Genomic DNA, 93438 nt, shown 5'->3' on the forward strand with positions numbered 1-93438 from the left:
CCCCAACTCAGGTACCGGAAACTAGAGTCAAGCTTCATCAAGCCCCGACGACGCTGCATGACGCGCCCAACGTGCAATCGCCCTGTATGACCCACGACCCGCAACCGGTACCATCTTCCTGGCGATGGGTGGAGAGCGCGGCGGATCTCTGGGGCGCAGACGGAGCCTGCTGGCTTTCGTGCTGGCCTGCGTCGTCCTGCTGACTGCCTGCCTGCCGCCCTCCGGCCCGACGCCAACGGCCACCCCCCGCGCAACGCCGCCCAGCACGCCAACTGGCGCGCCGACCGCGCTTCCATCTCCACCGGCGTCGCTCTCTCCCTTGCCGGCAACGCCGACCGCTGTCGCGAGTCCTTCGGCCACCCCGCTGCCGACCGCCACCAGCCGTCCGCCAACCCAGCCCCCGGCCCCCGGTGAGACGCCCCCACCGACGCCATCCCCGGCCGCCGTCAACAAGCGCGGCGTCCATCTCCTGCTGGACGATGGCGACACCCGTTTTTCAGAAGCTGTCTGGGAGCAGCATATCGTCTGGACAGCCCGCCTGACCGGCCAGGGCGGGTACGCCGTCCAGCTCATCCGCTCGAACGATCTGCGCCCGGCCTCCTGGCAGCACATGATCGACCTGATGGACCGTGAGGGCGTCGTGCCGATCATCCGGCTGGCGACGTTCAAGAGCCCTGACGGCCAGTGGTGGACGACCCCCACACCCGATCCTGACGGTCGAGGCTACAAGAGCGCGGCCGACCGCTACCGCCGCTTCTTCGACGCCATCGACTGGCGCGCTGAGACCGTCCTGGTGACCGTCGCCAACGAGGTCAACCGCCCGGACGAGTGGGGCGGCGCGCCCGATCCTGCCGCCTACGCCCGCTTCCTGCGCGACGTGACGGACGCCCTGCGGCGGGTCACCAGTGTCAACGTCCTGGTGCTGAACGGCGCGCTTGACGCCTACGCTCCGAGCGCCAGCTTCGGCACCACCTACGCCATCGACTCCGAGCGGTTCATGGAAGGGATGGTGGCCGAGGTGCCGGACATCTTCGAGCGGCTGGACGGCTGGGCCTCGCACGCCTACCCGCTGGGACCGTTCGGGGAGCACCCCGGGCAGCAGGCGTTCAAGATCGACGACGTGCGCCCGAACGCCGGGCCGCGCCCACAGCCGCCAGCCGGCGTCGTGAATCGCGGCGTGAACGGGTACGTCTGGGAGCTGTGGAAGCTCCGGCAGCTTGGCCTGTCGCGCGAGCTGCCGGTCTACGTCACCGAGAGCGGCTGGCGGCACCGCGCCACGCAGGCTCCCTCCCGAGACAAAGACTTCGCCGTGGTCGAGGACGACCGCTTCGCCGAGCTGGTGCAACTGGCCTACGATGGCCCCCCGGACGGCTCGCCAGCCGGAGGCTGGACCCCCTGGAACCAGGATCCGCACGTCCGAGCCGTCGCCCTGTTCGCGCTGGCCGGGCGGCCGGACCATTGGGGCCACACCAACTTGCTGCTCACCGACACGACGGGGCTGATCCAGGGAGCGTACACGTTCGCCGAGGCGCTGGAGCGCGTCTCGCCGGGCAGCATCGCGCGGCAACCCCGTGCATCGACAGCGCCGCGCTAGTGACCTGTCAATCGTGAACGACCTGGTTGGGGCCCTGCCGACGCTCCCCTGTCATCCCGAGTGAAGCGACCCATTCGGCAGGCTCAGGGCAAGCCTGACGCCCCTCCCCCGTCATCCCGAGCGAAGCGACCCATTCGGCAGCCTCAGGGCAAGCCTGACGCCCCTCCCCCGTCATCCCGAGCGACGTGAGCGTGCGAACGCAGTCGAGGGATCTTCCTCACGCTACAGAAGGAGAAGATCCCTCCACTCCGCCCGTGCCTCGCCGCGGTCGGGATGACGAGAGGGGTGTGCTCGTTCCTCGCTTCAGTCGGGATGACGGCGGGCACTGAGCGACCCTGAGATTAACGCCAGACGAGCCACTAGCCAGCCAGGCGAGGGGTGCCCGCGCTACTCAGGGCGGATGTCCCGCCCTTCGCGGGCCAGCACGGCCGCCTGCGTCCGGTTTCGCACGTCCAGCTTCTGGAGGATGCTCGTGACGTAGTGCTTCACGGTCTTTTCCGCGAGGTGAAGCCCCTCGCCGATCTCCCGGTTGCTGTGCCCGTCGGCCAGCAGCTCCAGTACCTGCTGCTCCCGCTCGGACAGGCGCTCCACAGGTGACGGTTCGGGGACGACAGGACGGCTGGCCTTCGCAGCGCTTAGCAGGAAGCCGGCCGCGAGCGCCGGGGGCACGTACCGCTCACCCCGGGCAATAGCCCGCACGATGCCCCGCAGGTCATCGCCGCTCAACCCTTTGAGCGCGTACCCCTGTGCACCACGTTCAAGTGCCGTCAGCAGATCGTCGTCGTGCTCGGAGGCGGTCAGGATCAGGATGCGAACGCCGGGCGCCCGCCGCAGGATCGCCTCGATGGAGTCAAGCCCGTTGCCCGGCAGGGTGAGATCCAGCAGCAGCACGTCAGGCGCCAGCGTTTCCGTGAGGCGGAGCGCATCGGCAGCGCTGCCGCCCGCACCGACGACTTCGAGGTCAGGCTCTGCCTGCAGGGTCTGCACCACCCCATCTCGATAGAGCGGGTGATCGTCGACAATGACTATCCGGATTGGTCCCATGGCTGCGCTCCACGACCGGACGTTGCACCACGCGGGAGGTGCGCCTCGACCGTCACGCCGCCTTTTGGCCCCGCAAAGAGCCGGAAGGAGCCGCCGAGACTCTCGACACGCTCGCGCATCACGGCGAGACCCAGCTGATTGGCGTCGTCCGTCGTCGTTCCAAGGCCCGGCCCGTCGTCTGAGATACATACGTACACGGACCACGGATCAGATGTTACCCGGACGCGCTGACCGACACCCCCAGCGTGCCGGTAACCGTTCGCCAGCGCCTCCTGAATCACCCGATAGACCGTGATCTTGAGCGGCAGCGTCGCCGGCCCCGGCATCGGGTCGAGCGCCAGTTCGACGTGGACGCCGGTCCGGCGGGCGTGGACCGTGACGACGCGCTGAACGGTCTGCTCCAGGGTCAGCGGCTCCAGCTCAGGAAGACGCAGGCCCGCCGCGATGGTCCGCAGCTCGTCCAACGCCCGCCGCAGGCAGGCTTCGATGATGGCCATGTCGTGCGCGTCGGCGGCTCCCAGGCGCAGCAGCGCAACCGACACATCCTGAGCCGGGCCATCATGGAGATCGGCGCTGATGCGGCGGAGATACTGCTCGTTGAGGGCCGTTGAGCGGGTCGCTGCGCCGCGCACGCGCTCGTGGAGCACCTCGTTCTGCGCGAGCAAGCTGGTGAGGTGGGCGATGGTGTCGGCGAGCGTCTGCTGCTGGCAGCGGATGGTATCGCTGCCGCGCTTCACCAGCCCTGCCAGCAGCAGGTACGTCGCCAGGGTTGCCAGCGCCACCACGATCCAGGTCTGCTGCTGAATGCCCGAGATGTCCTCTTCCAGATCATCCACAGGCTCATAGAACTCGGCAATGGCGACGATGTCGCCAGCCGCGTTGCGGACGGGACTGTACGTTTCCAGGAGCCGTGACCAGCGGTCGCGCTCGGGCAGGTTCTCCTCGTCGCTCAGGCTGCTGATCTCCGAGACCACCTCGCCGCGCGCCGCCGCCGTCAGGCGCGCGTGCATGGGAAACGCCTGACCGATCAGCGCGGAGTCAGAGCTGAAGAGGACGCGTCCCTGCCGGTCCCAGATCTTGAAAGCCACGATGCCCTGCCCGAGCGGCGTCTCGGTCAGGAGCCGGCCAAGCGCAGCCTGCTGCGCCGCGTCGAGTCGGCCATCCCCCGCCACGGAGGGCAGCAGCGGCGCGACAAAGCTCTCAACGTAGAGCGCCGTCGTCTCGGCGGTGCGGTGCTCGACGCCCGCCGCGATCTCCCGGGCGATCCACCAGCCAACGCCGGCCATCACCACGGCCAGCACCAGGAGGCTCACCACCATGTACTGCGTGGCCAGGCTGAGCCGATCCCATCGAGCAAGTACCCTGTGCATCCTCCTGCCCCCGCGTGACGACCGCCCTGCGCCCGTCAGGATAGCGCGCCAAGAGGCGGCCCCGACGCGGACGTTGGTCCGACCCCGGATCAGACGAAGGTCCGAACCAACTCAGCCCGTTGCCGGAGCACACATTCAGACGGTCAGTCGTATCGGCAGGCCCACCCAGCAGGCGAGACTGATAGCGCGATGGGGTGCCCCAAGCGGGCAATCACCCCCACCACCACGACCGTCTGGGAGGATGGAAGATGACACAGCAGACACCAGCACGACGGGGCAGCAGCCCGGTACAGCGTGGGCGGCTCGCCCTGGCCTCGGCGCTCGCGGCGTTCACAATGTTCGGCGGCGCGGCGTTCGCCGACGAGCCGGCGCCTGCCCCCGAGCTGAGCATCGTTGACGCGATCGCCTTCGATCTGCCGACGGACGTGGCGGCCCCGACCGTGCTCAAGCGCGAGAAGGAGCAGCGCGGCAACGACGACGGTCCACGGCACGCTCGGCAGGAACGGCGCGGCGGGAACGACAGCGCGGTGCATGCCCGTCATCGGGCGGACGACCTGAGCATCGGCGACCAGCTGATGGCGCGGCGCGGAGCTGACGACCGCCCCGGCGACGACCGTGGCAAGGACAACCGTGGTTCGGATAACCAGCCAGGCGACGACCATGGCGGCCATGGGCACGGCCAGGACGACGCCCCGAACCACGGCTGATCGCTGGCGTGGGCCGTGAGTCGTAGGTCGTAGGTCGTAGGTCGTAGGTCGTAGGTCGTAGGTGATGGTGAAAGTGTGCAAGTCCCAGTTGTCGTCCTGAGCGCAGCGAAGGACCTCACCCGCCGACCGTCAACATTCGCGTCACCCGCCGACCGGCAGCTTGTGCATTACTCGCGGACCGTCAACATTCGCGTCGGCGGGTGAGGTCCTTCGCTGCGCTCAGGATGACATGATCTGTTGCGTTATTGCTACCGCGCTGTGGCGCGTGCCAGGCTGCATGCGCACGACGCCGGTGCCGGGCGTGTCGGCGCGCCCACGCCCCACGACCCACGACCCACGACCCACGGACCCGTCTACGGCGTGATGATGTCGTCCGGGGCGTCCGCGCCGAGCGCATCGCGTGGATTGCTGCGCGCCCGGGCGATGTCATCCAGGCTCTGCCCGAGATGCTTCCAGGTGCCGGCCAGCAGGTCGAAGTCCGAGCGGCCGAGCACGATCACGTCGACGGGATCGACGGCCCGCACGGTGGCCGTCCGCCGCCGATGCTGGAGCAGTCCCAGCTCGCCGAACGAGTCGCCATCGGTCAGACGGGCCAGGACCGTCTCCTCGCCGTCCTCCTCGCGGACGACCTCCACGCTCCCCTTGACGATGACGTAGAACGCATCGGCAAGGTCGCCCTGGCGGATGATCGGCTGGCCCGGCTCGTAGTGGGCGTGGGTGACCCGCTCGGAGCGCTGGACCCGGAGCTGCACCAGATCCCGCGAGAACAGCCGGTCCAGGTTCCAGTCGAGCCACACCCGGACGCGCCGCTCCATCGTCGGCAGGCGCATCAGGTAGAACGTCCGCCACATGATCCAGGCGAGCGGCCCGGCCAGCTTGACGCGCCCCAGCAGCTCCGCGACCGCCGCGCCGTTCCCGAGCGAGACCATCTCGCCCAGCCCCTTGAAGGCGAACCGCTTCGGGCGCTTCCCCTGGATCGTCGCCACGACGTTCTGGGCCAGCGTCTTGCCCTGCCGCAGCGCAAACTGGGCCGTCGGCGGCGAGGACTCGCCGGACTTCGTCGGGTGGGGGACCGCCGCGCAGTCCCCGAGCGCCCAGACCGGCAGCCCGTCTGCTGCCCGCATCGTCGTGTCCACCTTGAGGCGGCCCCGCTCCATCGGCAGCCGAAGCCCCTGCACGACCGGGTTCGGCGACGAGCCAATCGCCACGATCAGCGTGTGGGCATCGATCTTCTCACCACCTTCGAGGGTCACCTGCTCGGCGGTGGCCGAGGCCAGCCGCGCCCCCAGTTGGACCTCGACGCCGCGCTCGGTCAACTTCTTGTGCGCGAACTGGGCAAGGCTCTCCGAGATCTCGGGGAGGATGCGCTTGCCGGAGTGCAGCAGGATGACCCGCACGTCGTTGGCCTGGATGACCGGGTAGCTCTTGCGCTCGACCTCACGGAGGTAGTCGTTCAGCTCGGCGGCCATCTCGACGCCGGAGTAGCCGCCGCCGGCCACGACAAACGTCAGCATCCGGCGGCGCTCGTCAGGATCGTCCGTGTTCTCGGCGGCCTCCAGCATCTCCAACGCCCGATTGCGGATCTGGAGCGCATCGCCGATGGTCTTGATCGGCAGGCCATGCTGGGCCACGCCCGGCAGCCGCGCAAGGTCCACGACGTTCCCGAGCGCCACCACGAGATGATCCCAGGGGAGGATCTGCTCGCGGTGGCTGGTCGGGTGGGTCGTGGTGACCGTCTTCGCGGCCAGATCGACGGACTCGACCGTCTCGACGCGGATGCGGGTCTGCTTGAGCAGCTCGCGCAGGGGGCTGAGAATGTGGGTCAGCTCGACGCCCGCCGCCGCCGCCGACGGGAGCATCGGCACGAACAGCAGGTAGTTCGACTGGCTGATCAGGGTGACCTCGACGGGCCGGCTGAGGCCGGGCAGGAGCTTCTCAAGCTGCTGCGCGACGGTGACGCCGCCGAACCCTCCCCCGAGGATCACAATGCGAATCGGCGCGCTGGTCACTGGGCAGACTCCCTCTCCCGAAGGCCTCAGATCGCTCCATCGTACCCGGGCCGAGGGCATCCGGGGTACCCTGCCAGCACACTCCGCTCCTGGAGGTGCTCGGTGAGCCAGTCGTCAGCAGGCCAGCCCACGGGCGGACAGTCCACAGGCGGGCTGTCCCCGCACGCGCTCGAAGGTCAGTTCGAGGCCGAAGTCCGCGCCGCCGCACTCATCGTCAGCGCTGAGGACCGCGCCGCCCTGTTTGGGTTGTGGTCGGCCCTGGTTCCCATTCGCCAGCGGCTCCGCGAGGCCGATCTCCGCCTTGAAGAGGAGCCGTCGTACACACAGAAGCCAGCCCAGTGGGGCGGAGGGGTCTCATGAGCGCCCAACCGCTACCCGGTCTCCCCGCCACCGACGCCCTGACCGACCTCGACCTCAAAGGTGTCTCGGAGACGATCCGCGCGCGGCGGGTCTCGTCCGTCGAGGCGACGCAGGCGTACCTGGACCGCATCGCCCAGTTCGATGGCGTCCTCCAGGGCTACATCACCGTCACCGCCGAGCGGGCACTGGCCCAGGCCCGGCAGGCCGACGCCGAGCTTGCCCGGGGCGAGCGCCGGGGGCCGCTCCACGGCGTCCCGGTCGCCCTCAAAGACCTCATCGCCGTCAAGGGCGTGCGCCTGACCGGCGGCTCGCAGGTCTTCGCCCACCACATCGCCGAAGAAGACTCGCCCATCGTCACGAAGCTGGACGAGGCCGGGGCGGTGATGCTCGGCAAGCTCACCATGCACGAGTTCGCGTTTGGGCGGGCGGCCACCGACGGCTCGCTGACGGACGGCCCCTTCCCGACGGGCCGTAACCCCTGGAACGTCGAGCGGGTGACGGGCGGCTCGTCCTCCGGCTCGGGGGTGGCGGCGTCGGCCGGCCTCTGCGCGGGTGCGCTCGGCTCGGACACCGGCGGCTCGATCCGTGGGCCGGCCGCCTTGTGCGGCCTCGTCGGGCACAAGCCGTCGTACGGGCTGGTCACGCGGCGCAACGTGCTGCCCCAGTGCTGGGGACTGGATCACGTCGGACCGATGACCAGGAGCGTCTGGGACGCGGCGGTCCTCCTCCAGGCCATCGCCCGCTACGATCCTGGCGACGCCTCATCCTCCAACACGCGGCCTCCCAGCTACACCCGCGAGCTGGAGAACGGCGTTCGCGGCATGACGTTCGGCGTGCTGCGCCGCTTCTACCTGGACTGGCCGGGCATCGACCCCGACGTGAAAGCGGCCACCTACGCGGCCTACGCCGAGCTTGAGCGGCAGGGCGCCCGGCTGGTGGAGGTGGATGCGCCGACGCTCGACCAGGCGCAGGGCATCTGGGGCGCGCTGCTGGCCGAGATGTACGAGTACCACCGCGACCTGCTCCGCGAGCAGCCGGAGCACTACCGCCGGCCGACACGCCTGCTGATGCTGGCCAGCGCCCTCACACCAGCCGGGGACTTCGTGCGGGCGCAGCGGCTGCGGGCGCGGCTGGGGCGGGAGATCGCCGGGCTGCTGCGGGAGGTCGATGCGCTGCTCTTCCCGGGGCAGGCCGAGCCGGCCACTCCCTTCCCGGCCGATCCGACCCCGGTCGAGCTGGTGCGCGCGGCCTCGCGCTACACCAACATCTGGAACCTCGTCGGGCTGCCGGCCTGCGTGCTGCCGAGCGGGTTCAGCCGCGAGGGCCTGCCGATCTCCCTGCAGATCGTCGGGCGGCCGTTCGACGACGCGACGGTGCTGCGGATCGCGCGGGCCTACGAGCGGGTCACCCCCTGGCACACCCGCCGCCCAAACCCGGCCGGCTGGACCCCGCGGGCCTGAGCCGGCAACCTCACCCCCCGACCCCTGGGGGTACCTCACCCCCGGGGCCGGCGGCAAAGCCTTTCGCGCCACCTGCTTCACCCGGCCGTCGAGCGCCGCGCCGACCGCAGCGTCTCCGTCATCAGGTCGTTGACGATGATGCCCGTGTCGCTGACGCTGGCCGCCTGCTTGAACAGGTCGCTGTAGCCGGGCGCAATCTTCGCCTGGAAGTCCGTCGTCGCCACGAGGTACGTCGCAGCCGGGTCCAGCAGCACGATCCTGGTCGGGCTGGCCTGACTGCTGGCCGGGGTGGATACTTGCAGCAGCGCCGTGCCGACGATGAGTACCGCCACCAGCGCCAGCCTGACGATCCGCGCGAAACACCGAGGCCAGGGCTGCTTCTGCTTTGGCCGGTCTGGAGGGCGCAACATGACCAACGATCCGCTCGCGAGCGTCACGACCGCCATGTTCGACTTCTACGGCACCGTCGTCGATATGCAGCGCGGCCTGACCGAGGCGATCGCGCCGTACCTCCAGGCCAAAGGCTCGTCGCTCGACCCGGGCCGCGTCGTGACGTGGTGGCGGCGCACCCACTTCGAGGCCTCGATGATCGACGCCCTGCTCCACCGCGAGCACACGCCGTACCGGCAGATCGGGTTCCAGGCCGTGGACTACACCCTCGAACGGGCCGGCATCCCGCACACGCCCGACGAGGTCGCCGCGCTGGTGAGCGCCATCGAGCGGCTCAAGCCGTTCCCGGATGTCGTGGCGGCGCTCTCCCTGCTGAAGCAGCACGGCCTGAAGCTCGTCATCCTCTCCAACGGCGATCCCGACATGCTCGAACGGGGGGTGGCCTACTCGGGGACGGCCCACCTGTTCGACCATGTCATCTCGGTGGCCGAGGCGGGCAGCTTCAAGCCGCACGTCGCCACCTACCGCACGGCCTGCGAGCGGGTACACGTCCGCCCGGAGCAGGTCGCCTTCGTCGCCAATCACACCTTCGACTGCGTCGGCGCGAAGGCGTTCGGGATGCGCGCCGTGTTCGTGGATCGGCGCAAGCGGCCATTCGGCAATACCACGTACCCGCCCGACCTGATCGTGGCCGACTTCCAGGAGCTAGCCTCGCGCCTGACCGGCGCAGGCTGATCGAAGCCGTCTGACCATCTGCACCGCCGATCCGGCACCATCTTCAGCATCGACAACGCCTCGTGCGTCGGGGCGCGGAGCAGACTGATGAGCACAGCAACAGGCACGCCGAGCCAGCTCAATGCCGTCTGGGCCTACGTGGACGCCCACCAGGATGAGATGCTGGAGCAGTTGAAGACGCTGGTGCGTCAGCCGAGCATCAGCGCGCAGAACGTCGGCGTGCGGGAGTGCGCCGAGCTGCTGGCGGGGATGATGCGCGCCGACGGCATCGAGACCGAGATCGTACCGTCGGCCGGCCAGCCGGTCATCATCGGCAAGGGCGTGGCCGTCCCGGGCGCCCCGACCATCCTGGTCTACGGCCACTACGACGTGCAACCGGTCGATCCGCTCGACGCCTGGCTCAGCCCGCCCTTCGAGCCGACCATCCGCGACGGACGCCTCTGGGGGCGCGGCACTGGCGACAACAAGGGCCAGTTGCTCGCGCAGTTGCTGGCCTACCGCGCCTGGAAGGAGGTCGCGGGCGGCCCACCGCTCAACATCACCTTCATCTTCGAGGGCGAGGAGGAGAGCGGCAGCCCCCATCTGGCCCAGTTCTGCCGCGACAACAGGGATCGTCTGGCGGCGGACATGGTCTACCTCTCGGACGGCCCCGTCCACGAGAGCGGCAAGCAGACGATCTCGCTCGGCGTGCGCGGTGTCCTCTCCATCGAGCTGGAGGCCCACGGCACCCACCGCGACTACCACTCCGGCCACGGCGGCAACCTGATCCCCAATCCGGCCTGGGAGCTTGTCCACCTGCTGGCCTCGATGCGCGCCGCGGACGGCCGCATCCTGATCGAGGGCTTCGAGGACGACGTGCGGCCCGTCGGCAAGGCCGAGCGCGACGCCGTCAACGCCCTGCCGATGGACATCCCCGCCTACCTGGAGGAACACGGCATTCCGCAGCTCGCTCCGCACGGCGAGACGCCCTTCTTCGACCGGATCATGTTCCACCCCACGGTGAACATCAATGGCTTCAGCTCCGGCTACTCCGGCCAGGGCATGAAGACGATCATCCCGGCGAAGGCCGTGGTCAAGATGGACCTGCGGCTCGTCGTCGATCAGCGCGCCGACGACATCTACGAGAAGGTCGTCCGGCACGTCCAGAAGCACGCCCCGAACGTCACGGTGCGGCGTGGTGGCTCGATGGAGCCGTCCCGGACCCCGGTGGACGATCCGTACGTGCAGGTGGTGGCGCGGGCTGTCGAGCGGACCCTCGGCGAGCGCCCGCTGATCTTCCCGGCCAGTGGCGGCAGCCTGCCGGACTACGCCTTCACGCGTGATCTTGGGCTGCCGCTGGTGAAGGTGCCGTACGCCAACGCCGACGAGGCCAACCACGCCCCCAACGAGAATCTCGAATTGAGCCGCTTCTACGGCAGCATCAAGATCGCCGCCACCGTCTACGAGGAGCTTGCCAACGCCCACGCGCCTGCCCGGTAGCCGGTAATCCTGCGTCCCGCTCGCTCCACTGGTGCTTCAGGGGCGGCCAGATTCCACAGCGCAACAGGCCGCCGGGCCGGAGCACCGCACACAGGCACCGCTGTCAGAGCGCGTGGCCGCCGGGCCGGAGCGCTGCACACAGGCAACCACAGCAGCGCGTGGCCGCCGGGCCGGAGCGCTGCACACAGGCAACCATGTCATCCTGAGTGAAGCGAGCTTGCGAGCGCAACGAAGGATCTCACCCGCTGGCGCGACACTCGACGGTCAGCGGGTGAGGTCCTTCGCTTCGCTCAGGATGACATGGGATGTTGCATTCTTCGCATAGAATGATGGCGGCGACCCCTGCACGCTTTGCACGGGAAGACGGTCTCGCTCTGACTGAAACGACACGCCCCGAAACCCTTCAGTGGACGAGGCAGCGGGTGAGACGGGAGTCCTGCCCCGTCAGTCCGGTACCTGCACCAGCCGCACCGCGTCCGCCACGACGGCCCCATCCTCAGAGCCGGCCAGCTCCACGACGCACGGCGCCCCCGCCGCAAGCGCCGCTGTCAGCAGCGTCACCCAGCGGCCCCCGCGCTCCTGCTGGCTGACCGTCGCCTCGCCGAGTGGCTGGCCGCCCTGGCTCACGTGGTACACCGCCTCGGCCGAACGATCCTCGCCCTCGGTCCAGCTTGCTTGTACCTGATACGCACCCGCCTCGGGGACGGCCAGTTGCCAGCGGAACAGCGCCTCCTCCTGGCCGGCCTCGGCCACCTGATACCCCGAGCCGTAGTAACCCAGGACCGCCCGACTCCGCGTCCACACACCCTCATGGCGTGTCCGCAGAGCATCGGTGTCGTCCAGCACGGCGTGACGGTCCACGGCCACGTGCCAGTGCGCCACCGTCCGCCCGATCTCGCCGCCGGCGCTCCGCGCCCGCACGAACAGGGTGTAGACGCCTCGCGCATTGGGTGGCAGCGCCACGCTCAGATCGCGTTGGCCAGTCCACGGCTCCCAGGCCGGCCGCTCGTCGTCGGTGTAGCCGCTGGCGGGGACGATCTTGTCCGAGCCGGGCATCCTGATCCAGCCGGCCAGCCGCGTGCTGACCTCGGCTGTCTCGCTGTCAGCTTCCCAGCCAAAGACCAGATCGCCAGGCCAGGCGTTGCGGTCAGCCGGGCCACGGGTGATCCGGACGCCCGGCGTCCGCCCGCCGAGCGCCTCCTCCACCCGCTGCCGCACGCCAGCCAGCAGCGGATAGACGTTGTCGCCAGGGCACTCCGTCGGGAGGCAGTCGCGGTGCCCGGAGACCGCGTTCATGCTGTCGCGCCACATCACTGTGCCGTCGCTGCGAGCACGCGGATAGGCTGCCACCGTCGTCGGATCGATGCCGTAGCGGAACGCCAGGAACGTCAGCGTCTCCACCAGCGTGTCGATCGTGGCCGTGCTGGGCTGGCGCACCTGATAGTTGCCCAGCAGCGCCACGCCAGCCGAGCCGTAGTTGTAGTCGAGCGCGTGCCCCGCCACGACGCCCTCACCGACGATCTCCCGCTGGCCCCGACTGCCTGGATCACGCCCGCGCCGGCCCTCGTAGACGCGCCCGCTGCTGTCGATCAGCAGGTTGTAGCCAATGTCGCCCCAGCCCTGGGTGACGGCATGGTAGGCGTAGATCGCACGGACCTCGGCCTCGGGATCGGTGATGTCATGATCGCCAGCCGTGTGATGGACCACCAGCAGCGACGGCGTCACGAAGGCCGTCGGCCAGACCTCCTCGCCATCCTTGAACCGCAGCGACTCGTCAGCGCCCCAGGCCTCCCGCGTCACCACCCGATCCAGAAAGCCCGTCAACCCCGCCCGCAGCGCCAACGGCTCCCGCTGGGAGGGGACCGGAATGAGGGCGCTCGGACGCCCCTCCGCTGCCCGGCGGCTGTCCAGGCACGTCAGCGTGATCCCGCTCACCGATGCCTGCTCTGGCCCGGCCTCCCCGAACGTCAACCGCACCTGGAACGTCTGCGCCAGCCGCACCCCGTGTACCGCCCCAAACGTGCGCTGCCCTGGGACGTCCCCAGCCCGCTCGACGCCGTGACTCTCCGGCAGGACCGGCCGCCAGGATGTCCAGGCCTGCCCGTCACGGCTCGCGCGTAGCTCCACGCGCAAACCAGCCTGATCGCCGCCGTCTGTGCGCCAGTGAACCCCCACATGCGAGCAGGGAAACTCCGCCTGCCGCGGCGTGGTCACATAGACGCCGCCGGGCCGCTCGGCGGTCAGACTCCAGGCATCACCGCCCTGGCTCGGAAGCCGGACGCCGTCAGCCTGCCCGGCCCGCAACGCTCGCCCCTCCAGCACCAGGTCGGCCATCCGCACACGGACCGGCCCGTCAGCATCCGCCGCCGTCTCAGGTGCCGTCTCATGTCCTGTCTCGCGGGCCGCCTCTTGCACTGGCGTCCGTTCGGCGTCGGGCGCATCGCCCGGCCGGAGCCTTGCCGCCCTGGCGACGCCGGCCGTCCCCATCCCGGCGCCGAGCAGCCCGAGCGCCGCTCCGGCCGACGCACTGCGCGTCAGCCACCCCACAAAGGCGCGGCGTGTGATCCTTGACGGCATGGCACTCCCTCCGACATCGCCCACGGCGACCGGTCAACTCGGTCGGGCGGGAGGGTAGCGGGCCGCGCGATTTCCGTCAACTCGGCTGAGCGCCACGCCAGGACGATTGCACGTTCGGTGATGTTTCCGAAACGCCATGAAACGCGCAGTCGGGGGTTGAAACCCCCGTCTACAGTCATTCCGTCGCTGCGCGACGGACGCCGGGAGCAGCGGCAACAGGTGAGCCTGGAGCGTCGCGAAGCGACTGCAGGATGGTAGGCGGGGCTTTCAAGCCCCGACCCGACCGCCGCGCTGTCCTGACGACTGTTACTCGCCTGCGATCACTGCCACGCGATCCAGCACCTCGCGCACCCGGGCGGCCAGCGCGTACGGCGTGAACGGCTTCCGCAGCAGCGACACTTCCTGCGTCTGGACGCCGTGCTGCACCACCGCGTCGTCGGTGTAGCCGCTCATGAACAGGATGCGCGCCTCTGGATGACTCTCGCGGACATGCGTCGCCAGGTCGCTGCCGCTCATGCGTGGCATCACCACGTCGGTCAGCACGAGGTGGATCGGCCCCTCATACGCTTCGGCCAGCTTGAGCGCCTCTTCGCCGTTCGGCGCTTCCATGACGGTGTACCCGAACTGGGCCAGCACCCGGCGGCTGAGCCGCCGCAGCGCCGGCTCGTCTTCCACCAGCAGCACCGTCTCGGAGCCGCTCGCCGCTGCTGTCGGGCCGCCAGACTTGTCGCCCGAGACGCTGTCGTCGTCCGTCAGCGGCAGCACGATGGTGAACGTCGTCCCCTGCCCGAGCTGGCTTTCGACCCGGATGCGGCCCCCGCTCTGCGCCACGATGCCATCCACCGTCGCCAGCCCCAGCCCCGACCCCTTGCCGATCTCCTTCGTCGTGAAGAACGGCTCGAAGATCCGCGAGATGGTCTGCTCGTCCATCCCCTGCCCGGTGTCCGACACCGACAGCGTGACCACGGGGATGACCTCGCGATCCGAGCCGAACGCCTCCTCGGCGATGCTGGTGGCGATGGTGACGCAGCCGCCAACGGGCATCGCGTCGCGGGCGTTGATGACCAGGTTCAGCAGCGCCTGCTGGATCTGGACCTCGTCCGCCCGCACCAGGCTGGGCGCTGCCGCTGATTGTGTCACCAGCTCCAGGTTCTCGCCGATCAGCCGCCGCAGCATCGTCTCCATGCCGCCGATGACCTCGTTCAGGTCGATGACCTTCGGCTGGAGCAACTGCCGCCGACCGAATGCCAGCAGTTGCTGCGTCAGCGAGGCGGCCTGATTCGACGCCTTCGTGATCTCGTCCAGGTACATCTGGTGGGTCTCGTCCGGCGGGATCGACTGCTGCAGCAGCTCGGTGAACCCGCTGACGATGGTCAGCAGGTTGTTGAAGTCGTGCGCCACGCTGCCGGCCAGCCGCCCGATCACTTCGAGCTTCTGGGACTGCATCCGCTCTTCGGCGATGCGCATCTGCTCGGTGATGTCCCGGCAGACCAGCGTGTAGCCGCGCAGGTCGCCGTCGCCGGTGCGGACGGCCGTCAGCAGGATGCTGGCCAGCAGCGCCGAGCCGTCCGCCCGCGTACACCAGACCTCAGACTCGTAGGAGCCAACACGGCCGGCCGCGTCGAGGATCTGGGTTGGCAGGTTCTGGGTTCCCTCGAGCACCCGGAACAGCCGCGAGAAGTGACTGCCGCAGATGTGAGCGCTTTCATATCCGAAAATGCGCTCCGCGCCGCCGTTCCAGGACGAGATCGAGCCGGCCGCGTCCACGAGGCAGATCGCGTAGTCCTGGATGCTCTCGACCAGCAGCCGGTACCGCTCCTCGCTCTCGCGTAGGGCCTGCTCGGCCGCACGATGGCGCGCCCGTTCGGCGGACTCGCGAAGCTCGCGCTCGATGGACGGCACGAGCCGGTGCAGCCGCTCCTTGGTGACGAAGTCATGGGCGCCGGCCTTGAGGGCGCTGGCCGCCTCATCCTCGCCGACACGCCCCGAGACGATGATGAACGGGATATCCAGGCCGCGTCTCTGCACCTCGCGGAGCGCGTCCATGATATCCAGGCCGGGAATAACATAGTCACACAGGACAACGTCCCACTCGGCCTCGTCCAGGGCTGCCGCCAACGCCGGCGCGTTCTCGACGCGGCGCACGGCAGTGCCGTACCCGCTGCGCTTCAGCTCCCGCTGCAGCAACAGGACATCGTCAATGGAATCTTCGACAATCAGGACCCGGAGCGTCGCAGCGATGCTGATCATCCCCCTTCGAGCCAGTCAGGGACAGTAAACCAGAAAGTTGCGCCGCTGCCAACACTACCGTCAGCCCAAACGCGCCCACCATGCCGATGTACGATGCGCTGGACCGTCGCAAGGCCAACACCGGTGCCCTCGAAGTCGTGGGCGTCGTGCAGGCGCTGGAATGCGCGGAACAGCTTGTCGGCTTTCGTGGGATCGAAGCCGACACCGTTGTCACGAACATAGCATATCTTCTGGCCATCTTGAAGAACGGCGCCACATTCGACGCGGGGATGGGTTTTCCCCCGGGTAAACTTCCAGGCGTTGGCCAGCAGGTTTTGCAGCACGACCCGCAGCAGGCTGGGATCGCCGTGAACCGTCAGCAGTTCGGCGGCATCCTCCGCCAGGACCAGCTCGACCGGCTGCTCGGGATGGGCCTGCCGCAGCTCGGCGGCGATCTCCGTCGCGATGCTCCCCAGGTTGACCCGCTGGTAGGTCAGCTCGGTGCGGCTCACGCGCGAGAGCCGCAGCAGATCGTCGATGAGCTGGCTCATCTGCTCGCAGCCGACGGACACCCGTTCGAGCATCAGGCGGCCTTCCTCGTCCAGCCGGTCGCCGTAGTCCTCGATCAGCGCCACGCTGAACCGGTCGATGCGGCGGAGCGGCGCCCGGAGGTCGTGCGAGACGGAGAACGAGAACGACTCCAGCTCGCTGTTCAAGGCTGCCAGCTGAGCGGTGCGGTCCTTGACACGCTGCTCCAGGTGGACGTTCAGGGCGCGCAGCTCGTTCTGGGTAGCGCGCAGGCTGCTCACGAGATGCTCGATGGCCCCCGCCGTCTCGTTGAAGGCCGTCGCCAGCATGCCGATCTCGTCGTCGGTCTGCACGGCGCTGCGCCGCGACAACTGCCCGGCGCCCAGGGCCACAGCGTCCGCCGTCAACTGCCGGATCGGCGCGGTGATCCGCTCGGAGATCAGCCACGCCAGCATCAGCGCCAGCACCAGCATCACGATGCCGATGACCAGGTCACGGTAGAAGTCCGTGCGCGCGGCGATCAGCGCCACCTCGGCCGGCGCATCAACGTAGGTCACCCACGGCGCTCGGTCCGCCACTGCAAACCCGATGACGCGGTCCTCATCCGTCGAGGCGCGCTGATCCAGCTCGGCGCGGGCGTTCGTCGAACCCAGGACAGGAGTCGCGCCGACGTTTTGCGCCACCGCCGCGCCAGTAGCCGGCTCGGATGACCGGGCCAGCAGGTTGCCGCGCACATCGACAATCGAGACGGTGGTGCCGCGGGGCAGGCCGCGCACGTCGGTCAACAGCGGCATCCGGTCCGGCCGGATCGCCAGCAGCGTGACGATCTCGGCGCCGCTGCGGTCGGCCAGCAGCCGCGAGGCCAGCACAGCGTACGGCCGGTTCGGGATGCCCATCAGTGGCGGTCCGATGACGAGGCGGCGCGTCGTGGCGGCATCGATGATGGCATCGTCAATGCTTGCAGGCGGGATAAGCTGCCCCAGGTCGTCGCGCCATGCGCCGCCCAATGGCTGGCCGTCACGCATGTACGCGGCGATCCCCTCAACGTACGGCGGCACGTCCTGCAAGATCGTGCCGAGGATGGCAGTATTCGCAGCAACGCCGTCGGGCCTGGACGAGAGCACGGAGCGCAGAGCAGCAAGCTGGGTCTCGATAGAGAGCAGGTGCTGATCGACGTCGCCGGCCTTCATCATGGCCAGCCGGGCAGCATCGGCGTCGGCGCGTTGCCGAGCCGCAACGAGATGGAAATAGTCCTGAAACGCCAGCACGGCGACGAGCGGGCTGAGCGTGACGAGCGCCAGCAGGAACAGCCGCGCCCGGATACTTATGCGCCAGCCTGGCAATCGCATAGCTGGCTGCCCGAGTTGTTCCTGAACCTGCAGCAGCGCCATGAAGACAGTGTATCGTATTGGGCGGCTACCGCGCGATAATGCGACGGGCATGTAACGAACATCTGACGTGCGTTCCTCGTGAACCTGGGGGTCCCCTGTCCGATATTCGCGTAGAGGAGGCTGCCCGCGGGCTGCTCGCGTGTGTCCGGGATGCGGGACGGTGCGCATCGACACATTTTCCGTAGTATGCTCCGTTTCACATGATGTGGAAATGATGGAAATCTGGAAATGCCACCTGGTGCATGGCGGACGGGCACGCAGAAACTGCTCGACACACTACGGACGGCCCTGATCACACGGATACCGTCATCGTGGTCGGTTGAGGTGCTGCCCGCACCAAACCCATCCGCTGACTTTGGGGCGGACGCGATACTGACCATTCGTGCGCCAGATCGGCGCACAGCAACTGTGCCGGTTCAGGTACGGCAGCGCCTTGATCCGAAGGATGTAGCGCCGCTCGTCGCTCAAATCCGCCAGATGATGGGACCAGATGCGACGGAACAGCCGATTGTCGTCGCGCCATACCTCTCGCCACGTACGCGAGCGTTACTCGCTGACTTCGGTGTCGGACAGACGACGATGGCTGGAGGCATACAGATCTCGCTGAGAGATCCTGCGCTCTTTATTCGAGAACCTGGACCGGCGAATGATCCAACGTCGGCCCCGCGTGACGAGCCACTCCGAACACTCCGGGGCGCTGTTGCTGGACGTGTTGTCCGCGCACTCTGCGATTTTCGCCCGCCATACGGTGTTCAGGAACTTGCAGAGCGCTCACGTACGCCCATCGCGTCCGTTTCACGGGTGCTAGGCCTGCTCGACCGCGAGGCGCTCATCATCCGTGCTCCTGGTGGGGCCGTCACGGATGTGCAGTGGGCAGACTTGATCCAGCGATGGGTCCAGGACTACAGCTTCACGAAGGGCAACACCGTTACGACATACCTGGAACCGCGTGGCCTCAACGCTCTGCTGGCGAAGCTGCGCCAGGCTGATCAGCGGTACGCCGTCACCGGCTCCATGGCGGCATGCGTGATAGCACCGGTTGCTGCACCGCGTCTGTTGAGCATCTACGTGGAGCGACCTGATGTGGCGGCTGAGGTGCTCGCGTTGCGCCCTGCTGAGCGCGGCGCGAATATCGTCCTGGCGGAGCCATTCAATCCCGTTGTTTTTGATCGAATGCGAATCGTCGACGACATCCAGTATGCTGCACCCTCACAAGTCGCAGCCGATCTCTGGAATGGTCCCGGTCGCTCACGGGACGAGGCGGAAGCCCTGCTCGACTGGATGGCGCTACATGACGATGCCTGGCGCTCCTGACCCGCTCTATGCGATCGCCCGGCGGGTATTGCTCGAAGCACTCGCCGGCCCCGGCTCCCGAAGCGCGCATCTTGAACCGCATGGGAACAGAAGTGCCAGAAGGGCGAAAGGGCTGGAAGCAGCACTCGCCGACCATCAGGAGATGGTACTTGCTGCGCTTGATCCAGCCGACAAACGTCAACTCTCTGTCAACGTTGCTGGGCCAGCAGCCTTGCTTGTTGCGAAGTTGCACAAGCTCGCAGAACGTCTCGATGATGCTCGTCAACAGCGCCCGAAGGATGCGCTTGATATCTACCGTCTGCTTACAGCCGTTTCCACACATGATCTTGCCACAGCGCTCCGACGACTCCGCGAACCTGAGCTGAGCGCCTCCAGTACCGCTGAAGCAATGGCCTACCTCGAGTTGCTCTTCAGCACCGCCTCATCACGTGGGTCCAGCTTGGCCGCAAGCATCATTGGACCTGGCGACGATCCAGAAACCGTGGCCGCATCGTGTGCTGCGCTCACGCAGGATCTGCTCGCTGCCCTCAACGCTCAGGATTCGTAGACAACGGCGGTCAGGCGGAGGTCAGTGGCAACGCTGGCTGCGCGGACTCCTCCGCTGATGCGTCCGCAGCAGCCTCCTCAGACTCGGCGGCCTTCGCACCCTTCTTCGCGCGCGGCTTCCTGGCCGGCTTCTCCGGCTCCGGGGCTGGCTCCGGCTCCGGCAGCGCCTCGCCCGCCGCCAGCCGCTCGAAGAGATCCTCGTCCAGGATGCGCGTACCCAGTTTCTGGGCCTTCGCCAGCTTCGAGCCGGCGTCCTCCCCGACGACGAGGTAGTCGGTCTTCTTGGTGACGCTGTCCTGCACCACGCCGCCCAACGCCTTGATCTGCCCCTCGATCTGCGTGCGCGTCGCCCGCTGAAGCCGCCCCGTCACCACGAAGCTCTTCCCCGAGAGCGGCCCCTCCACGAGGCCTGCCGCCGACTTCGGCTCGTCCATGACGCGCACGCCGGCCGCCGTGAGCTTCTCGATGACCTCACGGTACTGCGGGTTGGCGAAGTACGCCACCACGCTCTGGGCGATGGTCGGGCCGATCCCCTCGATCTGGCTGACGTCTGCCTCGCTGGCCGCCATCAGCGCGTCGAGCGAGCCGAAGTGGTCCGCCAGAAGCTGCCCGGCCTTCTCCCCGACGTGGCGGACGTTCAGCCCCCAGATCAGGCGCGCCAGTGACCGCTGCTTGCTCGCCTCGATCGAGGTGAGGACGTTCTGGGCACTCTTGTCGGCCATCCGCTCCAGCCCGACAAGCTGCTCCTTCGTCAGCGTGTAGAGGTCGGCCGGATCGTTGACCAGCCCCTGCTGCATCAGCGTCAGCAGCAGCTTCTCGCCCACCCGGTCGATGTCCATGGCCCCCCGCGCAACGTACAACTGGAGCCACTGCCAGCGCTGCGCTGGGCACACCACGATCCCGCCGCCGCAGTAGGACATCGCCTCGCCCTCAGGGCGCACCACCGGCGAGCCGCACTCCGGGCAGACGGCCGGAATCGAGTACGGCTGCGCCTCGGCCGGCCGCTTCGAGAGGACCGGCCCGATGACCTGGGGGATCACCTCGCCGGCCCGGTGGACGACAACCGTATCGCCGATCCGGATATCTTTGCGACGGATATCATCCTCGTTGTGCAAGGTCGCGCGCTTGATGGTGACCCCGGCGATCTTGACGGGCGTCAGCACGGCGTACGGGTTGACGGCGCCCGTCCGCCCGATGTTGACCTCGATGCCTTCCAGGACGGTGGTCGCCTGCGTCGGCGGGAACTTGAAGGCGATGGCCCAGCGCGGCTCCCGCCCCACAGCCCCCAGCTCACGCTGCACGTCCAGCTCGTCGATCTTCACCACCACGCCGTCGATCTCATACGGCAGCGACTCGCGGCGGTGCTCCCAGGCCGCGATCTGCTCCACCAGCTCGTCGATGGTCTCGACGCGGGCGTTGTTCGGGTTGGTCCGGAAGCCCAGCTCGCGGAAGCGCTGGAGCGCTTCCCAATGGTGGCGCGGCTCGTTCTCGGAGATCTGGCCGAGGGCGTAGACGAACACGTCCAGCGGGCGCGTCGCCGTGATCCGCGAGTCCAACTGGCGCAACGAGCCGGCCGCGCAGTTGCGGGGGTTCATAAACAGCGGCTGGCCGGCCGCCGCCCGCTCGTCGTTGATCCGCTCGAAGGCGGCCCGGGTCAGATAGACCTCGCCCCGCACCTCGATCAGCTCCGGCGGGCTGTCGGCGAGGGTCAGCGGGACGCTGCGGATCGTGCGGATGTTCGGCGTGATGTCGTCGCCGCGCAGGCCGTCGCCGCGCGTCGCGCCGATGGTCAGCCGCCCGTCGCGGTAGATCAGCGCGACGGCCAGCCCGTCGATTTTCGGCTCCAGCACGAAGCCGGTCACCTCGCGCCCGAGCAGCCGGCTGGCTCGCTGATGCCAGGCCCGCAGGGACGCCTCGTCGAAGGCGTTGGCGAGGCTGAGCATCGGGACCGCGTGCTCCACGACGCCGAACTCACTGGAAGGCGCGCCGCCGACCCGCTGCGTCGGCGAGTCTGGCGACTGCAGCTCCGGGTGCTCCTCTTCGAGCGCCCGCAGCTCGCGCATCAGCAGGTCGTACTCGCCGTCGGAGATCTCCGGGTCGTCCAGGACGTGATAGCGATGGTTGTGGTAGTTGATCGTCTGCCGCAGCGTTTCGACGCGCTGCTGGACCGCCGCTTCGTCCTGGACCACCCGTCGGCTCCCTGTTGCTGGTCTGGCTGCCCGCGCTGACGGGCTACCTGCGCGGGTCTCTTCACCCGCTGGTCTCCCTACCCGTCTCCGATTCTACGCCGCACACCTGTTCTGGGCATGCACCAGCAACTTCCAGTCCCGTCACAGGGCGGACGCGGCGTCGGCCGTCAGCGCTCAGGCGTCAGCGACGCGCGCACCCGTTCAGCGGCTGCCGACTGACGCCACGCCATGGCCCTCGGTCGACGCCCCACGACCCTCGATTCACGACCCACCTGTCAGGGCAGGCAGGCGATGGTGTACGTCCACTGGTTGCTGCCCGGGCCAGTTGTCACCGTGACCTGGATGAACGTCGAGGTTCCCGCGAACGGCACGTTGGCGCTGCCGCTGTTGGAGACGAGGCCCGTATTCAGGATCTCGACGCCCTCGTAGAAGATCTGGTACTGGTCCGCGGCCGGGAACGAGTCCCAGTCGATGTGCAACGTGCCGCTGGAGCGCCCAAGGTTGTGAACCGTCGTCAAGTTCGTGCCGCCAGTGGCAACCGCCGTGTTGCAGGCCGGCCCAGGCGTCCCCGCTGGTGGGGTCGGCGTGGCTGGGGCCGACGTCGGCGTGGGAGTGCCCTGCGGCTTCTGCGCCTCGTCGTCGTCGCCCTGGTTCCGCCCGGACTTGATCCGGGTGGTGCTCGTGCCCTCAGACTGACCGAGCCCGCCGCCCTCCGCGAGAATGTCCCAGACCGACGATCCCGGCGCACCACGGAAGTCGATGCGGTCGCCCCGGCCCGTGATGACCCGCGCCACCGCGCCAGGCAGGAAGGCCGTCTCCGCCGGGAAGGCTACGCCGCTCGGCGAGCACTTGCTGCCGCCATCGACGCACGCCACCGTGATGTTGTTCGTGGTCGGATCGACGCCGTGGCCGGCCTCACCTCGGTAGACCACCGCCACCGTGTCGTCGGACAACACCCGCACCGGCTGACCGTTATTGATCCGGATGACGGACATGCCCGTCAGATGCTCGACGGTCACATTGGCCGAGTCGAGCAGGTCGCGGTCCAGCCGACGAATCACAATCGTCGTGTTCGACCCCAGCTCGACCTCGCTCCCCGAGAAGAACGTGACGATGGCCCGCGTCCGCTCCAGCGTACCGACGACGTCGCCAAGCGCCAGCGTCAGGCCCGTGCCGGCCGGGTAGATGGCCGTACCATCCGGCCGCGTCACCGACACCGATCCGCGCACCACCGTCAGGCTGGCGCCCGGCCCCACCTGCGAGAACACGTTGGTCGAGGGCAGCACGACGGAGAGGAGCGCCAGGGCCAGCAGCAACCGTACCCAGACACCCTGCTGCGACAGCCACGCACCGGGCGCCGCACCTCGGCTCAGTGTGTCATTCAGGATACGCCGCTCACGCATCGGCAGGCAGGTCATGCTGCGGGGAGATCGCCATCACCGGGCCACACTCCAGCCCACGTCTCGACGACAGAGGGCATCTCACCTCGATAGTACGCCCGCCACCCCCGTGACCGGCGCTACAGACCCATTCCACTTACGTTGCAGCCGCCAACTGCGCGGCGTTGCGCGGGCGCTGATACTTGCCCCGAACAGTACAGTGGCCAACAACTGTCGTGGCCGTGCATGGTCGGGACGGTCTCTACACCCGGGACGGTCTACGCCTTCTCGTCCTCAAGCTCCTTGAGGATCTGATCCTTGCGGTACTGCTGAATCGCCCCCTTGAGCGTGCCAATGCCCACCGAGGCGCAGCGGACACGGCTGATCACGACCTCGCGCCCCATCTCGTCGATCATATCATCCGTGCTCGACGCCTCGATCTCGTCGAGCGGCTGGCCTTCGTACTTCTCAGCCACCATCGAGGCCCCTGCCTGGCTGATGGTGCAGCCCTGCCCCTCAAAGCGCACCTGCGTCGCGATGCCATCCTTGACGGTGACATACATGGTGACCACGTCGCCGCAGCCGGGGTTGCCGCCACTCACCGAGACCGTGGCGTCATCAATGCGCCCCTTGTTGCGGGGATTCTGATAGTAGTCGAGCAGGTTCTCGATGTACGCCTGTCGGTCGAACACGGTCTTCTCTCTCGGTGCTGGCTGCTGCCTGAATTATGCGCTGCCGCTCCCCGTACGTGGGAGAGCCTGGGGCGTTCGCCTGGCCCAGCCACGGGCGAGAACGCACAACCGCCCCGGCGCATCACCAGAGATGCGTCGGGGCGGCGCTGTGCCCAGGGGCCGCGCTGGTCAGTGCGCGTTCAGATACACCCCCCGGTCGTCGCGGACCAACGCCACGGCGAAGCCGGAGCTTGCCAGCAAGTCGGCGCACCGGTAGAGGGTATCGCTCACGGGAAACCCGGTCATGCCGGCGCTCCCGCCAGCGCCGGCGTCGCGCACGACGGCCCCGCCGTCAGCCAGGTCTTCGATCGACAGCTCGCGATACTCGTCAAGCAAGACTTTGCGGACCAGTTCAGCGCTGGACATAGCGTCATACTCCTTGCGCGCCGGCCGGGCCTCGTCGCTTCGCGGACCGTCGCCTTTCTGGGACACTGGTGCTCCAGTACGCTAAGGCAAGCTACGTGCCAGCACCCTGCGAAGCCACGCTTCGAGCGTCACCAGCAGCCAGATTTTCGCGCCGATGCGTGGCCGAACCCCGCCGAGCTTCCCTGCCAGCAGCGCGTCGAGATACCGTTCCTCGAACAGCCGGTACGGGCGCAGCCCGTCCAGCAGCCGCGCGCGGGCGGCCGGCAGCAGCGGCCCCCGGAACCACGCCTCCACGGGCACCAGCATGCCGCTCTTCGGCCGCTCCACGATGCTCGGCGGCAAGAGGTCGCGGACGGCCTGCTTGAGGATCCACTTCTCGACGGCCCCGCGCAGCCGCAGTTGCGGCGGCAGGCTGGCCGCCAGCTCCACCACTGCGCGGTCGAACAGCGGCGCGCGCGGCACGATGCCGAACGGCGCACTGAGATGATCGACCTTCGGCAGGATGTGGTGCGCGCCTTTGAACGTGATGTTGATCGCCATCAGCCGGGCCACGAAGGTCGGCCAGCGGGCGTCGGTCAGGAGCGGCGTCAGCTCGCGTTCCAACGGCAACACGCGGAGATGCTGCGCGACATCCGGCGCGAGCATGGCGTCCAGGTCGTCGTAGCATTTGCCGTGCGCCCGCAGGTAGCTGCGCTCGCGGGCGAGCGGGTCGTCCGCGCCACCGGAGGCGCCGTCCCCGAACAGCTCGGCCAGCACCATCGGCAGGTTCTTCGGGCCGCCAAAGCACGGATCGCCGCCCTCGCCGTTGAGGATGACGCCCGCGTCCTCGGCCGCCCGCCGGAACAGCAGCGCGTTCGGCACCGTCAGCGGATCGCCAATCGGCTCGCTGAGCAGCCCGATGGTCTCGTCGAGGTGGCGCAGCACCGTGTCCGGCGACAGCTCCACGATCTGGTGCTCGGTCTGGCAGTGGGCCGCCACCAGCGAGCTGAACGGCAACTCGTTGGCGTACCCTTCCCCGAACGAGACGGAGTAGGTCCGCACGGGACGGTCGTGCTGGCGACTGGCGAGCGCCACCACGAGGCTGGAGTCGAGCCCACCCGAGAGGGACGCCCCGACCGGCTCGCCGGGCGGCGGCAACCGACGCCGGACAGCCGTTTCCAGCGCCGCCCGGAGCCGCTCGGCCATGGGCGCAGGATCGGCCAGGAGCCCGGCAGGCGGCAGGCCGGCCGGCAGCCCCCAGAACCGGCCGCGCCGCGGCGTGCCAGCCCGGTAGCGCAGGCACTCCCCGGGCAGCAGCTCGCACACGCCCAGCGCCAGCGTCTCCCGCCCGGGGACGTACGCATACGAGAGGTAGCGGGCCACCGCCACGGGGTTGACCGCCCCTGGAACCAGCCCGCTCGCCAGCACAGCCGCCAGCGTCGAGGCGAAGACCAGCCCGTCAGGCGTCGCGGCGTAGAACAGGGTCCGCTCGCCCACCGGGTCTCGCGCGAGGGTCAGGGTGCCATGCTCGTCCATCCAGGCCAGGACATACGCGCCCTCGACAGCGGCCAGCCGCTCCGGCGCAAGGTGTGGACGCCAGTCGTCGAGCGAGGTGAGCGGCTGACCGTCCTGCCAGCAGCTGTCCCAGTCCGCGACGAGCGCCGCCGTCAGCCCGTTGGCGTCGGCACGCCGCGCCTCCCCAAGGATGTGTGCGCCCGGCAGAAGCTGCGCGCCCGACCCGAGCGCCGCCCGCATCCGTCTCAGCACTGCCGGATCGTCGTGCCCCAGCCGCCCATCGGCGCGCACCACCCCGCCGATCCGCCCGACCGGCCGACGGCGGACCGGAAGGCCAACGTCACCCCCCAACCCGCTGCGCGGCGCAGCTATCGGCTTCGCCGACATCATCCGAACGAGTCCGCGCCGCCGTCGTCCGCGTCGGCATCCGAGCCGAACGACTCCTCGTCCTCGATCACGATGCCTTCCTGCATGTCGTCTTCGTCCAGGACGATGGAGCCGCCGCCCTCATCATCGTCATCCTCGTCAGGCTGCCGGTTCATCGCGCGGAACAGCCGCTTGAGCACCTGGTCCGGCCGGATGGCTGCCAGCTCCAGGCTGTACTGGCGCAGCCACTCGGCCTCGCGCTCGCTGATGCCCTCCTGAGTCAGCACCGCCGCCTGGGGCGTCGCCAGCCAGACCCCCCGGAACGGCCCGGCCTGCCCGGGCCGCAGCCCCACGTCCACCACCGGCGCCTGCCCGAGAAACCAGGATGGATCGTTGCTGAGCCGGTGCGCCAGTTGGCACCCATCGACCGTGGCGTCGTGCAGCGCGAAGACGCGCAGCTTCGGGTTCCGCTTGAGCATGGCACGGACGGTCTCGAAGGGCGCGGGCGGGTAGCCGTCCGCCGTCAGGATGGCGCAGTTGTTCTCGAAGTGGAAGTTGTTGGCGAGCAGCAGATCCACCGTCTCCGGGCGGTCGCAGATCACGGCGCGGTCGAACGAGTAGTCGCCGATGTCCGCTTCGAGCTGACGGCGGGGCCGCGATGGCGACGGCAGGGCCGGCCGCTCGATCAGGCCGGGCGGCGTGCCGTGCGCCTGCACCCAGGTGTGCAGCATCGGTGCGAACTGCTCGCGGGTGAGCGGCGGCGTCAGGCGACGGCGTCCACGCAGCCACCTGACGCCTGAGCCGAGCGCCCCCAGGCCCGCCACCACCAGGATGAACAGCCCGGCCCAGCGCGAGAAGGCGAACACGACCCCCAGGATGACGACCAGCACCCCGACGCCGATCCACTCGCCGGGGGTCGGCATGCGGAGCGCGCGGGGCCGGAGCCGCCGGCAGACCTCGTAGTAGAGGTGGTCGGCTGTCCAGCGGACCTTGCCCTGCCCGGACACCCGCTCGATGGCGTGCAAGAACGCCAGATCGGTCAGCTTCGCCCCATCCTGCGGCTCGAAGGCGAACCGGCCCTTGCAGGCCGGGCAGGCCTTGTTCGAGCGGTCCTTCTTCTTGCTGTCGTGCCCGCAGCGGACGCACCTCATCGGTCAGCCCGCCCCGGGGCTGCCGGCGGACGGCATACTGCCACCGGGCGGCACGCTTCCACCGGGCGGCCGGCCGCGCCCGTCCACGAACACCCGCAGCCACCCTTCCAGCATCACCAGCGTCCAGAGCCGCTCGCCGATCCGCCGCCGGCGCGTCTCGCCCGGCTCTGGCTCACCGCGCCGCAGCCGCCCCACGTACTCGTCGCGGAACAGCCCGCGCCGCGCCAGCGCCCCCGCGCCCACCAGCTCCGCGACCAGCCCGGCCAGCGGCCCCAGCACCCAGTCGGTGATCGGCACGCTCATGCCGTACTTGCGCCGCCAGACGATCTCCTTCGGCAGCTGATTCTGGAGGATCAGCTTCAGGATGTGCTTGTCGGACGCGCCACGCAGCTTCAAGGACGGCGGCAGCGAGAACGCCATCTCGGTGAGCGCCCGGTCGAACAGCGGCGCGCGCAGATCGAGCGCCCAGGCGTTCGTCAGCCGCTCGGCCCTGGGCAGGATGCTCTGCGAGCCTTTCAAGGCCAGGTCGGCCAGCCGGATGCGGTGCAAGAACGTCGAGGCGGCCCCGCCGCTCAGGTACGGCGCGAGCAGCGCCCGACGCTGGCCCGGCCCGCCAACGCTGGCCGCGAAGGCCGGGGTGTACAGGTCGTCCTCGCGACCGTAGAAGCGGTGGTACGACTCCAGGTACCGTTCCTCCCGCGAGTCTGCGCCGAACAGATCGGCGTACAGCTCGGCGGCGATCATCGGCTTGTTCGTCCAGCCGCCGAACAACTGGTCGCCGCCCTCGCCGTTGAACACCGCCGAGAGGCCCGCGCTCCGCGCCGCCTGCCCGAGCAGGTATTGCGGCCCGGTGACAGGGTCGCCGAACGGCAGATCGAGCTTCCAGACGAGATCCCAGAACGCCGCTTCGACATCTGCCCCCTGGACCGGCACGAAGGTCAGCGGGATGCCCAGGTGATCCGCGACCGTCTGCGCCTGCTCGCGCTCGACGCTCCGCTCGCCAAAGTCCAGGCTGAACGCCTGCACGCCGACGCCGGCCTGCTTGAGCCAGACGGCCACCCCTGACGAGTCCAGCCCGCCCGAGAGGTACAGCCCGACCTCGCGCTCGCCGTTGAGGCGGCGCGCAACGGCCTGCTGGAGCCGGTCCCGGACCCGCCGTACCGCCGCCGGCTGCTCCTCCAGAGACGGCTCGATCTGCTCGCGGAGGTGGACGTAGGGCCGGCTGATAAACTGCCCCCGCTCCCAGACACCGACGTGTCCGGGCAGCAGCCGGCGGATGCCCCGGATCGGCACGTCCTCGCCCGGCACGAACGAGAAGGTCAGGTACTTGTGGACGGCCGAAGGGTCCAGCTCAATCGGCAGGCCCGGGATCTGGAGCAGTTGCTTCAGCTCGGAGGCGAAGTAGAACGCACCCCGATGCTCGACGTAGTACAGCGAGCGCACACCGAACGGATCGCGCACCAGTGTCAGGCGCGCGCGGTCAGCGTCCCACCAGGCGCCTGCGAACGCCCCGTCCACGGACTGCCGCCGGGCCTCACCCTCGGGGCCATCCGCCAGGAGCGTGGGCAGCTCGGCGGCCGGAAACGGGACTGACGGCGCCAGCGTGCCCGCGCAGGCCGCCAGATGCGGCCCCTCGCGGAAGAGGCTCGGAGACTTGCCCGGCCGGCCTCCCCACCAGCGGTACCCGAGCGCGGCCTGCGGGCTGACCTCCCGGTCCGTGCGGTCGCCACGGTACGCGATGGCCCCGAGCATGGCGTCGAGCGCAGCCGAATCGGCCGCTCCGACCCACCCACAGAGACCGCTCATCCTGCCAGCACCCCACGCGCAGGCCAGGATACCACGCGATTATCTGCGCCTCAGGCCAGCGGACCAGCGGCAGCGCCAGGCCGTGGACCTGGGGCGAGGCGTATCCCTCCTCCCCCCAGCACCACGATCTGCGATCTGCGATCCTCGGTTACGCCAGCTCTCGGACCTGCGGCGCGGCCACGATGGTGTACGCCACCACCGCGACCGACACGATGCCGGCCACGATCATCACCAGCGGCACCCCGAACACGCTGCCAAGCCCGCCTTCGAGCATCACGCCCAGCGGCACCACGCCCATCATCGTCAGCCCATGCAGGCTGATGACGCGCCCGCGCATGCGCGGGTCGGCGTGCGCCTGCAGCATCGTGTTGGTGTTGATACCCGAGAACGCCGCCACCACCCCGACGAGTGCGGCGATGACCAGCGACAGGGTGAAACTGGTGGACATCCCGAAGACGATCAGCAGCGCGCCATAGAGGCCCGCGCTCACCAGCAGCGCGAAGCCGCGCCCGCGATACGAGCCGAGCGAAGCCGCCGCCAGCGCACCGATCAGCGCGCCTGCGCCGGTCGCCGAGTTGAGCGCCCCGAGGCCCGCCGCGCCGACGTCCAGGATGTCCCGCGCGAAGGCCGGCATCAACTGGCCGAACGGGCGCGCCAGCAGGCTCAGCAGCGCCATCGAGAGCACCAGCCAGCACAGCTCAGGCGTGCGGCGGATGTAGCGCAGGCCGTCCAGCACATTCCCGAGGATGCTGCCGTTCCCGCGTGACGGGCCACGGCCAGGGACGCGCATCGCGATGGCCGCCAGCACGACTGATGAGTAGGCGACGGCGTTCAGCAGGAAGACTGGCCCCTCGCTGATCCACTCGATCAGCAGCGCCGCGATGGCCGGCCCGATGACCTGGGCCGTGTTGAACGCGACGGCCATCATGCTGAGCGCGCCAACCACGTCCTTCGGATCGACAATCGAGGAGATCAGGGCCTGGCGGCTCGGCACTTCGAAGGCGAAGGCCACGCCCGTGATAAACGCGATGGCGATGATGTGCCAGACATGAATCGTGCCGGTGATGCAGAGCACGCCGAGGATGAACGTGCACAGCGTCACGACGGCGTTGGCCGTGGCGACGATCACCCGGCGATTGTAGCGGTCGGCGGCGGCCCCGCCCACCAGCGTAAAGACCAGTCCGGGGATCGCGCGGGCCAGCCCGACAAGGCCGAGATAAAAGGACGATCCGGTCAGATCGTAGACCAGCCACCCGAGGGTGACCATCTGCATCCAGCTTCCGATGGCTGAGATGGCCTGACCGAAGAAGGCGAGACGGTAGTCTCGGTACGAGAGCGCCCCGAACTTGCCGCCACGCTGAAACATGGCGAAGCGAGACGTCGTCGTCGGTGCAGGGGCCGCAACTGGTGCGGCGGTGAGTGAAGCGGCCAGCGGCGCGGTTGCCGATACGGATGCCACGTGTCCCCGGGTCGTCGAAGCAGCAAGTAACTCAGCCGTCCTTGGGCCCCCCTCCGTGCGCGAATACCGAGTGCGCAGTGCGATACGACGGTGCAGTGTCGAGGGCCGACACCACCAGCAACAAGACAGTATACCTACCGCTCAAACGGTTTACCCGTCTGGCATGGGGACGGCCGGTCTCAGACGCGCCCCAGATCGGGTCAGGCTCGGTCGAGCCGCGCGACGGCGTACGGCAGCAATTCGACCTCCAGCCGGCCGTTGCGCACGGCCCTGCGGACGCCCTCTTCGGCACGGAAGCGCTCTGGTTCGGCCAGGGCACGGCGGGCCGTGTGCTCGTCCAGGCGGCGAGCCAGCCACTCTCCTGAAAGGCCGCTGACGGGGATGCGCAGCCGCTCGGGGGTCAGGTTCGCCAGCAAGACGCGGGTCTGCGCGCCGCGCCGGATCGCCAGCCCCATCACGCGCAGGGCATCCGTCGTCTGGCAGCGCAGCGCCTCGCCGCCGGCCAGTTCCCCGACATCCGCCAGCACGTGATAGAGCGGGTAGACGCCGCCCGCCAGCGAGGGGAAACGGACCGGGTCCGGCGCGCCGGTCGCCCGCTCCAGCACGCCCCGCCAGCCCAGCGTCTCGTAGTAGGTGATCGTGCGGACGCCGCTCGGGGCCAGCGCCGCGAGGCTGCCGACCGTCCAGGCCGCCCCCATCAGCGACGCCTGTCGGGGATCGATGCGGGAGTTGCGCTCGCCGGGCAGCGGGTCCAGCTCCGGGGCCGTCGCCACGGCATTGAAGCGCTGGCGCAGCGTCACCGGTCCGGCGTGGAGCGGCTGCTCCCCGACGAAGCGGCGGGCGCTCTCGACGGTCCAGCCCTGCGCCACCAGCGTCTCGATCGCCGAGGTGTCGTCAAAGGCGTGGACCTGGGGCGTCATCGCGTAGGTGACGCCGTCCAGCAAGTCGAGCGGCGGCCGTCCGCGATTCAGCTCGGTGAAGTTGGCGTTCGTGCCCGAGACGATGGGCACGTCGGCGGCCAGCGCGCCGAGCACACGTCGCGCACGCTGGAGCAGCGCCCGGCCCTCGTCGCTGTCCGTCACCGCCGAGGCCGTCCGGTCGAACACGAGCCAGCGGCAGACGTTCGGACGGACCATCCGCAGCAGCCGTTCGAGCGTCGCGAACTCGCCGTCGGCATCCAGCTTCAGGTGCAGCGCGATCTCCAACGGCACACCCAGCACGTCGGCGTCGGCTGCCGCGCGCCGCAGGTGCGACGAGTGCTCGATGTCGCTCGGGTTCACGTCCACGCGCAGGTACGCGAGGTTCAGCGCCCGCAGCCGGTCCCGCTCGACCGGCGACATCGCGGCGGCATCGTCGGCAACGGTGGCGATCAGCCCGATGGCCGGCAACGGCCCGGCGACCTCGTCCGTCACCGTGAAGCCCAGGTCCGGCGGCCACACTCCCCGCGGCGGCATGAAGGCCGTCGTCGCCAGGGAGAGGGTCACGGCCTGCTGGACCCCATCGCCGGCCTGGAGCTGGACGGGGAACGGCAGGCGCAGCGGCGTCCCGTAGATCTTGTAGGAGGCGTCCGTCCAGTTGCGCTGATCCTCCATCTCGAAGGTGTCGCCCTCGAACTGGACGTTGGCCGTCAGCCCCGGCAGGATCTCGTGGCTGATCCGCCCGAGATCCTTGACGGGCTGGTGCGCCGAGATCTCCTTCGGGAACGCGCTCATCTCCGTGCGCCCATCGACCTTGCGAGCCTGGAACGGCCGGCCCGCGCACGACTCGATGGGGTGCAGCACGCAGATGCCGATCCGGTTCCGCTGGAAGGCCGCCTGTGCCTCGCCATCCAGCTCGAAGCGGACCGTCCCATCCTCCGAGCCGAGGATGCGGACCCGCGCCAGAAAGTCGATCTCCCGTTCGCGGAACTGCCCGACGTAGGCGACGGTGAACGCGCGCTCGGTCTGCTGCACCTGCAGATCCGAGACGGTCATCGGCGGCGTGCGCCAGTTGCGGTCGCGGACGGCGACGTAGACGCGGCGCAGCACCTCGACGTCGCCGTAGCGGACGTAGCGCAGGTCGCCACCCTCAAGGATCATGCTGAGCGGCCCGGCCCGCAACGGGATCCGGTCGGGTGGCGGCTCTGGCGCGCCGTGCAGCAGCGCCCAACGCGACGACAGACTCACAGCGGCTCCTCCGCGATCCTCAGGCGCGGCATGATAGCGCGCCGGGGCGCCCACGGCGATGCGCGTGGGACGTGCAGGCGCGGCTCGAAGCGCTCGCCGACCTTGACGAGCGGCTCAATGAGCTGTTCGTCTCCTGGGATGCCGCGCGGGCGTGGATGCGTGAGTCGACACGCCACCTGGGCGACATGGCGCCCATGGACGCCGTGCGCGCCGGGCGGATCGACCGCGTCGTAGCGCTCATCGAGGCTATCGACTCAGGGTTCGCCAGCCAGCGCTGCTGGTCAACGGCGAGCCGCCTTCAACCGCGGCGTTCGCCACACGGCTAGAGGAACGCACCGGAGTCGAGCGCTTCGAGCGTCTCCTCGACGCGCTCGACGCCCGTGGCATGTTCAGTGTCGCCTGCTCGCAAGACCTGTAGCGGGGTCAGCCCAGCCAGATAGCGACTCGGCGCTCGCAGCCAGAGGCGCGCGCCATCGTATGACGTGAACGTCTCGCCGGAGAGCCACTTCTCGATGCTGCGCTGCTCCACGTCGAAGATGATGCGCAGATCCCGATCTTCCATTCCGAGATCGTCGATCAGGCCGCGAAGTACCTGCCAGGGAGCGAGTTGGAGCGCAGATCCGTGGGCCATGATCGATTCCAGAAACGAGTGTGCAAGCGTCTACCGTCAGCACAGTCCTCGCCGGTTGTGCACGTCAAGCTGTGTGGCACATATAGACGCTGCACAACTTGCGTTGTGCAATCCACTTCCGAGCGTGGTCGTTGCACGATCGTGTCGCCAGAGTACTCGAGAGCTGCCCGGTACCGAGGGTCACGTGTGGCGAGGCGCGGCCCCGGCCGGCATCGTCGGCGTGGCCGATCCAACAGGCCGCGGCTGGGCCGGCTGGAGCCAGCCGGCCCGCTCGATGGCCGTCAGGCTCGCCGCGCAGAGCAGCCCCACCAGCACCATCAGCGCCCAGGGCAGGCCAGCCCAGCCAGACGTCGCGGCCACGCCGAGCGCCGCCCCGCCGGCCAGATTGCCGAGCGCCGCACCCACCCCCTGCACCAGCGCATACATCCCGAAGTACGTCGCCAGGAGCCGGTTGCCGGCCAGCGCGGGGATCACCCCCGAGACGAACGGCACCGCCAGCATCTGCCCGAGCGAGAGCAGCAGGCAGCAGAGCGCCAGCGGCAGCAGGCTGAGGCCGTAGGCCAGCCAGACGGCCAGGGCGCCCGGGCCAACTGGGCCAACTGGGCCAACTGGGCCGCCGTCGAGCGTGCCGGCCAGCCCGACTGAAGCCAGCCCGGCCTGCACGGTCTCCGCGCGGACTGGCGTGAGGTCTGCCGCCAGCAGCAGCGGCACGAACGCCACCGCCATCAGCACCACCCCCAGCCCGATAGCGCGCGGCGGCTTGAGTCGCCGTTCGGCCCACTGCACCACCGGCACCTGCCCGACGATCCCGATGATCGCCAGCATCGTGAACAGCAGCCCGACGCCGCCGTCTGACTGCGTCACCCGGCGGATCTCCAGTGGCAACCCCAGGTACACCTGGTTGTAGAGGAAGAACAGCCCGAGCAGACTCAGGCAGAACAGCACGAACGGCCGGTTCCGCAGTGGCACGCCCCAGCTCTGCAGGATCGGCTGGCGGGTGGGAGTGGGCATCGCCTCGCCGTCCGGCAGGTAGCGGAACTGCAGCAGCCCGACCGCCACGAAGATCGCCGCCGCGCCGAAGCTGATCAGGCGGAAATCCACCGCGATCAGCAACGACCCGATCAGCGGCCCCACCAGCGAGCCGACGTGCTGGGTCATCTCCAGCAGGGCGTTCGCCTGGACCCGGCGCGGCCCGGCCCCGTGCGCGAGGTAGCCCCGCACCGCCGGCATGAACAACGCCCCGCCGAGGCCGATCAACGCCGTCGCCACGATCAGCCCGGCCGCCGAATCGACCAGCCCCAACATCGCGAACGACACGACCCGCAACAGGCACCCGACGACAATCGCCGGCTTGTAGCCGACCCAGTCCGCCAGCGAGCCGCCCACCAGCGACAGCCCCTGCTGGCTGAGCGTTCGCACGCCCAGGATCAGCCCGACGAGCCACAGCTCCATCCCGAGGTCGCCGGCCAGGTAGCCGGCCATGAACGGGACGATCATGTAGAAGCCGACGTTCGTCAGCAGCAGGTTGAGCAGGCAGACCTGAATCGGGCGGCCGAACGAGCGGAACGAGGCGAGGGTCTGCATCAGGTGATCGTCTGCATCAGGCGAGGATCTGCATCAGGCCGGTGGCGGCGTCTGCTCCGGCTCGGTCAGGCCGACCATGTCGAGCAGCCGCAGGGCGTTCGTTGAGCGGGCGATGCCCTCACGCACCTGATAGTCGAAGGTCATCCGCGCGCCCTCCGGGCCGTCCACCACGATCTCGGTCAGGTGGATCGCCTGGGCGGCCGCTGCGAGGTCTGGCGCATCGGCCAGGGTCAGATCGTGGGTCGAGACGGCCCCGACCGCCTGACAGCGCAGCAGCAGCCGGATCACCCGCCGGGCCGCGATCTGCCGCTCGGCGGTGTTGGTTCCCTGGAGGATCTCGTCCAGCAGGTAGAGGATGCGCGGCGCAGCAAGCTGGCCATCGGCGCTGTAGACTGGCCCGGCCGCCCGCGCCGCCTCCACAACGTCCCGCAGCCGTTCCAGCTCGGCCATGAAGAACGAGACGCCCCGCTCCAGCGAGTCTGAGATCCGCATGGCCGTCCAGATCTCCAGCGGCGGCATCCGGAGGGCCGTCGCGCAGACCGGGCCGCCGGCCTGGGCCAGCACGGCGTTGACGCCGGCCGCTCGCAAGAGGGTGCTCTTGCCGGACATGTTGGAGCCGGTCACCAGCAGGAACGTCCCTGGCGGCCCGAGAGTGAGGTCGTTGGACACGCGGTGCTGGCCGGGCAACAGCGGATGCCCGAGCTGCGCCGCCTCATACGTGGTGGCGGACGGATCGAGCTTCGGCAGCGTCCAGGTCGGGTTGTCGTGCTGGAGGCGGGCCAGCGCCGCCAGGGCTTCGGCCTCCCCGAGCGCTTCGAGCCAGCCACGCACGCTCGGGCTGGCCTGCGCCTGCCACCGCTCCAGCATGCTGAGCACGTGCACGTTCCAGAGCGTCGTCAGCTCGATGACGGGGTAGACCATCGAGGTGGCCGGCTGGGCCAGCCGCACGATGCGGTGCAGCCGGCGGATCTCCTCGGCGGCCGGCTTGCCGTCCGCCCGCAGCGCCGCGTGCAGCTTCTGGAGGGCCGGCGCCCGGAACCGCGGCTCGTCCAGGTGGGCAAGCGCCTCGGCGTACGCGCCGAGCGCCCCGGCGAAGTACCGCACACCGTTGAGCCGACCGACCGCCGCCCCGACCAGCTGCCAGCCCAGCAGGAGGTTCACCAGGATCGGCGCGATCCAGAGCGGCCAGGGCGTCAGCTCGGCAAGCTGGGCCAGCAGCAGCAGCCAGAACACCGGCGGCGAGATCCTGGCCGCCCAGACGAGCGCCTGCTTGCCGTCCAGGAAGCGGTCGCCCTCGGCCCACGCCAGAAATGGCTCGGGATCGGGCGAGGGGGAGCCGGTCGCCCGGCCCCGCCAGACCAGCTCCTCGCGCCACTCGGCCAGCGGCGCAAGCTCGGCGACGGCCGCCTGCCGGGCCTCGACGGTCGGGATGTCGGCCGGCGCGAGCAGCCAGGAGCGCAGCGTCCCCTCGCCCAGGCGAGTGCCCGTCGATTCGAGCAGGTGCAGCAGCGAGCCGTGGCCGAGGATGTCCAGGTCGGGACCGTAGGGGTGGGTCGCTTCGGCGCGGCCCTCGTGCCGCGGGGGCAGGGTCTTCCAGTCCCGCGCGATCCGCAGCAGGGCCTCCTCCGCGAGGTCGGCAAGGCCGGCCAGGTGGCGGCGGCGGCGCTCGACGCGGCGGTAGCGGCGCACCTGCGCGACAAACGCGACGAGCAGGACGGCAGCCGCTCCCCACAGACCGTAGGCGAGCGGCGGGCCGGCGAACAGCGCCCAGCCAACGGCCACCGCCAGCCCGAGGAACAGCAGCAGGCGAATGTTCGCAAGGCGAGCGGCCTGGACCGCCAGCACGGCAGCTTCGGCGCGGAAGCGGGCGCGGCGGTCCTCGTACCAGCGAGTTGGGGCGTCGGCAGCCGAGCCGAGCGCCGAGAGTGTCGAATCAGGTGGTGAGGCGTCAGGCGTGTCGATCACGCTCGGATGGTACCGGACGCACGCCCTGTCAGGAACAGCGAATCAGTCGGCGGCCCAGAGACCGGACCGCCCGCCGCCTTACGCCGAGCGATCCAGCCGGCGGTTCTCCGTCGTCCCAAGCAGGAAGTCCAGCACTCGGGCAAACTGATTCACCGAGAGGGAGGCCAGCCAGTCATCCAGCGCTTCGTCGTTGTCCTGGCGGAGCGATGTGCGGCGGCCGTCGATGGCCTCGAACTGAATGCTCTGGTCGTACCAGTTGTTTGCCAGCATTGGGGTTACTCCTGGGGGATCGGTGACGCAGGGTCGTCGGCGACGGCCTGCGGTGCATCCTGCGTTGCCTGTCGCGTTACGCTGTACCCCAAGAATCGGCGGTTTCTCGCAAAAGTACAATGGACGAAGGTCCCGGACGCCCCGGGACATTCGGATGCACAAACCGTAGCCGAACGTGCATCCCGTCAGGACGGCGTCCGTGCGCCTGGGAGCGCGCAGGCACGAGCAGCCGAAATGCGCGTCCTACCCCGCAGGCCGAGGCGCGCATCCTACCGGCCGAGCCGCGCGTCGTACGGGCGCAGCCGCCCCGGGTTGAACGCGCGGATGTTGACCGTCCGCGCGGCCCCGTCCACGATCAACTCGGCCAGGGCCTCACCCGACGCCGGGCCGTTCAGCACCCCCCAGACGCTGTGCCCGGTCCCGACGTACGCCCCGGCCACGCCGGGCACCTGCCCGACCAGCGGCAGGCCATCCGCCGCGACGGGCCGGTAGCACGCCTGCCGCGTGACGACGGCGTCGCGGCTGAAGGCCGGCGACACCACCTCGCAGAGCGCTTCCAGCCGCTCGATGGACTGGTTGTCTACCGTCACGTCGGCGGGGTCTGGCGGCAGGGCATCCTGGGTGGCGCTGTAGGCGACGTAGGTGGTGCCATCGGCGCGCGGGAAGAACTCCGGGGTCAGCACCTCGCCGGTCGGCGTCTGGTACTCCAGGAACAACGCCTCGGCCGGCACGCTCTCGCCCGTGTCGTAGATCACGCTGTGCCCCTTGTAGGCGTGGATGCCCGGCAGCGGCAGCCAGTTGGAGGCGTGGATCGACCACGGCCCCATCGCGATGACCACGGCGTCCGCCTCGATGGCGCTGCCGTCCGCCAGTGTGACGCCCCGCGCCGCCGTGCCGCGCTCGTCGAGCAGCACGCCCGTCACCTGCCCGATGCGCAGCGAGCCCCCGGCCACCTGCGCCGCCCCGATCAGCGCCTCGGTGAGCAGCCGAGGATGCACCATCGCCGTGGTCTGGTCCGAGCCGAGCTGTCCGGTCAGAGCCACCCGGTTCGAGAGCCACTTTCGCCCCGGTCGGCCACCGGCCATGCCGCGCCGCCCAAAGGCGTAGCCGCTGTAGGCGGTGACCCGCTGATACCCCCAGTCAGCGCCGAGCGTCTCGGCCAGCTCGGCGTGCAGCGCGAAGCTGCGGCGGGTCAGGGCATCCAGCGGACTCCCCATGCACCAGTCGAGTGCCAGGAACGCGCCAGCCTTCCCAGAGGAGGCGTTGGCGACGCTCGTCCGCTCGACGACGGTGACACGCACGCCACGCCGGCTCAGGAAGTAGGCCGTGGCCGCGCCAATGATGCCAGCGCCACAGATGACGACGTGCTGCTGCTCGGCCATGAGGGCGGCTCCTCTCCAGTGTGGGTCTAAACCGGGGCCTTGCTGAAAGGTGCATGCCGCGGATCGGGAGGTGAGGTTGCTCGGAGTGGGTGGGATGGTGATTCCATCGTAGACCTGGTCGGGGTAGGAACGGTCTGCGCTTGTCCTGGCCCGAGCGCGGTCGTGGCGCCCGGACCGGATGCGATGCACCGGATGCGATGCTCAGGCGGGGGCGGCCTCCAGGCGGCGTGCCAGAAACTCGACGCTCTCCAGGCAGGCCCGCGCCACGGGCGTCAGTTGCGCGGCAGGGGCCGCGAGATCGGCCTGGGTGATGCCACGGTCGAAGACGTGCGGCGCGCCGGCCAGCGTGATGAGCCGCGCCGAGACGCCGGCCGCCGTCAACGCCGCTTCCATCAGCACGGACTGCTCGAACGGCACATCCGTATCCGCCGTGCCGTGCAGCAGGAGCGTTGGCGGCCAGTCGGCATCGACGTTCCGCAGCGGGAGCCACGGCCCGAACGCAGCGGGATCGGTCAGCGGGTGCGTGCCGGCCACGTGGGTCGGCCAGACGCCGCGCTGGCGGGTCCAGAGGTAGAAGCGCATCCGACGCTGCGACGCCGACGGCTCTGGCTCGGAGACGGGCGTCTGGCCGACACCGCTCCACGCCTCCTCATCGGAGATCCGCGGCATCCGGTTGTAGAAGGGGTCCGGGCGGGCGTACCAGTCGCCGGTGATATCCCCGTACCCGTAGTATGAGACGATGGCCTGCGGACGCGGGCGAACGGTCCAGGCGGACATCAGGCTCAGGTAGCCACCGGCCGACAGCCCGACGACGCCGACGCGGCCAGGGTCCAACGCATGCGCACCGCCGTGGGCCTGCACCCAGCCGAAGGCATCCTGCACGTCCGTCAGGATCTCGGGCAGGCGCGTCTCCGGCGCGAGCCGGTAGTCGATGGCAGCAACGGCCATCCTACGCCCGAGCAACGCCTCCAGAATGCCGCGCCGTTCGAGGATGGCCGTGCGGCTGAAGCCGATCAGCGCACCGCCGTGCAGCCAGACCACCACCGGGAACGGCCCAGACCCGGCCGGACGGTACAGGTCGAGCTTGATGGCGAGATCGCCAACCTGCTTGTAGACCAGGGTCGTCGGTTCGGCGACGGTCACGGGCATGCCTCCTCGTTGGGCCGGATCATAGCAAGGGTTGAGGGAGTCGGTGTGCCCCCGGCTGGCCTGCCGCAGCCCGATGGGCAGCCTGCCCCGGAGTGTTCCTTCGCTGACCATCCGTCTGTCATCACCCGGACGGTCCTGGCAACCCTGCCCGCGCTATCCTCAACGAGACCAAGACAGGTGGCGTGGAGAGCTGCGCCGGCTGCTTGACGATGGAGGTGCGGCATGGGCGCTCCTGGGAACCGGCACGAACCGCTCTTGAGCGCCGGGCGGGTCGCCATCATCACCGGGGCCTCGTCCGGGATCGGGGAGGCGTTCGCGAAGGCGCTCGGCGCACGCGGCCTGCGCCTGATCCTGACCGGCCGGGACGCCGCGCGCCTGGCGGCCGTCGCCGAGGAGATCGTCGCGACGCACAGCGTCGAGGTCGAGCAGGTGCTGGTGGATCTTGCCGCCCCCGACGGCCCGAGCCAGCTCAAGGCCGCCGTGGATGCCCTCGGCATCGAGCCGGACATCCTCGTCAACAACGCCGGCGCTGGCTACATCGGCACGTTCATCGAGCTGCCGCTCGACGGGCAGCTTGCCGCCATCCGCCTGAACGTCGAAGCGCTGGTGACGCTGACCGGCCTGTTCCTGCCGGGCATGCTGGAGCGGGGCCAGGGCGGCATCATCAACACCTCATCGGCGGCCGGCCTGCAGCCGCTGCCGCACTACGCCATCTACGGCGCGACGAAGGCGTTCGTGAACAGCTTCACCCAGGCGCTCTGGGCGGAGGTCCGTGGGCGCGGCGTGCAGGTGGTTGCCGTCTGCCCGGGGCCAGTCGCCGATACGCGCTTTGGAGAGCGGGCGGGCGGCTCATCGCTGGACAAGTTTCCAGGACTGGCGGAAAGCCGCAAGATACCGCGCGAGCGCGTGGTGGAGGAGGCGCTCGCCGGCCTGGAGCGCAACGCCCCGCTGGTGGTGCCAGGATTGGCGAACCGGCTGCTGGCTGGCATTGCGTCGTTTGTGCCGCGCCGGGTGCAGCTGGTCGCCACCGAGTGGGTCTTCCGCCCGAAACAGGCCGGCGCCCCATCGGACACCCCCGGCGCCCCATCACACACACAGGGACGGACCGCGTGACGCTGCACATCGGGAAGGGCACACGCGCCATCGTGACCGGCGCGTCCTGGGGGATCGGCGAGACGTTCGCGGAGACGCTGGCAGCACGCGGCGCAGACGTGCTGCTGGTGGCACGGACGGAGGATCGCCTGCGCCAGCTTGCCGAGCGCCTGCGCGAACAGTACCGCGTGCGGGTCGAGATCGTGGCCGTCGATCTGGCGGATCCGGACGGCCCCCGTCAGCTCTGCGAGCAGGCCGCCGCACGCGGCTTCGAGCCGAACCTGCTGGTGAACAACGCCGGGCTGGGGGTGCTCGGGCCATTCGCAGAGCTGCCCGTCGAGCAGGCGCGCGACATGGTCCGTCTGAACGTCCTGGCGCTGACGGACCTGACCTACCGTGTCCTGACCGGCATGCAGGCGCGCGGCGAGGGCGCCATCATCAACGTCGGCTCGGCGTCCGGGTTCCAGCCGCTGCCGAACTACGGCGTCTACGCCGCCACCAAGGCGTTCGTCATCAGCTTCACGGCGGCGCTCTGGGCCGAGAACCGCCAGCAGGGCATCCAGGTGGTGGCCGTCTGCCCGGGGCCGGTCGATGCCGGCGCGCCGGAGGATCGTGCCGCGAAGCGCCGCCTGCGGAAAAAGGTGACCCGCGAGCAGGTCGTCCTGCGCGCGCTCGACGCCCTCGACGCCGACGTACCGTTCGTGCTGGCAGGAGCGCCGCCCTGGGTGGCGCGGATGGCGCTTGGGCTGCTGCCACGCCGTGCCCGACTGCGCTTCACCGGCATGCTGATGCAGCGCTTCCCGGCGATGCTGACCGGGACACGCAGCCGCAGCGCGTAGCGGTCTGCCGCCCGGGGGTCTGCCGCCCGGGGTACCATCTCTCACGGCAGACGGCTGCGTGAGGACGCGCACGGCTGTGGGAGGACGCTCATGGATCTGGAGCTGCGGGGCAAGGTCGCCGTCGTCACCGGGGGGAGTCGCGGCATCGGCAAGGCCATCGCGCGGGAGCTGGCGCTCGAAGGCGCGGACATCGCCCTGGTGGCGCGCAACGCCGAGGCGCTCGAAGCGACGCGCCGAGAGCTGGAAGCCGAGAGCGGTCGAACCGTCATCGGCGTGATCGGCAACACCTCGGATGACGACAGCGTCCGCGCGATGGCCCGCACGGTGCTGGACCGGTTCGGGCACGTGGACATCCTCATCAACGCCGCCGCCAAGCCCGGCGGCCAGCAGCCCCCGCCCCGCCTCCACGAGATCGACACGGCGGCCTTCGACGACGAGCTGCACACCAAGGTGCTGGGTTACCTGCGCTGCGCCCGCGAGTTCGTGCCCTCGATGAAAGAACGCGGCTGGGGGCGCATCGTCAACATCAGCGGGCTGGCGGCGCGCAGCACCGGCACGATCCTGGGCAGCATCCGCAACGTCTCGGTGGTGGCGCTGACCAAGAACCTCGCGGACGAGCTGGGGCCGCACGGGATCAACGTCACGGTGGTGCACCCTGGCACGACACGCACCGAGAAGACGGTGGACGTGGTCGCGGCGCGCGCCGAGGCGACGGGCCAGACGCCTGAAGAGGTCGAGCGGCAGCTGGCGGCCGGCAACTCGATTCGCCACCTGGTGGATTCCCAGGAGGTGGCCTACGTGGTGACGTTCCTCTGCTCGCCAAAGTCCATCGCGATCAACGGCGACGTGATCGCGGCCGGCGGCGGCGCGCCCCGCGCCATCCACTACTGAGGCCATCCACGCCTGACCCCGGCCACCCGGGCGTGCTCGCCCGTCTGCCCCTACACCAGAACCACGGTGGAATCCGCCCGGTGAGCATCCGGGGTAACCTCACCCCCCGCTCGTTGCCGCCGTCTCAGATGAGCCGTACACTCAGGTCACAGGGCACGGCGTGGCGCGCACACCGCCGCCACGCCGTTCTGCCACGCCGTTCTGGAGAGTCCCACGGTGGCCGATCACGGCACGCTTGATGTCCTGCTGCGGGCAGCCCGCGCACAGGTCGGCATCTCGCAGGCCGAGCTGGCGCACCGTGCCGGCGTCACCCGGCAGGCCGTGAACGCTATCGAGGCCGGCAAGGCCGCCCCGACCATGCCCGTCGCCCTGCGGCTGGCACGCGTCCTCGGCCGACGCGTGGACGACCTCTTCCGCCTCGTGGACGAGCTGCCGAGCGTCAGCGCTGAGCTGCTGGCCTCGGACGACCTTGCCGCCGGCGAGGCGGTGCGGGTCCAGGTCGCCAACATCGGCGGACGGATCGTCGCCCGGCCGCTGACCGGCCCGGCCGGCGTCGCGCTGACGCTCCCGCGCGCCAACGGCATCGCGCGGCCAGTCTCAGGCCCGCACCCAGGGGAGCCGGCCGCCACGGCTGGCCGCCACCCCGTCCGCGTCGAGCTGTTCGCCGATCCAGACCATCTCGACAGCACGCTGGTCGCCGTGGGCTGCGATCCGGCCACCAGCCTGCTGGCCGAGCATCTGCGCCGCCGCCACCCCACCATGGAGCTGGCATGGCAGGGCGGCAACAGCCTTCAGGCCCTGGAAGCCGTCAGCAGGGGCGAGGCGCATCTCGCCGGCACGCACCTGCTCGATCCCGAGACCGGCGTCTACAACGTGCCGTTCGCTCGGCGGCTGCTGGGCGCTGACGTGCGGCTGGTCACCTTCGCGGTCTGGCAGCAGGGGCTGATGCTGGCCCCCGGCAACCCCCTCGGCATCCAGCACGTCGGCGAGCTGGCAGCACCCGGCCGGCGCATCGCCAACCGCGAGCCGGGCAGCGGCGCGCGCGCCCTCCTCGACGCCGAGATCGCCCGCGCCGGACTTCAGCCCGCCCAGCTTCCGGGCTACGCCACCGTCGTTCGCAGCCACCTTGCCGCCGCCGAAGCGGTCGCCGCCGGCCTCGCCGATGCTGCCGTTGGCGTGCGCGCCGCCGCCCAGGCGCTCAGGTTGGCGTTCCTGCCGCTGGCCGACGAGCGCTACGACCTCGCCATCCCCGCGCGCTTCTTCGAGCTGGCCCCCGTCCAGGCCTTGCTGGAGACGCTGACCAGCCCGCTGTTCCGCCTCGAAGTCGAAGCGCTCGGCGGCTACGACGTCACCCCGATGGGCACGCTGGTCGCCGCCTGACGCAGACGCCTGCTGGCGTTTGCCGCGGCGGGTACGTCCTCCGCATCGCAGCCCGCACGATCTCCTCCTCAACGGCATGGGGGGGCGAGGGCCTCGCTCTTGACCCATTCTGTCAACATGTCAATGCTGTCGGAGGGGTATCCCCCGCCCGCCGCCTCGGGCAGGGGCCATGTCGATCCTACGCCAGCGCCGGCCGCCGCCGTCGCCGCGCCCGCTGGAACGTTCGCAGCCGGTCGTCTACCCGTTCCTCCAGCGAGGCCGCCCCGCCAGCCACCGGCAGCGGCTGCTCGTGGCGGATCGGGTGCGGCTGCCGCCAGCCGCGCGGACGCCACCGCACCGCCCGACTCGTCACCTGCGCGAGGCTGTCGAAGTAGGTGTAGGCCACCGGCACGTACAGCAGTGAGAGCAGCGTGCTCGTCGCCATGCCGCCCACCAGCACCGCTGCCAGCGGCGCGCGCCCGGACGAGTTCTCGCTCAGGCCAGCCGCCACCGGCAGCATGCTGAAGATCAGCACCGCCGAGGTCATCAGGATCGGGCGCAGGCGATGCGGCCCGGCCTCCTCCAGGGCTTGCTCGCGGGTGTGCCCGTCCCGCCGCAGATCGTTGGCGCGGTCCACCAGCAAGATCGCGTTCTTCCCCACCAGCCCGAACAGCGCGATGATCCCGATGAAGCTCGCCACGTTCAGCGTCTGCCCGAACAGCAGCAGGCCCAGGAACGCCCCCACCGACGCCAGCGGCAGCGCCGTCAGGATCAGGACCGGCTGCAGCCAGCTCTCGTAGAGCACCGTCAGCACGAGGTACATCAGCACGATCGACGCCGCGATGCCCAGGATCAGCGCCGTGAACGAGTTCTGCTGCTCCTCACCCGTGCCCGCCAGCTCCCAGCGCATGCCGCTCGGCAACGGCGTCACGTTCATCACCTTCGTGGCCTCTTCGGTCGCCTGCCCCAGCGGCACGCCCAGCGGCTCCGCCCCCAGCGTTGCCACCCGCTGACGATCCACCCGCGTGATGGTCGTCGGCTTCTGCTGGCGCTCCAGGTGTGCCACCTGTTGCAGCGTCAGCATGCGGTCACCCCGCTGGATCAGCGGCAGGTTCTCCAGCGCCCCGGCCTGGTTGCGGACGGCCGCCGGCAGCGTCACCCGGACGTCGCGCTCCTTGCCGGTCGGCTCGGCCCACTTCGCAACCGTCGCCCCCTGGTAGGCCACCCGCACCGACGTGCCGATCTGCTGCGCCGTGATCCCCAGGTCGCGCAGGCGCGGGAGATCCGGCCGAATGGTGATCTCCTCCGCCGACGACAGGCTGTTCGTCACGTCCGCCAGCTCCGGCAACGCGCTGAGCGCGGTCTTCGCCGACTCGGCAGCCTGCCCGAGCTGATCCAGGTTATCCCCGAAGACCCGGATCTGGACCGGCTGGCCGCTCGGCCCGCCCTCCGAGTTGCGCCGCGCCTGCATCTCGGGGACGATCTGCTCGCCGCCGGTGATGGCCGCCCGCGCGATCTCCTGACCCGTCCGCGTGCGGGTGCTCGGCTTGCCCACGTCGAGCGTCACCTGGATCTGGCGCGGGTTCCCCTGCGCCCCGATCTGCACGTAGGCCGAGTGGATCTCCGGGAACCGCTCCTTGTCGAGCAGCAGCATCTCCCAGCGGCGGGCCGCCCGGTCCGTCGCCTCGACGGCTGTGCCGGCCGGCAGCTCGCCCACCACGCTCTGGGTGTCCATGTCCCCTTCAGGCACGAACTCGCTGCCCAGGTTGGCGACGATCAGCCAGTTGGAGGCGAACACCAGCAGCGCCCCGACGATGACGACGGGCCGGTGCCGCAGCGACCAGTGCAGAACCACCCGGTACGCTGACTCCAGCCGCCGATAGCCCGGCTCGAAGAGGCGCGCGAAGCGGCCCAGCAGGTTGGGCTTGCCGCCCTCCTGGTGCCCCGACTTCAGCCAGCGCGAGGCGATCAGCGGCGTCAGCGTGAAGCTCACCAGCAGCGAGGCCAGCGTCGCCGCCACCATCACGATGGCGAAGGCGCGCAAGAACGCCCCGGTGATGCCGCTGATGAAGATGATCGGCCCCCAGACCGCCACGTCCACCAGGGTGATCGCGATGGCTGCCATGCCGATCTCGGAGCGGCCGTCGATGGCCGCCGTCCTCGGCTCCTCGCCGCGCTCCAGGTGGCTGAAGATGTTCTCCAGCACCACGATCGAGTCGTCCACCAGCACGCCGATAGCCGTCGTCAGGCCGATCAGCGACATACCGTTGAGCGTCTGCCCCGTCAGCTTCATCACGATCAGCGCCACCAGCAGCGAGGTCGGGATCGCCAGCATGACGATGATGGTGCTGCGGACGCTGTGCAGGAAGAAGAACAGCACGATCCCCGTGATCAGACAGGCCAGCTCCAGCTCGTGCTGGACCTCGGCCACCGTCTCGCGCACGTACTTGCTCTGGTCGATAACCAGCTCCAGCCCGAAGCCCCGCGGCATCGTGCTGTTGATCTTCTCGACCTGCGGGATGACGGCATCGGCCACCTGGGTGATGTTCGCGCTGGACTGCTTGTAGACCAGCAAGCCGGCCGAGGCCTGCCCGTTCAGCCGCAGGATCGTGTCCGACTCCTTGCCGCCCATGAAGATGTTCGCCACGTCGCGGAGCTGGATCACGCCGCCGCCCGGGGTGTTCAACGGAACCCCCTGGAGCGTGGCGAGATCGCCGCCGCGCGTGTCGAGCCGCAGCGAGGTGCTCTGCGTGTTGGCCCCGCTGCCCGTCTTCATCTGGCCGCCGGACGTCGCCAGATACTGCTGCTGGACGGCCGTCGTCACGTCGGCGATAGTCAGGCCAAAGGCACGCAGGCGCTCCGGCTGCACCTCGACCTGCACCTCAGGCTCGCGCCCCCCGACGACGGTCACCCGCCCGACGCCCGGCACGCCTTCCAGGCGCGGCCGGACCACGTCGTTGGCGATCTGGTACAGCTGAACCGGGTCGGCCTCGCCCGTGCTGGTCACGGCAAGGTTCACGATGGGAATGTCGTTGAAGTCGAGCTTCGAGTAGCTCGGCTCCTCGACCTCGGAGGGGAGGTCTCGGCGGGCGCTGCTGACCTTCTGCTGCACGTCCGAGGCGGCGATATCGACGTTCACGCCCTCCTCAAACTCGATGGTGATCTGCGAGAGGCTCACCTGCGAGTTGGAGGTCATCGTCTTGATGCCGCCCAGCGAGGAGATCGAGTCCTCGAGCGGGCGCGTCACCTGCTCCTCGACGGTCTGGGCGCTGGCGCCCGGGTAGACCGCCGTGACGGTCACGAACGGCAGGTTCAGCTCAGGGTTGTTCTCTAACCCCAGGCTGAAATAGCTCATCGCGCCAAAGAGCGTGAGCGCGAGCGTGACTGTCAACGCCACCACGGGGCGGTAGACAGCCAGGCTGGTCAGTTTCATCTGCCCTGTCCCTCTCCCAGCGGAACGGCCCGGCCGAGCATCTCGACCGGGCCGCCCACGTCACCATCGATGTCGGGCTGCGAACGTTACGGTCTCACGATAAGACGGAGCGCGCGGCTGTTCTGTTGCACCCGAAACACCTCCGCTGCGAGGCCTCCGACACCTCTGCTACGCCAGCATGCAACCTGGACGCCCGAACGGACAGCCGCCAACCGTCCACTGGACCTTGCCCGCTGGACCCGACCGCCCTGCGCCGTGGGCGCCCCCCCGCGATCGATCGTCCTGCGACCCGATCCTGCCCGCCAGCATGTCGCCTGCCCTCACTGACCCAGAACCGCACTGGGGCTGCCCGCGATTCCCATACGAACACGCGTTCGGGCGATCATAGTCTGAGACGGGTGGTGCATGTACACAGGCCTCGGCGCAAACGCACGAAGTCGTCGCTTTGCGCGTCGTGCGCTGCAACTGCGCCAGCCAGGCACCCGCTCCCCGTCTCGTTCTCGTGAGACGGCCGTCGCTGCGCCGCCAGCCCACCGTCATCGCCTGCGACGTGGCTCGGCAGCCGGGTACATCGGCAGGGGGACGCTGCCGCCCGCCAGCCGCGCTGCCTGCCACAGTATGGGGTACCACGGCATGGGGTACCATTGTCCAGAAGCACGTCGCCGACGCGCCCAGGAAGCCTCCACAGTATACGTTGTACGGAATTCTGGATCAAGCGCGGGCGCGGCGCGTTCATCCTGTTGACAGCCTGCTCCCTGCTGCCGTTCCTTGTGAGGCCCTGCTGATGCCGCCCCGCCCGATGCACCCGATTCTCAACAAGCCGCTCGAACACTCGACGCTCGAAAAGATCTGGATCCTGTTCGGGCGGGCGCTGCTGCTGCGCTGCCCGGCCTGCGGACAGTTTGGCATGTTTGCCGGGGTGTACAAGCTGAAGGAGACCTGCCCTGGCTGCGGCCTGCGGCTCCAGCGCGACGAGAGCGGCTACGAGCTGGGCGGCATGGCGATCAACCTGGTCGTCGCGGAGGGCCTGTGGGTGATCGGGTTCGTCTCGATCCTCTACCTGACCTGGCCGAACCCGCCCTGGGACGCTCTCCAGTGGGGCTCGGCGATCGTGATGGTGGCGCTGCCGCTGCTGCTGCTCCGGCATTCGCGGATGCTGGCACTGGCGCTCGATCTGCTGATCCGGCCGCCCGAGCGCAAGGAGCTGGTGCGGCCCCAGACGCCCCGCCCCGGGCAGTAGTGACCTATACGAATCCCTCGCAGACGGGGCGAGGGAGATCTGCGGCACCAGGTCGATCTAGGGACGGTCGAGCGAATCGACCATCGTTTGCAGACGCATCTGGCAACGCAGAAGGCTGGGCGCTTCCTGGGCCGCCGCGGCCGGGCGCCAGGACGTGTTCACGAACTCGATCATGCGTCCTGTGTAGCCAGGACCGACGCTCCGTCCGCTTCCAGGCGATGGAACGAGATCCTCGCGAACGGTTCTACGGCGAGAGCGACGCGCAAGATCAATCAGCGAGCGCTTGGGATCAGGCAATTGCTCAGGGTGCACCGGCACAATGCGAACGGAGATCCCCAGGAAGTCTGCCACGGACTCGCGGTCAGCGAGCAGCCACGCTTCCGCTTCGCAAACTGCAATCCGAAAACACATATGCTCGGACGGAGCAGGCAGCCAACACGTTCGGACATCCCCCGGACAGGGGCCATCCTGGTCGAGATCGACGATCACGAGCCAGGGATCGAAAGCTGCCGCGCGATTGTAGCCGTCCAGGCTCGTGAGCAACGGGGCACGGCCGCGTCTACCGTAGACCGGTCCGACAGCCGCGCCGGCCTCTTCGAGGAGCCGCCGTCCGATTGCTTCATCTACCATGCCCTCAACGGCACATGAAACTGCGACAACCACCGCTCACGTACCGAACAAGGCGAGTTGAATTACATCAGGGGGCTGCGTCATTGGCAGAAGCGCATCAGCGAGGCTGACGCCACCATCGAGGAGCGGCTGGATCATCTTGAAGTCTCCAGCAGGCTGCACAACCGTGCCTTCTTCGCCGGGGCGCAGCACCAGGACTTCATCCAGGCGGATGCCGGGGTCTTCGAGCAAATCCCGAGAGTGGCTGCTGCACACAATCTGGCGGTTCGCCCGACGCTGCACCCGGTACAGCAACTGAGGCAGCACCTTGACGACTCCGGGGTGTAGTGAGAGTTCAGGTTCTTCAAGAAGCAGTGGTCCGGTCCCGTCCAGAACCGCCCAGAGCAGCCCCATCAACCGCAACGTTCCATCCGAGAACTGATCCTCTGTTTGCCACGCGCCAGTCGGCCGCCAGTGCTTGTATTTGCCGCGCATGTGGGGCGTTCCGCGCGCATCTCGCCACAACTCGATCTCGGAGAGTTGTGGGACGGCAATGCTCAAGGCTTGCTGTACACGTCGCAATCGGGCCTGACGGACCTTCTCAGACGTCCGCGTAACCTGCTCTAAGAAGTCTCCGCCGAACGGATCTTCGACCCGTCCGATGGAGCGATCAGGCTCGCGCACCAGCTGCGGCACCATATGGCGATACCGTACCGAATCGAAGAAGTCAGCCACATCGCGAAACTGGCGATTCTGGTTGATCTGCTCCAGATGGGTCTGGGTCAGTCGCTCGGGGTCAACCTCATCCTCAGCATCAGGGCGCTCAAGAAGGGACACGCCACGCCGAACGATTCGCTCATGCGTGATCATGGGTCTGCGCTGATTGTCCTGCGTAAACCGAAGCTCGTACTCCCAGAGATCACGCTCGTCGTTCGTGCCGAACCCGGCGCGAACAACAACCTCAGGATAGCGTCGCGCGGCGAGGCTGCGAAGGCGTGACACGCCGCCACGCTTCCCAACGGCAGCCTGGAAGCCGCCGCCAACAGCGACAACATCACGCAGGAACTTGATGGCATCCAGGAGGTTCGACTTCCCAGAAGCATTCGGACCTACCAGGAAGACACGCTGCTGCAAGGCAACATCCGCGCGCGTGAAGTTGCGCCAGTTCTCCAGATGGAGAGCCGTGAACCTTGTCGGTCGCGGGGTGGCATCTGTCACGCTGACGTTCCATCTTCTGTATGGGTAAACTGGTCGGATTGCGCCAACGAAGCATAACGGATGTGCAGGTACGAGCAGCGACCAGGGAGGGATTCTCGAGTCACTCACTAGACTTACTTGACTTTCGTGTAACCTGCCCGGTATCCTCTCCGGTCAACGGTGCTGTCCTGGGGCATGTCTCGCTCGGCTGACGTCACGCTGCCCCATTCCCTGGCAGCATGACCTTCGGAGTGGCGTGCATGGCGGATCAGACCAACGGGCAGCCCGGCGGACAGGTGGCCGTGGCCGACAGGCAGACGGTTGTGGCTGACAGGCAGACGGCCGTCTCCGACAGGCAGGCGGCCGTGGCCAGCGGACCGGTGGCGAATCCTCAGCTTGCGCTGGCGTACGGGCGTGTCCTCGGTGGTGACACCGGCTTCGCACAGGTCTGGTTCGATCAAGCGGTGCTGGACAAGTACCGCGCGGCCACCGGGTATCGGGTCATTCGGACCAACTCGGCCGGCCGGGTGCAGATCCGGGGCGGCTGGACGCTCGACTTCGGCATCGCGGACGACGGCCGCCTGATCCACGCGTCGGCGTCCGACCTGGCCCAGCGGCTGCCAGCCGCCGAGCGCCGGCACTGGACCGGATACCTCATCGGGCTGCCGGTCAGCCCGACGTTCCTGACGATGCGCCTGGGCGCGGGGCACTGCCTGGACGATGGCGAGATCCGGGAGTGGCGCGAGGCGGCCGACTAGCGACGGCCAACGAACGAGAGCCTGAGGGACGGTCGGCAGGTGCGAGCCGACCGTGTGGGCGCTGCGCGAGCGGTCGCGTGGCGGCAAGTGCGCCGACGGCAGTGCATGCGCTGGACGGTGCGATCTCCAGGGGGGAGCGGAAGCATGGCGACGGAGTACGCGAACGGAGCGGCCCTCGTTTCGACGGACTGGGTGGCCGAGAACCTGAACAACCCGGCCGTCCGGCTGATCGAGGTCGATGTTGACACGACGGCCTACGATCAGGGGCACATCCCCGGGGCAGTCGGCTTCAACTGGGCGACGCAGCTCACGGACCAGATCCGCCGGGACATCCCGCCGAAGGCGCAGTGGGAGGCCCTGCTGAGCGAGGCGGGCGTCTGGCCGGACCTGAAGATCGTCTTCTACGGCGACAACAACAACTGGTTCGCGGCCTACGCGTACTGGGTGGCGCGGCTGTACGGCCACACCGACGTGGCATTGATGAACGGCGGGCGCAAGAAGTGGGAGCTTGAGGGGCGCTCGCTGGTCACCGACGCGCCGAGCGTCAAGCCCTCGAAGTACCAGGCGAAGGATCTGGATCTGGCGTTCCGGGCCTTCCAGCGTGAGGTGCTCGACTACGTCGGCGCGAACGGCGGCAAGGCGCTGGTGGACGTGCGCTCGCCGGCCGAGTTCAGCGGCGAGATCGTGGCGCCTCCAGGGCTGCCGGAGACGGCGCAGCGGGCCGGGCACATCCCAGGGGCCAGCAACATCCCGTGGGCGCAGACGGTCAACGAGGACGGCACGTTCAAGTCGGCTGACGACCTGAAGACGCTGTACTCCGCGAAGGGCATCACGCCAGACAAGGACGTCGTGGCCTACTGCCGCATCGGCGAGCGGTCCTCGCACTCCTGGTTCGTGCTGTCGCAGTTGCTGGGCTTCCCGAAGGTCCGTAACTACGACGGCTCCTGGACGGAGTGGGGCAGCATCATCGGCGCGCCGATCGACAACCCGGCTGCCTCCTGATCTCGCCGCCGCTCCAGGCGGCTCCTGCATCTCTGCGCCGAACGACCGCATGGCGCTTGAGCCTGTGCGGTCGTTCGTCTATGAAACATCTGGTTGAGCAGGGCGATTGCATGACGAGCACGTCCTGCGGCCTCGTCGGGGACTGAAGTCCCCGCCTACCGTCACAGCGTCGCTGCGCGACGGCCGCCGGGAACGGCAGGCACTGGTGCGACTGGAGCGTCGCGCAGCGACTGCAGGATGGTAGGCGGGGCTTTCAAGCCCCGACGCGGCGGCACAACGACGTCAACATGCGATTGGCCTGTCGCGACAAGATGGACTAGAAGCGGGAGCGGCGGCCGAGCAGCTCTGAGGCCCGGGGGCGGAACCGTTCGCGGGTGAGCTGGTCGCCGGGGACGCGCGTCTCAGGCAGGTGCACGTCCATCGGCACGGGCTTCATCAGCGCCCGCCAGACCAGCCAGCCGAGGATCAGCAGGCCCATCACGACGGCCAGAATCGGGCCGGCCGTCGCCAGGAGCGAGCCGGGCGCTGGAAAGATCGTGCCGGCCGCCACGCCGGCGCTCGTGCCGCCAACCGGGGTTGCGTAGAACAGGATCTCGGTCATCGTGGGTGCTCCAGATGCGGCGGTTTGAGGATGCCGCCGCTGCAATTGACTCGCCAGGCAGAGTTGCAAGGGCCGGGCCAGCGTGCGCCGTCACGAGGCATGGCTCATCACGGGCGGTACCCGATCACGGGCGATACCCGATCACGGCCCGTGGCCGACCACCAGCCGTGGCCGACGGTGGCCGCCGCGCGCTGGCGCCACCCGCTCCGAGGCCAGCGCAGCCCCGCCCGAGACCGGGAGCGGCGCGCTCGACGTGCGGCCGGCCGGCCGTGTCGCTGGCCGTGACGGACGCTCGCCATGGCCCTGGCCGCCTCGCCCAGGCCGTCCGCCCAGGAACGGCAGGTGCAGCTCGAAGCGCGACAGGCGGCCCAGCAGTGTGCTCAGGCTGTCGAAGTAGGTGTAGGCCACCGGCACGTACAACAGCGAGAGGAACGTGCTGGTCGCCATGCCGCCCACCAGCACCGCGCCGAGCGGCGCGCGCATCTCACCGCCGTCGCCCCACTTGAGCGCGACGGGGATCATGCTCAGGATCAACACCGCCGAGGTCATCAGGATCGGGCGGAGGCGGTGCGGCCCGGCCAGCTCCAGCGCCGAGATCCGGTCCATCCCATCACGGCGCAGGTCGTTCGTACGGTCCACCAGCAGGATCGCGTTCTTGCCGACAAGGCCGAACAGGGCGATCAACCCGATGAAGGCCGGCACGCTGAGCGTCTGGTTGAAGGCCAGCAGGCCCAGGAACGCGCCAACCGACGCCAGCGGCAGCGCCGTCAGGATCAGGAGCGGCTGCAGCCAGCTCTCGTAGAGGACCGTCAGCACCATGTACATCAGCACGATAGACAGGCCCAGCCCGATGCCGAGCTGTCGGAACGAGCTGGCCTGCTCGTCGCCCTGCCCCGCGAACGACCAGTGGCTGCCGGCCGGCAGCGCCATGCCGTTCAGCACCTCGGTTGCCGCTCTCGTCGCCGAACCAAGTGGCACGCCGTTTGGCTCCGCGCCGATGGTTGCCACGCGCTGACGGTTGACGCGGGTGATCTTGATCGGCTTGTTCTCGATGCTCTCGGTGGCAACCTGCCGGATGGTCAGCATGGTGGCGCCCGGCTGGGTGCCGCCAACCGCCACACCTGCACCCTGGCCGCGCCGGATCAGCGGGAGGTCAGACACGGCTTCCGTGTTGTAGCGCAGGCTGTCCGGCAGGCGAACCCGAACGTCGCGCTCCTTGCCGCTGGCCTCCGTCCACTTCCCGACCACCTGCCCCTGATAGGCGATCCGCACGGCGTTGCCGACGGTCTGCGTCGAGAGGCCGAGGTCCATCAGGCGGTTGGCGTTCGGCTTGAGGGTCATCTCTGGGGCGGCCGACATGTTGTTCGTCACGTCGGCCAGCTCAGGGCGGGCGGCCAGCGTCCTGCTGGCCGTGTTGGCCAGCCCAGTCAGGGTGTCGAGGTCGTTGCCGAAGATGCGGACCGTCACTGGCTGGCCCTGGCCGCCCGCGCGCATCCCGCCGAGCCGCGCCTGCATGCCGGGCACGATCTGCTCGCCGACATCCGAGACGGCCTGGCCGACCTGGTTGCTGGTGCGCGCGCGGCTGCTGGTCTCGCCCACGTCCAGCGTCAGCGAGATGAAGCGAGACTCGCGGTCGAAGTCGGTATCGCCGCGCCCGACGACCACGTAGGCCGTCTGAATCTCGGGGAAGCGCTCCTTGTCGAGCAGGAGCAGCTCCCAGCGCTTGGCGGCACGGTCGGCGGCCTCCAGCGCGGTGCCAGCCGGCAGCTCGCCGATGACGGTCACGGTGTCCTTGTTGATGTCGGGCACGAACTCGGTGCCCAGGCGTGGCAACACCACGAAGTTGATCCCGAAGACGGCGGCGGCCAGCAGCATCACGACCGGACGGTGCCGCAATGACCAGTGCAGGACACGGGTGTACACGCCCTCGAAGAAGCGGTAGGCCGGCTCCCAGAAACCGCCGATCCGCGCCAGCAGGCCGTGCTCGTGGGCCGTCGTCAGCCAGCGTGAGGCGAACAGCGGGGTCAGGGTGAAGCTGACCAGCAGCGAGGCCAGCGTGGCGGCCACCATGACGATGGCGAACGACCGCAGGAACGCCCCGGTAATGCCGGTGATGAAGATGATCGGTCCCCAGACGGCCACGTCCACCATGGTGATGGCGATCGCCGCCAGCCCGATCTCGGAGCGGCCGTCGATGGCCGCCGACTTCGGGTCTTTGCCCCGCTCCAGGTGGGTGAAGATGTTCTCCAGCACCACGATGGAGTCGTCCACGAGCACGCCGATGGCCGTCGTCAGGCCGATCAACGTCATCGTGTTGAGGGTCAGCCCGAGCACCTTCATGACGATCAGGGCGACCAGCAGTGAGCTGGGGATCGCCACCATCACGATGATGGTGCTGCGGAGGCTGTGCAGGAAGAAGAAGAGGACGACGCCGGTGATGAGTGCGGCCAGCACCAGCTCTTCCTCGACGCCCACGACGGTCTGGCGGACCGCGTGGCTCTGGTCAACAGCCACACCCAGCGTGAACCCGGTCGGCAGCTCCTTGCCCACCTGCTCCACGACGGGCCGGACCTTGTCCACCGTCTGCGTGATGTTGGCGCTCGACTGCTTGAAGACCAGCAGGCCGGCGGCCGGCTGGCCGTTGACGCGCACGGTCTCCTCGGCTTCCTTGCCGCCGAGGTAGACCTTCGCGACGTTCCGCAGCTCGGTGCTGAAGCCGTCTGGCGAGGTGACGGGCATCGCGCCGAGGGCGTTCAGATCCGTCTCGCGGGAGTCGATGCTCAGCGTAACCTTACGAGTGTTGTCGCCGGTGCCGGTCTTGACGTCGCCACCGGACGTGCTGAGGAACTGGCCCCGCACGGCGCTCGCCACGTCGGTGATGGTCAGGCCGTAGGCGCGCAGCTTCTCAGGATCGATCTCGACCTGCACCTCGGGCGTGCGCCCGCCGACCATGACGACGCGGCCCACGCCGTCGACCGTCTCGATGCGCGGTCGCACGATGTCGTCGGCCATGCGGTAGAGCTGGACCGGATCGCCGGTGCTGGACGTGACGCTCAGGTAGAGCACGGGCACGTCGTTGAGGTCGAGCTTGACGAAGCTCGGCTCCTCGGCGTCGGTCGGGAGGTCACGGCGGACGCCGCTGACGCGCCGCTCCACGTCGCTGGCGGCGGTGTCGACATCCACGCCTTCGTTGAACTCGACGGTGACGGTGGCGAGGCTGTTCCGCGAGACCGAGGTGATGGTCTTGATGTTGCCGAGGCCGGCCACGGCGTCCTCGATGCGCCGCGCCACCTGCTCCTCAACCGACCGCGCGCTGGCGCCAGGGTACACCACCTGCACCGTGACAATCGGCAGGTTGAGCTCGGGGTTCTGCTCCAGCCCCAGGCTGGTGTAGCTGACGACCCCGAACAGGACCAGGGCAAGCGTCACGGTCAGGGCCACCACGGGCCGGAACACCGCGATTCTGGTCAGACTCATGGGAGCACCCTCTCTGCGTTGCGCGTCGGCCGCCCGGGTCCAACTGGCCCGGCGACAGCGGCCGACGTTGTGTCGGTGGCGGCGTCCGGAGCATCGCTGGCAGGCCCGGCGGCCGGGCCTGCGATGGCGCTCCGGAGGGCGTCGTAGCCGGCGTCCTTCAGCACGAACTCGTGCGCGCCGGCCGTCAGGAGCGTCCACTTGCGCTCGGGGTAGATGCCCAGGGCGACGATCCTCGTCAAAGGGAGGCGCGAGCGCAGCAGCCTGATGACCGCTTCGCTGCACAGGCCCGGCAGATCGGCGTCCACCAGCGCGACATCAGGCGTTGCTTCGGCGGCCTGGGCCAGCCCGTTCTCGCCGCGCGTCGCCAGCCCGACGACACGCAGGCCCGGCATGTTGCCGACGAGGGCCTTGAGGCCGCGCCCGACGGCCGGGTGACGGTCGATGATGAGGACGCGCTGGGGGGTTGAAGCGATCATGGGGCTGTCCTGGGCGAGAGCGCCTCTGATGCCATTGTCGGTCTGGGGCGAGCGGTGCGCCCTGGTCTGGGGGAGAGTCCAGGGGACCAGACTTCGGGCCAGACCAGGGCCAGGCATGGTCCAGGTCGGAGTCCAGGGCGGTCCTGGTCCTCGGCCTGGACCCTCCCCGGGGAGGGCAGGCATCTTGTCCCCCCTTGTCGGGAAGCGATGCCGGGGCGGCGAAGATCGCCGCGCTCCCAGCGAGTCAACAGCGTGGCACGGGCCGCGCTACAATCCCCCGCCGTGAGCCGATCCTTATCCGCGCTTCAACCGTTCGTGCAGAACCCGCTGCCGCTCAAGCCCAGCCCGTCATCGTGGATCTCGGGGCTGATCGGCGATCATCCGTCGACGTACTCGCGGAGTCCACGCATCTGGAACGCGGCCTACGCCGACCTCGGCCTGGACGCCGTCTACGCCCCCTTCGACGTGGAGCCGGCCGATCTCGCCCCACTGATCACGGCGATGCGCCAGGAGCCGCGCTTCCTTGGCTGCAACGTGACCGTCCCGTACAAGCAGGCGGTCATCCCCCTGTTGGACGTGGTGGACGCCCGCGCCGCGCAGCTCGACGCGGTCAACACGGTCGTACGCACGCCCGCTGGTGAGCTGCATGGCTACAGCACAGACGGTGAGGGGGCGGTCGGCAGCCTGACCCGCGTCCTCCCGCACCAGTCCGCGCCGTTCGTCGACGGCCTGGACCGCAAGAGCGTCCTGATGATCGGGGCCGGTGGGGCCGGCTCGGCGGTCGCGTTCGCGCTGGCCCAGGCTGTCGGGCCGGGTGGCAGGCTGTTCATCGCGAATCGGACGGCCGAGACGGCGCTGACGCTGGGGCAGCGGATCTCGGAGGTGTTCGGGAACGCCCAGGGGCTGGACGAGGCCGACGCCGAGCTGCTGGCGCCGGGCGTCGATCTGGTGGTGAACGCCTCGACGCGCGGGCAGGCCGGCGCGAAGCTCTCGCGCAACGGCAAGCTGGCGTACCTGGAGCCGTACTCGGCCCTGGCGCCGGCCACGCCGCCGTCCATCGACGAGCAGCCAGACGAGCCGGAGTCTGCCCGCCTCCAGCGCTGGCTCTCGACGGCCTCCGACAGCATCCTGGAGAACCACGCCCTCTCGATGCGATTCGTGACGCGGGTGGCGCGGCGCACGGCATTCTTCGACCTGGTCTACGCCCCGCCCGAGACGACGACGCTCCGGCACGCGCGCTGGGCCGGCCACCCGACGCTCAACGGGCAGGGGATGATCGTGTTCCAGGCGGCAGCAGCGTTCGTGAACCACGTGGTGCGTCCGCAGCTTGAAGGGCACGGCTACGAGCCATCGGTGCTCGACCGGGTGACCGAGGTGATGGCGCTGAACTGGGGCGCATAGCGTTGCGGGGCATCGTATAAAGATGACGCCCTGATCGTCGATTCCGTCTGCCACCTGCAAAAGGGGACGCCTCGTGAAGCTGCACTACTACCCGGAGACCGACTCCCTGTATATCGAGTTGCGCTCGACTCCGGGGGCTGATGTTCAAGAAATTGGTGACGGCGTCGTTGTGGATCTGGACGTGGACGGCAACCCGGTCGGTATTGACATTGATGGGGCGTCGCACCGGCTCGATCTTACGACACTGGAGCTCATCGCGATGCCGGCCGCGCCCACGCGGCTCGTTGGGTAGTCGGCGGCGTGGCTGGCGGGGGATACCCCTTCCGACAGAATTGACATTTTGACAGAAGAGGGCGGTGATGCGTGCTGCCGCCTCGGAGGATGCTTGATGGCCCAGGACCGCCCGAGCTTCGTGGATCTCTCGGCGCAGTTGACGACGCCCTCGGTGCAGCTTCCGCCCGAGCCTGACGAGGCGCTGGCCGCGCTGGCGGCTGCGCTGGAGGTGGGCCAGGACGGCTCGGAGGCGCGCTACGCGGCGCTGGCGAACGTCGTGCGACGGTGGCCGGCGTTCGTCGGAGGGTGGGCGGCGCTGGCAGGGGTTGCGCGGGGACTTGGCCGCGACGTGGAGGCCTACGCCTTCGGTCGGACGGGCTACCACCGGGCGCTGGATCGACTGCGCGGGAACGGCTGGCGTGGCACGGGGCTGGTGGTGTGGGCGCACGAGCCGAACCGGTCGGCGCTGCTGGCGTTCTACGAGCTGTTCCGAGCGGCCGAGCGCATCGGGGAGACGCCGGAGGTGGAGCGGCTGCGGAAGCTGCTGCTCGACTCGGACCCGAGCGACCCGCTGGGGGTCGGCGGCTGACGGACGATTCAGCGCGCTGCAATTGATGGCTGCCATCCCCCACTGCCGTTCAGATTGGGCGCCATCCGCACCGCGAGCGTCAGCGAGTCGGACCTGCACCATGCGGGTCCACTCGCTGACGCTCGTGGTACGGAAGCGCGCCACGTGCGGCGTGGTTCAGTGCCGGTCGGGGCCGCGTACCGCCCCCGAGACAACCCGCGAGCTATCATCCTGGCGCCATCTCATCCCCAGGACGGCGCGCCGCGATCCTCGCCCGTGGCCGAACGCACGGCTCGGCCACGGACCGGCGGCCGTCCTCCCTGGAGGCATCTCCGTGAGCAGCCGACCGGCCGCCCAAGCGCCCCACCCCCTCGCAGCCCAGGTGGATTGGGACGCCATCAAAGAGGAAGCGGCGCAGACGCTCTCCGCGTACGTCAAGCTCGACAGCTCGCACCCGCTGGGGCGGACCGTCGAGACCGCCCAACTGATCGCCGACCGCCTCGCGTCGGAGGGCATCGAGTCCAGGATCTACCCGACGCCAGACGAGAACAAGGTCAACCTCGTGGCGCGGCTGAAGGCGAAGAACCCATCTGGCAAAGCGCTGATCTTGAGCAGCCACATGGACGTGGTGCAGGCCGTCGCCTCGGATTGGACGTTCGACCCGTACTCCGGCGAGATCTCCGAGGGGTACATCTACGGGCGCGGCACGCTGGATGACAAGGGCATGGGGATCATGAACCTGATCGCCATGCTGCTGCTGAAGCGCAACAACATCGAGCTGGACCGCGACGTCGTGGCGCTGTACACCTGCGACGAGGAGATCGGCAGTCCGCTCGGCGCGCAGTTCATGGTGCAGAACCACTTCGCAGACCTGGACCCGGCCTTCGTGCTGGACGAGGGCGGCTCGGGGGCGACGGGCTTCTTCAGCGTGGGCGACGTGTTCCAGATCTCGGTGGGAGAGAAGAAGATCTGCCGCGTCACGCTGATCGCGCGGGCCGAGCCGGGCCACGGCTCGCAGCCCTGGGAAGAGGCAGCGACCCACCGGCTGATCAAGGCGGCGGCGCGGGTGCTGGCCCAGGCCCCCGAGGACCGCGAGTGCGAGCCGGTGGCCGAGATGATCCGCCGGCTGGGCGAGGGGGCGCGCGAGGAGATCGCACGGTTCCGCGCCACCAAGCCGCTGCTCCACGACACCATCGCGCTGACGATGATGAACGCCGGCTACAAGATCAACATCATCCCGGAAAAGGCGCAGATGAGCTTCGACTGCCGCCTGCTCCCCGACACCGACGCCCAGGCGTTCGTCTCGAACTTCCAGCAACTGGTCAACGATCCGGGCATCACCTTCGAGGTGGAGTGGCCGGACGCCGCGCCCTCGATGGCGCCGGTGGCGAACCCGCTGTTCTCAGCCATCGAGCAGGCGTGTCTGGCCCACCTGCCGACCGCCCTGCCGGTCCCGACGATCTGTGTGGGCGGCACGGATGCCCGCTTCTTCCGCCAGATGGGTATTCCGTCGTACGGGCTGGTGCCGGGCATGTTCACCGGCGAGGACATGAAGGGGTACCACGGCATCGACGAGCGGCTGGCGGTTGAGAACCTGCTGCTCGGGACGAAGATCGTCTACGACCTGACGCTGCGAGCGGCGGCCCGAGGGTAGTCGGCGAGGCTCACACCCCCGGGTATGCCCCACATTCTTCAATGACGAAGGAGTTCCGATGGCACGGACCATTGGCGTCGCCATCATTGGCACCGGTTTCATGGGCAGCATCCACGCGCGCGCCCACACCCTCGTGCGGCAGGTCTTCCCGGACCTGCCGGCCCACCCCGAGCTGCGCGTGGTCGCGGACATCGACGGCCCGGCCGCCGAGCGCGCCGCCTTCAAGCACGGCATCCCCCGCTGGACGACGGACTGGCGCGACGCCATCGCCGATCCGGGCGTCGAGCTGGTGGACATCAGCGCCCCGCCGTTCCTGCACCGCGAGATCGCGATGGCGGCGGCGGCGCTCGGCAAGCACATCTACTGCGAGAAGCCAGTCGGGCGGACCCTGGACGAGGGATTGGCGATCCAGGACGCGATCCACAAGGCGGGCGTTCAGAGCTTCATCGGGCTGAACTACCGCTGGGCGCCGGCCGTCATGTACGCCCGCGAGCTGATCCAGGCGGGCCGCCTGGGGGAGATCCGCGACGTGCGGATCTCGTTCCGCACCGACAGCGGCGCCGGGCCGATTGGCGCGGGTTTCACCTGGCGCTTCAGCCGCGAGGCGGCCGGGGCCGGCGCGCTGGCCGATCTCGGCGCGCACGTCTTCGACATGGCCCGCTACCTGGCGGGGGACATCGCCGAGGTCTGCGGGATGACGACGACCTCGGTGGCGACGCGCCTCGACCTGAAGCGGCCAGAGGGCCAGCAGGAGCGCACCGTCGACAACGACGACAGCTTCGCGGCGCTGGTGACGTTCGAGAGCGGGGCGACGGGCGTCCTCGACGCGAGCCGCATCGCCGTGGGCACGCGCGCCGACTTCGAGTTCACGGTGACCGGCTCGCTCGGGGCCTTGAAATGGTACTTCCCGCGCCTCAACGAGCTGGAGCTGTACCTGCCGCAGGAGGACCGGCGGCTGAACGGCTTCAGCCGGCTGCGGATGGCCGCCGAGCACCCGATGCAGGGCAACTTCATCCCCAGCCCGGGCCAGCCGCTCGGGTACCCGGACACGAAGGTCATCGAGCTGCGACACTTGATGGAGGCGCTGGCAAAGGGCGAGCCGGCCTCGCCGAACATCGACGACTGGGTCATGACGGCACGGGCGCTGCACGTGGTGCCGGACCGCCGCTGGGTGCGCCTCGACGCCATCCCGGCAACCGTCCCGGCAACGTAGCGGCTGCCGACATCCGTCCTGGGCCTGCCTCGTGTCACAGGTGAGAATCGAGTCCGTCACGCACGGCGGCATCAGGAGACGGCGGCAGTAGAATGCGCCCAACTCGGCCGGACGCGGGCCACCATGGCCCCCGTCCAGGCTGATTCCCTGCCGCCTGAGGTGACGATGCGCGACGCTCCCCACCAGCCGCCCGATCCCCGGCGGCTGACGCTCGACGCCATAGCCCAGCTTGTCGATGAGGGCACTGTCGACACCATCGTGGCCGCCATCCCGGACATGTATGGCCGGCTGATGGGGAAGCGGTTCACCGCGCGCTTCTTCCTGGACGAGATCGCGGCGCACGGCATGGAAGCCTGCAACTACCTGCTCGGCTGCGACATCGAGATGGACCCGCAGCCAGGGTACCGCCTGACCTCCTGGGAGTCCGGGTACGGCGACTTCGTGGCCCGGCCCGATCTCTCGACCCTCCGGCCGATCCCCTGGCTGGAGAAGACCGTCCTGCTGCTCTGCGATCTGACCACCCAGGACGGCCAGCCGGTCGAGGAGTCACCGCGCCGCATCCTGCAGCGGCAGGTGGAGCGCGCCCGCGCCCTCGGCTACGAGCCGTACATGGGCTCGGAGCTGGAGTTGTACCTCTTCAAGGAGTCGTACACGTCGGCGCGCGGCAAGCACCACCACAACCTGGCCCTGGACGGCTCCTTCCCCCAGGACTACCACATCCTCCAGACCACCCGCGACGAGTGGCTGATCCGCCAGATCCGCCTCGGGATGGAGGCGGCCGGCATCCCCGTCGAGTGCAGCAAGGGCGAGTGGAGCGCCGGCCAGCACGAGATCAACCTGCGCTTCGCCAGCGCCGTCGAGATGGCCGACCGGCACGTCGTCTACAAGAACGGCGCGAAGGAGATCGCCGCCCTCAACGACGTCAGCGTGACGTTCATGGCGAAGTGGCAGGGCGACGCGGCCGGCTCGTCCTGCCACGTCCACTCCAGCCTGCGTTCGGCGGATGGGCAGGGCCGCCCGGTCTTCTGGGAGCAGGACGGCCAGCCGTTCAACGCCTCGCCCGTGATGCGGCACTATGTGGCCGGGCAGTTGGCCCTGGCGCGCGACTTCAGCTACTTCTTCGCCCCGACCATCAACTCGTACAAGCGGTACCAGTCGGCCACGTTCGCGCCGACGGTCATCGCCTGGGGCAGAGATAACCGCACCTGCGGCTTTCGGGTGGTGGGCGGCTCGCCGTCGAGCCTCCGCATTGAGAACCGCATCCCTGGCGCCGACGTGAACCCGTACCTGACCTTCGCCGCCACCATCGCGGCGGGCCTCTATGGCATCGAGCAGAAGCTGGAGCCGCCCGCGCCGTACGTCGGAGACGCCTACCAGGACGGCGCGCTGCCGCGCATCCCCGGCAGCCTCCGCGAGGCGATCTCGGCGCTGGAGGGGAGCACGGCGGCCCGGGCAGCCTTCGGCGCTGGCGTGATCGAGCACTACTTGAACGCCGCCCGCCTGGAGCAGGCCCTCTACGACCGCACGGTCACCTGCTGGGAGCTGGACCGCTACTTCGAACGAATCTAGCGCGGGGGCGTAGGTCGTGGGGCGCAGGTCGTGGATCGTGGGCTGTGGGGAGGAGCACGGGCGAAGGACTCTGGGGTCTGACCGAAGCAGCGTGTCGGTGAAAGCATGCAAGTACACATTGTCATCCTGAGCGTAGCGAAGGACCTCAGCCGCGGAACGTCATGGTTGGGAGATCCTTCACGTCGCTCGCAAGCTCGCTCGTTCAGGATGACATACTCTGCCCACGGCCCACGTCCACGGTCCACGGCCCACGGTCCACGGCCCACGGCCCACGGCCCACGTCCACGGCCCACGGCCACGGCCACGGCCCACGATCCATGACCTACGACCCTGCCTGGATGTCCGGTGACTGACGATGGACGGCGCGAGCGCCGGCAGCAGCTCACCGAGCGCGTCGAGCGGGCCTCGCGCCTGCCGATGGTGCTGCTCTCGATTGTGTTCCTGGCGGCCGTCGCCCTGCCCGAGCTGGTCGAGCTGACGCCGGAGCTGCACGAGACCCTCGAAGGCGTCAACTGGCTGATCTGGGCCGTGTTCGCCTTTGAGCTGGGCCTGATGACCTACCTTGCCCCCGACCGGCGGCGCTACCTGCTCGAACACTGGGTTGACGTGCTGACGGTGCTGGTGCCGTTCCTGCTCTCGGTGCGGCTGCTGCGGATCGCGATTGTGAGCGCGCGCCTCTGGACCGAGGTCCGCGTGCTGATCTACCAGCGGACCTTCAGCACGGTGGCGATGACCAGCCTCGTCTCGGCCATCTGCGCCGCGACGCTGGTGTACGCCGTCGAGCGGGGCGGCGAGGGGCCGATCCAGACCTATCCTGACGCGCTCTGGTGGGCGGCGGCGACGGTGACCACGGTCGGGTACGGGGACGTCTTCCCGAAGACGGCTGCCGGGCGCGGCATCGCGTTCCTGCTGATGCTGGTCGGCATCAGCGTGTTCGGCCTGCTGACGGCGCGGGTGGCCGCCTTCTTCGTGCAGGAGAACGAGCACGAGGTGGATCATCACGGCCAGAAGCTGGACGAGGTGCTGACCCGGCTGGAGCGCCTCGAAGCAGCCCTGAAAGACCTCACCGCCCAGCCCCCGGGGTAACCTCACCGCCGGCCCCCGGGGTAACCTCACCGCCGGCCCGGGGGAGACCTCACCCCTCGACCCGCTGCGCGGCGCAACTATCCTTCGGCTCGCAAGCTCCCGCGGAGCGCGACTATCGTTCCGCGGAACGACATCGCTCAGGACCTTCGCCGACATCGTCTCCGATGCGGAGAGGGGGAGACGGCGGCACAGCCCATCCCCGAAACCTGAAACCAAGAATCCAGAACCTGACGGACACGAGGAGCTGACACATGCGGTTGGATGGCAAGGTCGCGCTGATCACCGGCGCGGGATCGGGCATGGGGCGCGTCGCCTCGCTGCTCTTCGCCCGCGAGGGCGCGAAGATCGTCGGGACGGACGTAGACGAGGCGGCCGGCCGCGAGACCGAGGCGATGGCCCGGGCCGAGGGGCTGGACGTCCGCTTCTTCAAGGCCGACGTCAGCAAGGAGGCCGACTGCCGGGCGATGGTCGCCTTCGCGGAGGAGACGTTCGGCAAGCTGAACGTCCTCTACAACAACGCCGGCATCTTCCCCGAGGCCGACCACTCGGTGACCGACACCGACGAGGCCGTCTGGGATCGCGTCCTGGCCGTCAACGTCAAGGGCGTCTACCTGGGCTGCAAGTACGCTATCCCGGCTATGCAGCGCGCTGGCGGCGGCTCGATCGTCAACATCGCGTCGTTCGTGGCGCTGGTGGGCTGCACCGTGCCGCAGGACGCCTACACGGCCTCGAAGGGGGCGGTGATCGCAATGACGCGCTCGCTGGCGGTGCAGTTCGCGCCGGAGGGCATCCGCACGAACGCCATCTGCCCTGGCCCCATCGAGACGCCGCTGCTGATGAGCTGGCTGCTCACCGATCCCGAGGCGAAGGCGAAGCGGCTGGCGCGCAACCCGACGGGGCGCTTCGGCAAGCCGGAGGACATCGTCTACCTGGCGCTGTACCTGGCGTCAGACGAATCGACCTGGACGAACGGCGCGATCATCAGCGCGGACGGCGGCATCACCGCCAACTACTTCTGAAGAGGCGCGCGGACGGCTGACGCTCGTGGCGGCGCCAGCCGCTATGCGTGCGCGATGGTCGAAGCCATGCGTCGGACCTCGGAGACGAAATCGGCGCCTTCGACGATGGTCCGAGCCTGCACCTGGCCTGCCTCGTCTGGCTCAAATGCGATGATGGCCATGTCAGCAGCGACATCCTCGCCGTTGAGTCGCAAGATGTCGAGCAGGAGTGCGCGTGCCTCTTCCAGGGAGTCGAACGCGCCGCCTGCGCGATTCCCCGTGGCGTCATCCCAGACTTCGTAGTACGTCGCGATCATGCCGCTGACTCCTTCTTCTCACTCTACCACGTGGCCATGGCCGGGGTCCGATTCCTACTCGCCCGTGAGTCCATGCACAATGCGCACGACATAGCCGATCAGGTCAGGAGCTGAACTCTCGTCGAGCATCGCGCGTTGGCTGTCGTACAGCAGCCAGTGACCGCTTCCTGGTCGATCTGGTGGCTCGCACCAGATCGGCGCATCATCGGGAATTTCGATGGTGGCGATATAGATGCCCGGCTTCCAGTTACGCGCAAGCCCGAGACTGCGTACTTCAGCCTCACTGTCGAAGACCGAAAGTCCAGCCCATTTCCTCACAAAGTCAGCATCGTGTGGGCGCGGGCATGGCTGACGGAGAGCCGCTTGAGAAAGGAAGTCCTGAATCGTCAGCAGCCGGTGCTTCACGAGCCGGTAGAAGATGCGAGACAGGGGCTGCCTCCTCGTGCGCCACCTGAATGGCTTGTGCCGCCGCATGGTAGCGGAACGTTCGGCATATCGTGCCAGGAAGGCCACTCCATGGCGCGATCATCAGCGCGGACGGCGGCATCACCGCCAACTATTTCTGAGGAGGCGCGCAGCAGTGGCATCGAGGGGCATCTGGGCGGCGGCTCGGCCGGTCACGTGTCGACGACGTACCGCCAGACGTTCGTCTCGAACTTCGTGAAGCCGACCCGCTGGTGGAGCCGGATCGCAGGCTGGCGGTGGTTGCCTGAGTGCAATTCGATGCGGCAGGCCCGCTGCTCGGCGGCCAGCCGCTGGCACTCCCGCACCAACGCCTCGCCGATACCTTTGCCCCGCACTGGCTCGTCTACGACCACGTCCTCGACGAACCCGAACGTCGCCCCTGGGGTGGCGAGCAGCAGCAGCGTGAGCGTCCCGACGATCCGGCCATCGCCGCCACGAGCGGCCAGCCTGCACGGCGCGATGCTCGCCGCAGGATAGCCGCTCGTGGGCCGCAGCCGCGGCGCGGAACGAGCGCTGACGCGTGAGGCCGCTCCGCGCTCCGGTGGTGCGTGGACTCTCGACCTTATGCCGCCAGCACCACCGCCTGCTGCCGACGCCGGGCTGGCCGCCCCAGTGGCCGAAGCTGCCACCGACCATACGCGATGGTCGCCGTCAGCAGGCCCGTCACCAGCGGGAAGAGTGGCGCGAGCACGTCGCCGCTGAGGCTACACACGACAACCGCGCCCACCATGATGATCGTCAGAGCAGCGGCGGCCAGCGCGGTCAGCCCCACGCGGATCCGCACCAGTCCCGGCAAGATCAGGCCCAGGCCTCCCACGACCTCCGCCACCGAGATGAACTGCATCAGCAGCCCGGGCAGCGCAATCGGCATCTGAGCCAGCAACTCGTCGAGCGGCATCGCGAGCTTGGCAGACCCGCCGAAGATGAAGAGCGCGCCAACCAGTACCTGCAGCGTCCACAGTGCGATGTTCACGATCTGCCTCCTGCGCGTGTTGGGTGGGGTGTCAGCTGGGCGGCGGGTCGCCGGGAGTTCGCTCCTCGCTGTCCCCGTTGCCCTGTCGTGCATCAGGCGTTCACCGAGGCTGTACCGTCGTTCAGCCCGGCCCGCGCACCGCGTTCAGCCAGACCGCCCGCCCGCCACGACGCCGCGCCTGCCCTCGCCCCTCGGCCCATACCCCTCGACCTACGACCCACCTCTGAAACCCGAAACCCAGAACCCGACACCCGCTCACGACCCACCTCTGAAACCCGAAACCCAGAACCCGACACCCCCTCATCACAATCCCATCTCGCGCACCTGAAATCTCGTTCAGGGTGCCGTATCCTTAGAACATGCGATCGGGGGCAGGGCGGTGCGCGCGGGCGGCTCGGTGGTGACCGAGATGCCACGCCTGCCGGCCCTCCGGGGGTTCGTGGGGCGGGACCGCGAGCTGGCCGAGCTGACGGCCGGCCTGGATGATGCCCTCGCCGGACTGGGCCGTCTCTTCCTGCTGGCCGGCGAGCCCGGCATCGGCAAGACCGGCCTGACCGAGCAACTGGCTGCACAGGCTGCTGCGCGAGGCGCGGTCGCCGCCTGGGGCCGCTGCTGGGAAGGCGGCGGTGCGCCACCCTTCTGGCCGTGGGCACAGATCGTGGAGTCCGTCGCCGCTGATTGCGACGACGACACGCTGCGAGCGTGGCTCGGGCCGGGCGCGGCGGCCGTCGTCGGGATGGCGCCCGGCTTGGCGTTCCGGCTCGGTCAGGATGCCGCCAGCCCCGCTGCGCTGCCCGGCATCGCCTCCGATGCTGCCCGCTTCTCCCTCTTCCTGAGCGTCGCCGCCTTCCTCAAGCGCGCAGCCGCCGCCCAGCCATGCGTCCTGATCTTCGAGGATCTGCACGCCGCCGACGATGCCTCACTGCTGCTCCTGCGCTACCTCGCACGAGACCTGCGTGGAACCCGCCTCTTCCTGCTGGGCACCTACCGCGACGCCGAGATCGCCCGCTTGCCGGACGTTGGCGACGCCATCGGCGCGCTGGTGCGCGAGGGACACCTGACCACCCTCCACGGCCTGCCTCAGGACGACGTGCGCGACCTGATCGCCGAGCTTGGCGGCGTCGCGCCGTCGGCTGCGACCGTCGCCGCCATCCACGAGACGACCGAGGGGAACCCGCTGTTCGTGCGGGAGGCCGTCCGCCTGCTGGCCTCGTCGGGCGCGCTCGCCAGCCCCGAGCGGCCAGCCGTCCCGATCCCCAGCAGTGTGCGCGCGCTGATCCAGCAGCGGCTCGCCCCGCTCTCGGTCGGCGCGGTCCAGGTGCTGTCCGCCGCCGCCGTCGTCGGGCGGGACTTCGATGTGGCGCTCGTCGGGCCGGCCTGCGAGCTGCCGCCGTCAGACGTGCTGGCCGCCGTCTCCGAGGCTGTCGCGCTCGGCGTCGTGGCCGAGGAGTCGGTCGCCCTGGGCCGCTACCGGTTCTCGCACTCGCTGATGCGCGAGGTCGTCTACGAGAGCCTGCCGATCCCCGTCCGCGCCAGCCTGCACCGCGCCGTGGGCGAGGCCATCGAGCGGCTGTACGGCCCCGACTCGGACACGCACATGGCCGAGCTGGCCCGCCACTTCTCGGAGCTGACCAGCGCCGGCGAGCGCGAGCGCGCCCTCCAGTACACCCGCCGGGCCGGCGACCTCGCCATGCGGACCCACGCCTACGAGGACGCCGTGGCCGAGTATGGCCGCGCCCTCCGGACCCTCGACCTCGCCAGCCCCAGCGGCGCGGATGACGCCCTGCGCTGCGACCTCCTGCTGAGCCTCGGAGCGGCCCAGGTGCGGGCCGGGCGTTATCCCGCCGCCAAGGAGACCCATCTCCAGGCCGCCGAGCTTGCCCGCCAGTTGACCGACCCGGAGCGCTTCACCCGGGCGGCGCTCGGGTACGGCGAGCCGTACGTCGAAGGTGGGCTGGTCAACCGCCAGCTTGTCGGGCTGCTCCGCGAGGGGCTGGAGCAGTTGCCGGCCGAGGACAGCCCGCTGCGAGCGCGGACGCTGGCCCGCCTGTCGGTCGAGCTGACCTTCTCGGATGAGATCCACTTGACGGACGGCTTGAGCCGGCAGGCAGTCGGGATGGCCCGGCGGCTGGGCGAGGCGCAGTCGCTCGGAGCCGCGCTCGACGCCCGCTGGATGGCCGTCTGGGGGCCGGACGGCCTCTCCGAGCGGACGGCGCTCGCCCACGAGATCCTCCAGCTTGCCCGCCAGACCGGTCAGCGCGATCTGGAGCTGATGGGGCGCGGGCAGCGGGCGACCTCCGCCCTGGAATCTGGCGATCTGTTGGCGTTCGAGTCCGAGGTGGCCCTTCACGGGCGGCTGGCCGACGAGCTACGGATGCCCGTGCGCCAGTGGACCACCACCACGATGCGGGCAACGCGGGCCCTGTTGCTGGGCCACTTCTCCGAGGCCGAAGCGCTGGCCGAGGAGGGCCTGGCGCTCCAGCCTGAGCTGCCGAACGCGCGCTGGGCGCACGTCAACGAGATGGCGATGCTCGCCTGGGAACGCGGGCAGATCGGGGAGCAGCGCGAGCGCTGGCAGGGAATCGTCACGCGGTTTCCGCGCGCCGCGTTCGCGCGGGGCTGGCTCGGGCTGGCCGACCTCGCCGCCGGCGACCGAGCAGCCGCGCAGCGCACGCTGACGCTCCTGGCCGAGCAGATCCCGCTGCGACCCCGCAGCGGCCTCTGGCTGCCAGGCTTCGCGCTGGCCGCGATGCTCGCCGCACAGCTCGACGACGCTGCCGCCTCGGCCGCCCTCTACACGGTGCTCGCGCCGTACGCCGGGCACGTCGTCGTGATGCCCATCGAGCACCCGGTGGTCTGCTTCGGCTCGACCTCCCTGCACCTGGGTACGCTGGCGCACGGGGCCGGCCGCCTGGACGCCGCCGCCGAGCACTTCGCGGCGGCCCTTCGCGAGCACGAGCGGCTGGGCGCTGCGCCCCTGCTGGCGCGCACACGGGTGGCCTACGGCCGGCTGCTGCTCCTGCGTGAGCGGCCAGAAGACCAGGCCCAGGCGGCCGACCTGCTGGACCGGGCCGAGGAAGCGGCGACGGCGCTCGGCATGCCCGGCCTGCGCGCCGAGATCGCCGCCCTCCGCGCTGATCCTCGCCCCGCCGCGCAGGAGGTGCGCCGCGATGCCGCCCGCCCCCTCTCCGCGCCGGAGATGATGTCGGCGAAGGTCCTGAGCGATGTCGTTCCGCGGAACGATAGTCGCGCTCCGCGGGAGCTTGCGAGCCGAAGGATAGTTGCGCCGCGCAGCGGGTCAGACGGTGAGGTTGCTCCGGCGCAGAGCGGGGGAGATATGGCCCCGCCTCCTACCAATCCCGCACCCCCGCCTACATCGCCCTCTCCGACTGAGCGCTTCCAGCGTGAGGGCGAGTACTGGACCATCGCCTTCAACGGCGAGACGGTCCGGCTCAAGGACTCGAAGGGGCTGCGACAGATCGCCGTGCTGCTGGGGCAGCCGGGCCGTGAGCTGCCCGTCACCGAGCTGGAAGCGCTCGTCAGCGGGCCAGCCGACACGGGCGCCACAGCCGCCGGCCGCGCGGCTGACCGGGGCGAGCTGGAGGCCCGCAGCGACACCGGCGACGCCGGCGAGCTGCTCGACGCCGAGGCGAAGGCCGCCTACAAGACTCGCCTGGACGACTTGCAGGAGGAGATCGACGAGGCCGAGGCGTTCAACGACGCCGAGCGCGCCGAGCAGGCCCGCGCCGAGCGCGAGTTCCTGATCCGCGAGCTGGCCCGCGCGGTGGGGCTGGGCGGCCGGGACCGCAAGGCCGCCTCCCATGCCGAGCGCGCCCGCCTGAACGCCACCCGCGCCATCCGCTCCGCCATGGCGAACGTCGCCCGCGAGCATCCGCTGCTGGGGCAGCATCTCGCCGCGACCATCCGCACCGGCCGCTACTGCTCGTACACACCGGACCCGCGCACGCCGGTGGCCTGGTCGCTCTGACGCACAGCGCACGCGGCACGGCTCCCGCGGAGTCGGCTACGCTCTCTCCCGCCGGAGGAGTCATGACCGACGAACCGACCGCCGCGCTCGGGTTTCCGTTGCCCGCACCATCCTTCGCCGTGCGGATCTTCACCCTCTGTGACCATGCCGAGGCGGTCGCCGCGAACTCCAAGCTGTACATCAACGGCGCGGGCGTCAGCGCGATCTGGACGGCCAACGTCCCCGGCCCGCTGACGCCGCTCTACCTCGCGCTCCGGCTGGCCGTCCCCTGGCAGCACACCACCGAGCCGTTCAACATCAAGATTCGGGCGCTCAACGCGGACCGCTCGCCGGTTGGCCGCGATCCCCTGTTCGAGCTGGACCCGGAGATCGGCCGGCCGCCCGGCCTGCGTCCCTGGGATGAGAGCGCCATCAACGGCGCGTTCGGCATCGGCGGCCTGCCGATCCAGGAGTACGGGACGATCTACTTCCACCTGGAAGTGGCCGGCGAGACGCTGGCCGTCCACCCGCTGAAGATCACGCCGATGCCGGCCGGCCACCCCCGCTGATACCGCCCACCCCAGACTCGCAGACGGGTCGGGGCAAGGTTACTTAGGCACTTCCTTCGCAGGGTACCGGATGCGGCCGGTACCCCTGGCTCGCCGCGCCGGTACTTCTGGGACATCACGCTCGCCCGTCCCGCCGCGTTTCCCATCACAGACGGCGGAGATCCGTCCTTCGCGGCGAGGCGCCTCGGGTGCATCGCGGGAGCTTTCCAGGGATGGAGCGTGTATCCTCATGAAGCGTCAGCCGGGCGCGCGCCGGCAGACGCCGGCCACGCGCGCCCCGCTCCGTCTGCCGAATCTGCGTCGGCCAGACGGAGCGGGGCGTCTGCATCTCCCAGCCACCACCCCCGCAGCGAACCTGGTCGCTGCCGACCGGGCCGTCGCGCAGGGCGTCCCGCTGCACCAGGCCGGCCGCCTCGCCGAGGCTGAAGCCTGCTACCGCCAGGCCCTCGCCGTGGCCCCGGACCACCCCGACGCCCTGCACCTGCTCGGGTTGCTGGCGCACCAGGTCGGGCGGCCAGAGATCGCCGTGGCGCTGATCCGGCAGGCCATCGCCGTGACAGCGGACCGGCCAGCCTTCTACCTGAACCTTGGAGCAGCCCTCCAGGCGCAGGGACAGCTCGCAGAAGCGGTCATCGTCTGCCGACAGGCTCTCGCGCTGCGGCCAGCCTACCCCGAAGCCTTGAACAACCTCGGCGTCATGCTCCAGGCGCTCGGGCGCGTGGACGAAGCGATCCCCTGCTTCGAGCGTGCTATCGCCCTGCTGCCAGCCTACGCCGACGCCCACTTCAACCTCGGCGCGGCCTTCCAGGCCGACCGTCAGCCCGAGCGCGCCGTCGAGGCGTACCGGGCTGCTCTGGCGCTCCGGCCGGCCTATCCCGCCGCCCTCTACAACCTCGGCAACACCCTCTGCCTGCTGGAGCAGTACGCTCCCGCCGCCGACGCCTACGAGGCCGTGCTGGCGCTCGAACCGGACCACGTCCAGGCCCACAACAACCTCGGCGTGGCCCTCCAGGCCCTCGGGGAGCGCGACCGCGCCCTGGTCTGCTTCGAGCGGACGCTGCAGCTTGACCCTGCCTATACCCAGGCCGACACCAACCGCGCCCACCTCTGGCGGGATCGCGGGCGGCTCGACGAGGCCAGCGCGGTCTACCGGCGCGTGCTGGCCGCCGACCCAACCGACGCCCAGGCCCACAGCTGCCTGCTCCTCGTGCTCGACCACCAGGAGAGCGTCAGCGCCGAGCAGGCGCTGGCCGAGCGCCGGGCCTGGAACCTGCAGCACGCCCGCGCCCTGACGCTGGCCGCGCCGCCCCACCCCAATGACCGCACCCCCGCCCGGCGGCTGCGCGTCGGCTACGTCTCCGGCGACTTCTACTACCACTCGGCCTCGACGGCGTTCCTGGAGATCATCCTCAACCACGATCCGTCCGTGGTCGAGGCCGTCTGCTACGCCACCGTCGCGAAGTCGGATGCCCAGACCGAGCGCATCAAGTCGCTGGTCCCGCGCTGGCGCGACATCACCCACCTGACCGACGCCGAGGCCGCCGAGCAGATCCGCGCCGACGAGATCGACATCCTGGTGGACCTTGGCGGGCACTCGGCCAGCGGCCGGCTGCTGATCTTCGCGCACAAACCGGCCCCCGTCCAGGTCACCGCCTGGGGCTACGTCACCGGCACCGGCCTCGACGCGATGGACTACGTGCTGGCCGACCCGGTCGTCGTGCCGCCGGACGCCGAGCGCTGGTACCAGGAGCAGGTCGTCCATCTGCCGTGCTTCGTGACCTATGGGACGGTCCCACATACGCCGGACATCGTGCCGCCGCCGGTCCTCTCGCGCGGCACGGTCACCCTGGGCTCGTTCAACCGCTCGATCAAGATCACCGAGCTGACGCTCGATCTCTGGGGGCGCGTCCTCGCGGCCATGCCCGAGGCCCGGCTGCTCCTCAAGAGCCCCGGCCTGGACGACGACGACAACCGCACCCGCATCCTGGCCGGCCTCGGGCGGCAGGGCGTTGCGCCGGCCCGCGTCGAGATCCTCGGCCGCACGCCCCAGAGCGAGCACCTCGCCGCCTACGGGCAGATCGACATCCAGTTGGACCCGTTTCCGCACGGCGGCGGCGCGACCACCTTCGAAGGGCTGATGCAGGGCGTCCCCTGCGTCACCCTGCTCGGAGATCGAATCTCGGGGCGCGTGTCGGCCTCCCTGCTGGGGCAGGTCGGCCTTGAGGATCTGGTGGCAGGGACGCCCGAGCAGTACGTCGAGATCGTGCAGCGGCTTGCCGCCGATCCGGCCAGGCTGGCCCGCGAGCGCGAGACGCTCCGCCAGCGTGTGCTCGCCTCGCCGATGGGGAACGGCCCCGTCTACACCCGCGCCGTCGAGCGCGTCTACCGCGACCTCTGGGAGCGCTGGCGCCAGGAAGGGATGGTCGTCCGATGACCGTCATCGACATCAGCGGGCTGCTGGCCGAAGGGCTGGCCGCCCACCAGGCCGGCCGCCTCGCCGAAGCCGAACAGCGTTATCGCCGCGCCCTGACCACCGACCCGGCCAACCCAGACGCCCTCCACCTGATCGGCGTGGTGGCCCTCCAGAACGGCCGGCCAGCCGACGCCGCCGCCAGCGTGCAGCAGGCCATCAGCGTCGCCCCGGGCCAGCCGACCTACTGGAACACCCTCGGCGTGGCCCAGCAGGCAGAGGGCCGGTTGGACGATGCCGCCGACAGCTTCGCACGGGCCGTCGAGCTGGCCCCGGCCTACGCGGATGGCTGGGTCAACCTTGCCGCGATCCACCAGCAGCGCGGCGACCGCCCCGCCGAGGCCGCGGCCCTGGAGCGGGTGACCGCCCTCCAGCCGGCCAACGCCCTCGCCTGGAGTCAGCGCGGCATGCTGGCCTACGCCGCCGACCGCCTGAACGAGGCCTGTGACTGCTTTCGCGAGGCCGCCGCTCTCCAGCCCGACGCCGCCGGCGCGTGGTCGAACCTGGGGGCGGCACAGCTACGCCTGGGGCTGCTCGCCGACGCCGAAGCGAACCAGCGTCGGGCCGTGGCGCTCGACCCGAACTCGATTGCCGCCTGGAACAACCTGGGCAACGTGCTGGTGGCGCGCTGCCGTTGGCAGGAGGCCGCCGAGGTGCTGGTCGGCGTCGTCCAGTGCGCGCCAGACGATCCGAACGGCTGGACGAACTTCGGGCACGCGCTGGCCGGCCTCGACCGCTACCAGGAGGCGCAGGACGCCTTCCAGCACGCGCTCGACCTCAACCCGAGCCTGCCGGCGGCGCTCGTCGGCATGGGCGACTGCATCCAGAAGCTGCAGCACGCCTCGGCCGCCGTCTCCTGGTACGAGCGCGCCCTGGCGATCCAGCCTGACAACCCGGACGCCTGCGAGCACTACGGCGTGGCCCTCCAGACCCTCGCACGGCTCCCCGAGGCCGAGGCGATGTTCCGCCGCTGCATCGCCCTCGATCCCGAGCGCGCCCAGATCCACAGCGCGGTGATCTTCGTGCTGGATTTGCAGGAGGGCGCGGAGGCCGCCGCCGCCGAGGAGCGCCGCCGCTGGAACGCCCACTTCGGCCGCCAGCCGGGCGCCGCGCCGGCCGTCCACCTCCAAGACCGCACGCCCTCACGCCGGCTGCGGGTCGGCTACGTCTCGGCAGATTTCCGCCACCACTCGGCGGCCTACGCCATCCTGCCGATCCTGCGCGCCCACGACCGCGCCCAGGTCGAGGTCTTCTGCTACTCGGGCGTCCGTCAGTCGGATCACGTCACGGCGCAGATCCGCAGTCTCGCGGACGGCTGGCACGACGTGGCGCAGCTCAACGACGACGAGCTGGCCGCCCTGATCCGCTACGACCGGATCGACATCCTGGTGGACCTGTCCGGCCACTCCGGCGACAACCGCCTGACCGTCTTCGCCCACGAGCCGGCCCCGGTTCAGGTCACCGCCTGGGGCTACGCCGCCAGCACCGGCCTCAACACGATGCGCTACTTCCTGGCAGACGCCGTGGTGGTACCGCCCGAGGCCCGCACGGCCTACTCTGAAGAGGTCATCTCACTGCCGAGCGTCCTCTGCTACGAGGCCCCGCCGTACCTGCCCAGACTGACCCAGCTGCCAGCCGCCAGCCGTGGCTACGTGACCTTCGGCGCGTTCAATCGGCTGCCCAAAGTCTCGGATGACGCCGTCGCCACCTGGGGCAAGGTGCTCGCTGCCGTCCCGACCGCCCGGCTGCTGCTCAAGTGCAGCGGCGCGGACATCTCGCCCGAGCGCGAGCGGCTGCTGGCGCGGCTGGCCGGGGCCGGCATCGCTCCGGAGCGTGTCACGCTGCTCGGCTCGACGCCCCACCCCGACCACCTCGCCGCGCACGCCGAGATCGACATCATGCTGGACACCTTCCCGCAGAGCGGCGGCATCACCACGCTGGACGCCCTGGTCATGGGCGTGCCGGTGGTCACGCTGCTCGGTGAGCGGGTGCCGGGGCGCGTCTCGGCCTCGTTCCTGACGACGCTCGGTCTGAGCGACCTCGTCACGAGCACGCCGCGGCAGTACGTCGAGATCGCGGCGCGGCTGGCCGGCGATCTCCCGCGCCTCCAGCACGAGCGCGCGACGCTGCGAGAGCGGCTCTACGCCTCGCCCATCGGGAACGCCCCGCTGTACACCCGCGCCGTCGAAGCGATCTACCAACAGCTCTGGCAGCGCTGGCTGGCCGAGGATACGGCTGCCGACCCGCAGGCCGAGGTCGCCTGATGAAGACCAAGGACGTGGGCACGCTGCTGGCCCAGGCCCTGGCCGCCCACCAGTCTGGCCGCCTCGCGGACGCCGAGCGGCTGTACCGGCGCGTCTTGCAGGCCCAGCCAGCCAACCCGGACGCCCTGCACCTGCTGGGCGTGGTGGCGCTGCAGAGCGGTCGGCACGCCGAAGCCGTCACGTCGATTCGCCGCGCGCTGGACGCCATGCCCGGTCAGGTGAACTTCTGGAACTCGCTGGCCATCGTCTACCAGCAGCAAGGCGACCTCCCGGCCGAGGCCGACGCCTGGGCACAGGTGACCGCCCTGCAGCCGGGGCACGCGGCTGCCTGGAGACGCCGCGGCGAGCTGGCCTACGTCCAGGATCAGCCAGAGCTGGCCTGTGAGTGCCTGCGCCAGTGCGCCGCCCTGGCCCCGAACGACGTGGACGTCTGGTCGAACCTGGGGGTCATCCAGCTGCGGCTCTGGCGGCTCGCGGACGCCGAGGCCAGCCTGCGGCGCGCCCTGGCCCTGCAACCCGATTCGCTGAGCGCCCAGACCAATCTCGGGGCGGTCCTGGTGGCCGACTCGCGCTGGCCGGAGGCGCTCGCGGCGCTGGAGATCGTCACCCGGCGCGCCCCTGACGATCCGAAAGGCTGGCTCAACCTGGGGCACACCTTCCAGGGGCTGGACCGCTTCGAGGAGGCGCTGGCCGCGTTCGACCGCGCGCTGACGCTGGCTCCCGACCTCGGGCCGGCCATGATCGGCAAGGGCGACGCCTACCAGGGGCTCTCCGATCAGCACACGGCCCTGCGCTGGTACGAGGCGGCTCTGCGCGTCTCCCCCACCGAGCTGATCCTCCACGAGCACATCGCCGCCGCCCAGCAGGCGCTCGGGCAGGTGGACGCCGCCATCAGCACGCTGCGGCACTGCCTGACCCTGGACCCCGCCTGTGACCGCAACCACAGCAACCTGATCTTTGCCCTGGATCACCACGAGGGCCACGGCGCGGCGGCCTGGGACGAGCGGCTGGCCTGGAACCGCTCGGTCAGTACGCGCACCCGCCACCTGCGCCGCCCGCACACCAACGACCGCACCCCAGATCGTCCCCTGCGCGTCGGCTACGTCTCGGCGGACTACCGCTTCCACTCGGCTGGCTTCGCGGTGCTGCCGGTCCTCAAGGCCCACGACCGGGCGAAGGTGCGGGTCTACTGCTACTCGAACGTCAAGCGGCACGACCAGATCACCGATCAGGCCCGGGGCATCGCCGATGTCTGGCACGACGTGGAGCGGCTGACCGACGACGAGCTGGCGGCCCTGATCCGCCGCGACGAGATCGACATCCTGGTTGATCTGGCCGGGCATGCCGCCGACAACCGACTGCCGGTCTTCGCGCAGGCGCCCGCGCCGGTCCAGGTCACCGCCTGGGGCTACGCCACCGGCACCGGCCTGGAGACGGTCCAGTACTTCCTGGTCGATCCGTACATCGTGCCGCCGGACGCTCGCCGCTGGTACACCGAAGAGATCATCACCTTGCCCACGCTGATGTGCTACGAAGCGCCGTGCGGGCTGCCGCCGCTCTCGGAATCGCCGTTCCTCTCGCACGGGCACGTCACCCTCGGGGCGTTCAACCGCCTGGAGAAGATCAGCACCGCCACCCGCGAGACCTGGGCACGGCTGCTGGCGGCAACGCCGAATGCCCACCTCGTCGTGAAGACCGGCGGACGGACGGCGCAGGGCCGCCAGAGCCTGGTGGACGAGCTGGTTGCGCGCGGCGCGCCTCGGGACCGCATCACGATCCTCGGCGCGACGCCCCAGTACGAGAACCTGATCGCGCTGGGGGAGATCGACATCCTGCTGGACACGTTCCCGCACGGCGGCGGCATCACCTCTATCGAGGCGCTGCTGATGGGGACGCCGGTCGTCACGATGCTCGGCGAGCGGGTCTCCGGCCGGGTCTCAGCCTCGTTCTTGAACACCCTCGGCCTGGACGACCTCGTCGCACGGACGCCCGACGCGTACATCGCGACCGTCCAGCGGCTCGCCGCCGACCGCGAGCAGCTCCTGCACGAGCGAACCACCCTCCGCGAGCGCATCCTGGCCAGCCCGATGGGCGACCCGGCCATCTTTACCGCCGCACTCGAAGCCGTCTACCGCGGCCTCTGGCAGCGCTGGTGTCAGAGCGGCCAGACCGCTGCCGCCCGTACCGCTGTCGCTGATGACGAGGCCGCCGCATGAGCGTCGCGTCGTCGCAGGCCGCCCTGGCGCGGGCCGTCGAGCACCACCAGGCCGGGCGGCTCCCGCAGGCCGAGGCCGGCTACCGGGCGGTGCTCTCGAAGCAGCCGGGCCAGCCCGATGCCCTCCACCTGCTCGCCGTGCTCAAGCTCCAGCAGGGCCGCCTGCCCGAGGGCGTCCGCCTGGCGCGACAGGCCGCACAGGCCGCCCCCGAGCAGCCGAGCTTCTGGAACACCCTCGGCGCTGCCGAGCAGGCCGCCGGCGATCTCGGTGCTGCCGCCTCGGCCTTCCTCCGGGCCGTCCGGCTGGCCCCGGCCTACGCCGAAGCCTGGAACGGGCTGGCGACCGTCGCACAGCTGTCGGGAGACGCCGCCGCCGAGGAGGCCGCCCTCGAACGGGTCACCGAGCTGCAGCCAGCCTACGCACCGGCCTGGGGCCGACGCGGCGTGCTGGCGTTCCTGGCCGGCCGCGCGGCCGAGGCCGCCGAACACTTCACGCGGGCCGTAAGACTCGCCCCGCAGGACGTGGCCGCTCGCAGCAACCTGGGAGCGGTCCAGATCCACCGCGAACAGTACGAAGAGGCGGCAGCCACGCTGCGGCAGGCGCTGGCCCTCCAGCCAGACGCCCTGGACACCCTCAGCAACCTCGGGACGGCGCTGGTGGCCCTCAGCCATTGGGACGAGACGGTCCTGGTGCTGGAGCGGCTGGTCAGCCGCGCCCCGGACCACGTGGCCGGCTGGCTGAACCTGGGCCGAGCCTACCTCGGCCTCGAACGTCACGGCGAGGCCATCAGGGCCTTCGAGCGCGTGCTGGCACTCGCGCCGGGCCACGCGGCCGCCGAGCGCGCCCTGGGCGACACGTTCCTCCAGCAGGGCCAGCCTTTGCGGGCCATCGGCTGCTACGAGCGCGCCCTGGCCGGCGCCCCGCGTGACCCTGACGCCTACGAGCACCTGGAGCTGGCTGTCCAGCAGCTTGGCCGCCCGGCTGAAGGCAGCAACGCCCCCGTCACCCTGGCCGAGAACCTCGCGCGGCTGGTCTCCGCCCTCCGCACAACCCTGGCCGACGATCCGCCCTGGCCCCAGACCATGAGCTACGCCATCGTCGCGCTGGACGTGACGCCGGGCGCTGAGGCCGAGGCCCAGGAGCTGCGCCGGCGCTGGAACGCCCGGTTCGGGCGGCCGGCTGGCGCGCCGGGGGTCGTCCACAACAACCGCCGCGATCCCGGCCGCCCGCTGCGTGTCGGCTACGTATCAGCCGACTTCCGCCACCACTCGGCGGCCTTCTTGATCCTGCCGATCCTCCGCGCGCACGACCGCTCCCAGGTGACCGTCGTCTGCTACTCCGGTGTCACGAAGCCGGACCCGGTCACCGAGGCGTGCCAGGGGCTCGCAGACCTCTGGCGGGAGACGGCCCAGCTCTCGGACGACGAGCTTGAGCGGCTGATCCGCCAGGACGAGATCGACGTGCTGGTGGACCTCTCCGGCCACACCCGCGCCAACCGCCTCGCCGTCTTCGCCCGGGAGGCCGCCCCGGTCCAGGTCACGGCCTGGGGCTACGCGACGGGCACCGGCCTCGCCGCGATGCACTACTTCCTGGCCGACGAGATCGTGGCGCCGCCGAACGCCTATCCGTCCTACTCGGAGACGGTCGTCAACCTCCCGAACGTGGTCTGCTACGAGCCGCCGTTCGGCATGCCCGAGGTCGCGCCGGCGCCGTGGCTCACCCGTGGATACCTGACGTTCGGGGCGTTCAACCGCCTGACCAAGATCACGCCCGAGAGCATCACGGCCTGGGGGCGGGTGCTGCTGGCCGCCCTGGACACGCGCCTCATCATCAAGAGCGGCGGGCTGGAGACGGACGCCCCGGACCGACGGCTGCTCGAAGAACGGCTGACGACGATGGGCGTCGCCCCCGAGCGGGTGACCGTCCTCGGCGGCACCCCGCAGGGCGAGCATTTCGCGGCCCATGCCGGGGTAGACCTCCTGCTCGACACCTTCCCGCACTGCGGCGGCGTAACCACCCTGGACGGCCTCTACATGGGCGTCCCGACCGTCACCCTGCTGGGCGAGCAGGTCGCAGGCCGGCTGTCGGCCTCGTTCCAGGCCGCCCTCGACATGGACGACCTCGTCGCCAGCACGGTAGACGAGTACGTCGAGATCGCCGCCCGCTTCGCCACCGATCCGGCCCGCCGCGCGTGGCTGGCCGAGCAGCGCCCCACCCTGCGGGATCGGCTGCTTGTGTCCCCGATGGGGAACGCCGCCGCCTACACCCGGGCCGTGGAAGCAGCCTACCGTCAGATGTGGCAGCGCTGGTGCGCCACCGGCAGCCACACGAGAAGCATCCCCATTCCCAACGCACCGGCCCCAGTGCCCCCTGCGAGGAGCCCGTCAGCATGAAGCACCGTGGATACCAGAACGGCACGGCGCGCGGGGGCGCACGCCTCCTCCAACCCACGCCTTCCCCCCAGCAACGCGTCCTGACGCGCGGCCTGGAGCACCATCAGGCCGGCCGCCTCGCAGACGCCGAGGCCTCCTACCGCCAGGTGCTCGCCGCCGAGCCGGGCAACGCCGCCGCTCTGCACCTGCTCGGGGCGCTGGCGAACCAGTGCGGCCAGCCACAGGCCGCCATCGAGCTGATCTCGCAGGCCATCCGTATCGAGCCGCTGGCCGCCTCCTATCACAACAACCTGGGCGTGGCCTACCAGAACCTGAAGCAGTTCGCGGAGGCTGCCGGCTGCTACGAGCGCGCGCTGGCGCTCCAGCCAGACCACGTCGACGCGCTGAACAATCGTGGCGTGGTGCTCCAGGCGCTCGGGCGGCTGGACGAGGCGCTGGCGAGCTTCGAGCGCTCGCTGAAGCAACGCCCGAACAGCCACGAGACGCTGAACAACATCGCATCGCTGCTGACGCGGCTCGGGCGGCACGACGAGGCCGAGCTACGGCTGCGTCGGTCGCTCAAGCTGAAGCCGGACTATCCCGAAGCGCTCATCACGCTGGCCGGCGTCCTGATGGTGCGTGGCCAGCACGCCGAGGCCGAGCCGGTCGCCCGGCGGGCCGCTGCCGTCGCCCCGAACGATGCCCGCGCCCACGACATGCTCGGGTCGGTCCTGCGCTGGGCCGGCAAGGTTGACGAGGCGATCCTCAGCTACCAGCGGACGCTGGCGTTCGATCCGTCGATGGCGACTTACTGGCTGAACCTGGCCGGCGCGCTCCAGGTGGCCGGCCGCACGCCCGAGGCCACCGAGGCGTATCGTCAGAGCCTCGGCCTCGATCCGAACGCGCCGGTGACCCACAGCGGCCTGATCTTCTCGCTGGACCTTACGCCAGGGGCCGCCGAGGAGCGCCGCGCGGAGCGCATCCGCTTCAACGAGCGCTTCGGGCAGGTCTGGAAGCAGCAGCCGCTCGCCTTCGCCAACGCCCGCGAGCCGGAGCGCCGGCTGCGGATCGGCTACGTCTCAGCCGACTTCTACCACCACTCGGCCGCCACGGCGTTCATGCCGATCCTGCGTGCGCACGACCGTTCTCAGGTGCAGGTCTACTGCTACTCCGGCTCGACCACCTTCGACGCCGTCAACGTCGAGGCCCGCACCCTGGCGGATGTCTGGCACGACGTGGCGTTCCTCACCGACGATCGGCTTGAAGCACTGATCCGTGCTGACGAGATCGACATCCTGGTGGACCTGTCCGGTCACTCGGCGGGCAACCGGCTGCCGGTCTTTGCACGGAAGCCCGCGCCCATCCAGGTCACGGCCTGGGGCTACTGCACGGGTACCGGCCTGGACGCGATCGACGCCTTCCTGATCGACCGCGTGGTGGTCCCCCCGGAGGACGACCATCGCTACGCCGAGCGCATCGTGCCCGTCCCGAGCACCCTCTGCTTCACGCTGCCCGAGGACGCGCCGCCCGTCAACGCGCTGCCGGCCCTCGGCCGGGGTCATGTCACGTTCGGCGCGTTCAACCGGCTGCCGAAGGTGACGCCCGAGACCCGCAAGGTCTGGGCAGAGCTGCTGCTCGCCATCCCGACGGCTCGGCTGCTGGTCAAGACCGGCCCCCAGGACTCCCCGAGCGTCCGCCAGCAGCTGGTGGACGATCTTGTAGCCCACGGCGTCGAACCGGAGCGGATCGAGATGCGCGGGCCGACCTCGCGGACGGAGCACCTGGCCGCCCACCACGACGTGGATCTGATCCTCGACGCTTTCCCGCACGGCGGCGGCGTCACCTCCATCGAGGCGCTGATGATGGGCGTCCCCGTCATCACGCTGCTCGGCCGGGGCGTGTCCGGGCGACTCTCCGCCTCGTTCCTGACGACGCTCGGCCTCGCGGAGCTGGTCGCCACGACGACCGAGCAGTACGTCGCCATCGCCCGCGAGGTGGCTGCGCGCGTCCCCTGGCTGGCCGAGCAGCGCGCCACCCTGCGCGACCGCGTCATCGCGTCGTCCATCGCGGACGCGCCAGCCTACACCCGCGCCGTCGAAGCGGCCTACCGCGACCTCTGGCGGCAGTGGTGCGGCGCACAGGCCACGGCCTGATGAAGCAACGCAGGTTCCAGGCTGGCCCGCCTGGGCGCGGAGGCGCGCGGACGCTGACGCCGCAGCCGTCGCCGCTCCAGCAGGTGCTCGCGCAGGGGCTTGCCGCTCACCAGGCGGGCCGGCTCGCCGAGGCCGAGGCGCGCTACCGGCGCGTCCTGGCCGCCGATCCCTCGCACGCCGACGCCCTCCACCTGCTCGGGCTGCTGGCGCTCCAGTGCGGTCAGCCAGGAGTTGCCGTCGACCTGATCTCGCAGGCCATTCGCCACCAGCCGAACGCGGCGGTGTACCACAGCAACCTGGGCGTCGCCCATCAGCGACTGGAGCAGCACGCCGAAGCCGCCGACTGCTACGACCGCGCCCTCACGCTCGACCCGAACCAGATCGATGCCCTGAGCAATCGTGGCGTCTCGCTGCGGGCGCTTGGGCGGCTGGACGACGCGCTCCAGGGCTACGAGCGCGCCCTGCGGCTGCGCTCGGATCAGCCAGACTTGCTGACCGGGCGCGGCGCCGCCCTGGCCGACCTCGGGCGGCTCGACGAGGCCGAGGCCAGTCTGCGGCGTGTCCTCGGAGCACACCCGAGTCATGCGGAAGCCCTGTTCACGCTGGGCGGCGTGCTGAAGACGCAGGGTGTGCTGCCCGAAGCCCTCGACTGCTGCACCCAGGCCATCGCCGCCGCCCCGAACGATCCGCGCGCGCATGACATGCTCGGCACGGTGCTTCGGGCTGCTGGCCGCGTCGACGAGGCCATCGCCAGCCACGAGCGCGCCCTGGCCCTCTACCCGAACGCGGCGGGCGGCTGGCAGAACCTCGCGGGCGCGCTCCAGCTAGCAGGCCGCACCCAGGAAGCGGTCGCCGCCTACCGGCACAGCCTCGCACTGAACCCCGACAGCCCTGCCACCCACAGCAGCTTGATCTTCGCACTGGACCTGTTGCACGGCGCATCGGAGGAGCGGCTGGCCGAGCGCCGCCGCTGGAACGAGCGCTTTGGGCAGGCGTGGCGTGAGCGGCCGCCAGCCTTCGCCAACACCCGCGAACTGGAGCGCCGGCTGCGCGTCGGCTACGTCTCGGCGGACTTCTGCAACCATTCGGCGGCCACCGTCTTCATGCCAGTGTTGCGCGCCCATGACCGCACCCAGGTGCAGGTCTTCTGCTACTCTGGCACGCCGGTTACTGACGCCGTCACCGCCGAGGCCCACGCGCTCGCCGACCGCTGGCATGACACCCGCTTCCTCTCCGACGACCGGCTTGAGGCCCAGATCAGAGCGGACCGGATCGACGTGCTGGTGGACCTCTCGGGCCACACCCTCGGGAACCGCCTGCCAGTCTTCGCACGGAAGGCTGCGCCCGTCCAGGTGACCGCCTGGGGCTACGCCACCGGCACCGGCCTCGACGCGATGAACGCGTTCCTGGCGGATGCGGTCGTCGTCCCGCCTGCCGAGGCGGCCCGCTACGCCGAGCGGATCGTCCACCTGCCGGCCGTGATCTGCTTCGAGCCGCCAGCCGGTCTGCCCGAGATCGCCCCGTTGCCAGCCCTGGAGCGCGGCCACATCACGTTCGGCGCGTTCAACCGCCTTCCGAAGATCACCCCCGAGACGCGCACAGCCTGGGCTGCCGTCCTCCGGGCCGTCCCGACCGCCCGGCTGCTGGTCAAGACGGGCGCGCAGGACTCACCGGCCGCCGTCCAGCAACTCGCCGACGACCTCGTCGCGCTGGGCGTCGAGCGGGACCGTCTCGAACTGCGCCGGCCGACGCCGCGCCTGGAGCACCTGGCTGCCCACGCCGATATCGACCTGATGCTGGATTCGTTCCCGCACACGGGCGGCGTTACCACGGTCGAGGCGCTGATGATGGGGGTACCGGTCATCACGCTGCTGGGCGAGGGCGTGGCGGCCCGGCTGTCGGCGTCGTTCCTGTCGGCGCTCGGCCTTGCTGAGCTGGTCGCCACTCGTTCGGAGCAGTTCGTCGCACTGGCGCAGGCAGTTGCCGGCCGGCTCCCCTGGCTCGCGGAGCAGCGCGCCACCCTCCGCGACCGACTGTTCGCCTCGCCCATCGGGGACAGCCGCGCGTACACCCGCGCCGTCGAGGCCGCCTACCGCGATCTCTGGCGCTCCTGGTGCACGAAGCCGTCAGCCTGACAGATAGCAACAACACTCCGTCGCGTTTGCTATCCTCTGCGTTGTGCAAGAGGGAGCCCTCTGGCAGCATCCCGTCGAGCAACTGCTTCTGGGCAGCCTGGGCATTCTGCCAATGGCGCCGCTCGCAACCGTGGAGCCGACGCAGTTGCCATCTGTCCTGCGTCGCGTTGAGGAACGTCTCCGCCAGGAGGCCTCCCCGACGAGTGCGGACGAGCTGTGGGCCGCAACGTATCTGCTGCTCGGCCTGCGGTATGATGATCGTACGGTGAGCGAGGTGGTGACACGTATGAGCTGGCTTCAGGAATCCTCAACCTACCAGGCAATACGCAGAGAAGGCCTCGCCGAGGGGCGTGCAGTGGGACAGCTTGAGGGCCGTGCCGAGGGGCGGGTCGACACCGCCCGGCGCTTCATCCTTGACCTGGGCTCCGACAAGTTCGGCGCGCCGAGCCAGACCACCACGTCCATTCTGGAGAGCATCTCTGACCTCTCCATCCTCGAACGGCTGCACCGCAGGATTCTCACGGCAAGCACCTGGGCTGAGCTGCTGGCATCGGAACGGCTCGGGTAGTACAGCTACGGCAGCACAGCCGAACGCGTCAGCGCCGCGCACCCCGGACATGATGAAGCCCCGTCGCCGTTCGTGGCGACGGGGCTTCGTGGTGTGAACGGCTGCGATCAGCGGCCGGCGGCCGACGCCGACAGCTCCTCGGCCCGCTTGACCACCATCTCGATGGGGCCCTGCATGTAGAACGCCTGCTCCGGCAGCGCGTCGTGCTTACCCTCAAGGATCTCCTTGAAGCCGCGCACCGTGTCCGCGATCCGCACGTACTGCCCCGGGGTGCCCGTGAACGCCTCGGCCACGAACATCGGCTGGGTCAGGAAGCGCTGGATCTTGCGGGCGCGTGACACAGTCAGGCGGTCGTCCTCGGACAGCTCGTCGATACCGAGGATCGCGATGATGTCCTGCAGGTCGCGGTACCGCTGCAGCACTCGCTGCACTTCGAGCGCCACGTTGTAGTGCTCGTCGCCGACCACCAGCGGATCGAGCACACGGGACTTCGAGGCCAGCGGGTCAATCGCCGGGAACAGCGCCTGCTCGGCCAGCGACCGCTCGAGGTTGATCGTCGAGTCGAGGTGCGCGAACACCGACGAGGGCGCAGGGTCCGTGTAGTCGTCAGCAGGCACGTACACGGCCTGGAGCGACGTGATCGACCCGACCTTCGTCGAGGTGATCCGCTCCTGCAGCTGACCGACCTCCGTGGCCAGCGTCGGCTGGTACCCCACGGCGGAGGGGAGCCGTCCGAGCAGCGCCGACACCTCGGAGCCCGCCTGCGTGAAGCGGAAGATGTTGTCGATGAAGAGGAGCACGTCCTCGCCGCGATCCCGGAAGAACTCGGCGAGCGTCACGCCCGTCAGCCCGACCCGCTGGCGCGCGCCAGGCGGCTCGTTCATCTGGCCGAACACCATCACGGTGTTCTTCATCACGTCCGCCTCGATCATCTCATGCCAGAGGTCGTTCCCCTCACGGGAGCGCTCACCCACGCCGGCGAACACGGAGTGACCGCCGTGCTGCTTGGCGACGTTGTTGATCAGCTCCTGGATGATGACCGTCTTACCGACGCCCGCGCCGCCGAACACGCCGATCTTCCCGCCCTTGCGGAAGGGAGCGATCAGGTCGATAACCTTCACGCCCGTCTCGAAGACCTCAGGCTGCGTGACCTGATCCTCAAACGTCGGAGCGGGGCGGTGGATCGGGTAGTACAGGTCGGAGACGACGTCGCCGGCCTCGTCAATCGGCCTGCCGAGCACGTTGAAGATGCGCCCGAGCGTCACGTCGCCCACGGGCACCTTGATCGGCGCGCCGGTATCGACGGCCTCGACGCCGCGCTTCAGGCCGTCGGTGGTGCCCATCGCGACGCAGCGGACCCAGTTGTTGCCCAGGTGCTGCTGCACCTCGGCGACGAGGGTCGTCTCCGTGCCGACGCTCCCCTGGGTGACCAGCGGGATCTCGACGGCATTGTAGATGTCTGGGAGCTGGTCCGGCGGGAACTCGACGTCCACGACCGGGCCAATGACCTGGATGACCTTGCCGGTTGCCACTCTGACCTCCTGCGGGTCATCAGTGGTCAGTCATCAGTTCTCAGAAGCGGTGTTCTCGTCTCTGAAAACTGACGACTGATGACTGATAACTACCTGCTCTGCGCTGCCATGAACTCTGCCGCCGAGGCGATCTCGATAACCTCACGCGTGATCGCCGCCTGACGCGTCTTGTTGTAGACCAGCGTCAGATCCTTGATGAGATCCTGGGCATTCTGGTTTGCGTTCCGCATCGCGACCATGCGGGCGCTCTGCTCGCTCGCCTGGGCCTCCAGAATCGCCTCGTAGATGAGCACTTCGACGTAGCGCGGCAGCAGCTCGTTGAGGATCGACTTCGGGTCAGGCTCGAAGATGTAGTCGACCGGCCTGGCCGGCTCGTCCCCGCCGGAGACGATGGGCAGGATCTTCTGCACGCGGGGCCGCTGCGTCAGCGTGGAGATGTACTCCGGATAGACGAGGTAGCACTCGTCCATCCGGCGCTCCATGAAGCTCTCCATCACGTTCCGAGCAATCGGGATGATCTGCTCGTAGGTCGGGCGGTCCCCGATGCCGGTGATGCTGGCGAAGATCTTGTAGCCGCGCCGCGCCATGAAGTCCTGGCCCTTGCGCCCGATGGTCATCAGCTCGACCGGGTGCGTCTGCGCCAGGATCAGCTCACTCGCGCGGCGGATCACGTTGGCGTTCAACGCGCCGCAGAGGCCACGGTCGGCCGTGATCACGATGATGCCGACCGTATCGACCTCGCGCTGCTCCAGCAACGGGTGCAGCTCGTCCGACTGGCTTCCTGCCGCGACAGCCGCCAACTCGCTGATGAACGTCCGCATCGTCTCAGCGTAGGGGCGGGCCGCCGTCACCCGGAGCTGGGCACGCCGCATCCGCGACGCGGCCACCAGCTCCATCGCCTTGGTGATCTGGGCGGTGTTTCGGACGCCGCGGATGCGGCGCCGAATATCTTGCAGGCTTGGCATCGCTTAGAAGCTCGTCGACTTCTTGAACGTGTCGACCGCCGTCCTGAGGGTGGCCGCCGACTCGTCCGAGAGCACCTTGTCTCGCTGGATCGTCTCGATCAGCTGCGGATACGTGGCATCGAGGAACCGCGAGAACTCCTGCTCGAACCGCCCGACGCTCGCCGCCGGGATCGAGTCCAGGTGCCCGTTGGTGCCGCACCAGATGATCGCCACCTGCTTCGCCAGCGGGACCGGCTGGAACTGCGGCTGCTTCAGGATCTCCTGGAGGCGGATACCACGCTCAAGCTGCGCCCGCGTGACCGGGTCCAGGTCTGAGGCGAACTGCGCGAACGCGGCCAGCGAGCGGAACTGCGCCAGCTCCAGCTTCATGCGGCCGGCGACCGAGCGCATCGCCCGGGTCTGCGCCGAGCCGCCCACCCGCGACACCGAGATACCGACGTTCATGGCGGGGCGGATACCCGCGTTGAAGAGGTCAGGCTCGAGGAAGATCTGGCCATCCGTGATCGAGATGACGTTCGTCGGGATGTAGGCCGAGACGTCGTTTGCCTGCGTCTCGATGATCGGCAGGGCCGTCAGCGAGCCGCCCTTGTACTCGTCGCTCATGCGAGCGGCGCGCTCCAGCAGGCGGGAGTGCAGGTAGAAGACGTCGCCAGGGTAGGCCTCGCGGCCTGCGGGGCGGCGGAGCAGCAGCGACATCTCACGGTACGAGTTCGCGTGCTTCGACAGGTCGTCGTAGACGATCAGGGCGTCACGGCCGGACTCCATGATCTCCTCGCCCATCGCGCAGCCGGCGAACGGAGCGAGGTAGCGCATCGGGGCCGGGTCCGTCGCAGCGGCCGCCACCACGATGGTGTGCTCCATGGCGCCGTAGCGCTCCAGGATGCCCACCGTCTCGGCGATGGAGGACTGCTTCTGACCGATGGCGACGTAGATGCAGATCAGGTCGCCGCCCTTCTGGTTGATGATCGTGTCGAGCGCCACGACGGTCTTGCCCGTCGAGCGGTCGCCGATGATCAGCTCGCGCTGGCCGCGCCCAATCGGGATCATCGCGTCGATCGACTTGATGCCCGTCTGGACCGGCGTCTTCACGGGCTGGCGGCGCACCACGCCCGGAGCGATGCGCTCCACGGGGCGGGTGGACGTCGTCGCGATGGGGCCCTTGCCGTCAATCGGCTCGCCCAGCGCGTTCACCACGCGGCCGATCAGGGCGTCACCCACCGGCACCGAGGCGATCTTGCCGGTGCGGCGGACCTCGCTGCCCTCCTGGATCTGGGTGTACGGCCCGAGGATCACGGCGCCAACCGTCTCCTCTTCCAGGTTCAGGGCCAGGCCCATCACGGTGGGCTCGCCGGGGCCGCCGGGGAACTCCAGCAGCTCACCGGCAACGGCATCGGAGAGGCCCCAGACCCGAGCGATACCGTCGCCAACCTCGATCACCTGCCCAACTGTCTGGGTGTCGGTGCCGAGATCCTGACCGCTGATCTGCTGTTGAAGGATTCGCGCGATTTCCTGAGAGCGGACTGCCATGCTGCCTCCCCGTGCTGTCAGCCGTCAGCCGCCAGCCATCGGGCTTCGTGTTCTCAAGTCTGTAGCTGTGGTCTCTGGTGCCGGGGAGGGTCCTGGTGGAGCCGGCAGCGCCTCCGGCGCGCCTGCCGACGCCATCATGCTCAGGCGGTCAACGTTCGCCGCAACCGCTCCAGCCGACCGCGAATGCTGCTGTCGATGACGGTGTCGCCCACCTGCGCGATCACCCCGCCCACAATCGACGGGTCAACGCGCTCTTCGAGCACCACCGTCTTGCCGAGCCGCCGGCCCAGCCGCGACGCGATCACCGCCTTCTGCCGGTCGTCAATCGGCACCGCCGTGGTGACCGTCGCCACGGCGATCCCTCGGTGCTCGTTGAGCAGCCGGCGGAAATGCACCGCGATGTCCGGCACCAGCTCCAGCCGATCCCGGTGGGCCAGGATCGCCAGGAAACGCTGCACGTCGTCCGAGACGCCGGGCAGCAGCTCCTTCAACACCGCCCGCTTCTTCTCAGCCGACTCAACCGGGCTGGTCAGGAACAGTTCAGCGGCGTGATTCTCGTACAGCGAGGACGCCTGATCGAGAGCCTCGAGCCAGGCGTCCAGAGTGTTCGTATCCCGAGCGACGGCAAACGCCGCCTCCGCGAAGCGGAGCGCCCGGATATTCGTCCGCGCCACGCGCTACCCCGCCTCCTAGGCCCGTCCGGCCTGCGTCGGCCGCTCGTCGAGAAACTCGTCCACGAGCTGGCGTTGGGCTTGATCGTCGAGGTTGCGGCTGATGATGCGCTCGGCCGCCTGGACCGCCAGGCTCGCCACCTCGCGCCGCAGCTCAGCCATCGCCTGGGCACGCTCCGCGTCCGCCTCCTGGCGGGCGGTCTCGATGATGCGCTGCGCCTCGGTGCTGGCCGTCGTCCGCGCCTCCGACTGGATGCGCTCGGCAACCTGCTGGGCCGTCGCCATCATCTCCTGAATCTCGCGGCGGGTGTTCGTGAGCAGCTCGTCGCGCTCACGGTCCGCACGCGCCACCTCGGCCTGCGCTCGCTCGGCCGCAGCCAGGCTCTCCTCGATCTTCCGGGTCCGCTCGTCCAGCAGCCCCACCACCGGGGTGTACAGGAACTTGTAGAGCAGGCCGATCAGAACGATGAAGTTGAGCGTGTGCCAGAGGAAGGCGTACCCGTCAATCCCCAGCGTTGTTAAAACTCCGCTCATCCGCGTTCCTGTCCCGTCAGGGCCGTGCGCCGCACCGCTGCCAGGGCAACTGCCCGGGCACGGCCACCTGACGATCTCACTTCGGCAGGAGGAACGCGATAACGAGCGCGTAAATCGCGATGGCCTCTGCGAAGCCCAGACCGATCAGCATCGGGACCAGGATCCGGTCGCTGGCCTCGGGGTTGCGCCCGATCGCTTCCATCGCCTTGCCAACGCCGTAGCCGATACCAAGGCCAGGACCCAGAGCCCCAACGGCGATGGCCACCGCGGCCGCCATTCCTTCCACGAAGACCCTCCAGAAGTTCGGCCCGTCTGGGCCCGCTTGTGGCCCGTCAGGGCCAAGAATCAGTGGTGCGCTTCTGCGTGCCCCGCATCGTGCGACTCATCGTGCCCGTGATGGCTCGTGTTCGCAATCGACAGGAAGACCAGCGTCAGCATCGTGAAGATGAGTGCCTGGACCACACCGACGAACAGCTCCAGGCCGAGGAAAATCCAGGTGATCAGGAACCCACCCGGCACCGTCAGCAGCATCGTGTGCACCAGCACGCCGCCGGCGTAGATGTTGCCGAACAACCGGAGCGAGAGCGAGAGCGGTCGGCTCAGCTCCGTCAGGATGTGCAGCGGGTTCGGGACCAGGAACTCTTTCAGGTACCCGCCCAGCCCCAGCGTCTTGATGGCGAAGTACTGCACCAGCACGAACACCACGATGGCCATCGCCACCGTCATGCTCAGGTTGCTGTTCGGCGAGGCAAAGCCCTTGATGTTGCCGAAGAACGGCGTCGTGCCGATCCAGTTCGCCGCCAGGATGTAGATGAACGCCGTCAGCACCACGGGGTAGAACTTCCGTCCGTTCGCGCCCGCCGTCTGGTGGATCATCCCCATCCAGGTCTCGATGATCAACTCGACGAGGTTCTGCATGCCGCGCGGCACCAGCTGAAGATTTCGCGTCACGAGGAACGCGATCAGCAGCAGCACCGCCATGACCACCCAGGCGCTGAACACCTGGTCGATGACCGGGATCGGGCCAATGTGGAAGAACACATGCGGGGTCAACCCCGCCCCGTGACCGCCTTCTTCAGCAGCCTCAGCCGCCGCGACGGCCATCGCACTGATCTGACCAAACTGGCTCAGCTGCACCGGGGGCTACTCCTGAACCTGTCCGCGACGATCGTTGGCACGCCGCGAGACATATTTCAACAACTGGAGGGTGCTCACCACCGCCGAGATCATGCCGCCAACCGCAAGCAAGAGCGAGAAGATAATTCCAGAGCCGATTTGCCTATCGATCCAGCTACCCAGCAAAAAACCAACTGCGACGGTAATGGCGACCGTCACGCCGAACTGCGTGACGACCCCAATGGCTTCCCAGGTGTTGAGACTGGACATCGTCGCCCCTCTCTTCCCTGGTCTGGCCGGCGGCGAGAGTATACCAACGCCCGCTTCAGGCAGCAACGTGCAGGATGGGCTTGCCACACACGCACTTACGACGCATCCTCCGGAGCGTCGTACGCCAACGCGGAGTACCGCATCAGCTTGTCAAAGTTGTGGCTGGACTGCACCCGGCGGATCGTCCCGGACTTGCCGCGCATCGCCAGCGTCTCGGTGAACGCCCCGTGCCGCGCGTACCGAACGCCCCGCACCAGCTCGCCGGTCGTGACGCCGGTCAGCGAGAAGAAGACGTCGTCGTCGGCCACGAGGTCGTCGATGGTCAGGATCTTCGTCAGCGAGAGGTTCTGCTGCTCGGCAAGCTCGCGCTCACGGTCGTTGCGCGGCCAGTAGCGGCACTGGATGTCGCCGCCCAGGCACTTGAGCGCGCAGGCCGTGGTCACCGCCTCCGGCGAGCCGCCGATCCCCAGCAGCAAGTCCATGCCGGTCTCTTCGAGCGACGGCATGATCCCACCCGCGATATCGCCATCCGTGATCAGCTTGACCCGTGCGCCAGCCTCACGCACTCGCCGGATGATCTCGTTGTGCCGCTCGCGGTCGAGGATCACCACGGTGAGATCCTCGACGTCGCAGCGTTTCGCCCCTGACAGCGCCCGGAGGTTCTCCTCGACGGACAGCTCCAGCGAGACGACGCCCTTGCCAGCCGGCCCGACGGCGATCTTCTCCATGTAGGCGATGCCCTTCCAGGGGAGCATCGAGCCGCGCCGGGCCAGCGCCACGACGGCCACGGAGTTCGGC

The 93438-nt window shown here is 69.5% G+C and carries 74 protein-coding genes; 33 read left to right on the forward strand and 41 right to left on the reverse strand.

The genetic code is table 11. The features are described 5' to 3' along the window. Positions 1 to 178: 178 nt before the first annotated feature. A complete protein-coding gene (locus IT306_17890; GenBank protein ID MCC7370301.1) occupies positions 179 to 1594 on the forward strand; it encodes a hypothetical protein in 1416 nt (471 codons plus the stop codon). 387 nt (positions 1595 to 1981) lie between these two features. On the opposite strand, the gene IT306_17895 is transcribed toward IT306_17890, so the two are convergent. Together IT306_17895 and IT306_17900 are read right to left on the reverse strand one after the other, a co-directional pair. Further along, positions 1982 to 2638 carry a response regulator transcription factor gene (locus IT306_17895; protein ID MCC7370302.1) on the reverse strand — a complete coding sequence of 219 codons (657 nt, stop codon included), beginning with the start codon at positions 2636 to 2638 and terminating at the stop codon, positions 1982 to 1984. Continuing rightward, positions 2620 to 4008: a sensor histidine kinase gene (locus IT306_17900; protein ID MCC7370303.1), complete on the reverse strand. Its 1389-nt coding sequence runs from the start codon at positions 4006 to 4008 to the stop codon at positions 2620 to 2622. The genes IT306_17895 and IT306_17900 overlap by 19 nt, the downstream gene beginning before the upstream one ends. A gap of 248 nt (positions 4009 to 4256) precedes the next feature. Here IT306_17900 and IT306_17905 point away from each other — a divergent pair, with 248 nt between their 5' ends. Next, positions 4257 to 4715 (forward strand): hypothetical protein, encoded by a 459-nt coding sequence (locus tag IT306_17905; GenBank protein MCC7370304.1) that lies wholly within the window; start codon positions 4257 to 4259, stop codon positions 4713 to 4715. Positions 4716 to 5068: 353 nt separating this feature from the next. Here the strand turns inward: IT306_17905 and IT306_17910 are convergent, their stop codons facing one another. Continuing rightward, positions 5069 to 6724: an FAD-dependent oxidoreductase gene (locus IT306_17910; protein MCC7370305.1), complete on the reverse strand. Its 1656-nt coding sequence runs from the start codon at positions 6722 to 6724 to the stop codon at positions 5069 to 5071. A 102-nt stretch (positions 6725 to 6826) separates the two neighbouring features. Between IT306_17910 and IT306_17915 the strand changes: the two genes are divergently transcribed. Together IT306_17915 and IT306_17920 are read left to right on the forward strand one after the other, a co-directional pair. Beyond that, the gene (locus IT306_17915) at positions 6827 to 7084 is read left to right on the forward strand and encodes a hypothetical protein (GenBank protein ID MCC7370306.1); all 258 of its coding nucleotides are present in this window, start codon (positions 6827 to 6829) and stop codon (positions 7082 to 7084) included. Next, positions 7081 to 8544 (forward strand): amidase, encoded by a 1464-nt coding sequence (locus tag IT306_17920; GenBank protein MCC7370307.1) that lies wholly within the window; start codon positions 7081 to 7083, stop codon positions 8542 to 8544. The genes IT306_17915 and IT306_17920 overlap by 4 nt, the downstream gene beginning before the upstream one ends. Before the next feature lie 77 nt (positions 8545 to 8621). Here the strand turns inward: IT306_17920 and IT306_17925 are convergent, their stop codons facing one another. Then, a complete protein-coding gene (locus IT306_17925) occupies positions 8622 to 8954 on the reverse strand; it encodes a hypothetical protein (protein MCC7370308.1) in 333 nt (110 codons plus the stop codon). Between IT306_17925 and IT306_17930 the strand changes: the two genes are divergently transcribed. Continuing rightward, entirely contained in the window at positions 8953 to 9669 is a 717-nt protein-coding gene (locus IT306_17930; protein MCC7370309.1) for a haloacid dehalogenase type II, read from the forward strand. The two genes, IT306_17925 and IT306_17930, sit on opposite strands and share 2 nt — an antisense overlap. An 87-nt stretch (positions 9670 to 9756) precedes the next feature. After that, a complete protein-coding gene (locus IT306_17935; GenBank protein MCC7370310.1) occupies positions 9757 to 11148 on the forward strand; it encodes a M20/M25/M40 family metallo-hydrolase in 1392 nt (463 codons plus the stop codon). A 444-nt stretch (positions 11149 to 11592) separates the two neighbouring features. Here IT306_17935 and IT306_17940 read toward each other — a convergent pair whose 3' ends face one another. From IT306_17940 to IT306_17950, 3 genes are all read right to left on the reverse strand, one after another. Continuing rightward, positions 11593 to 13725 (reverse strand): N-acetylmuramoyl-L-alanine amidase, encoded by a 2133-nt coding sequence (locus tag IT306_17940; protein MCC7370311.1) that lies wholly within the window; start codon positions 13723 to 13725, stop codon positions 11593 to 11595. 306 nt (positions 13726 to 14031) lie between these two features. Further along, complete coding sequence (locus tag IT306_17945; protein ID MCC7370312.1) at positions 14032 to 15975, reverse strand: response regulator; 1944 nt, start codon at positions 15973 to 15975, stop codon at positions 14032 to 14034. Then, the gene (locus IT306_17950) at positions 15972 to 17873 is read right to left on the reverse strand and encodes a HAMP domain-containing protein (protein MCC7370313.1); all 1902 of its coding nucleotides are present in this window, start codon (positions 17871 to 17873) and stop codon (positions 15972 to 15974) included. The genes IT306_17945 and IT306_17950 overlap by 4 nt, the downstream gene beginning before the upstream one ends. An 801-nt stretch (positions 17874 to 18674) precedes the next feature. Between IT306_17950 and IT306_17955 the strand changes: the two genes are divergently transcribed. Both IT306_17955 and IT306_17960 read left to right on the forward strand, forming a co-directional pair. After that, on the forward strand, positions 18675 to 19187 hold the full coding sequence (locus IT306_17955) for a hypothetical protein (GenBank protein MCC7370314.1): 513 nt from the start codon (positions 18675 to 18677) through the stop codon (positions 19185 to 19187). Then, a complete protein-coding gene (locus tag IT306_17960) occupies positions 19165 to 19734 on the forward strand; it encodes a hypothetical protein (GenBank protein MCC7370315.1) in 570 nt (189 codons plus the stop codon). The genes IT306_17955 and IT306_17960 overlap by 23 nt, the downstream gene beginning before the upstream one ends. 10 nt (positions 19735 to 19744) lie before the next feature. On the opposite strand, the gene ligA is transcribed toward IT306_17960, so the two are convergent. The 9 genes from ligA to IT306_18005 all read right to left on the reverse strand — a co-directional run bounded on the left by ligA (position 19745) and on the right by IT306_18005 (position 32839). Then, the gene (ligA, locus tag IT306_17965; protein ID MCC7370316.1) at positions 19745 to 21922 is read right to left on the reverse strand and encodes an NAD-dependent DNA ligase LigA; all 2178 of its coding nucleotides are present in this window, start codon (positions 21920 to 21922) and stop codon (positions 19745 to 19747) included. 275 nt (positions 21923 to 22197) lie between these two features. Continuing rightward, a complete protein-coding gene (locus IT306_17970) occupies positions 22198 to 23325 on the reverse strand; it encodes a hypothetical protein (protein ID MCC7370317.1) in 1128 nt (375 codons plus the stop codon). A 254-nt stretch (positions 23326 to 23579) separates the two neighbouring features. Further along, entirely contained in the window at positions 23580 to 23993 is a 414-nt protein-coding gene (locus IT306_17975; protein MCC7370318.1) for an iron-sulfur cluster assembly scaffold protein, read from the reverse strand. Positions 23994 to 24161: 168 nt separating this feature from the next. Next, on the reverse strand, positions 24162 to 24398 hold the full coding sequence (locus tag IT306_17980) for a hypothetical protein (GenBank protein MCC7370319.1): 237 nt from the start codon (positions 24396 to 24398) through the stop codon (positions 24162 to 24164). An 81-nt stretch (positions 24399 to 24479) separates the two neighbouring features. Further along, positions 24480 to 26282, reverse strand: coding sequence for an asparagine synthase (locus IT306_17985; GenBank protein MCC7370320.1), 1803 nt, complete (start codon positions 26280 to 26282; stop codon positions 24480 to 24482). Continuing rightward, entirely contained in the window at positions 26279 to 27409 is a 1131-nt protein-coding gene (locus IT306_17990) for a hypothetical protein (GenBank protein MCC7370321.1), read from the reverse strand. The genes IT306_17985 and IT306_17990 overlap by 4 nt, the downstream gene beginning before the upstream one ends. 3 nt (positions 27410 to 27412) lie before the next feature. Continuing rightward, positions 27413 to 29215 (reverse strand): 7-cyano-7-deazaguanine synthase, encoded by a 1803-nt coding sequence (locus IT306_17995; protein ID MCC7370322.1) that lies wholly within the window; start codon positions 29213 to 29215, stop codon positions 27413 to 27415. Between the two features lie 148 nt (positions 29216 to 29363). Next, positions 29364 to 30581, reverse strand: a complete 1218-nt coding sequence (locus IT306_18000) for an MFS transporter (GenBank protein ID MCC7370323.1) — start codon at positions 30579 to 30581, stop codon at positions 29364 to 29366. A gap of 293 nt (positions 30582 to 30874) precedes the next feature. Further along, the gene (locus tag IT306_18005; protein MCC7370324.1) at positions 30875 to 32839 is read right to left on the reverse strand and encodes a hypothetical protein; all 1965 of its coding nucleotides are present in this window, start codon (positions 32837 to 32839) and stop codon (positions 30875 to 30877) included. A 71-nt stretch (positions 32840 to 32910) separates the two neighbouring features. Between IT306_18005 and IT306_18010 the strand changes: the two genes are divergently transcribed. After that, entirely contained in the window at positions 32911 to 33165 is a 255-nt protein-coding gene (locus IT306_18010) for a DUF2384 domain-containing protein (protein ID MCC7370325.1), read from the forward strand. Here IT306_18010 and IT306_18015 read toward each other — a convergent pair. From IT306_18015 to IT306_18040, 6 genes are all read right to left on the reverse strand, one after another. Beyond that, complete coding sequence (locus tag IT306_18015) at positions 33162 to 33470, reverse strand: DUF2384 domain-containing protein (GenBank protein ID MCC7370326.1); 309 nt, start codon at positions 33468 to 33470, stop codon at positions 33162 to 33164. The genes IT306_18010 and IT306_18015 overlap by 4 nt on opposite strands. A gap of 180 nt (positions 33471 to 33650) precedes the next feature. Further along, a complete protein-coding gene (locus IT306_18020) occupies positions 33651 to 35054 on the reverse strand; it encodes an MFS transporter (GenBank protein ID MCC7370327.1) in 1404 nt (467 codons plus the stop codon). A gap of 33 nt (positions 35055 to 35087) precedes the next feature. After that, positions 35088 to 37019: a DNA mismatch repair protein MutS gene (locus IT306_18025; GenBank protein MCC7370328.1), complete on the reverse strand. Its 1932-nt coding sequence runs from the start codon at positions 37017 to 37019 to the stop codon at positions 35088 to 35090. A 78-nt stretch (positions 37020 to 37097) separates the two neighbouring features. After that, positions 37098 to 37289, reverse strand: coding sequence for a hypothetical protein (locus IT306_18030; GenBank protein MCC7370329.1), 192 nt, complete (start codon positions 37287 to 37289; stop codon positions 37098 to 37100). A gap of 269 nt (positions 37290 to 37558) precedes the next feature. Further along, positions 37559 to 38671: an FAD-binding oxidoreductase gene (locus IT306_18035; protein ID MCC7370330.1), complete on the reverse strand. Its 1113-nt coding sequence runs from the start codon at positions 38669 to 38671 to the stop codon at positions 37559 to 37561. A 201-nt stretch (positions 38672 to 38872) separates the two neighbouring features. Then, positions 38873 to 39814 (reverse strand): alpha/beta hydrolase, encoded by a 942-nt coding sequence (locus IT306_18040; GenBank protein MCC7370331.1) that lies wholly within the window; start codon positions 39812 to 39814, stop codon positions 38873 to 38875. A gap of 228 nt (positions 39815 to 40042) precedes the next feature. Here IT306_18040 and IT306_18045 point away from each other — a divergent pair, with 228 nt between their 5' ends. From IT306_18045 to IT306_18060, 4 genes are all read left to right on the forward strand, one after another. After that, positions 40043 to 40933 carry an SDR family oxidoreductase gene (locus IT306_18045; GenBank protein MCC7370332.1) on the forward strand — a complete coding sequence of 297 codons (891 nt, stop codon included), beginning with the start codon at positions 40043 to 40045 and terminating at the stop codon, positions 40931 to 40933. Further along, positions 40930 to 41751 carry an SDR family oxidoreductase gene (locus tag IT306_18050; protein MCC7370333.1) on the forward strand — a complete coding sequence of 274 codons (822 nt, stop codon included), beginning with the start codon at positions 40930 to 40932 and terminating at the stop codon, positions 41749 to 41751. Before IT306_18045 ends, IT306_18050 begins: the two co-directional genes overlap by 4 nt. Positions 41752 to 41841: 90 nt before the next feature. After that, on the forward strand, positions 41842 to 42642 hold the full coding sequence (locus IT306_18055; GenBank protein ID MCC7370334.1) for an SDR family NAD(P)-dependent oxidoreductase: 801 nt from the start codon (positions 41842 to 41844) through the stop codon (positions 42640 to 42642). A gap of 216 nt (positions 42643 to 42858) precedes the next feature. Further along, positions 42859 to 44022: a helix-turn-helix domain-containing protein gene (locus IT306_18060; GenBank protein MCC7370335.1), complete on the forward strand. Its 1164-nt coding sequence runs from the start codon at positions 42859 to 42861 to the stop codon at positions 44020 to 44022. 178 nt (positions 44023 to 44200) lie between these two features. On the opposite strand, the gene IT306_18065 is transcribed toward IT306_18060, so the two are convergent. After that, positions 44201 to 47434 (reverse strand): efflux RND transporter permease subunit, encoded by a 3234-nt coding sequence (locus IT306_18065; GenBank protein MCC7370336.1) that lies wholly within the window; start codon positions 47432 to 47434, stop codon positions 44201 to 44203. A 784-nt stretch (positions 47435 to 48218) separates the two neighbouring features. On the opposite strand from IT306_18065, the gene IT306_18070 reads away from it, so the two are divergent. Next, a complete protein-coding gene (locus tag IT306_18070; protein MCC7370337.1) occupies positions 48219 to 48674 on the forward strand; it encodes a DUF983 domain-containing protein in 456 nt (151 codons plus the stop codon). A 57-nt stretch (positions 48675 to 48731) separates the two neighbouring features. Here IT306_18070 and IT306_18075 read toward each other — a convergent pair whose 3' ends face one another. Beyond that, positions 48732 to 49304: a hypothetical protein gene (locus IT306_18075; GenBank protein ID MCC7370338.1), complete on the reverse strand. Its 573-nt coding sequence runs from the start codon at positions 49302 to 49304 to the stop codon at positions 48732 to 48734. Positions 49305 to 49340: 36 nt separating this feature from the next. After that, positions 49341 to 50501, reverse strand: coding sequence for an AAA family ATPase (locus IT306_18080; GenBank protein MCC7370339.1), 1161 nt, complete (start codon positions 50499 to 50501; stop codon positions 49341 to 49343). 239 nt (positions 50502 to 50740) lie between these two features. On the opposite strand from IT306_18080, the gene IT306_18085 reads away from it, so the two are divergent. Together IT306_18085 and IT306_18090 are read left to right on the forward strand one after the other, a co-directional pair. Continuing rightward, positions 50741 to 51238 carry a hypothetical protein gene (locus IT306_18085; GenBank protein ID MCC7370340.1) on the forward strand — a complete coding sequence of 166 codons (498 nt, stop codon included), beginning with the start codon at positions 50741 to 50743 and terminating at the stop codon, positions 51236 to 51238. A 144-nt stretch (positions 51239 to 51382) separates the two neighbouring features. After that, complete coding sequence (locus tag IT306_18090) at positions 51383 to 52240, forward strand: sulfurtransferase (GenBank protein MCC7370341.1); 858 nt, start codon at positions 51383 to 51385, stop codon at positions 52238 to 52240. 316 nt (positions 52241 to 52556) lie between these two features. Here the strand turns inward: IT306_18090 and IT306_18095 are convergent, their stop codons facing one another. The 3 genes from IT306_18095 to IT306_18105 form a co-directional block, all read right to left on the reverse strand. Then, complete coding sequence (locus IT306_18095; protein MCC7370342.1) at positions 52557 to 52841, reverse strand: hypothetical protein; 285 nt, start codon at positions 52839 to 52841, stop codon at positions 52557 to 52559. 141 nt (positions 52842 to 52982) lie between these two features. Further along, a complete protein-coding gene (locus IT306_18100; GenBank protein ID MCC7370343.1) occupies positions 52983 to 56318 on the reverse strand; it encodes an efflux RND transporter permease subunit in 3336 nt (1111 codons plus the stop codon). After that, on the reverse strand, positions 56315 to 56794 hold the full coding sequence (locus IT306_18105; protein ID MCC7370344.1) for a response regulator transcription factor: 480 nt from the start codon (positions 56792 to 56794) through the stop codon (positions 56315 to 56317). The genes IT306_18100 and IT306_18105 overlap by 4 nt, the downstream gene beginning before the upstream one ends. Before the next feature lie 282 nt (positions 56795 to 57076). Here IT306_18105 and IT306_18110 point away from each other — a divergent pair, with 282 nt between their 5' ends. The 8 genes from IT306_18110 (at position 57077) to IT306_18145 (ending at position 65577) form a co-directional block, all read left to right on the forward strand. Beyond that, complete coding sequence (locus IT306_18110; GenBank protein MCC7370345.1) at positions 57077 to 58195, forward strand: hypothetical protein; 1119 nt, start codon at positions 57077 to 57079, stop codon at positions 58193 to 58195. A gap of 73 nt (positions 58196 to 58268) precedes the next feature. Further along, positions 58269 to 58487: a DUF2283 domain-containing protein gene (locus IT306_18115; protein MCC7370346.1), complete on the forward strand. Its 219-nt coding sequence runs from the start codon at positions 58269 to 58271 to the stop codon at positions 58485 to 58487. Between the two features lie 96 nt (positions 58488 to 58583). Continuing rightward, positions 58584 to 59057, forward strand: coding sequence for a DUF3151 domain-containing protein (locus tag IT306_18120; GenBank protein ID MCC7370347.1), 474 nt, complete (start codon positions 58584 to 58586; stop codon positions 59055 to 59057). 313 nt (positions 59058 to 59370) lie between these two features. Continuing rightward, positions 59371 to 60690 carry a M20/M25/M40 family metallo-hydrolase gene (locus IT306_18125; protein ID MCC7370348.1) on the forward strand — a complete coding sequence of 440 codons (1320 nt, stop codon included), beginning with the start codon at positions 59371 to 59373 and terminating at the stop codon, positions 60688 to 60690. Positions 60691 to 60748: 58 nt separating this feature from the next. Beyond that, positions 60749 to 61903, forward strand: coding sequence for a Gfo/Idh/MocA family oxidoreductase (locus IT306_18130; protein ID MCC7370349.1), 1155 nt, complete (start codon positions 60749 to 60751; stop codon positions 61901 to 61903). 165 nt (positions 61904 to 62068) lie between these two features. Next, positions 62069 to 63472: a glutamine synthetase gene (locus IT306_18135; GenBank protein ID MCC7370350.1), complete on the forward strand. Its 1404-nt coding sequence runs from the start codon at positions 62069 to 62071 to the stop codon at positions 63470 to 63472. 345 nt (positions 63473 to 63817) lie between these two features. After that, the gene (locus tag IT306_18140) at positions 63818 to 64558 is read left to right on the forward strand and encodes a potassium channel family protein (protein MCC7370351.1); all 741 of its coding nucleotides are present in this window, start codon (positions 63818 to 63820) and stop codon (positions 64556 to 64558) included. A 251-nt stretch (positions 64559 to 64809) separates the two neighbouring features. After that, positions 64810 to 65577 carry a glucose 1-dehydrogenase gene (locus IT306_18145; GenBank protein MCC7370352.1) on the forward strand — a complete coding sequence of 256 codons (768 nt, stop codon included), beginning with the start codon at positions 64810 to 64812 and terminating at the stop codon, positions 65575 to 65577. A gap of 41 nt (positions 65578 to 65618) precedes the next feature. Here IT306_18145 and IT306_18150 read toward each other — a convergent pair whose 3' ends face one another. From IT306_18150 to IT306_18165, 4 genes are all read right to left on the reverse strand, one after another. Beyond that, entirely contained in the window at positions 65619 to 65873 is a 255-nt protein-coding gene (locus IT306_18150; GenBank protein ID MCC7370353.1) for a hypothetical protein, read from the reverse strand. A gap of 54 nt (positions 65874 to 65927) precedes the next feature. Next, positions 65928 to 66278: a hypothetical protein gene (locus IT306_18155; protein ID MCC7370354.1), complete on the reverse strand. Its 351-nt coding sequence runs from the start codon at positions 66276 to 66278 to the stop codon at positions 65928 to 65930. Positions 66279 to 66490: 212 nt separating this feature from the next. Beyond that, the gene (locus IT306_18160; GenBank protein MCC7370355.1) at positions 66491 to 66967 is read right to left on the reverse strand and encodes a GNAT family N-acetyltransferase; all 477 of its coding nucleotides are present in this window, start codon (positions 66965 to 66967) and stop codon (positions 66491 to 66493) included. Next, the gene (locus IT306_18165; protein ID MCC7370356.1) at positions 66901 to 67404 is read right to left on the reverse strand and encodes a DoxX family protein; all 504 of its coding nucleotides are present in this window, start codon (positions 67402 to 67404) and stop codon (positions 66901 to 66903) included. The genes IT306_18160 and IT306_18165 overlap by 67 nt, the downstream gene beginning before the upstream one ends. A 307-nt stretch (positions 67405 to 67711) precedes the next feature. Here IT306_18165 and IT306_18170 point away from each other — a divergent pair, with 307 nt between their 5' ends. The 9 genes from IT306_18170 (at position 67712) to IT306_18210 (ending at position 86025) form a co-directional block, all read left to right on the forward strand. Next, positions 67712 to 71299 carry an AAA family ATPase gene (locus IT306_18170; GenBank protein MCC7370357.1) on the forward strand — a complete coding sequence of 1196 codons (3588 nt, stop codon included), beginning with the start codon at positions 67712 to 67714 and terminating at the stop codon, positions 71297 to 71299. Positions 71300 to 71361: 62 nt separating this feature from the next. Further along, positions 71362 to 71847, forward strand: coding sequence for a hypothetical protein (locus tag IT306_18175; protein ID MCC7370358.1), 486 nt, complete (start codon positions 71362 to 71364; stop codon positions 71845 to 71847). A gap of 229 nt (positions 71848 to 72076) precedes the next feature. Then, positions 72077 to 74281, forward strand: a complete 2205-nt coding sequence (locus tag IT306_18180) for a tetratricopeptide repeat protein (GenBank protein MCC7370359.1) — start codon at positions 72077 to 72079, stop codon at positions 74279 to 74281. Next, entirely contained in the window at positions 74278 to 76581 is a 2304-nt protein-coding gene (locus IT306_18185) for a tetratricopeptide repeat protein (protein ID MCC7370360.1), read from the forward strand. The genes IT306_18180 and IT306_18185 overlap by 4 nt, the downstream gene beginning before the upstream one ends. Further along, the gene (locus IT306_18190) at positions 76581 to 78797 is read left to right on the forward strand and encodes a tetratricopeptide repeat protein (GenBank protein ID MCC7370361.1); all 2217 of its coding nucleotides are present in this window, start codon (positions 76581 to 76583) and stop codon (positions 78795 to 78797) included. The genes IT306_18185 and IT306_18190 overlap by 1 nt, the downstream gene beginning before the upstream one ends. Continuing rightward, positions 78794 to 81190, forward strand: coding sequence for a tetratricopeptide repeat protein (locus IT306_18195; GenBank protein ID MCC7370362.1), 2397 nt, complete (start codon positions 78794 to 78796; stop codon positions 81188 to 81190). Before IT306_18190 ends, IT306_18195 begins: the two co-directional genes overlap by 4 nt. Then, positions 81187 to 83322: a tetratricopeptide repeat protein gene (locus IT306_18200; protein MCC7370363.1), complete on the forward strand. Its 2136-nt coding sequence runs from the start codon at positions 81187 to 81189 to the stop codon at positions 83320 to 83322. The genes IT306_18195 and IT306_18200 overlap by 4 nt, the downstream gene beginning before the upstream one ends. Then, entirely contained in the window at positions 83322 to 85457 is a 2136-nt protein-coding gene (locus tag IT306_18205; GenBank protein ID MCC7370364.1) for a tetratricopeptide repeat protein, read from the forward strand. The genes IT306_18200 and IT306_18205 overlap by 1 nt, the downstream gene beginning before the upstream one ends. Positions 85458 to 85569: 112 nt before the next feature. Next, positions 85570 to 86025, forward strand: a complete 456-nt coding sequence (locus tag IT306_18210; protein MCC7370365.1) for a hypothetical protein — start codon at positions 85570 to 85572, stop codon at positions 86023 to 86025. Between the two features lie 107 nt (positions 86026 to 86132). On the opposite strand, the gene atpD is transcribed toward IT306_18210, so the two are convergent. From atpD to IT306_18255, 9 genes are all read right to left on the reverse strand, one after another. After that, positions 86133 to 87557, reverse strand: coding sequence for a F0F1 ATP synthase subunit beta (atpD, locus tag IT306_18215; GenBank protein MCC7370366.1), 1425 nt, complete (start codon positions 87555 to 87557; stop codon positions 86133 to 86135). A gap of 89 nt (positions 87558 to 87646) precedes the next feature. Next, positions 87647 to 88522: an ATP synthase F1 subunit gamma gene (gene atpG, locus IT306_18220; GenBank protein MCC7370367.1), complete on the reverse strand. Its 876-nt coding sequence runs from the start codon at positions 88520 to 88522 to the stop codon at positions 87647 to 87649. Positions 88523 to 88525: 3 nt separating this feature from the next. Then, a complete protein-coding gene (locus IT306_18225) occupies positions 88526 to 90049 on the reverse strand; it encodes a F0F1 ATP synthase subunit alpha (protein ID MCC7370368.1) in 1524 nt (507 codons plus the stop codon). A gap of 140 nt (positions 90050 to 90189) precedes the next feature. Further along, entirely contained in the window at positions 90190 to 90723 is a 534-nt protein-coding gene (locus tag IT306_18230) for a F0F1 ATP synthase subunit delta (GenBank protein MCC7370369.1), read from the reverse strand. Between the two features lie 15 nt (positions 90724 to 90738). After that, complete coding sequence (gene atpF / locus IT306_18235; protein ID MCC7370370.1) at positions 90739 to 91254, reverse strand: F0F1 ATP synthase subunit B; 516 nt, start codon at positions 91252 to 91254, stop codon at positions 90739 to 90741. A 76-nt stretch (positions 91255 to 91330) separates the two neighbouring features. Next, complete coding sequence (gene atpE, locus IT306_18240; GenBank protein MCC7370371.1) at positions 91331 to 91540, reverse strand: ATP synthase F0 subunit C; 210 nt, start codon at positions 91538 to 91540, stop codon at positions 91331 to 91333. Positions 91541 to 91599: 59 nt separating this feature from the next. After that, a complete protein-coding gene (gene atpB / locus IT306_18245) occupies positions 91600 to 92391 on the reverse strand; it encodes a F0F1 ATP synthase subunit A (protein MCC7370372.1) in 792 nt (263 codons plus the stop codon). A gap of 6 nt (positions 92392 to 92397) precedes the next feature. Further along, the gene (locus IT306_18250) at positions 92398 to 92640 is read right to left on the reverse strand and encodes an AtpZ/AtpI family protein (protein ID MCC7370373.1); all 243 of its coding nucleotides are present in this window, start codon (positions 92638 to 92640) and stop codon (positions 92398 to 92400) included. 95 nt (positions 92641 to 92735) lie between these two features. Next, positions 92736 to 93438 (reverse strand): fructose-bisphosphatase class II (locus IT306_18255; protein ID MCC7370374.1); only part of this gene is annotated, 703 nt, incomplete at its 5' end.

The sequence above is a fragment of the Chloroflexota bacterium genome (assembly GCA_020850535.1).
Lineage (GTDB): Bacteria > Chloroflexota > UBA6077 > UBA6077 > JACCZL01 > JADZEM01.

Coding starts and splice junctions, on each gene's coding strand:
- IT306_18015 (MCC7370326.1), bottom strand. CDS start 33,470: ATGGCCCACGGATCTGCGCTCCAACTCGCTCCCTGGCAGGTACTTCGC.
- IT306_18000 (MCC7370323.1), bottom strand. CDS start 30,581: ATGTTTCAGCGTGGCGGCAAGTTCGGGGCGCTCTCGTACCGAGACTAC.
- IT306_18190 (MCC7370361.1), top strand. CDS start 76,581: ATGAAGACCAAGGACGTGGGCACGCTGCTGGCCCAGGCCCTGGCCGCC.
- IT306_18105 (MCC7370344.1), bottom strand. CDS start 56,794: ATGATCGCTTCAACCCCCCAGCGCGTCCTCATCATCGACCGTCACCCG.
- IT306_17935 (MCC7370310.1), top strand. CDS start 9,757: ATGAGCACAGCAACAGGCACGCCGAGCCAGCTCAATGCCGTCTGGGCC.
- IT306_18175 (MCC7370358.1), top strand. CDS start 71,362: ATGACCGACGAACCGACCGCCGCGCTCGGGTTTCCGTTGCCCGCACCA.
- IT306_17945 (MCC7370312.1), bottom strand. CDS start 15,975: ATGATCAGCATCGCTGCGACGCTCCGGGTCCTGATTGTCGAAGATTCC.
- IT306_18195 (MCC7370362.1), top strand. CDS start 78,794: ATGAGCGTCGCGTCGTCGCAGGCCGCCCTGGCGCGGGCCGTCGAGCAC.
- IT306_17985 (MCC7370320.1), bottom strand. CDS start 26,282: ATGATGTCGGCGAAGCCGATAGCTGCGCCGCGCAGCGGGTTGGGGGGT.
- IT306_18210 (MCC7370365.1), top strand. CDS start 85,570: ATGGCGCCGCTCGCAACCGTGGAGCCGACGCAGTTGCCATCTGTCCTG.
- IT306_17970 (MCC7370317.1), bottom strand. CDS start 23,325: ATGCGTGAGCGGCGTATCCTGAATGACACACTGAGCCGAGGTGCGGCG.
- IT306_17940 (MCC7370311.1), bottom strand. CDS start 13,725: ATGCCGTCAAGGATCACACGCCGCGCCTTTGTGGGGTGGCTGACGCGC.
- IT306_18185 (MCC7370360.1), top strand. CDS start 74,278: ATGACCGTCATCGACATCAGCGGGCTGCTGGCCGAAGGGCTGGCCGCC.
- IT306_18225 (MCC7370368.1), bottom strand. CDS start 90,049: ATGGCAGTCCGCTCTCAGGAAATCGCGCGAATCCTTCAACAGCAGATC.
- IT306_18055 (MCC7370334.1), top strand. CDS start 41,842: ATGGATCTGGAGCTGCGGGGCAAGGTCGCCGTCGTCACCGGGGGGAGT.
- IT306_18165 (MCC7370356.1), bottom strand. CDS start 67,404: ATGCACGACAGGGCAACGGGGACAGCGAGGAGCGAACTCCCGGCGACC.
- IT306_18070 (MCC7370337.1), top strand. CDS start 48,219: ATGCCGCCCCGCCCGATGCACCCGATTCTCAACAAGCCGCTCGAACAC.
- IT306_17905 (MCC7370304.1), top strand. CDS start 4,257: ATGACACAGCAGACACCAGCACGACGGGGCAGCAGCCCGGTACAGCGT.
- IT306_17960 (MCC7370315.1), top strand. CDS start 19,165: ATGACGATGCCTGGCGCTCCTGACCCGCTCTATGCGATCGCCCGGCGG.
- IT306_17900 (MCC7370303.1), bottom strand. CDS start 4,008: ATGCACAGGGTACTTGCTCGATGGGATCGGCTCAGCCTGGCCACGCAG.
- IT306_18130 (MCC7370349.1), top strand. CDS start 60,749: ATGGCACGGACCATTGGCGTCGCCATCATTGGCACCGGTTTCATGGGC.
- IT306_17895 (MCC7370302.1), bottom strand. CDS start 2,638: ATGGGACCAATCCGGATAGTCATTGTCGACGATCACCCGCTCTATCGA.
- IT306_18095 (MCC7370342.1), bottom strand. CDS start 52,841: ATGACCGAGATCCTGTTCTACGCAACCCCGGTTGGCGGCACGAGCGCC.
- IT306_17990 (MCC7370321.1), bottom strand. CDS start 27,409: ATGAGGTGCGTCCGCTGCGGGCACGACAGCAAGAAGAAGGACCGCTCG.
- IT306_18020 (MCC7370327.1), bottom strand. CDS start 35,054: ATGCAGACCCTCGCCTCGTTCCGCTCGTTCGGCCGCCCGATTCAGGTC.
- IT306_18150 (MCC7370353.1), bottom strand. CDS start 65,873: ATGATCGCGACGTACTACGAAGTCTGGGATGACGCCACGGGGAATCGC.
- IT306_17930 (MCC7370309.1), top strand. CDS start 8,953: ATGACCAACGATCCGCTCGCGAGCGTCACGACCGCCATGTTCGACTTC.
- atpG (MCC7370367.1), bottom strand. CDS start 88,522: ATGCCAAGCCTGCAAGATATTCGGCGCCGCATCCGCGGCGTCCGAAAC.
- atpF (MCC7370370.1), bottom strand. CDS start 91,254: ATGAGCGGAGTTTTAACAACGCTGGGGATTGACGGGTACGCCTTCCTC.
- IT306_18065 (MCC7370336.1), bottom strand. CDS start 47,434: ATGAAACTGACCAGCCTGGCTGTCTACCGCCCCGTGGTGGCGTTGACA.
- IT306_18200 (MCC7370363.1), top strand. CDS start 81,187: ATGAAGCACCGTGGATACCAGAACGGCACGGCGCGCGGGGGCGCACGC.
- IT306_18075 (MCC7370338.1), bottom strand. CDS start 49,304: ATGGTAGATGAAGCAATCGGACGGCGGCTCCTCGAAGAGGCCGGCGCG.
- IT306_17950 (MCC7370313.1), bottom strand. CDS start 17,873: ATGGCGCTGCTGCAGGTTCAGGAACAACTCGGGCAGCCAGCTATGCGA.
- IT306_18045 (MCC7370332.1), top strand. CDS start 40,043: ATGGGCGCTCCTGGGAACCGGCACGAACCGCTCTTGAGCGCCGGGCGG.
- IT306_17995 (MCC7370322.1), bottom strand. CDS start 29,215: ATGAGCGGTCTCTGTGGGTGGGTCGGAGCGGCCGATTCGGCTGCGCTC.
- IT306_18035 (MCC7370330.1), bottom strand. CDS start 38,671: ATGGCCGAGCAGCAGCACGTCGTCATCTGTGGCGCTGGCATCATTGGC.
- IT306_18120 (MCC7370347.1), top strand. CDS start 58,584: ATGGCCCAGGACCGCCCGAGCTTCGTGGATCTCTCGGCGCAGTTGACG.
- IT306_18090 (MCC7370341.1), top strand. CDS start 51,383: ATGGCGACGGAGTACGCGAACGGAGCGGCCCTCGTTTCGACGGACTGG.
- IT306_17925 (MCC7370308.1), bottom strand. CDS start 8,954: ATGTTGCGCCCTCCAGACCGGCCAAAGCAGAAGCAGCCCTGGCCTCGG.
- IT306_18085 (MCC7370340.1), top strand. CDS start 50,741: ATGGCGGATCAGACCAACGGGCAGCCCGGCGGACAGGTGGCCGTGGCC.
- IT306_17920 (MCC7370307.1), top strand. CDS start 7,081: ATGAGCGCCCAACCGCTACCCGGTCTCCCCGCCACCGACGCCCTGACC.
- IT306_18250 (MCC7370373.1), bottom strand. CDS start 92,640: ATGTCCAGTCTCAACACCTGGGAAGCCATTGGGGTCGTCACGCAGTTC.
- IT306_18100 (MCC7370343.1), bottom strand. CDS start 56,318: ATGAGTCTGACCAGAATCGCGGTGTTCCGGCCCGTGGTGGCCCTGACC.
- IT306_18030 (MCC7370329.1), bottom strand. CDS start 37,289: ATGCTGGCAAACAACTGGTACGACCAGAGCATTCAGTTCGAGGCCATC.
- IT306_18180 (MCC7370359.1), top strand. CDS start 72,077: ATGAAGCGTCAGCCGGGCGCGCGCCGGCAGACGCCGGCCACGCGCGCC.
- IT306_18135 (MCC7370350.1), top strand. CDS start 62,069: ATGCGCGACGCTCCCCACCAGCCGCCCGATCCCCGGCGGCTGACGCTC.
- IT306_18145 (MCC7370352.1), top strand. CDS start 64,810: ATGCGGTTGGATGGCAAGGTCGCGCTGATCACCGGCGCGGGATCGGGC.
- IT306_18205 (MCC7370364.1), top strand. CDS start 83,322: ATGAAGCAACGCAGGTTCCAGGCTGGCCCGCCTGGGCGCGGAGGCGCG.
- IT306_17980 (MCC7370319.1), bottom strand. CDS start 24,398: ATGTCCAGCGCTGAACTGGTCCGCAAAGTCTTGCTTGACGAGTATCGC.